Origin of the sequence: Winogradskyella marincola, assembly GCF_029624125.1 — a bacterium.
GTDB lineage: Bacteria > Bacteroidota > Bacteroidia > Flavobacteriales > Flavobacteriaceae > Winogradskyella > Winogradskyella marincola.
In genome coordinates this window covers 57,672-173,014 of sequence record NZ_JARSBN010000004.1, presented here as the reverse complement: position 1 = coordinate 173,014, position 115,343 = coordinate 57,672, and the positions used below count along the sequence as shown (strand labels likewise).

Genomic DNA, 115,343 nt, shown 5'->3' with positions numbered 1-115,343 from the left:
AGGAATCTGTAGAGTATGTAAAACTTTCGGTTAAAAAATACTTTGATGTAATAAACACAGCTACAGAAAAGAAGCCTAATTTAGATAAGTATCATACTGTTTTTAAATCTACACAAAAAGAAAGTTTAGTACTAACAGATAAAGATGGTATAATAACAGATTGGAATAAAGGTGCAGAGATTGCTTTTGGTTATAATAAAGAAGAAGTGATAGGTAATCATCTAGAAGTTTTATTCTCAACCCAAAAAGATAAATCTAACCTTCGTAGATTTCTTAGAGGAAAAAAACTTTATTACGATTCTTACAAGGAGAAAAACTTAATAATGACAGGTGTAAAAAAAGGAGGTAAAGCCTTTCCTGTTGAGTTTTCTTTGTCTTATTACCAAAATGGTAAGAAGGGTTTCTTTTGTGCAATGTTATTAGATATTTCAAAGCGTAGAAACTTAGAAAAGAAGTTAAAACAAAAGAAAAAAGATTTAGAATTATTTCTTTACAGGTCTGCCCACGACCTTAAAGCGCCTTTTACTTCTGCAGAAGGTTTGTTAAACTTAATAAAGGAAGAACCAATAAATGATAAGGTTAAATTATTAGTAAACATGCTAGACTCAACTTTAGAACGAGGAAGAGTCTTGTCTGATAATTTAGCATTAGCATCAGTGATTTCTAATAAAAAAGAAGAGCTGAGTGCAATTGATTTTTCTAAAATAGTTGAAGGCACTTTTCAAACTTTAAATGGAATGAAGAATTTTTCTTCAATCCAATTTCAGATAGACATTAATCAAACTAATATCTTTTTTTCTAATAAAGAGTTATTGTCTTCGTTGTTTCAAAATTTAATTCAAAATGCAATTAGCTACAGTAAGCCAGTAAGCAGTGAGCATATGCCACGCGTAAGAATTCAATTCTCACAATATAGTGATAGAATAGAGTTAATTGTAGAGGATAATGGAGTGGGTATTTCTAAAAAAGATATTAGCAAAATTTTTAATCTCTACTACAGAGTTAATAGCGATTTAGTAAACGGAAATGGTCTTGGGCTGTATATCGTAAAAAATATAGTTGAAGATCTTAGTGGAGATATAAAAGTATCTAGTGAGTTAGGAAAAGGCACCTGCTTTGAGGTGGCTTTACCAATAACATAAAAAAATCCTACGCCATGATTAAGAATGTAATTTTAATAGATGATAATAAAATAGATTTATTTGTTAGTCAAAAAATACTTGAAAAGTATAACAGTAAGCTCCATATAAAAACGTTTACCAGTGGCTTTAGTGCTTTAAGCTATTTTAAACTTATGGAGTTAAAACCACATTTAGAAGTTTGTGTAGTGCCAGATATTATTTTTTTAGATATAAATATGCCACAAATGAATGGGTTCGAATTTCTTAAAGAATTTGAGAAGTTGAACGCATCAAAGTTAAAAAAGACAAAAACCTATATGTTGTCATCATCAACTAGTGCAAAGGATATAATTAAAGCAAAAAATGAAGCGCTATGCTCAGGTTATATTAGTAAGCCTTTAACTGTAGATAAATTAAAAAAGAGAATAACGTCAGATTTTCATTTAAGAAAGCTAGACTTTTTTTGTACGTTATAGATGAATTTTTTTATGATTTCTGTGGGTTTTTAATTCAATAAAACGCACTTAATCGAATAAAAGTGTAATTTTATCGATGAATTATTTGCAAGAATCTAAAAGAATATTATATTTGTAGTCCTTTTTAAGCCCTTAAAATCACTTATCTAGGACATTTAATTATCCATTCGACTTTAAAACTTAAAGTTTTTTAACTAAAACGTCCCTCGTTTTATTTTAGTACAATTTAGGTTCAAAAAAACCTACAATAGTTAATTATCCATTCCCTTCCCTCATCGTAGCGTTTTTCGTTACACTATTATAATATTGACTATTAAACCCTAAATTGATAATTATGAAAACCCTGAAAATTACCTTAGCTTTATTAGCTGTAGCAATGTTAACTGTATCTGGTGTACAATCAGATAAAAATGAAACTGCTGAAAAAACAAATATTCATCAGCCAACAAAAATTGATTTATTGGCACATGAAGGAAAAAAAGAAATTAAAATGCCTGAGCAAGGTTAATATTTTTAATAATAAAGAATACAAAGCCCATGTTACTGCAACATGGGCTTAGTTTTTTTACAATAAAAAGTGTTTTTAATATTTTAAGAAAAATTTATTCTAAATTTGATTGTCAATCACAAATAAAAATACTTGAAACGACTTTTATTTATAATTTTTGCACTTTTTTTTGTTCAGTTGTATGCGCAATCAAATAGTAAACTTTTAGATTCTTTAAGTTATTATCAAGAATTATCAAAGAGTAAATCTCAATCTTTAGAAGATCGGCTAAAGTATGCAAAAGTAGCTAGTGATTTTGCTGAAGACACCAAAAACGATTCAATAATACTGTCAGCCGGTAGAAATTTAGCATATTCATATTTAATAAATGGCGAGTTTGATCGGTTTAAAGAAGTTAGCTTAGTTAATTTAGAGCAAGCTATTAAACTCAAAGATTCTAATGCATTAGCATACACTAATAAAAACTTAGGCTGGTACTACTATCAGATAGAGGATGATAATACTAATGCTTACCGTTATTTTGTTGAAGCTTTAAAGTACTTTGATGTTTTAAAAAATTTAAAGGAAAAGGCAGAAATAATATACAGTATTGCGGTTTTACAGGACAACGAAAAAGATTATTTAGGAAGTGAACAAAATGCTGTTGAAGCTTTAAAAATTTTTAATGCTATAAATGACAGTAAATACAACTTAGATAAATATTTAGTTCTAAATCTTTTAGGTAGTGTTTCAAATAAATTAGAAAATTATGATGATTCTATAGAGTACCATAAACAGGCGCTGGAAATATCTAAAAGGCTTAAGAATGAGTATAAATATTACTTGGAGTCTATGAATAATTTAGCACTTCCTTACAGAGAGAAAGGTGATTATTCCAGAGCTTTAGATATATATAGAGAGTTACTAAATGATCCAAAATTAAAAAGCGAAAACATTGTTTTTTACTCCCTAATTTTAGAGAATTATGCTTTTACAAGATTCTTAAAAGGAGATTATGATTATCAATCTTTAGAAGATGATTTTCTAAAAGCATTAAAGGTAGCCGATAGTATAAATGACCCTTATACCAAATTGGCAGCTTCAATAGATCTTGCAAAGTTCTATAAAGCTAATGATAAGAGAAGTTCTGCTTTAAAGTATGCAGAAGAGAGTTATAAAATTTCAAAAGATATTCCTATAGTAGAATTGTATTTGGAGTCCATGATTATTCTTTCTGGATTAACAAATGGAGATGTTAGTAAGTCTTATTTAGAAGAGCATATAAGGTTAAGCGATAGTCTTTTAAAAGTTGAAAGATCTGTTAGAAATAAATTTGCAAGAATTAAATATGGTGCAGATCAACTCGAAGCAGAGAATAAACAAATTACCAGAGAAAACCTTTATTTACTAATTCTTTCAGCAGGTCTCTTGTTTACAGCAGTTTTAGTGTATTTGGTTATTTCTCAGCGCTCTAAGAATAGAAAGCTTAAGCTTATTCAAGTACAACAAAAAGCCAATGAAGATATCTATAACTTAATGCTAAGCCAACAGGATAAGGTAGATGAGGCAAGAGCAAAAGAGAAAATAAGAGTTTCTAAAGAGTTGCATGATGGTGTTTTAGGTAGATTGTTTGGTACACGATTGAGTTTAGACAGTATTAACTTTAAGGATGGTAAAGAAGCTATGATGGCGAGAGCTAATTATATTAGCCAGTTAAAAACCATAGAAGAAGATATACGTAAGATATCGCATGAGTTAAATACAGACTTTGTCTCTGGATCTGGATTTATGGATATTGTTTCAGAACTTATAGAAAATCAAACCAAGGCTTACGATCTTACTTACGAGTTTAATTATACCGATGACATTAGTTGGGATTCTGTATCAAATAAGACTAAGATTAATATTTATAGAATCATTCAAGAGTCCATGCAAAATATATACAAGCATGCTAATGCAAAAGCTATAAAAATTAGTATTTCTTTAGAAAAAAATGTAATTTGCCTAGATATCATTGATGATGGAGAAGGCTTCGATACGTCGAAAAGCAAAAAAGGCATTGGTTTAAAAAATATGACCTCTCGTGTAGAGGAGATTAATGGAAAAATCACCTTTGCGTCTCAATCTGGAAATGGTACAACTGTTAATGTTAAGATTCCCTATACTAACCAATCGACATGACATGAATCAGTGCAAAGCCTTGTATCAAAATAAAGTTTTGTAGTGATGAATTGCATCTGTCTTATTAAAAAGAAGAAATAACCAGATGAAACATATTAACATTCTAATGGTAGATGATCATCCGATCATTATTGAAGGTTACCAAAATGTGTTAATGGCCACAAAAGAAGAAGATCAAACCCTACTTATTGATACTGCTAATAATTGCGATACTGCTCAACTAATGATTAACAGAGCAGCAAAAGGCACACCATACGATGTGTGTTTTTTTGATATTAGTTTGCCACCATCAGAAGATGGAAGGTATGCTTCAGGCGAAGATTTAGCGCTATTAGCCAAAAGAGTGCTGCCAGACGCAAAAATTATTATTCTTACAATGTTTAATGAATCTTTTAGAATTCATAATATCATAAAAGAAATAAATCCAGATGGCTTTCTTATAAAAAGTGATTTAACATCTATGGAACTCGCAGATGCTTTTCAGCAAATACTAAAATATCCTCCTTATTATAGTAGCACAGTAAGCAACTATGTTAAGAAAACCATTACCAGCGAAATCTACGTAGATGATATTAACAGAAAAATTTTACATCTTTTGTCTCAAGGTATAAAAACCAAAAGTCTTAGCGAGTATATTCCGTTGTCTACCAGCGCAATAGAAAAAAGAAAAAAACAACTTAAGTTATTATTTTCTGTTGAGAACGGTAAAGATGAAACATTGCTTCAAGAAGCAAGAGATAAAGGGTTCTTATAAAGAAAAAAAAAAAAATGAGGTTTTTAATGGTGTTAAAAAGTGTTGTAAACCCTTGTTAATACTGCAAATTACGGTTTTTCCGTAATAAGTGTGCGGTTTTACCACAACAAAAAATAAAGATGTTAGTTTACATTTACCGCAGGTCAACAAGTAATTAATTAATCCCTCATTAAGTAATTGTTGAGTTAATAGCAAAAAGAATTAACCTAGTTACAGTTTTGTAACTAGGTTTTTTTATGCTCAATGTTTTTAAAACCAGCTTGAATTGTGTTCTGATAGCTTGGCTATAAATAGGCCAAAATATATTATAGCAACAATAAACTTTAAAAACGTTGAAGCTATAAAACCTAAAAATGAACCAAATGCAGCTTTCGTTGCTTTATTTATATCATTTCTATGAATCATCTCACCAACTAAAGCGCCAATGAATGGACCAATGATAATTCCAAAAGGAATAGGAGCAATTAAACCAACAACCAAACCAAGTGTAGTACCAATCATACCTTCTTTACTGCCACCAAAACGTTTTGTTCCTAAGGCAGGTATAATGTAGTCTAGTACATAAATTATTATTGCTATGATTAGAGTTGCAATCAAAAAAGTACTACTTAATTGTACGCCTTTAGTATAATGGAGTACCAAAAGACCAATCCAACTTGTAAGTGGACCAGGAATTATAGGTAGAAAACTACCTAAAATACCAAGAATCATAAGCAGTATACCAAGTATCACAAGAAATATTTCCATATAAATTATTTGTATTCAGTTATGTGACGCGTAAAACAGTGTTTAGTTACACTTTTAACTAAAAAGTTAGTTTAAACTAAATATTTAGTTATATTTGTTTTAATGTTCAACTAAAAACTTAGTTTAATGAAGCAATTAACTAAAGCTGAAGAAGAAATAATGCAAGCCCTTTGGCAATTAAAAAAAGCTAATGTTAAGTCTGTTATTGAGGTTTTATCAGAGCCAAAACCTGCTTATAATACCGTGTCGACTATTATTAGAATATTAGAATCTAAGGGTTTTGTGGATTATAAAAAGGAAGGGAAAGGTCATACTTATTTTCCTATAGTGGCGAAAGAAGCTTACAGCAATCAGTCTATAAATAAGTTGCTAGACAATTATTTTCAAGGATCTTTTAAAAGTATGGTGTCTTTTTTTGTGAAAAAGAATGATGTAGATGTTAATGATATAGAAAGCTTGCTCAACGAAATTAATAAAGAGAAGTAATTATGTTGTACAGTATCATTCAAATTGTATTGTTTCAAACTCTATTTCTGTTAGTGTATGACTTGTTTTTAAGGCGCGAAACCTTTTTTAATTATAACAGAATCTATCTATTGCTAACATCTGTGTTTTCAATAGTGTTGCCATTTGTAAAACTTCCAGAATTAAGAAAGGTTACAACACAAGAAACCGTAATAAGATTACCAGAAGTCTTTATTGGAGACGGTTCAAACATTGATGCAAATCCTTATTTAGTAGAACAAATAAACGAAGCTGCCATTACGAACTCACAATTACCAATATGGCAAATAGTGTTATACATTGGTGTGGTATTAGCAGCACTAGTGTTTATAGTAAAAATTGCAAAACTCTATTTTATAAAAAACAATAATCCTAAACGTTGGAAAGGCAACATACTCATTGTTAATCTTCTTAAAAGTTCAGCGGCATTCTCATTTTTTAACACCGTTTTTTTAGGAGATAAGATTCCAAGTTCTGAAAGAAATACAATATACGAGCATGAGCTAGTTCATGTGAAAGAAAAGCACAGTGTAGATCTGTTGTTTTTTGAAGTCCTCAGAATCCTGTTTTGGTTTAGTCCATTGGTGTATATGTATCAAAGTAGAGTTAAAGAATTGCACGAGTTTATAGCAGATGCTAAAGCTGTGAAACATCAAGGTAAATCCAGTTATTATCAGAGTTTATTGCATCAAATATTAGATACTAATTCGCTGTCTTTTACCAATACATTTTTCAAAAAATCATTAATCAAAAAACGAATCATTATGTTACAAAAATCAAAATCCAGTCAAAAGAATTTGTTTAAGTATGCACTTTTACTTCCTGTAATATTTGCAATGTTGGTTTACACTTCAACAGAGGTTAAAGCACAAGAAAAATCTGACGCTAAAACAGAAATGAATCAAGAGTTGACAGATGAGGAGCTTCTGAAAATCTATTATAATGATATTCTTGAAATGGAAAAGAAAGGAATAAAGTTCTATGAAATTTCAAAATACGTAGGTTTTGATGACGGAAAATCAAATGACTATATACAGTCTAGAGAAGATTACTTAAAGATCAGTGCATTTATGCGATACATGGTTAAAATGATGAAAGACAAAAAATCGGAAAGCAATGAGTTGTCAGATGAAAGTAGAGAACTGTATAAAAAAATGTATGATTTACCACATAAAAGTTATCAAGGCTATTTAGAATGGAAAAAAACGGATGAAGCTAAAAGAAAATGGGAATCTTATACAGGAAATGGAACATTGAAATTATTTGTAGAGGATATGGCAAACAAAACCCAAAAAGAGCAAAAACGTTTCGATGATTTAATGAATCAATTAAATAAAGATAAGTCGTACTATAAATTAATTGTTACCGATGGTAAGTCTACATTTGTCATTGATTCTCCATTATATGAAACAGAAACTGAAACTGAATTACTCGAAGTCCCTTTTCATGTTATAGATCAAGCTCCATCACACAAAGAGTGCGTAAATTTAATATCAGAACAAGATAAGAAGGAATGTTTCTCAGAGTTTGTAAACGCTCATGTTAAGAAGAATTTTAATACAAAAGTAGAGACCAATGCAGAGCTACATAAAAAGCGCATTTTTGCACGTTTTTTAATCGATGCAGATGGTAATGTTACCAGAATACAAGCCAGAGCAGCTAGTAAAGTTTTAGAAGAAGAAGCAATGCGTGTTTTAAGCTTGTTGCCACAATTTATACCTGGTCGTCAAAAGGATAAGGCTGTTGCTGTAGCATTTTCATTACCAATTGTATTAACTCAAAAATAGAAGTCAGTTTATGAGATTTCGAGTAATTATTGTTTCGGTATTATTGATGTCTTGTATGGTTAATGCTCAAAGTATTAAGGATAAAGCTGACCATTTTTTTGCTACAGGTAACTTTTCAAAATCAATTGAAACGTACAAAACTCTAGAAGTCTTAGATGATGTGTACGATGATATAGCAAAGGCATACGTTGCTATTGGTAATTATGGCGAAGGTTTAGCTTACTATAAAAAAGCAATTTCGGTAAGCCCAGAAGATCTTTTGTTACAATATCAGTATGCCAAGCTATTGTCAAAAACAAAGAATTATAAAGAAGCTCATAAACGTTTTTCAGATTTAATCCAAAGCGACAGCCTCAACCCAAATTTTCATTATGAGTTAGGTGTAATATTAGAAAAACTTCAGGATAGCACAGCGTTAGAGCGTTTTAAAACCACCTTTCAGTTAGACTCAACACATCAAAAAGCAATTTTTAAAATCGGAAAAAGGCATCTTGTAAAGCGAAGGTTTAAAGAAGCACATGCAATTATAGATGTAGGTTTAGAAAGCTATTCAGAAAATATAGAGCTTATAAGTTTAAAGGCGCAGGCTTATTACCATCAAGAATATTACACGCACTCGGTAGTTTGGTTTAACAAGCTTTTAGATTTAGGTGAAAAATCAGAATTTATTCACGAAAAACTAAGTTTAAGTTATGCTCAAAACTCAGATTATAAAGACGCAATTTATCATAGAGAAGAAGCCTTAAAATTTAATCCTCAAGATGCAAGTGCTTTGTTTGTTTTAGGTAATTATTATGCGGCTTTGAGTGATTTTGAAAAAGCAGAAGACTATTATAAAAAATCACTAAAGTTACGTGATGTACCATTATCTAATGAATATCAAAAATTAGGATTAGTTTTAAATAAACAGAGAAAGTATAAAGAAGCTATTGAAGCCTTAAAAAAAAGCAAAAAAAGAGAATCCTAATGATATTATGAATTCATTTTTTATCCTAAGAACAAAGGATGCATATTATGCAGATGTTGATGCCAAAATAAAACTATATGAGGACTTTCTAAAAAATGAAAAAAATGCGCCTTTAAAACCCTATGCAGAGTTAAGGTTGAAAGAATTAAAGGAGGAAAAATTCTTAGAAAGAGACTAAAACCCAAAAATATTGTACATTTCGCTATTAGAAATGTGCTAATGAACCGACTAGCTTGTTTTTTATTAATTTTTCTGTTAACCGCTTGCGACTATTTTGAAAAGCAAAAAGTAAATACAGAAGATTTACTAGAAGAAGAATTACAAACCTTCAATTGGAACGATGTAGACACGTATCCAACCTTTAATAGTTGTGAGGCTATGACCACTAAAGAGGACAGTAGAGTTTGTTTTCAGAATACCTTATTGCAGCACGTTAATGATTATTTAGGAAGCCAAAACATTGTCGTTTCAGAAGATGTTTATGATACTATTCGATTAAAATTAATCATAGACAACAAAGGACTTTTACAAATAGAAGATATCGCTTTACATCCTGAAACCGAATATCAAATTCCCGAAATTGACAGCTTGTTACGTCAAAGTTTAAAAGATGTGCCAAAAATATTTCCAGCTATAAAAAGAGGGCAACAGGTCACTACAGTTTTCGAACTGCCTGTGATTGTAAGGATAGATTAGTTTTGTTAGTAGTTAGTGCATGAAAATAGGAAAACTTGGCATCTTTGCGCCTTAGCGAGAAAAAACTAAAACCGTATAGCCAATTTCTGCATCAATCGTAACACTTCAACATACAGCCAAATAAGCGTTGCTAAAAGTCCCCAAGTAGCCAGCCATTCTTTATGTTTTGGAGCTTTGTTTTTGTAACGTTCTATGTAATCAAAATCTAATAGTAGTGCAAAAGAAGCCACTATAGCTGCCAAAACATTAAAGATGATAGCAAACCAAGATGTTCCCCAAATATATGTTTTGATACCAAAAAAACTCAAAATCCACGAGATAAGATACACTACCATAATACTAACAGTGGCTGTAATAATAACACTTCTAAATTTTTTGGTGACTACTATAATTCTTAATTGGTAAAGCAATAGCATTACAAAAAATGTAATGATAGTTACACCAATAGCTTGGTAAGGCAAATCAGGAAAATTTTTGTGAGCATAAGCAGAAAATCCACCTAAAAAAAAGCCTTTTGCAATAATATAAAGTGGCACTAAAATATGCGCCCAGTTTTGACGAATAGAAATTAAAACACTCACTATAACTGCACCTAGCATACCACCAAGAGAAAACCATCGCATTGATGTTCCGGCTTCGTTAAGTTTCCATAAATAAGCTGTAATGGCTGCGATAACCAAAATGCCAATCACAGACTTAAAGAAAATGCCTGCTACAGACATGGTTTTTACAGACGATTTATCATCTTCCCAAAAGTAGCTGTTAAATACAGGATTAGAGGTTTTAAAATTCCTGAGACTCATTATTATAAGTTGAATTTATAACCAACAGCAATATCAGTAGAAAAGTTACCTTGATTGTCTAAAAAAGCAGCGAATAATTCTCCATAAATAATAGTGATATAACTGTTGTCGCCTACTTTAATATCTGAACCTACACCAAAAATAAAAGGAATATCAAACGAAGTTTCGTTAGAGTTTACTTCCATATCATTTTCGTCTAAGAATGTTACGTCTGTAAAGTTTAGTGTCGCTAATTTCACTTGTCCGTAAATTGAAAAAGTCTCTTTATTTATAAATCGAAAGCGATAGCCTAAGGCTAATTCGGTTGTACTGTATTTAAAATCGTCACTTTCAAAAGCATGTCTGGCTTGTAAAAAACCAGAATGTCTTGGTAACGAATTAGCTTCAAAAATTTCGAGCTCTGTACCAATCATTGGTGTTTTTGTGTTATCCGGATTGCCAACAAAAGGGTTGTTTGTTATTCCACCAGAAAAGCCTAATCTCAACTGTAGGTTACGTTCTATATTTGTTGAAATGTAGTTAGAATCTATAGAGGCGTTATAACTGTCAATATAGCTTTTAAGGCTATAAAGTGTCAATTTTAGTTTGTCAGTAGATTTACCATTGGTAAGATTGCTCAGTGTAGATTTGTACTCTTCTTGATAATCGTTGTTGTCGTTTTTGGTGTTTTTTAGCTCAGTAATAGTGCCATCTTCAGATTTTATAAAGTAGCGGTATTTACCATCAATGGTATTCCATAGTAGATCTAGTTTACCATCAACTTCAGTTTTAAGCTCTAGAGATTCGCCATTAACATTGTAGGTTTGTTGGCTATAATTTATTTGAAAAGCCATGCAGAAAAGTATTGCAACTAAAATTTTCTTCATTTGTGAGTTTTTTAAGTGATTTGTGGTCTTGCCAATAGCCGCAAAAAGACTTTGGTTGTAGTAAAGCTATTAAAAATATCTTAAGTACAGGTTACTTTTTAAAAGTTCTCCCTTTCCATTGATAGGGTTTAAAAAGCGATAAAACAGCAATATACACACTAAAAAAAGGATAAATTATGCAAGACCAAACGTATGAGAATAGCACATTTTCTTGTTTAAAAAAACGAGCTATTTTAAATATTAATAGAAAATCAATGCTGAATTTTATAACCACTAAAGCAATTGCAATCCTCGGTTTTAAATAGCCTAAAAATAGAATAGGAAGCATGGCAATACAAGCTAGATTACCTAAAAAAACAATAAGCCCAACCAATTTTGAAAACCAATTAGGGTTACGACTGGTTTTTGAAGCCCAACGCAAGCGTTGCTGAATTAAGGCGCTTAAATTTATAACAGGTTTTGTGCTGACAATGGCCTGGTTAGATTTTAAATACAAGACTTTTTTAGAATCCGCTTTTTTTAGTTTTTCTAGTAAAAAAATATCGTCTCCACTCGCTATATCATCGTTTCCATTGAAGCCATTAACCGATTGAAAAGTAGGTTTTCTATAAGCAAGATTAGCACCATTAGACAAAAACGGAAGTTTTATTCCAAAACCACCAATAGTAGCACCTTGCAAACTTAAAAGATCTAAAGCCTGAAAACGTTTTAAAAAAGAATTTGAATCACTGTAACTAACAGGTGCAACAATGCAATTGGGTTGATTCGTTTGAATAAATTCATCAAAAGTATCTAGCCAGTATTTAGGTAATGTACAGTCTGCGTCAGTTGTAATAATCCAATCATGTTGTGCTATATTTATAGCTGTATTTATAGCATCTTTTTTTGGGGAATTAGTAACACGTTTATTCTGAATAATTCTAATGTCACATTTAGCGCAGTCGAAAGGTCTTTTTTGAAGAAAATTATTAATCACTTCCACAGAAACATCTTCAGAATCGTCATTAACCAAAATAATTTCAAACATTGATTTTGGATAATTCAATTGTAATATTGAAGCTAATAATTTTGGTAGATTTTCTGTTTCATTTCTAAAAGGAACAATGACAGAGAACTTGGTTTTAGGTTTTAAGTCCGATATTTTAAAAACTTCAACTTTATCAAAACCATAAATAAAGCTTCCTATTAAAAATAGGTAGATAAGTGTTGTAATTATGAAGATAAACGTTATCATTCTTTGTGGGTTGGGAGTTTAAAATTCAATACAAAATAGCTTCCAAATATACTTGGAATAGCAAAATTTAGTAGCCACATTAGAGTTGTAATTGATAGAATTGTTAATTCGTTTACCTGAACAAATCCAAATAAAAATACAGCAACACTTCCCTTTACAACTACGTCGAAAATAGTAATGGACGGTATTATTGAAGCCAACAAGTACATGCTTGTAATAACAACCATTGCTTTAACATAGTCAACCTCTACTCCAAAAATTATTAACAAATAGTAAAACTGAAATGAAAAAATAAGATATCGTATTAATGACAGACTCAGGTTAAAGAGATGAGTTCTAAACGGTATTTTTTTTATAAATTCCAGTAGCTTACTTACAGAATACCCTTTGATATTGAACTTGCTTTGTTTTGCTCCAAAAAAAGCAAAAACACCTAGCAGAATAATGATTGTTCCAAATCTTGCGAATTTGAAATAGTCAACCTCAATTTGGTACTTATTGATAAATACAATCAGGCCAATAACACCAAGAATTGTAGTTATTGTCATTTGAGACATATTGCCAAGCAAATTCAAAAGTACAATTCGTTTTCTGTGAGATGTGCTGTAGTAGATCGCTTTAGCTCCGTAATCGCCAATTCTGTTGGGAGTAATTAGTGAAGCGGTTAATCCTCCAAGGCTTTGCTCCAAAGCTTCTTTAAAAGAAATTGCTTTAATAGTTTTTACTAAAGTTTTCCATTTTAGTATTTCAAAAAACCAATTAAAAACACTTAGAATGATTAAAAAAAGAATGTTTTTGGTTGAAAAAGTGTCGTTTTCTTTCAAAAAACCTAAAAAATCACTTAATCGAAGTTGTTCGTTTTCGATAAGTTTATTGTAAATAAAATAAAAAGCACCAACAACAATGCTCAACTTAATCAGCACAAAGAAGAATTGCTTAGTTTTGTATGGTATGTTGTAAAGCACGATGCAAATTAAACCAAAAACTTACACATGAAACTTAATTTAAAACATTACCTCTTTATATTTAGTGTGCTATGTATTGGCTTACATAGTAATGCGCAGTTTAGCAAGGCTACCAGCAGATGGAAAGCGCTTTTTGCTGTAGGTTTTAATTATCCAACAACAGATGGTTTTGTTGATGGAACTTACGCGCAATCTGTCAATTTTCCAACGGTAAATATTGGTGTGCAACACATGTTTAAACGTGCTTATGGAGTAAAGTTAGACTATGGTTTTAACCGTTTTAAAAACGATGATGGTTCTCCAGAATTTAAGGTTAATTACTCGCGAGTAAATGCACAATTTGTGTTTGATCCTACAGAATATCTTGGGTTTTTGCCAAGGCGTTTCAGAACTATTTTGCATGCTGGTCCTGGTTTAAGCTTTGCAAAACCATTAGGTAATTTAGGAGATAACAAGCAAACCTACTTAAATCTTTTAGGAGGATTAGAATTGCATTATGCCATTAACGAAAAAGTGTCTCTTTATACAGATGTGGCATATATTTATGGATTAACATCTTTAGATGATTATAATCCTGCCATAAGTGGTCTTGGTGCATTTAATGGTAGTGTGTTTAATGTTACTTTTGGTATTGCTGTGTCGCTAAGTGGTTGTCAGTATTGTGATTAAAGAATGAGTAAAGAACAAATAATATTAGGAATAGATCCAGGAACAACCATAATGGGCTTTGGGCTCATTAAGGTTGTAGGCAAGCAAATGCAGTTTTTGCAGCTTAACGAGTTGCAGCTAAAAAAGTACGACGATCATTATCTAAAACTTAAGCTCATCTTTGAACGAACAGTAGAACTCATTGATACCTATCATCCAGACGAAATAGCTATTGAAGCACCTTTCTTTGGTAAGAATGTGCAAAGTATGCTAAAATTAGGTAGAGCTCAAGGTGTGGCAATGGCAGCAGGTTTGTCGCGAGAAGTGCCAGTAACAGAGTATTCTCCAAAGAAAATTAAAATGGCAATTACAGGTAGCGGAAATGCTAGTAAAGAGCAGGTAGCAAAGATGCTTCAAAGTGTACTTAAGCTAAAAACATTGCCTAAAAACTTAGATTCTACAGATGGTTTAGCAGCAGCAGTTTGTCATTTTTATAACCAAGGTAGAGTTGAGATTGGCAAAAGTTATTCTGGATGGGAGGCTTTTGTAAAGCAGAATGAGGATAGAGTAAAAAAGTAGAATGGCAGGTATCTACATTCATATTCCTTTTTGCAAACAGGCTTGTCACTATTGTGATTTTCATTTTTCAACATCCTTAAAAAAGAAAGATGATTTGGTAAGCGCTTTAGCAAAAGAACTACAGTTACGTAAAGATGAATTTATAAACATTGAAGTACAAACCATCTACTTTGGTGGCGGAACTCCAAGTTTGTTAACTAATGACGAATTAGTCTTCTTAATTAACACGGTTTATGAGAATTATAAAGTAACCGAAAATCCTGAAATTACACTCGAAGCTAATCCAGATGATTTGTCTAAAGCCAGAATTTTAGAACTGTCTAAGAGCCCGGTAAACCGATTGTCAATTGGTATTCAATCCTTTTTTGAAAGTGATTTAAAATTGATGAATCGAGCACATAATGCCGAAGAAGCTAAAGAGTGTTTGTCTGTAGCGACGCAGTATTTCGATAATATTTCAATCGATTTAATTTATGGTATTCAAGGAGCTTCAAATGCGCAATGGCTTCAAAATATAGAAATTGCATTGCGTTATAATGTGCCTCATATTTCGAGCTATGCATTAACGGTTGAGCCCAAAACAGCTTTGGCTGCTTTTGTAAAAAAAGGAGTTATAGACGATGTAAATGATGAGCAAGCGCATGAGCAATTTCATTTGCTTAAAGACAAACTAGAGGCTTCAGGATTTGTGCATTATGAGTTGTCTAACTTTGGTAAGGAAGGCTACTTTAGTAAAAATAATTCTGCCTATTGGCAAGGTAAACCTTACATTGGTATTGGGCCATCTGCGCATTCTTTTAATGGTAAACAACGTGGTTGGAATGTTAGAAACAACACCAAATACATTAATGAAATTGCAAAAAACATTCTACCCATTGAGATTGAAACTTTAACCACAACAGACCGTTACAACGAGTATATTATGACAGGTCTAAGAACTATTTGGGGAGTGTCTTTAGATAAAGTTGAAAAGGATTTTGGTAAAACTTATAAAGATTACTTAAAAGAGCAGGCCGAAACTTTTATAAATCAACATTTATTGTATATTGATAATAAACATATACGTGTCACTAAAAAAGGACAATTTTTAAGTGATGGTATAGCCTCCGAATTATTTAAACTTAATTTAACGTGATAGCACAAATTCAATACAATTCCAGAAAACTTAAAATAGATTTAACCAAGCCTTTAGACATTTCCATACCAATAAAGGATGGCGATTCTAATGTTAATGCGTGGTATATAGGACCTCCTAAAATACAGCCAGTGGTTTTTGATAAGGATGTAATTAGTGTAGAAAAAGGAGCTTCGGTTAATTTTAACTCCATAACCTTTAATCCACATTCTCATGGCACACATACAGAAACTGTGGGTCATATTACAAAAGAGAAATATTCTGTTAATAAACATTTAAAACGATTTTTCTTTTTAGCAGAAGTCATTACTGTAGCGCCAGAAAAACAAGGCGAAGATTATGTGATTTCTGCAAAGCAATTACAATTTGCAATTGGTAACAAAAAGCGAGAGGCTTTGGTTGTAAGAACAATACCTAACACCAAAGACAAAAAAACAAAGCAATACTCTAATACCAATTGGACATATTTTGAAGAAGATGCAATTAGATTGTTGGTAAAAAAAGGGATAAAACATTTGCTTATAGATTTACCAAGTGTAGATAGAGAAGAAGATGGAGGAGAACTTAAAGGACACAAAGCTTTTTGGAACACAAGAGGAGCCATAAGAAAAGATGCAACCATTACAGAGTTTATCTATGTATCTAACAAAATTAAGGATGGTTCTTATATGTTGAATCTTCAGATTGCACCTTTTGAAAACGATGCAACGCCAAGTAAACCTGTGCTGTATAAAATATTAGAATAGATAAGTTAGATCTTATCATGCTGAATTTATTTCAGTATCTCGTACCTTATGGAAAATATAGCAATGTGACAAGGGCACAATAAAAGTGTCTCAATAATACATATGGAAACATTTCTTATAATAATCATTAGCATCCTGGTAACACTGGGTTTGGTTACCATTTTTAGACAATGGAAAATCAAAAAGAAAACCAGTGAACAGTCAATCGTTTTATTAGATAAAATAAAGCGTGTTTGTAAGTTTATTACTGTAGAAGGCGACTTTGCTGAGATTTACCACTACGAAGATGTTAAAGAAAAATTCTTAAAACTTATATCGAGCAAAAAGAAAGCTTTAGTTGTTATTAATGCAAAAGCGCATGTTGGTTTCGATTTAAGTAAAGTACAGATGCATTCAGACTTAAAATCTAAAACAGTAGTCTTATCTCATTTTCCGCAACCCGAAGTGTTATCTATAGAAAGTGATATTAATTATTACGATAAGCAAGATGGTATGTTTAATAAGTTTGAAGCTTCAGATCTTACCGAACTTCATACCAAAGCAAAAGAACACATTATGGATAAAATTCCAGAAAGCGGACTGTATAATGTTGCAAAACTTGAAGCTTTAGAGGCTATTCAACTTATTGAAAATTTAGTGCAAACCATTGGTTGGACACTAGATTATTCTGGATTAAAAATCGAAGGAGACGATAAAAAGTTATTAAAATGAATGTAGAAGATTATAGAGATTACTGCATGCAAAAAAAGGAAGTGACAGAACATTTTCCTTTTGATAATGATACCTTGGTTTTTAAGGTTTGTAATAAAATGTTTGCTCTGGCGTCATTAAAACGTTGGGAAAATGGCGAAGGTTTTATTAATCTAAAGTGCGATGCTGAATATGCTCAAGAACTTAGAGCAGAGTTTGATAGCATAAAACCAGGCTATCATATGCACAAAAAAACATGGAATAGTGTTTATTTTCAAACAGGAGAATTGCCTGCAAAATTTGTTTTCGAACTCATAGATCATTCGTACGATACAATCGTAAAAGGGTTGCCAAAAAAAGTAAGAGAAACATTACTTTGAATGTAAGTGTGTTACAAAATTGATTTTCTTGTTAAGGCTTGTTGTATAGCTGTTTAGCTCTAATTTGAGATGATGGGCTCTTTCCGTTCACCGATGCTATAATACCATTCGACTACACTAAAATACCATCAATCGAATGTCGTAAAATATAACTAGTATATTGCGTTATTTTGTATATAAAACATAAATTATAATTAGATGAAAACCCTCAATGTTTTACTTATAGAAGACGACATGATTGAAGTTATGAAGCTCAATAGAGCTACAAAATCGCTTCAGTTAAATCATAAAATAAGAGAGGCTAATAACGGAGAAGAGGCTCTTAACCTCTTACAACAAAAAGACAACCTTCCAGATATAATATTGCTAGATTTAAACATGCCAAAGATTAATGGCATAGAGTTTTTAAGGATTTTAAAGGCAGACGAAAGGCTAAGATACATACCAACAATAATTTTAACCACATCAAGCAATCAGCGAGATTTGCTAGAGTGTTACAAAATAGGAGTCTCAGGTTATGTGTTAAAACCATTAAAATATGAGGATTATGTTTCAAAAATCGATAAATTACTTGCATATTGGAGTGTTAATGAATTAATAACTGCTTAGTGAAGGGAATAATATTTACCGAATTTTTAGAACTAGTTGAAGAAAAATTTGGATTGGCAATGGTAGATAAGATTATCAACCAATCTAATTTAGAGTCTAACGGAATTTATACATCTGTAGGAACATATGAGTTTTCCGAAATGCTTCAGCTAATAACTCACCTCAGTGAAAATACAGATATCTCTGTAGACGATTTATTATTGGTGTACTCAGAACATTTATTTAAAGCCTTAATAAAATCGCATCCATATTTAGTTAATCACTATAAAGATCCAATGGATCTTTTAGCCTCAATAGAAAACCATATTCACGTAGAGGTAAAAAAAATATATCCCGAAGCGCAATTACCAACTTTCGAAATTCAAAGACGAACAAAGAAGAAGATGGTAATGCTATACAAGTCAGACAAAGCTTTGTACATGCTAGGTAAAGGATTAATGTTAGAAACCTTCAAATTGTTTGATGTACCAGTACATATAGATTTTGAAAAAATAAATGAACAAGGTACAGAAGTAAGGTTTATCATTAACAGAAAAGAATGAGCAAAGAAGAAATAGATATTCTTAAAAGAGCACTAGCAAGAGAAAAAGCTTCTAGAAAAGTTGCTGAAGAAATCTTAGAACTTAAATCTGCAGAACTATGGGAAGCTAATCAAAAATTAGCTAGAGCTTATAGTGAGGTAGAATCGTTGCTATCTAAAACAGACTCTCAACTTCAAGGTGTCTTTGAAACTATAGTAGATGCATATGTTGTGGCAGATATTAATGGCCATATTATAAAGATGAACGAGGCTACTGTTTCTCTTTTAGGGCTAAAAGATGTTAACGACTCTTGTAATTTAATGGAGCTTGTACAGCCTAGCGAATATAATAATGTCTATTTAGCATTCAATAATATATACAAATACGGAGGGTCTATATCAGATTTACTTGTTAATATTACTACAAAGGATAATAGAGATATTATTGTACAAATTAATGCTAGTGTCATCTACGACAACGGTGTGCCTATAGCAACACAAGGTATTGTAAGAGACATTACTAAAGATAAAGAAGCAGAAGAGTATCTCATTCAATCTGAGAATAGGTTATCTACACTAATAAGAAATTTAGATTCAGGTGTTCTTTTAGAAGACGAAAATCGAAAAATAGTACTTACAAATAATAAGTTCTGTGATTTATTTGGGATTCCACTACAGCCAGATCAGTTAATTGGTGCTGATTGTTCAAATTCAGCCGAAGAGAGTAAAAATATGTTTGTTGACTCAAAAGGGTTCATCAGTAGAATTAATGAAATTGTTGAAAAAAGGGAGCTAGTAGTAGGAGATGAGCTTAAGATGGTTAACGGTAGTATACTTGAAAGAGATTATATTCCTGTTTTTAGTGACTCTAAGTACAGAGGGCATTTGTGGAGTTATAGAGATGTTACACTAAGACGAAAATACAGACACAACATAGAGGCAGAAAGAGAGAAGTACAGAAGTATAATCGCTAATATGCATTTAGGGTTGGTAGAGTTAGACAAGGAGGAACGGATTATTATGGTAAATCAAAGTTACTTAAATATGTCTGGATACTCAGAAGATGAACTTTTAGGTAAGGTTGGTAAGGACATTTTGTTAGCTAAGGCTGATAGAGATATGGTTGAGGAAAGAATGTATGAGAGAAAGAAAGGATTAACTAATGCTTATGAGATAAGAGTTAAAAATAAGCAAGGAGAACGAAGGCACTGGCTTGTAAGTGGTGCCCCAAATTATAATTTTAATGGCGAAATTATAGGTTCCATAGGTATTGTTTATGACATTACAGAAATTAAAGAACTACATCTTCAAAAAGAAAACTTACTATTAAAATTAGAAAAAAGTAATGATGAACTTCAGGAGTATGCACATATCGTATCTCATGATTTAAAGTCTCCTTTACGAAGTATAGACGCTTTAGTTCAGTGGATTAAAGAAGATAATAAGGATAAGCTTGATGATATGAGTTTGTCAAATATAGACCACATAGAAAAAACATTAGAAAAAATGGAACAACTTATTTCTGATGTTTTAGAGTATTCTAGTGTGGGTTCAGAAGACAAAGAAAAAACAAATGTAAACCTAGCAGACCTTGTAGATGGTTTATGTCAAATACTATATATACCAGAACATATAAAAGTTAATGTAGTTAATCCTTTACCATCAGTAAAAGGAGATAAAACAAAGCTGCAGCAATTATTTCAAAACTTAATGAGTAACGCTGTTAAGTTTATAGACAAGCCAGAAGGAAAGATAGAAATCGATGTTAAGAGCGAAAGAGGGTTTTATCAATTTTCTGTTTCAGACAATGGTATAGGAATAGAAAAGCAGTATCACGATAAGATTTTTAAAATCTTCCATGCCCTAAACAAAAGCAAAGACTCAACAGGAATAGGATTGTCTATTGTAAAAAAGATTGTGGATTTGCATGAAGGTAAAATTTGGTTAGAAAGTGAGCCAAATAAAGGAACAACGTTCTTCTTTACATTAAAAAAATAATATGAAAACGGTTCAGTTAGTAAAGCACAGTGACAAAGATTGGGAGTATCTTTCAGACAAGCTAGAGTTAAAAGCGCCATTGGTTTTAGCATTGGGCAATAGATTTATGCTAGAAGAAAAAGGCATCTATGAAGAATTACGTCAAAAATTCCCAGACGGACATATTGTTTTTGGTTCTACAAGCGGAGATATAACAGCAGAGTATGTCTCAGACCAAAGCATAACAGTAACAGCAATAGAGTTTGAAAAAACCGCCTTTCAAATAGAAACCAGTAACTTATTAACCTCTGATGTAGATAGCTTCAAAACAGGAGAGCAGCTTATTAAAAAGTTTAATACAGAAGGGTTAAAACATGTTTTTGTAGTTTCAGAAGGAAGTCTAATTAACGGAAGCCAATTAGCTAAAGGGATGAATGCTGCTGTAAATAGTAGTGTTTTAATTACAGGAGGACTGTGTGGAGATGCAGCACGTTTCGAAAAAACACTAGCCTCTTATAACGAAGATCCTAAGCAAGGAGAAATTATAGCAATAGGGTTTTATGGTGAAACTTTTGAAGCTTCTTTTGCAATACACGGAGGTTGGATACCTTTTGGTCCAGAGCGTATAGTTACATCTTCGCAAACCAATGTGTTGTTTGAGTTAGATAACCAGCCAGCATTAGATTTATACAAAAAATATTTAGGTGAAAAGTCTAAAGAATTACCAGGAGCAGCTTTATTGTATCCGCTTAATGTAAAGTCTGCCAACGAAAAGCAATCATATGTGCGTACCATTCTAAATATAGACGAAGAAGCCAATGCTATGGTGTTAGCAGGTGATATACCAGCAAACTCAAGAGTACAGCTAATGATGACTAATGTAGATAACATAGCAAATGCATCGGAGTTGGCAGCCAGACAAGCCATAGAAAAACGAAACACTAAGCCTCAGTTGGCATTGTTGGTAAGTTGTATAGGAAGAAAACTTGTGTTAGACCAACGTGTAGAAGAGGAAATTGAAGAAGTGGTATCTGTAGTAGGAGACACAACAACGATTTGTGGCTTTTATTCTTATGGAGAAATAGCGCCTTTTAATTCAGAAATGAATTGCCAGTTGCACAATCAAACAATGACCATAACGCTAATAAGTGAATGATGAATTCTTTACTAAAGCGACAGATAAGAAAATACCTAACCAAAGAGCAAGCTTCTGATAGTGATTTAAGTCAATTTCTAGATGCAGTAAGTAAGTCGTACTCTAATTTTGATGAGCAATTTACTATGCAACAGAGAGCAATGGCTATTAGTTCTGACGAGCTTTTTAGAGCCAATCAAAAGCTAAGAGAAGAAGCAGAATCTCAAAAACAAATCATAGATAAATTACGTAGAGTTACAAAAGCGTTTAGTGGATTAAAATCAGATGAAAAAATTTCTGATGATCTAGACGAACTTAAACTTGTAGAGTTTATAGATAAGCAAGCAAAAGAAATATTAAGTATAAATATTCAAAGAGAGAAGTTGCTCAAAGAGCTAGAGCACCAAAACCAAGAATTAAGCGACTATGCGCATATGGTGTCTCACGATTTAAAATCTCCTCTACGAAGCATAGATACTTTAACAACTTGGCTTATAGAAGATAATAAGGATAAGTTTGATGATGACTTTAGTGCGCAACTTAACCTTATTAGAAATAATGTAGAAAAAATGGATGCTCTCATAAGTGGCATCTTAGAATATTCTACAATTTCAAAAAGCGAAATTGAATTATATCAAATAGATTTAAAGCATTTGGTAGGAGAGTTGATTTCTACAATGCATATCCCTCAAAACTTTAAAATAAATGTAAAAACCCTACCGCAGATTAAGGGAGATAAGAGTAGGATAACTCAACTGTTTCAAAACCTAATAGACAATGCGGTAAAGTATAACAATAAAGAAGAAGGTGTTGTAGAAGTTGGCTCAAAAGACAACGATACCTTTTGGGAGTTTTATGTTAAGGATAATGGTATAGGAATAGAACAGCAATACCATAGTAAAATATTTAACACCTTTGAAAAGTTAGAAAACAATGTAGGGTCTTCAGGAATAGGATTATCAATTGTAAAAAAGATTGTTGAGATCTATGGAGGAAAAGTATGGTTAGAGTCATCTTTCAATAAAGGAACTACTTTCTTTTTTACGCTAAAAAAAGAACAAGATGGAACAACCTAATTTATCGTACATAGAGAGCATGTCTGGTGGAGATAAAGCTTTTGAACAAAAATTGATAGACATTATAAAAGCAGAGTATCCATCAGAAAAACAAGTATATTACGACAATATTGCAGAAGACAATTTTAAAGCTGCAGCAGAGAATGTACACAAACTTAAACATAAAATTAGTATCTTGGGGCTTGAGAAAAGTTATGAGCTTGCTGTAAAATATGAGCATAACCTTATAGAAAACAGTAAAGAAGGTAAAGAAGATTTTGAATCTATTTTACAAAACATAACAGATTATTTAGAGACCATTTAAACTTATTTTATGAACTGTATAATTATAGATGATGAAGCAACAGCAAGGGCAATTATTACACAGTTGTGTGCCAACGAAGCAAGTTTAAATGTACTAGAAGAATTTCCTAATGCTATCCAAGCTATAAAGTACTTAAACCAAAATGAAGTAGATCTTATATTTCTAGACATACACATGCCAGATTTTACAGGTTTCGATTTTATAGAGACCGTTAAAAATCCACCAAAAATAGTACTTACCACATCAGATGCTAATTTTGCAATACAAGCATTTGAGTACGATTGTATTGTAGATTATCTTGTAAAACCAATTACTCCAGAACGCTTTAATAAAGCAATTCAAAAGGCTGAGACGGTTGCAAGTCAGCCAAAAAAAGTAGCAAAATCATCAGATGATGTAGAGGCAACCTCTGGAAATGATTTGTATGTTAATATAGACCGAAGACTTATAAAGATAGATATTCCTAGTATATACCTGGTAGAAGCAAAAGGAGACTATATTCAAATAAAAACAGAAGCAAAAAACTACACTGTTCATTCTACACTAAAGAAAATTGAAGAAAAACTACCAGACAGTTTGTTTCTTAAAATACACCGTTCTTATATTATAAATGTGGGTAAAATCATTGATATTGAGGATAATAGTGTTTTAATAAAGAAAGACGTTGTTCCTGTAAGTCGTTCTAACAGACCAGAGTTAATGAGACGACTTAACCTGCTCTAAACAAGTTTTTGCTTAAGTATTTTTCACTTCTTTTAAAAAATTAAGAACCATTCGTCGATACTTTTTGGTGGCTGATAATAAAACCAATTGTATTCGACGAAAATAAATTATCTGATTATCAATTAATTATAAATTTGTTCCAGTGATCATTTCAAGATGGTTGTTGATTAATAGCATAGAGTGAGGCAAAAGAGAAATCTTTTGCCTTTTTTGTTTGTGTAAGGCTTGTAAATAAAGAACAATTACCGTTCGTCGATACATATTTGCATTCTGTAGCTGTACTGAAAGCATTCAACGAATAATAAAATTGAAAGCAGGTATTGTCTATATCTTTGATATCAGAAAGTCATAATTTCATGGTTTTTGGATTGATGGTAAGAAAAAGACAAAGGCTTTCGCCTTTGTCTTTTCATATTAAGAAAATGGTTTATAGCAAATATAGTTTAATGTTTAGTGATTTTTTTAACCCCTTAAACACTAATCATTATTATTAGATCCTAATTACTAACTAGGAAAAAGGCAAAAGAGAAATCTTTTGCCTTTTATTTTAAAACGTCTTAAATGTCTTATTTTTAGGTGTTTATAAAAACCATTCGTCGATACTAAATGGTATTTTAACGTTACTTCGTCTTGGGTAAACGAAAATAAATAGCAAAACTAATAGTGCTGTTTATTTTTGTTAGCATAACATAATATGCCCCAGATTATGAAAAAAAACTACACTTTAAAACACCAACTATTACTCGTTTTAATAATCCTCGGATTTAATGTTAATGCACAAGAAGTTCCTTTCAATTGTGATTACAATGCTTACTTATTTCAATTTAATGATGTGTATGCTATTGATTTAGCATCAGGAAGTTCTTATTTGGTAGCAGAAGACATTACAACTCAAAATGTTAATGCTGCAGCATACAATCCTGCGGATGGTTTTATTTGGGGATCTCTAAAAGGATCTAAGGATATTGTTAAGATAGGAAAGAATTTTAATACCAGTATTCATTATATAGATGAGCTGCCTTCTAGTAATCGTTACATAGGAGATATTAGTGCAGATGGTATGTACTACCTTAAGGCAGGCGGAACAACGTATTACAAAATAGATTTAGACCCAGAGTCGAGTACTTATGTACAGCATAATGCAACAGAAACCTTATCTCAAAGTATTAATATACATGATTGGGCTTTTAATGCAGTTGATGGTCAGTTGTACACAGTAGAAAAAGGTACTAATGAATTGTATAGAATAAACCCAGACAATGGCGTTGTTACCTCTTTGGGTGTTGTGCCAATATTAGCGGGAAATAACTATACGTATGGCGCTGTATATTTTGATGCAGATGGTCGTTTTTATGTGTCAGCAAATCAAACAGGTACTATTTATGTAATTCAAAATGTGCAAACTGTAATTTCTGCAGCAAATATGAGTTCTAATCTATTTGCTTTTGGTCCATCAAGTTCTAGTAATGATGGAGCGCGTTGTCCAACAGCACCAGTGTTACAAGAAATTTGCGATAATGGTATTGATGACGATGGAGATGGACTTATAGACTGTCAAGATCCGTCTTGTTCAGGTTTTGGGATGTGTGAAATTATCACTCCACCAACATCTGGAGGAAATGAGGGTGGATTAGAAAGTAACAATAGGTTATCCGAACAGATAAATTCACGCAATTTTAATAGAGCAAAATCGGGTTATACTTTTGATAGAAATACAGCACCAAGAGTAACTAGAGACTTTATGTATGCTCAACGAACATCTGATAGTAATTTTATGCTTCAAGATTTTGTGCCGCTAGAGATTATTGGGGAAACAGAAGCAATAGAATCTACTCCAGCAGATCTGGTTAGTATAACAAACGCAACAGAAATCTATGCTGTAGATTATATGAAAGAAGATATACCTGTAGCTACTGTTTTAGCATTAAAAACCGAAAGCGGAGTATATGAACATACAAAATATATATGTGATCGTTTGCTTGGTGCAGAGTTAATATCTGTAAGTACAATTACTATAAACGAGCAACCATTTATTAAGTCTATAATAAAAAATACAGATGGTACATACGAGTTTGTATTAAGCCTATCTGCAAAATTAGCTAATGACGAAACCAACTTTATTGTAGAAAGTCATTGGAATCTAGATCAATATCAAAGCAATGCGATATTTTACAATTTCCAGATTTGGGCCAATTCTCTGGACGATTTGTATTTGCTGGGCGAAGAGGTTTTAAATCTGCTAAATGTTGAACGCGAAATTTCAGACTATAATATCTCATCACCACCAACAGTATTTGTAAGAAAAGGGCAGTACAAAAATGGAGTTTTAGATTTGCAGATTATCAATACTAATGCAACAGAAATGGTGAATTTAGACGCAGGTTTTAGAACAACAGAAACAAGTGATTTTCAGAATCTCAATAGTACACTTGCATTAGAAGAACAATATATTACTAATCTTACAGTGGAGACAGGAGCATTGTTTGATATAGGATTTAGAATAGGTGACGGAGTTGCTACACCAGATGATCTGTTTATGTCTGATGGACCTTGGGGAATTGATGATTCTCAGTCAGGCACAACCGTTGATCTGTATAATGTAACAGAGAATAACTATGAATTTGAATTAGATGAATTTCCTATTGAGCGAAATGTAGAGTTAAGAGCCACTACAAATACGTATGTAGCAGCTTACAAAGCGTTAACACCACGTTTTAAGGCAGTTGATTTATCAGATTATAATAGTTTAAAGCTTAGCGCTCATGGTACAGGCAATCTAGAAATTACTTTTGTAAAAGAAAGTATTAGTGATTGGGATGAGCAATACAAAACAACAATTGCTTTAACCAATACGGAGCAAGCGTATGTGCTACAAATGTCCGATTTTATGAACAATACTTCAGAGGAGCCAATCCTGGATGATGTTGTAACTATTGTGTTTAAGATGGTTTCAGAAAATGATTCTCCAGCATCAAAAGAGATGCATCTAAAGAATTTGAGGCTGTCTCAAGAGAGCAGCTTACCTACAGAAATATTAGAAGACAATGCATTACTGGCATATCCAAACCCAATAACAACAAATACCAGAATAGATTTTACGGTACCTCAAAGTGAAACTGTAGAGTTTACGGTCTATAATCAGCTAGGACAGCAAGTTTACAATACGACATACAATGCAGAGTCTGGACAAAATAGTATTCTCTTTAGTAAAAATGATTTAAACTCAGGTATATATTATTGTAAAGTAGAGAGTAGCCAGATAAGTTATAACCCATTAAAATTAATTGTTAAATAATTCTAACTACTAAATAACCTTTAGTGCTGAAGGCAAAAGCGAAAGCTTTTGCCTTTTTTAATGCTCTGTAAATCCTAATAAATACAGCGCAAAAACCATTCGTCGAAGTTAAAAAGCAATCTAACGAGCTAAGCTTAGTGTCAATCGAAAATAAAAAAATACCTACAAGTTGCAGTATAAATTTGTAGTATAAAACAAGATGTCATGAAACACAAATTACTACTTATTTGTTCAATACTAACATTAGCAGTTTCTGCTCAGAATTATCAATTTTTAGGTGAATATACTTCAGACGGAACACCATTATATTTAGAAAATCCAGGAGATACTGTTTCTAATGAAACAATCGAAATGATAAACAATTCTTTACCAGAAGGTTATCCTGTTCCGGATTACAATCCACATTATATATCATCTGGTTATGATACAGACTTACAGATCGATAGTTTAGCTGATGTATGGGTGACATTTGTAAGTGAAGGTGCAGGTTACAAAAATGTATTAGGATATTATACTTATGACCTTAATAACCCATCGCCTTCAGTTCCACAACCAGAAGATATAACTATTATATTTCCTAATGCTTCTGCTTTATATAGTGGTGGAGGTTTACAAGTTGGTGATAAGGTAAAAATTGGTACGTTTCCAGAAGGAACAGGAATCGGTTGGGTATTATTAGCAAATGCTTGGGATTCATCATCTAGTACTGTTGGTTACGGACATTGGCAGTTGTACTCTAATCCAGATTATAATCCGGAAGCAGAGGAAACATTAAGATACCACAACGTATTGTTAAATGATCCAGATAACGAACGTATTATCTTAGGTTTTGAAGATATAAGAAGAGATTACGGATCTTGTGATAACGATTTTAATGATGCTATTTTTTACATCACAGCAAATCCATACACAGCATTAAGAACTGTAAACTATGCAGATGTTAATAGTTCTGCAGATGTTACTTCTGGTAACGATGGAGGTTTGGAGAGTAATGGAGATTTAGCAAGTTTAATTGCTAAAAGAAACTTCAACCGTACCAAAAATAATCAAATCAAAAACAAACGTTCTTTACAAACAAAGTTTAGAAAACAAGAATACATACAACAAAAATCTTTTAACAGTGGTTCTAACATAGAGTCTTACTTACCAGAAACAGGTATGTATGGTGATGAGACAGCTTTTGTGTCTAGTCCAGAAGATTTAATAGGTATCACCAATGCTACTGAAGTGTTTTCTCTAGATATGTACAAGGAGGATACAAGAGTTTCAGCAGTTTTAGCAACCGCAACAGAAGGTGCAGTTTACGACCATTCAAAAGTTATATGTGATAGATTAAACAGTTCTAGTTTAGAAGATATAAGAACTGTAAGAGTAAGAGAACACCAAGTAATTAGTGCAAAAATACTGAGATCTACAGGAGAAATAGAATACACATTAAGCTTTTCAATAAAGTTAGGTGAGGCACAAAATGAATTATTTAGTTTTTGGAATATAGAGCAATATCCTGAAGGAGATTATTACAATTTCCAAATTTGGGGAAGTTCATTTTCGCAAGTATTTTCAATAGGAAATCATATTATAGATACGCTTACTGCAGAAAAGGCGCTAGTGAGTGCACAACAAGATGATGTAATACCTATGGTTTTTGTAAAGTCTGGTTCTTACAGCAATGGAGAGCTTCAGTTAGATATCATTAATAAAGTTAATGCAACAGCACTAAACTTTAATGGTAGTATAGCGCCAACAGAAACAACAGAGCATTATAGTGATTTGCAAACAGTGCCTTTATCAGGAGAGTGGAATGAGCAAATAGCTATTACAACAGGTACATTATTTGATGTAGGTTTCTCATTGCAAGTAGATGGATATTCGCAACAAGACGCACTGTATTTAGCAGATGGACCTTGGGGAATAGATTACAACACACACTTGGAACAAATCGCTAGCTTTACTGTAGACAACAACCCAATAGCTTATGATGATGATTTATATGAAATAGAGCGTCAACCAACAATTTCGGGTGTAGTAACTGGTAATGTTAACCTGTTTAGACACGTGTTACCAGGTGATCAGACTTTGGATGTTACAGATTTTGAAGCTATTCAGTTTTACATGACAACCGATAATCCAATAGAAGTAATATTAATGCCAGAGCAATTAGATGATTGGAATAATCGCTTACGTTATACCATACCAGCAAACACAGCAAACACATTTTATAACATTGCGTTTAGTGATTTTGTAGATGCTAATGGAGAGAGTGGAGATGTTACAAATGTTAAGACGATTGTATTTTCGGTATTAGGAGATTATTCAAACTCGGTACCATTTAACTTAGGGGTTTCAGAAGTGGCTTTTGGTGCACAACAAAGTTTAGGTATTAATGATTTTGAAACAGAGGATAACACATTGCAAGCATTCCCAAATCCAATGACATCTCACACAACCGTAAACTTTACAATGGCACAAAACGAAACAGTGCAATTTGTAGTGTACAATCAGTTAGGTAAGCAAGTATATAATAAAACTCACAATGCTGTTGCAGGAAAAAACAGTATTACTATAAATAGAAACAATTTAAGTGCAGGTGTATATTTCTGTAAAATAATACATAGTCAAATAGAGATTAATCCCCTAAAATTAATTGTTAAGTAACCCTAATTAATATTTTATGTGTTTAAGGGCAAAGGCGAAAGCTTTTGCCCTTTTTTGTTTATGTCATTCATAGCGAGGAGGAGAATCTTTTTATTTTCAGTTTTAATGGTATATTTATGAAGAGATTTGTTTGACTAAAACCAAACATATAAGTAGGATATAGTTAATATGTATATCCATTTGTTGTAGCACATTTGAGAAACCGATATATTTAGTGAGAGAAGAACTTAAAAATACAGATTGGCATACATATGGATTATCAATTTCTGACTACGACTACACGAAAAGATTAATCAATGAATTAATTGATGATAGAAATAAGCAGATTAAAATCAAAGGAAAAGAATTAGAAGCGCAAAAAATTGACTCTGAAGTAATTTCGGACTTAAATTATTACGCTTATATTGACAATTTATTTATCTGGCATTTTGGAATTTGGCGCTTACAAGGAATATTTGAGGGAATTTTAAAACAGGAATATTTTCCTGAAAAGAATATGCTTGGATTAAAATCAAAACTAGATTATACCAGAAAAGTTTCAAAAAAGATAAATCAAGAGGATTATAATGAATTACTTGAGTGGGGAAAGTTACGAAATGCTCTTTCTCATTTTCCGCCTGAACAATATAGACCATCATTGATTCAGGAAAGTGATTTTAATGAATATCTAGAACTATTAAAAAAAGTTACGACCGAATTAATAGATGAATAAAAGAAAATGTAAAATTATAAGGCTTTATATGATTAGTTTAGTCTGTATTGTCTGTTATATATTATTGGAGAATTCTAACATTATTTCTGAACTCGTTCAAATATCTGAAAAAGGTCGATATGGTGGATTTCCGACATTTTTTCTAACAGGATTATTCAAATACGGATTACTAATAGTTGGAATAAGTATTATTACAATTATGAGTTTTCTATTAATCAGAGAAAGAACAAAAAAACGAATGAATAAATAAAAACGTGCTACAACAATGTATAACCGTAATTACGGCGGATTCGACTACGTCCGAATTCACTCGGAATTGCTAACGCTAGTTCTTAACCGAAAATTATTAACTTTAATCCTGGAACTGACGGTTATACGAGACCGTTATAAAAGATTTGTCCGCTAGTGAACAGAGAAATAATTTTAATAATACTTCTCTTTTTTACATCATGTAAAAAGGAAAAACAAATTAATATAGAAAGCTTAAAGGAAACGATTGAAATTGGAAAGAGAGATTCTTTATCAATTTCAATCACTATGACACCAAATTCATTTACAGGTTTAAATGTTTGGTTAAAACCTTATGATGAATTTTATCTAGAATTTAAAAACAAAACTGAGAATGATAGCATTGTTGTAAAAAAGCTTCCTCTACTTTATGATAGTTATCAAATGAATTTTGGAACTTTTAGTTATAATAAAAATAATGATTTTATTATGATCAATAGACACTTTATAGCTAATCAAGATTATCCAGATATTGAACTAAAACTAGATTCTACAGTTTTAGAATACATAAAAAAACAACCAAAAAACATTATAACAGATAGCATTTACAAAAGCTATAGTGATTTAAGAACTAAACATTTTAAGAATAAAACAATAGAGAGTGAGAGTTATATAAATGATTTAGACAGTTTAAACAGATTTTTCAGAAAACTTTCAAATAACCAAACACCAAACTCTCAAATAAATGAAATGCTTTATTTGGACGAAATTCAAAAAGTAAATCCTAAAGACAAACGAGTTGAAGAATTTCTAAAAAATAGCAATTTAATAATGACTAGCGGTGCTCAATCAGGTCTATTATTCAATTATTTTAAAAATAATGCGGAGTTATTAGATTATGAGAATTTAAACACAAAAAACAACTCTGAAACCTATATTGAACTTCTTGCTATTGGTGCATACCGTTTTTTAAAATTTGAGGATAACAAAGGAGATACGAAATATAACAAAACGGTGGAGTGGTTAAAAACTACAGATTTTTATAAAAGAGATTCTACGCATATCAGAAAACAAATAACACCTTTAAATAATAAAAAATTCAAAGATTTTTTAAACAAAATAGAGATAACTGACATTAACGACAAGAAAACTAAGCTTTCGGAAATCATTGCTAAAAGTAATTCTAAATACTACTTGATTGACTTCTGGGCTACGTGGTGTGCACCTTGTATTCAAGGTGTAAAGAAGATGAACGATATGTCAATGCCAAAAAATGTAAAAATCATAAGCTTTAGTGTCGACAAAGAAAATGATAAGGAAAAATGGAAATTGAAAACCTTAGAATTGGAGCAGAAATTGACTTTTTGGTTTGATGAAAAGATAGAAAATAATAAAAGATTTACTGAATTTATAGAAATGCAGTCGATTCCTCGTTATGTACTAATTGATAAAAATATGAATTTGATAGACCAAGCATTTTATCATCCACAGGAACAACAATTTTTATCTAAATTGAAAGATATAAAAAACAGTAAATATTGGTAGGGATAAAAAAAAATACAATAATGTGTATAATCCATTGTTCGTAATCGCTTACTCTCATAAGTCCGATAGGACTTTCTATTCAGTCTTTCATTTACTAACTTTAGTGCTTCGTGATACTAAGAAATCATACACTTCACTGCCATTATTTCTTAAATTCTTTTTTCAAAAACACCAACTTAAAACGTAATCCAACCTCAGTAAAGGTAAAACCAGCAGCAGTAGCAGAAGCAATGTTACTGTGCGTGCCATAAACATTAAGTAAACTGCGCTCAGAAAATTTATAGCCAAAAGCACCTTGTATTCTATATGCTGTTTGTTTTGGGTCGTCTTCTATAAACTGGTAACCAAAAGCACCTGTAAGATTGTAAAACCATTCTTTTGGTTTGGCAACAGCCTCATCTTTAATAAGGTTTACAAAAACTTCGTAGGCATTAAACTTTTCCGGACTAAAGTAAATTGTTGGTACTTGGTCTTTAAAGGTAATGTGTTGGTAATTTATACCAGCCTTTACACCAGGCTTTGGTAAAATGTTATAGTATAATGAAGTAAATAACAGGTTTCTGGTATTACCATCATTTTGCGAGGTGTGGATTAACTGTGTGTACCAACCTAAGTTAAAATTTGTACTAAGATTGTAATTAGCATAGTAGTTGTTTTGCACTAACTCGCGGTCTAAGAGGTCTGCATTAAAACTTTCTACCTGGCGCTTATAACCTAGTTCTAAAGTTTGTAGTTTAAATGTTTTTATGTTTAATGATACGTCCGCTAATAGCTGGTTGTAATCATTGTTTTCGGCTTCGGCAGAATTAAGTCCAGCAATACCTTTCAGTGTTAAATTAGGAATTAATTGATACGATAACCCAAAGGACAAGTTATTTGCGCTTGCCGAAACGTCTGTAACACTATTGTTGGTTGTTCGGTAGCTGTAATTTCCTAATAATTGAAATTTAGTTGATAAAGGGTAGGTGACATCTGCAAAAAAGGTATAAGCTTTGTTATCTCCATTATCAAACGTATGGGATGCTTTGGTTTCTATCGTTGGACTAAAACTAAGATTTAATTGATTAATAAAATTAGTGGCATCCTTCTGTTTGTTGTAAAATTTTAAAGTGTTTTCTGCTGAGGTATATGCGTCTTCAGTTCTTCCTAATGCTTTTAAGACGTTAGCTTTTCCTAAGTTGCCATCAAAAGATGTACTGTCGTTTACAAGGATTTTATTATAGTCTTCAAGACTATTCTTAAAGTTACTTTTGTAGATATTTAAAGTAGCACGCAAGGCTAAAACCCAGTTGTCGTTAGGATATTCAGTATTAAGTTGATCTATCAGTGTTGTAGCAGTTTTAAACTTTTTGTTCCAGATTAAAGCTTGTGCATAGCGCTCTGTTGTTTGTTGTTTTATGGTCGCATCTGTTGAATCGCTAATGCTATTGTAGGCTTGAGTACTTAAAGCTAAAGCTTGTTTTTCTTTGCCTTTTAGATGAGAGACTAATGCCAAACCATTTAAGGCAATGATCTTATGTTCTGGTTGTTCAGCTAAACGATTGTATATGTTTTGCGCTTCATCGTACTTTTCCCATATTAAGTATAAATTACCAAGGTTGAGCAAAGTATCTTTATCGTCATTAAAAAGCTCTAGATTTTTATTTAAGAGTTCTTCGGCTTTTTCATAGTTCTGCCCTTGTTGGTTTTTGTAGGCATATCCTAAATAGATATACTTTTTTGAAGTTAGAGCGTTGGGATTTCCTGGAGATACATCTAATGCTCTATTGACGTAGGTTAGAGCATCTTCATATTCTTTTAGATTAGAAAGTGTGTTGGCAAAACCTAATAACGCAGCAAAGCTCTTAGGATCTTCGGTTACCAGGCTTTTGTAGTAAGACTTAGCGTCTTTAAAATTGCTGTTCCAGAGTAGAGATTCTCCGTAATTCAGTTTTACTTCAAAATCATTAGGGTAATCTTTAAGTAATTCTGAAAACAAAGCATTAGCAGCTTCTGCTTTTCCGTTTAGTCCAATAGCACGACCATAGCACAAACGTGCTGTTTTATTATTTGGGTAGTCCTTTAAAATAGTACTAAAGAATTGTTCTGCTTTTGCATATTGTCCGGTTTCAAGATATGTAAATCCCTCTTGCATATTTTGGGAAAAAGCATTCAATACGAATAAAAAAGCGAATATATAAGTGATTGATTTAAAGGGCATAAGGTGTTATTTTGTTTTGATATTGCAAGTTAAGCACTATTTTTCGTTCATTCATCTACAGTAAACTGCCATCCGTCGAAATAAAATGAACTTACATAGAAATAGATCTGATATTTGTGTCATAATTAAACGATTACCCAAAACAAATCTACCAAATTATGGCACTAAAAATTACAGAAACCAACGGAATATTTATTGTAGAGGGAATACTTAATGCTTCTACAGCAAGAGGATTAAAAAATCATTGCAAGTTATTGCTAGATACTTGTGGTGCGTTATGTATAGATATACAGCAGATTGCGTTTATAGACAGAAATGGCTTGTTAGCAATACGATCTTTGTATCATTATGCGTCACAAACTCATACTAAGTTTTCTGTAGTTGGAGATGGAGGTGATCATGATTTTATGTCTGAATTATTTTTAGCAGCATAGTTGCCATTATAATAAAGCCTTACCATGCAATTATTAGCCATTGTAAAATCGAGAAAAATTACACCAGAACAGCTCTTTATGTTAAGCGTTTTGGTTGTAAACGGAGGTAATTATTTGTACAACCTTATTTTGGGGCGTGTTTTGGGTCCTGCGCAGTTTGCAGATGCAGCTGTCTTAATTACATTTCTACTTGTACTTTCTTTCATAGCCATGACGTTTCAATTGGTAACAGCAAAGTTTTCTGTGTTGTTTGAGGGTGATACTTTCAAAAGTTTTGTAGCTAAGATTTACAAGCAATCGTTTTTGGTTGGTGTAGTGTTGGGTATTTTAATTGTGGTTTTTGCGTCGCAATTGCAATCTGTTTTTAATACATCATCATCAAATATGTTTGTGATATTTGGATGTGGTGTGCCGCTTTATTTTTTAATGAGTGTAAACAGAGGAACATATCAAGGTAAAAAATCATACAAAGATTTGTCTATTACCTATCAAGGAGAGATGCTTAGTAGGCTGATTATTACGCTGGCAATTATTTTACTTTTGGGTATTAAGGCTTCTTGGGTTATAGCTTTAGGTATATTGCTGTCTTTTGTTTTTGGTTTATACCCTTTTAAGACTAGTCAAATTAATTTCAATAAGACTTTAAATTTAAACGAAACGCACAGCAAACAAATAAAACGATTCTTTCTGTTAACAGCTTTCTATGAGCTAACCCAAATTATTATAAACAACAGCGATATTTTATTAGTAAAACATTATTTTGAATCTTACGAAGCCGGTTTGTATGCTTCTTTAGCACTTATTGGTCGTATCGTATATTTTATAGCATGGATGTTTGTAATGTTGCTATTACCAGCTGTTGTAGAGCTAAAAAAAGAAGGAAAAGAAACAGCTTCTGTGTTGTTTAAATATGTAGGCTATATTGCCATCATATCTGCAATTATAGTTATTGGTTGTGTGCTTTTTCCAGAGTTAATTATAACTATACTTTTTGGTGAAGCTTATATCGATATGGCACCATTACTATGGCAATATGCAATTGCTACTTCAATGTTTGCTTTGTCTAACATATTTGCTTACTACTATTTGTCATTAGATAAATATGTGCCAGTAATCATTTCGGGTGTATTTGGAATGTTGCAAGTTGTGCTGGTTGTGTTTTATCACAATAGCCTTACAGAAGTAGTACACATGCAAATTGTAGCTATGGTTTTGCTGTTAATCATTCAGTTAGTGTTCTTTAGACTCGAAGTCGTAAGACAAAAAAGATTGGTCTAAGCTAAAACGCAATTCGTCTACAGTAAATTGCTAACTGTCTAAAATGTAAATATTTAGTCCTAAATAAACCTCAAATTTGTAAAACAAAGATAAAACCTACTATCATGAAATTAGCCATTGTAACAGCATATCCACCAAGTAAAGTCACTTTAAACGAGTATGCTTACCATTTAGTAAAGCAGTTTAGAAAACATCAGAATGTTACTGAGCTAATTTTATTAACGGACAAAACAGAAGGCGACAAAGATCTTCAATTTGAAGAAGAAGGATGCAAGATCACAGTAAAAGAATGTTGGTCGTTTAACAGTTACAAGACTATTTTTTCAGTAACAAAAGCAATCAACCAAACAAAACCAGATTCAGTATTGTTCAATTTACAATTCATGAAGTTTGGTGACAAAAAAGTAGCAGCTGCTTTAGGTTTAATGTTGCCATTGGTCTGTAAACTAAAAAGAATTCCAAATATAGTATTGCTTCATAATATTCTAGAAGAAGTAGACCTTGGAAGTGCAGGTTTTACATCAAACAAAATGATGCAAAAAATATATGGCTTTATAGGTTCTACGTTGACACGATTAATTCTAAAAGCAGATACAGTTGCTGTAACTATGCAGAAGTATGTAGATATTTTAGAAGAGAAGTATAATGCTAAAAACGTAAAATTAATACCTCACGGTACTTTTGAAATACCAGCAGAGCCAGATTATTCTTTGCCAGAAGGACCGTTACAAATAATGACTTTCGGAAAGTTTGGAACTTATAAAAAAGTAGAAGGTATGATTGAAGCTGTAGAGAAAGTAAGACAATCTACTGGCTTAGATATGGAAGTTGTAATTGCCGGAACCGATAACCCAAATGTACCAGGATACTTAGCCAAAGTACAAGACGATTATAAACATGTGCCGCAAGTAAGATTTACAGGATATGTAGAGGAAGAAGATGTGCCTGTAATTTTTAACGAAAGTGCTGTAGTTGTATTTCCTTACACATCAACGACAGGAAGTTCTGGTGTGCTGCATCAAGCAGGAAGTTATGGTAAGGCTGTGGTAATGCCAGACTTAGGAGATTTAGCATTATTAGTACAAGATGAAGGCTATAAGGGTGAATTTTTTAATCCTACAAGTGTCGATAGTTTAGCGCAAGCTATTGAGGCTATTGTAACCAATGATGCTTACAGGTTAGAGCTGGCTAAAACAAATTACAAAGCAGCAACTGCGCACCCAATGTCTCAAATTGCAGATATGTATGTGCAAACGTTTCAGACAATTATAGAAGATAAAAACCTAGATAACCCTAAATTAAATAACGCCAACGAAGTTATTCTTTAGATGATATGTATTTAAAGGATGCCTTTTTTGCTCCATTTTTATTTATAAAACCAAAATGTTTCTGAACATTTTTTCGCCAAGGAAGTCTACCCACGACTTCCTTTGGTATTTTAGAAAAGTCATATAATGTCCAGGACATAAATGGAATGTCTTGTTCTGCAAAAGTCGATTGAATTTTTTTGTGGTATTCTGCTTGATCGTCTTCGGATGGTCCAAAAGGTTTCCAGAAACCGCTGTAAGACGACATACCATATTCAGTAATTACAATAGGTTTGTTTTTAATTTTAGATTTTAAATTGGTGTATGCTTCCGATAAATCATCAAGATTTTCATAGTAGTGAAACGAGATAAAATCGAGTTTGTCTTTAAGTATGTCACCACTTTCAATATTAGACCAACCTATGGTTACAGGATGATTGTTATCTACAGACTTTATCAAATCTATCATTTTGTCAAGCCAGGCAGTAACCAAGGATTTACCTCTGGACTCAAAATCTAAATTAGGTTCGTTTTTAATGTCCCAACCTAATAAAGCATCGTGATCTTTTAAAGCAGTAACTACTTTTTTTGCATGCTGTTGGGTTAAGGTCCAGTCTAAAACCGAATAGTCTCCATAAAAATCGAACAAGGTTATGAGTACTTTAAGATCTTCTGTCTTTGCTAAGTCTAAAAGTTGTTTTACTTGGTCTAGTTTTGTTGTATCTACGTTGGCTTTGCCAAAACTTTCGTAAGGAATAAAAACACGTATACTGTTGAGGTTAGCGCTTTTTATAATTTTAAAATCCTTAGCAATCGTATCGGCATTAAAATTGTCGCCATACATATCCCAAGCTGTCGCTTGTGGATAGTAGTTAATGCCCTTAATGTTTAGTTTTAAAGTATCTTGAGTGGTTTGATTTTCAAACGGACGACTTTCTAATTTTACCATATGTCGTATTCGCCAAAACCCATCTTCTAGTAAAAAAGTAACACGATAATCCGAAGTTTCTGTTGCGTCAAAAATTAGTTTGTTGTCTTTAAAAACGCGTTTGTATTCTACAACATCATAATCTGTTAACACAGCAAGTTGACCATCTTCACTAAAAAAATCGAGTTTAGGATTGTGAGATAATGTGGTGGCATCTATTGTAGTATTACTTTCAGTATTCAGCTGAATGATATTATAAAGATTCTCTCTGGAGCTTTCGGTATAATAATCAGTTATGCCTTCAGTAGTATTAGTTTTATATGCAACTTGCTTTACGTACCAAGCATCTAAATAATCTGTTTCAATGGCTTTTAGGGTTTGCTGGTCCATTGGTCTGCCTTCATTAGTTAAAGGTTGCCATTGCATTTGGGGCAGATATTGCTCTACTTTTTTTACTTCGGTATGAAGCATTTTGCTTCGGTCTGCACCAGTATTAAGGTAACTGTAAATAGACGAAATACCATAAACCACCAAACCAATGAGAATGATATAAGATATCATTAACGCTGTGCGTATTATATTTTTATTGATATTACTCATAGGTAATGGTACTAAAGGATTTTGTTGTTCCAGCAGCATAAAATTCAAAATTGTATTGTCCTTTTGGGAAACGGTCTTTGTTTAGTTTAAATGTCGCAAAACCTTCACGTGTTTCTTTAATCATTTTGTGGTCTAAAACATCATTTTTAAAGATTTTTAAACTCACATTGAAGCCATCTGGTACACGCTGATTCATAAAACTTTCTATTGGTCCTACAGTTATGGTGCGCTTATCTTCAGAAAAATGAATTTCAAAATCACCAATAGCTTTTTTATAAAAAATGGCAATAGTATTGCTTTCTGCCATACCTTCAACATAAGCTTTTACATCATAACGTTCTTCGTGGTCTGGGTGCAAAAATTTTGCTTTGGCAATGCCATTAATTGTTAGTCCAGATGTTGATGATTTGTAACCCTTGGAGTTAGTGAGGTGAAAATTTACAAAGGTGCCATCGCTAACTGTATTGCCGTAACGGTCTTTTAATTCTGAAGTTGAAAATGTAGTAATTTGATTTCCGTCTGCATACTCATGAATTCTGCTGTAATCAATTTCGAAATTCGTAGGAATAGCTGGTACCACATTAACATCATATTCTTTAGAATTAAGCTCTAAACATTCTGTACTTATAATGATGCGACCATCTTCTTTTTCAGAATATATATTTCTGTAAGCAATGCCATTTTGCATTACGATGTCGTTGCTGTAATTTTTGTTTATAAATTGATGCTTTACTTGCACTTTTGTGCTGTCTGCTAACGGATTGTCTAATGGGTCTGTAGGTATAGTAACAAGCATTGTATAATCTGTACCACCTGCTTCAATACTAGGAGGGCCAATGTAAGTTTCAATAGCTTTAATGTTGGATTGAGGTAGAATTTCGATATTGCCAGTTTCTATAATAGAGTCGTCAACCAATCTCCAATTTATTATGCCAGTTTTTATAGCAAAGGATTGCGGTAAGTTAAAGCTAAATGTAGTGTTTTCTGTCTTTGGAGATAAGATAATACTGCCATAGCTGTTGGCACAAAATAAATAAGTTGAAGCGGTTGCTTTACCTTTAAACTGAAGTGAAACATTTTCGCCAGCGACATAAGATGTTTGCTCAGTAAGTAACTCAATATTTTGCTTTGTCTTACCTGATTGTTGATTGCTGCTTGCCGCAAAAAACAGAATAAAAAGGATGATATAGAAATTTTTAAACGGCATTAATTAGGGTTTCCTATGTAAGTGTTAACTTCTAGTTTTACGTATTTATAAATCGGATGATTAATGGGTTGCAACTCATTATCATTGTGTTTAATAATTCGGTTTGGTACAATTTTGTCTGAAATGTTTTCGTTAGGCAAGCCGTTAACAAAACAATTCTCCATGCTATCACTGATTAGCCTGGTTGTTTCGTCTTTTAAAATTGAAATGTCAAACTGTTGTTGTCTTTGCTGTCGTATACCATCTTTAATAAAGATATGGTCTACCCAAACCAATGTTTTGTTTTCATCGTAATAAGATACCAATAACTGCGGTATGGTAACTTCTTCTGTACCACCATTAAATAAAGTTCCTGAGATTTCTGAGTCCGAAATAGTTTGAATAGCAATTGACGTGCGCTTATATAAATCTGAACTCGATACATTACCTGCTGCCTGAAGATTAAATTTGGTTGGTTGTTCTTCAAACTCTACTGGTGTAAATTCATCAGGATTAAAGGTTTTTGGGATAGAATCTTGTGTTTTAGACCATGCAATACCTTCAAAATTTATTCTAAATGAACTTACTTCTTTTGGCATTAACTTATGCTTTACGTGGTATTTGGCATTATAGGTTGCCAAAAACTTATTGTCATCGTTGTATAACGTGCCTTTAAGTACCACGTCTGCTGGTACATTGTCTATGTTTTGTACTTCGCCAATTAAAGCATAATGATTTTCAAACTTTACCAATTTAGCATCTAAAATTTCTAAAACAGGCTGTTTTAAAATATCTTCGTGATGGGTTTCTTCTGTGGTAATACGTCGTCTACCTTGATTAAAATAATCGGTCGTATTCATAGAATACAGTTGGTCTGGTGGTAGGTCTAAATCGATATCTTCTGGCTGTAAATACCATTTGCCTTTTACTTTTTCGAGATACTTATAATCGGTTTTTTTAATTTTTTCAAGAGGTGTAATCCATTCGGTGTTCACTTTTATGCTCGCTAAACTATCATTTTCGCTAATGGTTTCTGTAGTAATAGCATCGAGCTTAGCGTAAGAGCTTAATAAGCCATCTGTTACAGAAACTTCAAGCATGTATTGGTCTAGAGGCATATTGCTCTTTGGATTAATAAGGCTGTGTGCTTCTTTAAATCGTTTAAAATCTATAGCATCATAGTATGCGATAACGGCATTCTTTGCAGAATGGTGAGCGTCATTCTTAATGTAGAATAAATAAATGCCATAAAACACAATAATTGCTACAATAATGGACCAAACATGAGTGACTCTTAGTACAAGACGTGAGAATTTGTTATAGTTGTTCTTAAAATTTAAATAAACAGGTGGTGGAGCGTATTTAGTTTTTAAGGCATGCACCAATAAAAACTGAACATTAAGAATAAAAGCCACCAAAACAGTTAAAAAAGGCATTGTGCCCCAAAGAATCTTTAGCCAGGTCGCTACATCTTCTTTTGGAAGTATAGAAGACAAAGGTGGTACGTTGAGTTTTTCCCAAACCATAATACCATTTTCTAGTTGCCTTAAGCGTTGCCAACCACAGAAATATAGAATTGGGTCGTAAAATTTATCGTTAGAGAAAATGTATTTAAGATTGTATTTCTCTGGTGTGGTTAAAAACTGTTGTAACGAGCCAATACCTTCTACACCTTTGAATTTTGAGTTCTCTAACCGCTCAATAGGTCTTGTTGTAAGCTCTGGCAAACGTCTTGCTGAGTGGTAATTACCATCTACAGATAGTGCTTTGGTTTGCGCAGACAACCAAGCCATTTGGTCGCCAAAACCAAGGGTCATATAACGCCATTGGTCGTGATGATCCTGACTCAAAAAATTAATAATAGGTAGCATTTTAATTTTTTGAGGTTGAGAAGGTTTAAAGTAGCCTAAGCTTAGAGTAAAGATTGTCATAAACAGAAACAAACCGGCAAAAAGTCCGCCAGCCAATCTATGATACACATCACCAAGACGTTCTTGTATAAGTGTTTTTAAATCGCCTTCAACCAATCTGTATACAAATTCGCCAAAAAGCGGCAAAGACATAATGGAAGCCCATAGCGTAAAACGGTCTAGTGTTAAGATGTTAAAAGCTGTTTCGCCAAGAGCAATTCTAGGAATAGGTGTTGTGCCACCAGTACCCAAAATGGTGAGTATAGTTATAGATAAACCAAAAAACAGATAACGTTTACTGTAATAACGATAAAAAATATAAGGCAATAAGATGAGTAAAACTCCCCAAGGAATAAGGAAAAAAACGAGTCCAGAAGATGTTATTTCCAGGAAATTATCTCTAGAGCCATGCGGAATCGGTACCTGAGTTATTGGGTTGTTTTTAGAATTAATCCAATACGGTAAAATACAACCTACAATGATTACCAAGGATAACATTCCAAAGCTAACAATGCGTTTAAATAGTTTAAAAAAGCTATTGATAAAAAGTTTGATAGTAACCTGTTTGTAAGACTCTATACCTTCTCTGGCATGGTCCATTATTACCATTCCTATTAATGGAAAAATAAAAAACACCATTCCAAATATAGGAGTTACATGATGCGATGTAACTGTAACAGATATTAAAGATAATGAGGTTGCTAGGTAGCGAAATTTACCTGTTTTAAGCCATAGGTAGATTTCTGGCAAAGCATGCATTAAGACCGAAATACCAATAATACTAGGTAATTGACCAAAAATATGGAGTGTTTCGACAAAAGATGATGAAAAAACAGCTAAAACAGCTGCATAACCAGCAGCTTTCTTGCTTGCTGTTATTAAATAAGAAAACCTATAGACACCTGTGATAAAAAGAACAATGCCTATGAAAGCAACAGTAAACATTCCAAACTTTAACCCACCAATAAAAGATAATGCAGCAATAGATTGATGAACCAAAGGTGGATAGCTCATTACCGTAAAGCCAGTGTACCATTTATAGTTCCATGGCTCAAACCAGCTAGTGGCATAATGATCCGCAAAGAATAGATGGATAAGAGCGTCGTAAGTCGTCTCTAGAGTGAAAAATATAGATGTACCATGAAACACAATACCCATTAAAAGGGCTGCAATTAGGTATTTATTAGACTTTTCTTTCATCTATAGAATTAAGGTCAATTACTTTAAGTGTAAATATAAATAAATAAAAAAGGCTTAATAATTTTATTCGTCTTAGGAAATCTGCCATTCATCTACACTTACCTCTGTTTTTGTCTAATTATAAAGGTCTTACAGTCTCATATACAGTACTTTTGAAGTAAATATTAACCTATTATACCCAAATCATGAAAATTTTAGCTATTGATGATCAGCAGTTAGTTTTACTGCCACTAGAAAAAAGATTAACCGACTTAGGTTATGAGGTCGTTATAGAAACTGATGCCGCTTTAGGATTAAAGTTATATGACGAGTTTCATCCAGATTTAGTGATTGTAGATTTTAATATGCCAAGAATCTCAGGTTTTGATGTTGTAAACCATATTAGAAAGTCAAAACAACCTGAAACACCAATTATGATTTTATCTGGAAATACTCAAGATGCAATTATTACAGAAGCTTTTGAGTTGGGTGTTACAGATTACATGAAAAAACCTTTAAGCTTAAATGAGATTTGTGCACGTGTAAAGCGATTAATAGGTGTGCCAAAAATAGATGTTTCTAAAGCTAACGATAGCATTATGATTCAGCAACGTTGTGTAGGTGTGGTAATACCATGCTACAACGAAGAAGAGCGATTGTTGAGTGATGAGTTTTTAAAATACATTGATCAGCATACAGGATACTACTTGTGTTTTGTAAATGATGGTAGTAAAGACAGAACTTTAGAAGTGTTGTATGAGCTTCAAAAAGGAAGAGAAGACTTTATTACGGTATATAATTGTGAAAAAAACGGAGGTAAGGCAGAAGCTGTAAGATTAGGAATGTTACATATGTCTAAAAAAGAAGATTTAGATTATATAGGGTTCTTAGATGCAGATTTGTCAACCGATTTAAGGGATTTTGACGATTTGGTAAAAACCATAGAAAACTCAAATTTCAAAATCGTAAGCGGTTCTCGTATATCTAGAATGGGAGCAGATATTACTAAAGAATCAGCACGTAAAATCATCAGTCTTACAATCAATTTTATAATCAGAAAGATTCTAAAAATGGATTTTAAAGATACTCAGTGTGGAGCTAAAATTTTCCGTAAAGATGTTATCGATGTGGCTTTTGGTAAAAAGTTTGTAACACAATGGATTTTTGATGTCGAAATCTTTAAAAGAATGTCTATTCATTTTGGTTTAAGCAAAGCTAAAAAAGTGCTGTGTGAGCAACCATTAAAAAGATGGATTCATGCAGATGGCTCTAAGTTGTCAATGAAAGATTCAGTAAAAATAGTAATGCAATTAGCACAAATAGCTTGGGTTTATAGGTCTAAAAAATCATACAAGAGTACAAACGAAACAGAAGTTTTAAAAGTTGTGTAAATAGTTGTAAATAAATGAAGATAGGAGTTATAATCATATTTAGAAATAATGAGTCATCAATAAATGTAGATGACCTTAAAAAGCAAATAAAATCTACAGATGCTATGAAATTTTGCTTTGTAGATAATAATAGTAAAGACAATACAGTACAGTTATTAAATGAAGTAAAAGAAGACTCTGAAGAAAAGATAGAGATTGTAGAAATTAAGAAAGTGGTAACAGAACCTATGGCCAAAAGAGCAGGAGCTAGGTACTTATTTAATAACTACAATTTAAAATATACAGGCTTCATTAATCTTGAGTCGTTAAAAGGAGAAGGAGCCAGTCTTAATGCCATATTAGAGCATATAGCACAAGACGAGAGTTTTATTGAAGAGGTAAAGACAAAAATGGATAATGGTAATGCTAGGCAAAGTTTCTTCAAAGGGATTTTTTCAATAGTAGATTCTATTAAAGAGTTTAACACAAACTACAAGTCTTTAAGACTTAGCATATAAAATATTTAGAAAGATGAAAGCGTATCCAATAAAATTTAAGCCAATCTTGAAAGAGAAAATTTGGGGAGGAAATAAACTTTCAAAAATTTTAAACAAAGAAACAGATTTAACCAACGTAGGCGAAAGTTGGGAGATATCTGGTGTTGAAGGTAATATTTCTGAAGTAGCTAATGGAGACTATAAAGGTCAATCGTTAAACGATCTTATTAAGACCTACAAATCAGACCTTTTAGGTTTGGCAAATTCCGAACGTTTTGGTGAGGAGTTTCCGTTGTTAATTAAGTTTTTAGACGCAAAGACAGACCTGTCTGTACAAGTGCATCCAGATGATAAGATGGCAAAAGCACAACATAACTCTTTTGGTAAAACCGAAATGTGGTATATCATGGATAGTGATGATGATGCGGATATTGTACTGGGACTCAAAGATGAAAATACAGATAAGAATGTTCTAGAGCATATTAATGCAGATAATGTAGATAGTATCTTTAACAGAGAAAAAGTAAGCCAAGGCGATAGTTTTTTTATTCCAGCAGGAAAAATCCATGCTATAGGTGCAGGTGTTTTGGCAGCAGAAATACAACAAACCAGTGATATAACTTACCGAGTTTATGATTGGGATAGAACAGATAATACTGGTAAAAAGAGAGATTTGCACACAAAGCAAGCTATAAAAGCTACTAAATCTTTTAAATCTAATGGTAAGTGTAACTACAACTTAGCATCTAATAAAAACAGCAACCTGGTGTCTTGCGATTTTTTTACCACCAATATTTTTGAAGTAAAAGGTCTAAGGCAAATCAATTACGACGGTTTAGATTCTTTTGTAATATACATGTGTGTAGAAGGAGAAACAAAGATAGCTGTAGACGGACATACAGAAACTTTAAAAATGGGTGAAACCGTTTTATTGCCAGCAACAATGAAAACAGCCTTGTTTAATGGTAGAAACGCTAAGCTCTTAGAAGTGTATATTAAATCTCAGCAATCTCAGCACAATAAATTAGCAATTTAGTACACTTATAATTTTATATTTGCTCATCGTAAAAAATGAAATCAGATGAGTTTAGAAAGAGAACTTCAAAAGAGAAGTGGTAATACTTGTGAACTAAGTGGTGATACAGAAAAATTAGCGGTTTATATTGTTCCTGATGCCAAAGACTTAGCTTTATATGCTTCAGAAACTTGTATAGAACAGATGAACGATGCTGATAAAATTGATGCAAACCATTGGAGATGCCTTAACGATAGTATGTGGAGTGAGCATGATGCAGTAAAAGTAATGGCTTGGAGAATGCTTCACAGAATTGATGCAGACTGGACACAAGATTTACTCAATATGTTTTATATCGAAGATGAATTGTTAGAAGTAGCAAAAGCATCAGGAGATGGTGAAGATGATGAAAATAAAATTACACATCGCGATGTTAATGGAGTAGTTTTAGAGCACGGTGATTCTGTGGTATTAATAAAGGACTTAAAGGTAAAAGGGTCTAGTATGGTGGCTAAGCAAGGTACAGCAGTGAGAAATATTAGATTAGATCATGAAAATGCTGAGTATATAGAAGGTAAGGTAGATGGTCAGCAAATTGTGATTATTACACAATACGTTAAGAAGATCTAGTCCGTATCTTTTTTATTAAAAAAGTCAAAGCTAAGAGGTATCATAAATACCATAAATAAGTAGCGACCTGTTATTAGTCCATAGAGTGTTATTCCTGCGAGAATAACCATTAAAATTACTTTGTATTTGTATTTCATGATGTAAAGGTAAAGCCCTTATATATTTTATTCAAAACAAAAAATCAAAATGTTACAGATAAGACCAACTTGCGAGAATTGTAACAAAAAGCTTCCTCATAATTCTGATGAAGCTATGATTTGTACTTTTGAATGTACCTTTTGTAAAGATTGTGTAGAACTATTGCATCATATCTGCCCAAACTGTGGAGGTGGTTTTGAAAAACGACCAATTCGTCCCTCAAATTTGTTGAAAAAATATCCTGTTTCAACCAAAATAATATATAAACCTGTAGACTTAGAAGAACATTTTACAAGATTTAATATTAATCAGTAATTTTTCTTACAGTCTATCTATTTGTAAATGTGCTTTTTATCGAAAAAAATAAACAGTCGTTTTCAAATTATCCAAACAAAAATACCATTTGTCGATTTTCTGGGATGCCGAGAAGAATTAGTCAGATATTAGTGTCATCCCTTAAGAATTAATAGCACCAAATTTACAGATTAATAGCCCTAAATTATTATTAATGATTTAACAGTATTTATTATGGATTTACAAATTACCAACTACAACAATCGCTTTCAGATTAAAGGGACGCTAAACAAATTAAGTATCAAGACTTTTAATGCACATTTTGCTAATATTTTTGATAGACTAGATAATGTCTTATTAGATATAGAAAGTGTAGAAAGTATAGATAGAGCAGGTGTAATGGCCTTGGCAAGATTGCATAATGAGTCTATAACAAAATCAAAAAAACTATCTATTGTAGGTTTTGGTTGCAAAGAACTATATGACCACTTTAAATCAGAGGAGTCAGAAACTATTCAGGTTCCTGTTGGTTCTATAGTTGCAGCATAAGCTAGATTAAAATATATTATAAGAGTGCTTTAAAGTGTGTTTATGGTGACAGATAAATAGCTTTTAAGCACTTTTTATTTAGCAAGACATGTCTGCTATAATTTTCCATTCGCCATTAATCTTTTTAAAGATAATGATGAAAATACCATCAGCATTACCAGCTTCTCGCTTTAGGTGATATTCACCCATAACCCAATAATTATCACCTCCAATTTTTGAAATATCATTAATAACGAAATTAAGTGTGCCGCTTTCAGCCTTTGTAGGATAGCCTTTTTTGTAATTGTTTAATGTGTTTTCCCAACCGTAAGTTAATCCTCTGCTACCGTAAAATTTTAAAGAATCATTCTTCCAGTAGCCTTGCATAAACCCTTCTAAATCATGATTGCTCCATGCCTTTTCTTGCGTGTTAAGGACTTTTAAAATTTCTGCTTTGTCGGTTTCAAAAGTGTCTTTTTGTTGGTCTTGGTTATTATTGCAATTGAATAGTAAAAGCACTAAGACAAAATAGATAGATTTCATTACAAATAAGGTTTTTAGGTTTTTCTAAAAGTAATCATTTGTAATGAAATCTATACTAGTGCATTTTTAAAGTACTCCCTTTTGCTTCTTCAAAAAGGCATCTGCCTGATGTTGCATCAACTCACGTGCTTTTTTACGTTTGTAGTTCATCACCTCTTCTTCATCAGCAATTTCTGTGTACACTTTGTTGTTAATGTCATTGTCTGTTTTAACCAGTAATTGACGTTCTGCAACTTGTTGACTAACCCACGATTTAATAACAGTTTCCTGATCTTCTAGTTTGTAGTCGTACTCGCCTTTTGGTGATAAAAGTTTTGCGATAATAGGTGAAGTTTCAATAGCAAGAAACAACAGGAAAATAAAGAAAGAAGGCAGCCAAGGCAACGTGCCTAAAGCGGTAACTCTAGCCATTAGACCGTCAAAATTATCAATGATGGGTTGCGATTCTGAAACGTTGGCTTTATAATCGCCTTGCAAAGCAATAATTTCATTTTCTAAAGTTGTAATTTTTGCTTTGTTGTCGGTTTTTAGTTGTTGTAGTTCTGCCAAAGCAGTGTCGTGTTTCTCACGTTTTTCTTTGTAAACAGGCCCTTTTCCTAATTTCATTGATCCAGAGGTGCCTTCCGCTTCTGTTATAAAGGTGTCGTAAAGCGCATTGACTTCGGTTTCTTTAGCATCTATTTCATTTTGTAAGCCTAAAATCTGACCTTCTAATTCTGCTATTTTAGGATTGAATTGTTGCGCAATTTGATTTTGGTTGGCAAGTGTTAAATCATTCTTTTGTTCTAATAACACCTGATTGATTTCCTTTTCAAAAATCTTAAGTTCCAAAGGTTTTGAAATCACCACAGCAATTATAACAGCCAGAAAAATTCGTGGTGCAGCTTGTAGTAATTCGTCTAAAAAACTGTTTCTTTTTTTTATAGTTGAAACAATGTATCGATCTAAATTAAAGATTAAAAGTCCCCAAACCAATCCAAAACCAATGGAAGTGTAGAGGTTATCAAAAACCGTGTATAATGCATAACTTGCAGCAATGGTTGCCATTAATGCAGTAAAAAACACAGTAGCGCCAATGCCAGCATATTTATTTTGCTCGCCATTAGAGCAGTTATCGAGAATATTGGTGTCTGCTCCCGAACATAGGATAAAGAATTGTTTTAACATAACTGTTTGTTTTGATTGATTGATGTTAAGCTATGCATGTAGCATATCTTATAGGTTATTAGAACGCTAAAATTGTGGTTTTGTTACATTTTTAAGATAAAAAAAGCCTCGCATTGCGAGGCTTAAGTACTAATTTGTAACGGTAATCAATATTGGTGGTAATTCTTTACCATTTTTATCATATATATCAAAAAGAGTAACAACATAATTGGGTTCAATATGATTTATATATGATTTAACTTTATCGTTCAAGGTGTTACCTTTATTAATATGTATTAGGTTATTTGGAAACTGAATTTTAAAGGATGTAATTTTATTTTCTTTTAATGTAATTTTTAAATTTTTCAGTTTTTCCTTAGTAAGCGAAATATCTCCTCCTTTAATTTGTTTTCCATTAATAATAGGGTACTGAGTAGTTCTGTCACTAAATAAATCAATTTTACCAGTACTCTTACCATTATCATCAGTGTATTCGTATGAAGCAGTTGACACTTTAACTTTCCATGGGCTATTATCGTTGGTGTTGTCTGTCTTTTTTTTAGAGTCACCAGAAGTACTAAAAATTTTCTTCTCCTTAGCTTTTGCTTCTTCAACGGTTAACCCAGAGTATAAGTTTAATGATTTCTTTGGTAAGTTAGATTTAGATACATTTTCTAAATACGAAATACTACCACAAAAGACATTAACCTCTTTAAGTTTCGTTTGAATAGATTTAGCTAAATCTGCACTTTTATTTTTTTCTATGGCAATTGAAGCCATAACATATTTTCGATGATCTTCGGTAGATAAATGTTTGTTGAGTTTAGCAACTTGATTGTTAATGGCATCTTCTTTAATACTTTTTCCATTTAATTGAATGTTATTGTCACTATCAATATAGATTTCAATAGGTTCAATTTTGTTAGTTTGGTATACTCCATTAGCATTTGGTCCACCCTTAGATGTTTTCTTAGGTGGCTCAGGCGCAGGAGGAGGTGGCGGAGGCGGAGGGATTTGATTAGTGTCTATAGTGAAGACTTCAAATCCAGATTTTTGTACTATAGATTTTACTTCATTAACTGTTTTTTCAGGCGCTTCCGAATCAAATTGAATAGCTACTGTCCCTTTTGAGTTTTTAGTTTTAGATAGCTTTTTCAGTTTCTTCTTAATGCTTTCTAGTGTTCCGACTTCATCATCAACTAATAGTTGTCCCTTTCTGTTGACTAGAATCCACATGACTGGTTTTTGTTGGTTAACTTCCTTATTTTTAAAATTAGGATTATAAATTACCGCTTGACCATTAGAAACTTCAATATTTGTTAAATTATCACCAATAGCTACCATAATTTGGTTAATAAAGTCATTGTGAATGCGTCTTCCATTTGCTTTTAAAATCAATTCAGCCTTTTTATAATTAGTAATTTCATTAAAGTCCTTTTGAATGGTTTTTAAGGATGTGGACTTATTGTTTAGGAATAAATTGTTGTCCTTATCAATATACAAATTTGGTATGTCAAGGTAAGATTGATGAACTTGTTTTATGATATCTTCTGATAAAGGTGTTGGAGGAATTAACTGATTTTGTTTTAAGATTTCTGATGTAAATTTTTTGTAGTTATAATCTAGAAACTCATAGGTGCTTACTAGTTCTTTGATGTCAGTTTTTCGTTTGTTTTCTGGGAGTGCCATTTCATTCTCATAGTTGGCAAATACTTCAGTATAATGGCTTATCATTAATCTAACAAATAAATTATAAGCATCTGTTGTCACTAAGTTAAGGACGGATTGCTCTTTCATTTCTGCCAATTTTGAAATTGGTGTGTAAGAAAACGTTATAAAGTCTGATGCTTTGTATTTTTTTAAGTCGTCTTTAGATATATAGTTTCCATCGACTTTAATGATATAGTTTTTCGAATTCTTAGCTTCTTCAAAATGTGCTTCTGTAACATCTATTCTATGATAAGGAATCTCATTAGCATATACCCATTTAATTTTGTTATTATAATCTAATTCAAAAAATCGTTTACTTACTTTACGGCCTTGCTTGTCTTTTACTACAAAAAATTGATTTTTATAGTAGTTTTCTTCTGCTCTCTTTTGTAAGTCGTCACTAATTTGTTCTAGATTAGGAACTTTTTCATTGGTCATACCCAATTGATTAACAGCTTGTTTTTGGTTTTTGGGTAAAGAAAATGCCAAATTAACCCAAGCCGTGCCTTTTAATCCATTTAGTAAAACACCAGATTGATTAGGCTCAATAGAAAATGCAAATTTATCGGTATCTAAAGTGTTTCCTTCCGAGAAACCAAAGTCGTTAATGATGTAAGGTTCAGAGTTGGGTTCTAGTACTAGATGACTCCATCTGCAACCACTTTCGCATCTAAGCTCTAAAGTGTTTCCGTTTTTTTCAACAAAAACTAAAAATGAATTTACCTCTGTTGTAAGATTTTCTGTTTGTTCTTTCTCAACATATTCTCGTTCAGCAAAGCTGTAAAAAAGAATAGCTAAAACTGGTAATACCAATAAGGTACTTAACCAAATTCGGGTTTTGGAGGTTTGTGTTTTCATAACTGTAAATCGTTTTTTGAATGATGAATAATTGATGGCACTCGCTAATTGATGATTGTGAGTGTTTGATGAAAATTGTAATAATATATTCTGATAGCTTTTAGTAGTAATACCTTGCTGCAATACAGCGTCATCTGCTAAAAACTCGTGATTTAGTTTTATATGATGTTTTAAAATATAAACCAAAGGATGAAACCAAAAGACAATTTGTAACAATTCCAACAACAAAATGTCTAAGCTGTGCCATTGCTTGGCATGCGTTTCTTCATGTAGTCTGACTTCTTTGGGTATTTGGTTGTTTTCAAATTGTTGCTGGTTAACAAAAATGTATTTAAAAAATGAATGTGGTATGCGATACGCTTTTAGTAATACGTAGATAAAATTTCGGTTGCGTTGTTTATCGTTTGTTGCAATTTGTCTGTATAGTCTAAACAGGTTAACCGCAAAACGAATTGCAAATAGCGTTGCTCCAAGTATGTAGATAGACCAAAGAATAATTTCTAAAGTAAGTACAGGTGAGGTCTCAATGGGTTGAGGTGTAACTTCTGCTTCTATGGGAATAAATGCAGTTGTGATTTCAAAATTTTGAACAATAGGTTCTATATATTCAATAATGGTAAGCTGCGGAATTATTAAAGCCATGGCAAACGAACCCAACAGATAAAATCTTTTGAAGTGATGCATTTGTTGCTTTTCTAAGAGTAGCACATAGGTTAGCCAAAACACCAAAAGACAAGCCGAAAATTTTAACAAAAATAGTTCCATGATTACTTACTTTTAATTTCCTTGTCTATTATAGCTTTTAGCTCTTCTAACTCTTTTTTGGTTAAATCTGTTTTTCGGGTGAAGAACGACGCAAACTGAGACGCACTATCGTTAAAAAAAGTTTTAATTAAACCGTTTACATGCTTTGAGAAGTAGTCTTCTTTTTTAACGAGTGGGTAATATTCTCTCGATTTACCATAGGTTTTATAATCTACAAAGCCTTTTCCAATCATTCGTTTTAATAACGTGGCAACGGTTGTTGTTGCTGGTTTTGGCTCAGGATAAACTTCTAATATATCTTTCATAAAAGCTTTTTCTAGCTTCCATAAGTATTGCATGAGTTGTTCTTCGGTTTTAGAAAGTTCCATTGTTCTACAAGATTAGAATTAACTCTACAAATGTAGAATAAAAATTTTAATTTCAAAACATTTGATTTTCAATTTTTTACATTTCACTATCTTTGACTATACTTTTTAATGCAGTTTTATTAATGAAAAAGTCCTTATTACTATTAGGCTTTATAGTATTAGCCACGCTTACTGTTAGAGCGCAATCTATAGAAGATTTAATGAACTCAGTTAGTAATTCTAATTTACAAACTGTAGTGGCACAGCTTGCAGGAGAGCAGTCGGCACTTATAAACGGAAGTACGCAAACTATAACGTCTAGAGTGCAAAGTAATAACGATTTGGCAGCAGATTATATAAAGGAACGTTTAGAAGTACTGCCTAACCTAAATGTTGAATTTCAGAATTTTAATTCAGCAGGAAAAAATGTAATTGCAACGCAATTAGGACAAACAAATCCTGATGATATTTATATCATTTGTGCGCATTATGATTCTGTAACTACGTACTGTGCAGATGACAACGCAACAGGAGTTTCTGCGGTTTTAGAAATAGCAAGATTGCTTTCTGCTCAATGTACAGACAATACTATTGTCTATGCACTTTGGGACGAAGAGGAAATAGGACTTCTTGGTGCCAATTATTATGCAGAGCAAGCGGCTGACGACACTAATGGAAATACCAGAGATAATATTCTGGGTGTGATTAATATGGATATGATTGGGTATGATGGTGATGCACCTGGAACACCTGGCGATAATCAGTTTGATATTGATGTTAGAAATATTGCAAATTCAGTTGCTATAAAAGATGATTTGCTAAGTCTTTTGAGTGCTTACACATTCGATTTACATGAAATTGTTGTTAATCCAGGTACTACAGCGAGCGACCATTCTCGTTTTTGGGATCAAGGTTATTCTGCAGTTTTAGTTGGTGAATCTTGGGAAACCAATGATCAGACACCAGATTATCATACAGCCAATGATAGGGTAGAGGATATCGATTTTCAGTATATGACAGAGCTGACCAAATTAGTACTGGCTTACACAGCAACCAAAGCAGGTTTAATTAGTGTAGATAACACTTTAACGCAAACAGCTACGGAATTAGTGTCTAACCAAAATGAAGGAACATACCAATGGTATAATTGCGATACGAATACGCCTATTTCAGGTGAAACCAATCAATCGTTTACACCATTAAGCAGTGGAAGTTATGCTGTTGAGGTTACCAACGGAAGCTGTACAGAAATGAGTTTGTGTATTAGTTTTTCGGTTTTGTCTTCGGAAGAATTTTTGCCCAACGAAATTAAAGTATACCCAAATCCAGTAGATTCGGTAATTAAGATTGATAATTTTAGTGAGTCTGAAATTGATGTTACAGTTAACGCAATTTCAGGAAGAGTGATAAGAAAAACGAACTCCCAAAACAACTATATCGAAATTAAATTCGATAGTATTGCTTCAGGAGTTTATTTTGTAAATATTAAGTCTAAAACTAAAGCTTCGACTTTTAAAATTATTAAAGAGTAGATCACTTGAAATTAGTTAATATTATGAAACAATTTTTTTTGTTCTTACTTTTTTTATGTGGCACACTTAGTTACGGTCAAAAAGATTCACTCTCTTTAAGCTACTACAATAAATCATATTCTTATTCAAAACAAGGTGATTTTAATAATGCATTGGCTTTTATAAATAAAGCATTGAGTATAGACTCTTTGAATAATAATTATATTATGCAAAAGGCTTTAGTCTTATCGTCAAATAAACAATATGATGAAGCTATTACTGTATTAGACAAAATCGAAGAGATTGGTAAAGAAACAGAGAATTCAATAATATTAAAATCACTCATATTAGAGGAAAAAGGCGAAATTGAAGAGTCATTAGCAGTTTTGATTGTTTTTTGCGAATATCAACCTAGTAAAAGACTTTATAAACAAATAGCTTTAAGTTTTTTTAAATACAATGGCTATGATGAAGCTATAAACTATTATTACAAAGCTTTAATTATAGACCCAAGCGATGAGCTTGTAAGAATTGATTTAGCCAGCGTTTTATATTCTTTAGGTAAAGAGCAGAATAATAAGAATAAGAAAGATGAGTCTTTAAGACTATTGCAAGAAGGATTAAAATTAAAGCACAGTAATATTCTTGAGTTTTTTATAGCTCAATATTATGATGAAGAAAAAGAATATGGCAAAGCAATTGAAATTTTAAATAATATTATTGAGCAAGAAGCTAAAGCAAAATATATAAAGTACAGAGCAGAAATTCTTCTAAAAGATAACAAGGATTATGAGAGTTATAATGATTACTTGAAGTTATTGGAGTTGGAAGAATGCAATTCAGAATATTACTCAAAAATTTTATCCTATTTATACAAAATTAAAGACTATAAAAAAGTAGTTGAGTACACTCAACTTGCAATAAAATGTGACGAGAGAAATTTAAAATATTTTGTAGAGGGTTTGTTTACGTCTTATTTCTTTTTAGGTGATAATGAAAATGGTAAAAAATACTTGAATATTGGTTTAAAAGAAGCTAACCTAAGAAGCTTTAATGCATATTATATTAAAGCTCTTTTGTCTGTTAATGATAGCCATTATGATGAAGCAATTAGTTTCTTAAACTTATCTACAGAACAAACTCAGAATACAGATGAATTAATAATGGCAAAATTATTGGAATCTTACATTTTTATTCTGAAAAAAGAGTTTTCAAATTTTGCAATTCTTTATTCTGATATTAAAGACTTTAAAAAACAAGAAACAGATTTATATAAAATTAGATTAGCTAAAGTTAATACTGAGAAAACAAGTGTTGAATTTAATTTTAATAAAGTTTCAGGAGAGATAAATGTTTATTTAATTGTGTCTGATGCAGCTTATAATGCAATCAAAAGTAAGTATGATATTGATCTAGGGTCTAATGATTAAGAATTGTATAGGCAAATCAGTTTACGATGACTTGCCTATACAACTTTGTCTAAACTATTCAGCCGACTTTAACTCTGTAAAATACTTATAAAACCAAGGAATAGTTTCAATACCTTTTAAGTAATTCCAAACTCCAAAATGCTCGTTTGGCGAATGTATAGCATCGCTATCTAAACCAAAGCCCATAAGGATTGTTTTACTTTTTAATTCTTGCTCAAAAAGCGAAACAATAGGAATACTTCCACCACTACGTTGTGGAATAGGAGTTTTTCCAAAAGTCTCTTCATAGGCTTTTGATGCAGCTTGGTAACCTGTGCTATCTATTGGTGTTACATAGCCTTGACCACCATGATGCGGAGTTACTTTAACTTTTACAGCATCAGGAGCAATACTTTCAAAATGGGTTTTAAATAATTGTGTAATCTCTTCCCAATCTTGGTTTGGCACTAAACGCATCGAGATTTTAGCAAAAGCTTTACTAGCAATAACTGTTTTGGCTCCTTCACCTGTATATCCTCCCCAAATTCCGTTAACATCTAATGTTGGTCTTATAGAGTTTCGTTCATTTGTAGTATAGCCTTCTTCACCATAAACCGCATCAATATCTAAAGCTTTTTTGTAGTTGTCTAACGAAAATGGAGCTTTAGCCATTTCTGCACGTTCCTCATCCGAAAGGTTCTCAACCTTATCATAAAACCCAGGAATGGTAATATGGTTGTTTTCATCATGAAGCGATGCAATCATTTTAGTTAATACATTTATTGGGTTTGCTACAGCACCTCCATACAAACCAGAGTGTAAATCTCTATTTGGTCCGGTAACTTCAACTTCAACATAGCTAAGACCACGAAGTCCAGTTGTAATAGAAGGTACATTTTTAGCAATCATACCAGTGTCAGAAATAAGAATAACATCGTTTTCTAACTTCTCACGATTAGCAGCGACGAATTTTCCAAGATTAGCACTACCAACTTCCTCTTCACCTTCAATCATAAACTTTACATTACATGGTAACTCATTATTGTTTGTCATGTATTCCAAAGCCTTTACGTGCATGTACATTTGGCCTTTATCATCACAAGCACCTCTTGCAAAAATAGCACCTTCAGGATGTTTGTCTGTGTTTTGTATTACAGGTTCAAACGGAGGAGAATTCCATAAATCTAGCGGATCTGGTGGTTGTACGTCATAGTGACCATAAACCAAAACCGTTGGTAAGTTTATGTCAATTATTTTTTCGCCATAAACGATAGGGTAGCCATCTGTTGGGCAAATTTCAACCTTATCACAACCCGCTTTTTCTAAACTTACTTTAATAGCATCTGCTGTGTTGAGAACGTCTTTTTTGTAAGCTGAATCTGCACTTATAGAAGGAATTTTTAGTAAATCTATAAGCTCGTCGATAAAGCGTTGTTTGTGCTCATCGATGTAAGATTTTATATTTTGCATAGTAGTTATTTGATTTCAAACAAAAGTAAGAAAAACAAAATCGAATATTTTCTTATTCAAAACCTATTTGTATATCCAAACAATTGTTTATATTTGCAATCCAAATTTGCAGGCGTGGTGGAATTGGTAGACACGCTAGACTTAGGATCTAGTGCCGCGAGGTGTGAGAGTTCGAGTCTCTCCGCCTGTACAGACAAAAAGCTTCAGTTGTATACTGAGGCTTTTTTTATGGATTGATATTGCCTTTGAGTAATTTTTTATTGGGTAAAAAAGTATCAATCGGGTAATATTTCCCCAATTTTACATTTAGTCTTGTTTGTGTAATTATTTGATTTTCATTTATTTGTTGGTTTTGGGTTGAGGTTTGGAAGAGTTTTTGTGTTTTTTTAATGTTAATTAAAAACGAAACACTATGTCTGCTAAAACTTCTCTTTCTAATCGTGTTAATATTGGTTTTGCTCTTTTTATTGTCTTTTTGCTGGTCTTTGCTACCAACAGATTAGATCAAAGACATTTTAATACTGTTCAAGATACATTAACTACAATTTATAGCGATAGAGTTGTGGCTCAGGATTATGTCTACAAAATGTCTAATGTAATGTGTAAAAAGCATCTTAAAATTTTAGATGCGTCTTTGGTGTATAGCCAATCAAACTTAAATAAAGAGTTTGCAGCATTAATAGATGTGTTTTCTACTACTAAGTTTACGAGTAGAGAATTGCGCACTTTTGAAGAATTAAAAGAAAATTTTAATGCACTCTTACAATTAGAGAGTAAATCTACTACTCTTATAGATCAAGATCAGCAAGTTCTGCTTATAGATGCCATAAAAACAGATTTAAATAACTTATCTTTAATACAAGTGTCCGAAAGTAAGTATAAAGTAGGTGTGGCACAGCGTAGTCTAGATACTAAAAATCTTATGTCTACATTAGAAATTGTGTTTTTGGTTATAATTGGTTTTACAGTGCAGTTTGCTTTATTTTATAGGGTGAAAAAGTCTATGACTAGAGGTAAAAATCAATAAATAGAAGAATTTATTTAAATGAACAGTACTGAGTCTGCATTAAAAGAACGTATTAAAGAGTTAACTTGTTTGTATGAGGTATCTTCTATTATAGCTAATACTGATTTTGATTTAATAGAAGATACAATAAAAGCCATTGCCTTTAGCCTAAAAAAAGCGTTTCAATATCCCAAAAAAACGGAGGCATTAATTTGGATAGATGAGATAACTATAGGAACAAAAGAATTTATAAAAGATGATTTTACACTAAGTTCTAGTATTAAAGTTTTTAATGCTCCAAAAGGTGAAATTTTAGTAAGATTATATGCTTTAGAGAAAGAAACATTGAGTTTTTTAAAAGAAGAAAAACTATTGTTAGATAATGTTGCGCTTAAGATTGGAGCATTATTTGAGCGAATTGAAATTCAAAAAAATGAAGCTTCGCTCAAACGACAAATGGAGCATGCAGATCGCTTAAGTATTTTGGGTGAAATTACAGCTGGTATTGCTCATGAATTAAATACGCCTTTGGCAAACATTTTAGGTTTTGGAGAGCTTTTAAAAGAGGATTTAAAAACCAATCAAAAAGCCATTTCAGATGTAGATAAAATTATTCAAAACGCAATATTTTCTAGAGAGGTAGTAAAAAAACTGATGTTTTTTGCATGCGAAATGCCTCAGGAAAAAGAGCTTGTTAATCTTATTCCTAATATAAAAAATGCAATTACACTTTTAGAAGCTACATTTAAAAAAGAGCATGTCAATTATCAAGTTAATATTAAAGATGATGAGTTGTGGTTAAGGGCAGATCCAATTCAGCTCACACAAATTATATTTAACCTTCTTATTAATGCTATATATTTTTCGCCAAAAGATAGTGTTGTGCATATTGAAGCGTCTAGCAATAAAAAAGAGGTTATCTTAAAAATATCTGATCAAGGTGTTGGGTTTAAAAAAGAAGATATAGACAAAGTGTTTCAGCCTTTTTTTACAACCAAGCCTCAAGGAGATGGATCTGGTTTAGGGCTAAGTGTGGTGCATGGTATTGTTGCATCTCACAAAGGGTCTATTGTAGCAAAAAATAATTCTAAAAAAGGAGCAACCTTTATTGTAAGATTGCCAAAAGATTAAAAAATATATGCAATTACGACAAGAAAATATATTAGTTGTAGATGATGATATCCATATCTTGGAGTTACTGCAACGTCATTTACAATCATGGAAATTTCATGTTTACAAAGCTATTTCTGTAAAGGAAGCAGTAGCCATCCTAAAAGATACAAGGATAGATCTGCTTATTACGGATTTAAAAATGCCAGAAGTTGATGGTTTTGAGCTTATAAAGTTTGTATCAGAGCACTATCCAAAATTACCAAAACTAACCATTACAGGTTATCCTTCTGTGCAAGATTCTTTAGTGGCAATAAAGTCTGGCGTTACGGATTATCTTACAAAACCATTTACAAAAGATGAGTTGAAAGTGGCTTTAGATAAGGCGCTACAGAATAGCTCAATTACTGTTGAAGCCAAAAAATCTAAAACAGAAAACCCTAATAATGCTTATGGCGAAATTATAGGAAATTCTAAGCAGATTAATGATGTCATACAAATTATAGAGCGTGTAAAAAATAATAAAGCCACCGTATTTATTAAAGGAGAAAGTGGTACAGGAAAAGAGTTAGTGGCAAGAGCAATACACTACCAAGGTAAATTTTCTAGAGCTCCATTTATAGCAGTAAACTGTGGTGCTATACCAGAAAACTTACTTGAGGCAGAATTATTTGGATACGTAAAAGGAGCCTTTACAGGTGCAGAAACCAATAGAGATGGTTTTTTTCAGGCAGCAAACGGCGGAACTATTTTTTTAGACGAAATTGGTAATGCCTCGTTGGCTGTACAATCGCGTTTATTGCGAGTGCTTCAAGAAAAAGAAGTGGTAAAAGTAGGAGCTACAAAAGCCGAGCAAATAGATGTAAGAATAGTTGCAGCAACAAATAGCGACCTTAAAGAAATGATAAAAAAGCAAAGCTTTAGAGAAGACTTGTTTTACAGGCTTACAGTTGTAGAAATAGAAATTGCTCCTTTAAGAGATCGAAAAGATGATATACCGTTTTTGGTAGATAAATTTTTGTTTAAATATGGTATAGAGTACAAAGATCGTTTTATAAAAATTGCACCCGAAGCGTTAAGTATTTTTATGAGGTACGATTGGCCAGGAAACATAAGGGAGCTCGAAAATATTGTTCAGCGTGCTGTTATAATGTGCGATAAAGTTATTGAAGCAGAATCGTTGCCAAATCATTTAAAGTACACTATTGATATGTCTTCTGATGAGCTTGTACCTTTAAAAGAAATTGAGCGTAGGTATATAGAAAAAGTTTTAAGAGCTACTGGAAACAATAAAACTAAGGCTGCAGAAATACTTCAAATAGACAGAAAAACCATCCGTCAAAAACTTGCTAATTAAAAGCGTAAAATAATGATACTTTTTTTCGCAATTGAGTAAAAAAGTATCACTATTTATTCTGTAAATAAATTGTTTTAAACTCTCGTTGCCCTTTTAAATAAAGGGTTTTGAGAGTTTTTTGTGTTTTGTTGGTTTGTTTTGGCATGTGCATTGCCATATACATTGTAACAAAATGATTTTTCTAAATGAATCACATAAACATTTGCCCAAGTTGCGAGTACCAAAAAAATTGTGTGCTCACTGCACAAAAAGACAAAGTGTGGTCTTGTAGCGAATACAAAGAGGTAGAATTAGATTCCAAATCAATTATGAATTTAGAAATACCTCAAAACAAAAAAAGACACAAATTAGAACTAGTTTAATTTTTTAAATAATTGCGTTATGAATTTTAATGCCCTAATTACAGTTTTAAATACTAAAAATTCTAGAAAGAATAATAAGTCTTTAAGAAGTAAATACTTAAATGAGAAGTATCAGGAAAGATCGATCTCAAACAGATATTTCAAGTAGTATTTACTCATTGTTATCGAAAACAGTTAATTTAATAATAAAGAATGTCAACATTAACAGCAGAGCTTAAAGAAAAAGCTAAAAAAGTACCTCAAAGAGGTATGATGGATAATGTAATGGAGCAGTTTGAAAGTGCTGCTAACCAAATCAACTTACATCCAAATATTAAAAAAATATTAAGCATTACCAATAATGAAATTATTGTGAATTTTCCAGTAAAAATGGATAATGGTGATGTAGAAATATTTACAGGTTACAGAGTACAGCACAACAATGCTTTGGGACCATACAAAGGAGGTTTACGATACCATCCTACAGTAGATATCGATGCGGCTAGAGCATTAGCTATGTGGATGACCTGGAAAACATCATTAGCAGGTTTGCCTTATGGAGGGGGAAAAGGAGGTATAAAAATAGATCCTTCTAAGTATTCTAAAACAGAGTTAGAGCGTATAACAAGACGTTTTACGTTTGCGTTAGCTGATAACATTGGGCCAGAGCACGATATACCTGCGCCAGATGTTAATACAAATAGTCAAACAATGGCTTGGATGGCAGATACTTATATGAGTACTAGGCCACCAGCAGAACGAACAGCAAATCAACATGTAGTAACGGGTAAGCCAGCCGGAAGCGGTGGATTAGAAGGTCGTGATAGAGCTACTGGTTATGGTGTGTATTTGTCTATAAAGTTTTGGGCAGAAAAAAATAATCAAAGTTTAGAAGGAAAAAAATATATAGTACAAGGATTCGGTAATGTTGGGTATTGGGCTGCACATTTCCTAGAAAAAGATGGAGCTATTTTGGTTGGTGTGCAAGACGCTTTTGGAAGTATAGAAAACCAAAAGGGTATTGATGTAGAAGGCTTGTTTAATTATATGCAGGTTAACGACGGAAGCATTGCAGATTTTCCAAAGGCTAAGGAAGTAAAAAAGGAAACATTTTTTGCTTTAGAGTGTGATATCTGTATTCCTGCGGCTTTGGGTAACCAAATTACTAAAGAAAATGCATTAAGCATTAAAGCAAAGTTAATAGCAGAAGGAGCTAACGGACCAACAAATGTTGAAGGCGAAAAAATATTAACAGAAAGAGGAGTAACTATTATTCCAGATATATTATGCAATTCTGGTGGAGTTGTTGGTAGCTATTTTGAATGGTTGCAAAACAGAAATGGTGAGCTGTGGCAATTAGATGAGGTTATGGCAAAACTAGATAAAAAGCTTAAAGAGTCTTTTAATAAAGTGTATGATTATGCTAAGGCAGAAGGTATAGATATGAGAACAGCGGCATTTAGCATAGCCATAAAACGAATAGAAAAGGCTTATATAGAAAGAGGAATTTTCCCTTAATAAATAAAACCTGAGAGCAGATGAAATACGGAAGTTTAATATTAGAGAAGAAAGAGTATGTGTATTTAAAGCGCATACTCAATATCTCAGGTTATGCTGAAGATCATGAGCGACAAAAGTGTTTAGTAAAGCTTACTGAAGAATTAAAATCTGCGCATATCGTTAATGATGATCAAATGCCAGACGATGTTGTAAGGTTTAATAGTACTGTTGCTGTAGCTTATGCAAACGGAGTTAAAAAGACTGTACAGGTGGTAATACCTTCCGAGAGAGATTTTAGCAGTAACAAAATATCGGTTTTAACGCCTTTAGGTTCTGCTTTATTTGGTTATTCAAAAGGAGATAAGGTTGTTTGGAATTTTCCAAAAGGAAATGAAGAGATTACTATATCTGATGTAAAACAAGAAAAAGAATTGGATAAGACTAACTTTTCTATTTAAAAAATATAATTATGAATTCAATAGGAAATAAAATATACAATCATGATACTGATTTGGATATAACACACAAGATTAATTCAATGGAATTAACCAATTGGATAAATCATCTTCAGTATATAAAAAAAGAGCTTAGCAACTTCATAAGTATTTGTAGCAAAGAGTTAAACAGTAAGATAGAGAGTCCTGTTGTAATTCAAAGGTTTAAGAAAAAGCAAAAAGAGAACGATACACTACTTAATGCGCTGTTGCAATATAATGGTGCAAGGGCAAAAATTATAGAATGCGAAGATACCGAATGCGATATGGTGTATATATCAGAACACGAGAGTTATAGGAGAAGTTATATCTATCATTTAGATAAATATAGACGACTCAAAGATGAGTTTTTTAACAGTATAAAAGGAAAATTCACACTATTAAAGATGACATAGTGCCAGCTGCTATTTATTAAGTGTAATAAATGTATAAAGTAGATGAGCATAGAAGGTTGTGTCTATACAAAGATCTAAAGGAGATTGAATTATGGATAAACAATCTGGAAATTATAAATGAAGAATTAAATTTTTTTAAAACCTTAGAAAAACAGTTGATAAAAAGTAGTTCGTTGTCCTATAAAATTAAGGCAAACCAGAGAGCAAATGTGTTGTTAATGGCGAGCTTGTGTAAATATGAAAATGAACTAAAAACCGAATTTGAATACAGTAAAACCCAGTACGATAACAATAGAGTGAAGCATCATATGCAAAAACGCAAAAGTTATATAGAATACACACAGAGTTATAACAAATTTAAGAATGAGGTATATCGGGTTTTATTAATGTTTAAGCGGTAAAAGAATTAGGCTTAAAAATGACTTAATCTTTATTTAAAATCACAAAACCGAGTTTGGTTGATTATAAATTGATTGGTAGCAAATGCTAGAGTTATCATAGGTTTTGTGTGCAAACCGCAAAGTTAACTGTCTTTGCGGTTTCTTTTAAAGAATGTTGAGTTAATAAAATATGTAAGAAACGAATAAAATACTCATCCCAGCAGATTTTTCGCTAAAGAGTTATTACATTATTAAACGTTGTTGAAGAAAAATGGATTATAAGGTCTAGAGCTTCTAAAAAAGCTCTCAGATAGCTAAAATCAAATTTAGTGTTAACAAATATATCAATGATATAAAATATAGACAGTACATATATTAGATCTCGATTTTAATATTTGTTAGTTAGCCGAAATGTACAATTCATATGTTTTAATTGTTAAGAAGTTTTAATTTATACGATGTTACATTTCAATTATAACCGCAAGAGTTTATATTCTTGCGGTTTCTTTATTAAGTGAAGGGTTGTTTTATGCTGTTAAGGTATTTTTTAATACACAAATTAAAAAATCATAAAGTCTGTTGGCTGGTAGAGTGAGGTTGTTCATTCTCTTTTGGTGTAAAATTCAGTCTATTACCTCTACAAAGCTTTTCAAAGTTCTTATATTTACGAGTATTAAGACCTTAACATCAGTGTTGTGTTATGTGTTTAATATTGAAATTAAATAATATACTGGCAACAATGATTAGCAAGAAATTATTCGTACTATTTTTCTTAATCTCATCCATTTTTTATGGTCAGGAGATTCCTCCTATTCAAATTTTTACAACTAAAGATTATAAAGCTGAAGATCAGAATTGGTCCATATCTCAGGCTTCAACCGACCAAATGTATTTTGCCAATAACAAAGGACTTTTAGAGTATAATGGTGAGCGTTGGCAATTATACAAAACACCTAATGAGTCTATATTAAGATCAGTTAGAGTTATAGATGGTCGAGTATATTCTGGTTGTTACATGGATTTTGGTTACTGGGAAAAAGACAGTTTTGGTAAATTAAACTATACATCACTAGTAAAAGAGTTAAAAATAAAACTGATTGAAGATGAACAGTTTTGGAACATTGTTTCTTTAGAAAACTACATACTATTTCAATCATTAAATCATATCTACATTTATAACACCATTAATGGAGAGTTAAAAGTAATTGAGTCTCAAAACACCATTACAAAAATTTATAAAGTCGATGATACTATTTATTATCAGAAGTTTAGTGAAGGGCTTTTTAAGATAGAAAATGGTGAAGAAAAACAGGTTACAGCTTCTTATGTAATAAAAGATAAGGTCATCATTAATGTTTTTGATAAAGAAGGAGATTTGTTAATTCAAACTAAAGAAAATGGCTTCTATATTTTTAAGAATAACAATGTTGAGGTTTGGAACGAAAACCTAAAAAACACACTTTATCATAATAGTATTTATAGCAGTATACAGCTAAAAGAGGGTGGTTATTTGTTGGGTACGGTTTCTCACGGCATAATATTGCTAGATGAAGAGGGTAATATTAAATTAAAGATTGATCAGGCAAATGGTTTAAGTAATAATACTGTTCTCTCTTTATTTGAAGACAGCAGAGGTAATATATGGTTGGGTTTAGATAACGGAATAAATAATATCAACTTAAATTCTCCATTTACAGTTTATAATGATGATTCGGGTGTTTTAGGAACCGTATATACATCCTTAGTCCACGATGATAAGTTGTATTTAGGGACCAATCAAGGATTGTTTTACCGAAATCTCGACTCGCATGATAATTTCAATTTCGTTGAAGGCACAGAAGGTCAGGTGTGGTGTTTGCAAAATATAGATGGCACTTTCTTTTGTGGTCATGATAAAGGAACTTTTATAATAGAAAATAATCAGGCTAATCTATTTTCTGAAGTACAAGGAACATGGCAATTACAGAAAATTAAATCTATGCCAGACTTCCTTTTGCAAGGAAATTATAGTGGATTATATGTGTTGCAAAACTCTAACGGTAAATGGGTGTTAAGAAATAAGTTAGAAGGGTTCGATATCTCGTCTAGATATTTTGAATTTGTTAACGATAACCAGATCCTGGTAAATCACGAGTATAAAGGGGTGTATAAGCTAAACATTAATGAGGCATTTACTGCTGTAGATGTTTATAAAAAAGAGTCCGTACCAAAAGGTGATAAATCGGGTTTGGTTAGTTACAATAATAGTGTACTCTATGCTTATGAAGACGGTGTGTACGAGTATAAGCCTAAGAAAGAGTTGTTTCAAAAGGATAGTTCTCTAAGCAAGTTGATTGGTTTTAAGCAATATGTTTCTGGGAAACTCATTGCAGATAAAACCTCAGATAAACTATGGGCTTTTTCAGAAAATAGTTTGAATTATGTTGAGCCTGGCAAAATATCTTCAAACTACAGAGCTTTTTCGTTATCGTTGCCTAACGATCTAAGAAAAACAAAAGTTGGTTACGAAAACCTATTAGAATTAGGAAGTAATAAGTATCTAATGGGTGCCACTAACGGTTATTTGGTTTTCGATTTAGATAAATTAAATAGCAATAACTATGAAGTTTCAATAGCACTCAATGGTGTTACTAACTATGCCTTAAATGAAGATTCAAAAGCGCTTAACATAGATAACGAAAGTCAACTTAGCAACAAAAACAATAATATATCTTTTGAATACAGTGTAACTAATTTTGACAAATTTCTCAACTCTAAGTATCAATACCGATTATTAGGATTCAATAATAATTGGAGCGATTGGGTTGATGATTCTTCTGTTTTGTATGAAAATTTGCCTTATGGTAATTATACGTTTGAAGCTAAAGCTAAAGTAGGAAATACCATTTCAGAAAATACTATAAGTTATAAGTTTGAAATTAATAAACCTTGGTTTTTAAAGCCTCTGGCTATAGCCTTGTACATTCTAATATTGGTTTTGTTATTAGCAATAGTTCATTGGTTAAACCAACGTCATTATAAAAAACAACGTGCTGAATTATTAAAGAAAAAAGAGCGAGAGCTCGAAATTAAAGGCTTAGAAAACCAAAAGCAGTTAATGCAATTCAAAAATCAAAATCTTCAACAAGACATTGAAAACAAAAATAGAGAGTTAGGAATGTCTACAATGAATCTAATAAACAAGAATGAACTGCTTAATGATATAAAAAAGGAACTTGTTAAGGCTAAAAAGATTGAAGATTTAAAGTCTGTAATAAAACTTATAAATAAAAACTTAAATACAACAGACGACTGGAAACTTTTTGAAGAAGCATTTAATAATGCTGATAAAGACTTCTTAAAGAAAATTAAACATATACATCCTTCTTTAACCTCTAACGATTTAAGACTCTGTGCTTATCTAAGACTCAATTTATCATCAAAAGAGATTGCGCCTTTACTTAATATTTCTCCGAAAAGTGTTGAGGTAAAACGATATAGATTACGTAAAAAGATGAATTTGGGGCATGACGTCAACTTAACGGATTATATACTTCAAATATAACTCCTATACAGTTACGTATTTTACCTATACAACACCACTACATTTATATAAATGTCTAAGCTATAACGTTATAGTTGATATTGTTAAAAGCCACTGTATTTAATAGTTTCTTAACATTTAATTGTGTATTTGATAAAAAAATAACTAAAAAATTGCGATGTATGTTTTTTGTATAGTGTCTTTTTAGTAATATCTTAAAATCAATTATTAAGTTGCGTTTACTAACAAAACAACTATGTATAAAAAAATCTTAATTTTATTGCTCTTCTCTTATAGCGCTATTTCTTTTGCACAGAATATAGATGTTAAAGGGACAATTACAGAAGGCTCCAGCGGACAGCCGCTACCTGGTGTAAACATTATTTTAAAAAATACATCTAAAGGAGCTACTACAGACTTCGATGGAATATTTACATTAAAAGACGTACCTATTAATTCGGTAATAGTAATATCCTATCTAGGTTACGTAACTCAAGAAGTCAAAGTAGTTAATAACGATCCTATTAATGTTAGCCTTCAGGAAGATGCTGAGTCGCTTAATGAGGTTGTAGTTATTGGTTATGGTTCTCAAACTAAAAAAGAAGTCACTGGAGCAGTGTCTACTGTCAGTTCAGAAACCCTAAGTGAGTTAGCGCCTGTAAAGGTAGAACAAGCATTACAGGGCACTGTTTCTGGTGTTAATGTAACAACTCAATCTGGTGCACCTGGTGCAGGACTAGATATAAGGATTAGAGGTATATCTACAAATGGTACTAATGGTCCAGCAGTTTTTATTGATGGATACCAAGGTGATTTGAGTTTGTTAAACCCAAATGATATTGAAACTATTACAGTTCTAAAAGATGCTCAAGCTGCAATTTATGGAACTATTGGTGCTAATGGTGTTATTTTAATAACAACAAAAACAGGGTCTAAAGGAAGTAAAACTAAAGTAACTTTCAATACCTATGTTGGTTATCAGGAAACTACAAGAAAGTTACCGCTGTTAAATGCTTCAGAATATGCATTAATTCTGAATGAAAGCTATGCTGCTGCTGGTCAAAACTTACCTTATCCTAACGTTACAGGTTTAGGAGTTGGAACAGATTGGCAAGATGAGGTTTTTAATTCTCAGGTTCCAATAGTTAATCACGATTTTAGTGTTTCTGGTGGTTCAGAAAAACTGGCTTACACTATTAGTGCTTCTCACTTATACCAACAAGGTATTATAGCTCCAAAGAAAACCGATTTTAGAAGGAATACTGCCAGATTATCGCTTAGAGGTGATATTTCAGAAAAGATAAAGTTTAGTTCTAATGTTATTTATACCTATTTAGATAGAGATAGTGTAAATGATTTTGGCCTTGGTTCGGTTTTATTTAATGCTTTAAATGCACCACCAACATTATCTGCTTATGATCAAAATGGTGATTTCTCTTTAGTGCCAAATACAGCAGGTCTTGGTATAGAAATTATTAACCCTCTTGCTCAAATAGAAAATACATTTAATGATTTTGATCTTAGAAAATTAAACGGTTCATTTTCTATGGATTATCAGCCAACAGATCAACTTACATTTACGAGTAGAATAGGTTTTAATAATACAGAGCAAAAAGGAAAGTCTTTTGCTAAGATTGTAGACTACGGAGGTAAGGTGTTTGATGTAACAAGAAGTAGCGTATCTCAAAGCGCTGAAAACTTTAATGACTATACATTAGATCTTTTTGCAAATTATAAAGACACGTTTTTTGAAGATCATAATGTTACCGCAACATTAGGTACAACTATTTATAAAACATTTGGTAGCGGTTTGTTTGCCACAGGTTATGATGTGCCAAATAATGATTGGGCATATGCAGATATAAGCTTGGCTACTGGAACAGGAGCTGATGGTGTAAGAGATGTAGGTTCTTATGCATTTGATGAAAGAAGAATGTCGGTCTTTGGAAGACTTCAATATGATTATAAAGGCAAATATTTATTGTCTGCTATGTTAAGAAGAGATATGTCAACCAAGTTTGGTCCAAACAATCGTGTAGCATATTTTCCTTCAGCTACAGCAGGTTGGATTATTTCTGATGAAGAATTTTTAAATGACTCATCATTAATAAACTTCTTGAAGCTTAGAGTTAGTTATGGTGTTTTAGGTAACGATCAAATTCCTAACAACGGTTATGTTGGTCAATTAAATGGAGAAGCAACATATGTGTTTGATGGTACATTAACCAACGGAGTTGCTATTGGTCAATTACCAAACCCAGACCTTCAATGGGAGGAGGCAAAGAAGTTTGATGTTGGTTTAGATTTTACAATCTTAAATGAGAAAGTAGATGTTACCACAGATTACTTTATAAATAAACGAGACAATCTTTTAATTTCTAATATTCCGGTATCTGGTATCGCAGGTGTGTATGCACCAGGTGGTTCATCTCCAACAATTAATGCTGGTGGTGTAGAAAACAAAGGGTTTGAGTTTGCTATCAACTATAAAGACAACCTGTCTGAAAATTTAAAGTTATCTGTGAGTTATAACGTTACAACTCTTACAAATGAAGTTACAGAGGTTAATAACAGTACAGGTTTTATAGAAGGAGGATCTTTTGGTGTTGGTCAGCCGGCAATTTCTAGAATGGAAGTTGGTCAGCCAATAGGATATTTTTATGGATATAAAACAGATGGGATTTTCCAAAATCAGGCAGAAGTAGATGCGCATCCTTCACAATTAGCTTTAGGTGCAAATGCATCTCCGGGAGATTTAAGATATGTTGATGTTAATAACGACGGAGTTATAGATACAGATGATAGAACTAACCTTGGTGATCCAATACCAGATGTAACGATGGGACTTAATTTAACCTTAAACTGGAAAAATTTAGATTTCACTGCATACGCATTTGCTTCTATAGGAAATGACATGGTTAGAAACTATGAAAGAACTCTAACAGATGTTAACCAGTTAAATTATGTGTTAGACCGTTGGACAGGTGAAGGTACAAGTAATACAGTGCCAAGAGTAACTACGGCAGCAACAACAAATAATGTCTTTTCAGACTATTTTGTAGAAGATGCTTCTTACTTAAGACTACAAAATGTTCAGCTAGGATATAACTTGCCTGCAGACGTTATTGAGTCTATGGGCTTCACTAAAGTAAGACTTTATTGCGGAGTAAATAATCTAGTAACATTGACAAAATACAGAGGTTACGATCCAGGAGCTACTTCAGGCGCTCCAATTGGTGGAGGAATAGATTTCGGATTCTATCCTATACCAAGAACGTATTTGTTTGGTCTTAATCTTAATTTCTAAAAAAAATAATTATGAAAATAAAAACCATAAAAAAGATACCTGTACTAGTCTTACTGATTTTAGTTTACTTGTCGTGTACAGATGATTTTGTAGATAGAAACCCTGTATATTCTATCGATTCTGAAAACTACTTCAATTCTGAAGATGATTTTAATAACGGACTTATTGCGGCTTACGATTTGTTGCAATCTACTTACATAAACAATATTATGGGAGAGATTGTATCAGATAATACATTATGTGGTGGCGAAAGCGCAACAGACGTTATTGGGTATCAGCAAATAGATGATATGATTCATACACCTGTAAACGACCAAGTTCAGAACTTATGGAACTGGATGTTCGCTGGTGTTAACAGAGCAAACTACCTGTTAGAATTTCAAAACAATGTTGATTTTGAAGGAAAAGATATAATCATAGCTGAAGCAAGGTTCTTGAGAGCTTATTATTATTTCGAATTGGTAAAATGGTTTGGACCAGTACCTTTAAAAGAAACTAGATTCCAGTTAGGAGACGAAACAACAATTCCAAGATCTCCTGTAGAAGATGTATATGCTTTAATTGAAGCAGATTTAATCTATGCATCAAACACCCTTTCTTATACAGCACCTCAAGTAGGAAGAGCAACAAAAGGTTCTGCTCAAGCATTATTAGGAAAAGCGTATGTGTATCAAGAAAAATTTAGCCAGGCGGCAATTGTTTTAGACGATTTAATTCAAGATGGACCTTACGATTTAATAGCCGATTACGATACAATTTTTGAAAATGAACAAGAAAATGGAGTAGAGTCTGTTTTCGAAGTTCAATATACAGATGCAGAAGGGGCAGGATTTGGATGCTTACAATGTAGTGAAGGTAATATTGCAGTTGGTTTTAATGGTATTAGAAATTATAACGGTCCTTTATTTGATTCTGGTTTCAGTTTTAATATACCTACAGAAGAAGCATATTTAGCTTATGAAGAAGATGATTTAAGAAGAGATGTAGCCATTTTAAATATCGAAACTTGGGCAGCTCAAACAGGAGCAACGTACGGAACAGGATACGAACATACAGGTTACTATAACAGAAAATACATTGCTAGACAAGGAGATTTAAATACAGGAGATCAAAACCTTACAAATCCAAATAACTACAGAGCAATAAGATTTGCAGACGTATTGTTATTGGCTGCAGAAGCCTATAACAGAGGCGGTTTAAGTGATGTTACTGCACAACAATACCTTAATAGAGTTAGAAATAGAGCCTTTGGAGATACAGATCACGAAATCTCAGCAACAGGAGCAACATTAACAACAGCTATTTTAAACGAAAGAAGATTAGAACTTATGGGAGAAGGTCATCGTTTCTTCGACTTAGTAAGAACAGGAAACGGATCTGTAATTCCTGGTTTTGTAGATGGTAAACATGAAGTATTTCCAATACCATTAGAAGAGATACAGTTTTCAAACGGTAATTGGCAACAAAACCCTGGTTATTAAAAAATAAAGACTATGAAGATAATTAAGCAACAATTAAAATTTCTTCTTTTAGTACTTGTCGTTTTTGGCTGTACTAAAGAAGATGATAATACTGATTTTGTTAATCAGATTGAACCGCCAACAAATATTTCTGTTGATGTAACGGTAACTCAAGATAATACAGGTTTGGTAACATTAAGGCCTTCTGGAGAAGGTGTTACAGGTTATGTAATAGACTTTGGTGATGGATCAGAAGTGTCAGAACTTATAGGTCCTGGTGAAGACATTTCGCACACATATCAAGAAGGTGTGTATGATGTTGTGGTAACAGCAAATGGACTTACAGACGAAACAACTTCGATAACCCAAGAAGTGGTAGTGTCTTTTCAGGCACCACAAAATTTAGTAGTAGAGATTACGAATGATCCTGCGTTATCCAAAACAGTAAATGTTACAGCAAATGCAGAATTTGCGACATTTTTTGAAGTAGATTTTGGTGAAGTTCCAGGTGCAGATCCAGTTTCAGCAAATATTGGTGAAACAATATCCTACACTTTTGAAGAAGCTGGTGTCTATACAATAACTGTAGAAGCACTAGGTGCAGCAATAGAAACAACAACATATACAGAAGATTTTGAGGTGACTGCTATACTTCAGCCTTTAGCTTCTGCGCCAGCGCCTCCAGCAAGAGAAGAAGGTGATGTAATTTCAATTTTTAGCAGTGCATATAATAATGTTCCAGGTACAGATTATTTCCCGGATTGGGGACAAGCTGGTCAAGGAAGTGGCTGGGCAATGTTCGATTTAGGTGGAGATGAAATGCTTCAATATGTAAATCTAAGTTATCAAGGTATTGCTTTAGCAGAAGGAACTACGGTAGATGTCTCTCAAATGGAATATTTACACTTAGATGTTTGGACAGCAGAAGCTGTAACAGATATTGAAACATCATTAATTAATAATGCTTCAGGTACAGTAACTGAAGCGCCAGCAACCAGATCATTAACAGCAAACAATTGGACGAGTATTGATATTCCAATTTCTGAATATACAGATCAAGGATTAACAGTTTCAGAAATTTTTCAGTTAAAATTTGTTGGTACACCTTGGGCTGCAGGTACAGTATTTATAGATAATATTTATTTCTGGAAAACACCTACAGCTCCTTCTCCATTAGTAGGAACTTGGGTATTAGCACCAGAAGCAGGAGCTTTAGGTGTTGGTCCAGCAGTAGGAGATACAGGTTGGTGGAGCTGTGATGCTGTTTGTGTAGCAGATAGAGCTTGTCAATATGATGATGAATTTGTTTTTGGATCTGATGGATCTTTTACAAATAATCTTGGAAGTGAAACTTGGGTAGAAGGTTGGCAAGGAGGATCTGAAGCATGTGGAACTCCTGTAGCACCTTATGATGGTAATGCGGTTGCAACGTATGTTCATAACCAAGCAGCAGGTACTGTTACAATAAATGGAACAGGAGCCTATATTGGTTTGCCAAAAGCTAATAATGAAGGAGAACTTCCTAACGTGGCTGTGCCAGAATCAATTACTTACGATGTAACGTTTATAAATGAAAATACAATTAGTGTTGTTATTGAGTCTGGAGCAGGTGTGTTTTGGCAATATAAACTTGTAAGAAGTGGAGCACCATCTCCAATAGTAGGAACATGGGTTTTAGCACCAGAAGCAGGAGCTTTAGCTGTAGGTCCTGCTTTGGGAGATACAAGCTGGTGGAGTTGTGATGCGGCTTGTGTAGGCGATAGAGCTTGCCAGTACGATGATCAGTTTGTGTTTGGACCAGATGGTAGTTTTTCAAATGTATTAGGAGCTGATACTTGGGTAGAAGGTTGGCAAGGTGGATCAGATGCTTGTGGAGCTCCTGTAGCGCCTTATGACGGTTCAGCTTCTGCAACATATACTTTTGATGAGTCTGCGGGAACAATTACCATAAACGGAACAGGTGCTTACATAGGTATACCAAAAGCTAATAATGAAGGCGAATTACCAAATGTAGCAGTACCAAGTACTATTATTTACAATGTTTCTATGGAAAATAGTACTACAATGAATGTGCATATAGAGTCAGGTGCAGGTGTGTTTTGGCAATATAAATTGGTTAAAATTTAAAAAAAAAACAAGAAATGAAAAATTTAAATATTAAGTTAAATGTATTGATTATTGCAGTCTTGGCGACATTCTTTTCTTGTCAAGATGATGATGCATCAATAGGAGAGATTGTTGCACCTACCAATTTATCTATAGAAGCCGTAATTGTAGGTCAGGATGCAGATAATCCTTACGGAGATGGTTCAGGTGTTGTTAATTTATATGCGACCGCAGATAATGCATCTAGTTATAAGTTTTTGTATTCAACATCAGAGGTAAGTGCGCCTTCAGGTCAGATTGAAGCTCTGTTTACTAATCTTGGTGTCAACACATATACTGTAACAGTTATAGCTTATGGCACAGGTGGTTTAGCAACAACGGCAACTACAGAAGTTGAAGTGTTGGCAACTTATTCGCCACCAGAAGATTTAATTGAAAAATTAGTAGGTGACAGTTCAAAAACATGGAGATTAAAATCAGAAGCTAATGGTCATTTTGGTTTAGGTCCTGTTGGAGGACAGATTCCTGTAGAATGGTATGGTGCAGGACCAGAAGAGAAAGTAGGAGTTGGTATGTACGATGACAGATTCATTTTTAATATAGATGGAACGTATACGCACATCACAAATAATACAAATGACGATCCAACTACAGATGTTACTGGTACTATATTTGGTAGAGATGGTTTAGTAGATGAAATAGGTTCAGGCGGAACAGTTAATGGTGCTGATGTAGAAAATTTACCATACGACGATTATACATCTTCTTACTCATTAATTGCGCCAGGTGGAGTAGAAACAATTAGTCTTAATGGGCTTTCGTTTATCAGTTATTATACTGGAGGTAGTCATAATTACCAAATTTTTGATCGCTCTGTTGAAAATGAGCTTCTTTTAAAAACTACAGACGGAAACAACGAGTTTGATTGGTGGTTTATTTTAACTTCAGAAGAGCCTTCAAACGAAGAATTTGCTTCTGTTTATAACAATTTGGTTTGGCAAGATGAATTTGATGTAAATGGTGCGCCAGACCCTTCTAACTGGACATACGATTTAGGTACAGGTACAGATGGATGGGGAAATCTAGAGCTACAACACTATACAGATAGACCAGAAAATGTTATTGTAGAAGATGGTATGCTAAAAATTACAGCAAAAGCTGAATCTTTTTCAGGTAGTGATTATACGTCATCTAGAATAAAGTCTCAAGATTTATATGAGTTTACCTATGGTAGAGTAGAGTTTAGAGCAAAGCTTCCAGAAGGTGGTGGTACGTGGCCAGCACTATGGATGTTGGGCGCTAATTTTGAAGAAGTAGGTTGGCCAAACTGTGGTGAGATAGACGTTATGGAGCATGTAGGTAATAGTCAAAATACAATTCATGGTACACTGCATTTGCCAGGCAATTCTGGTGGAAATGCAGTTAGCGGAACTACTACAAATCCTACTGCAAGTTCAGAGTTTCATTTGTACTCTGTAGAATGGAGACCAGGTGAGATTATCTTCCTAGTAGATAATGAACCATTCTTTACTTTTGATAATGATGGTACACTACCGTTTAATAGCGACTTTTTCTTAATTATAAACTTTGCTATGGGAGGTAATTTTGGAGGTGCTGTAGATCCTGCATTTGTTGAATCTACATTAGAGGTTGACTATGTAAGAGTGTATCAATAGTATGAAATATATCAAGCATATAGCAATAGTATTAGCACTTATCAGCTTTAGTTCTTGCAACAAAGGTGATGATAAGTTGGCTATGTCTTCAGACTCTACTGATACTACTAAAAACGTATCAATAGAAAATAAAGTTGAAGAGCTATTGAGTAAGATGACCTTAGAGGAAAAAATAGGTCAGATGAATCAATATAACGGTTTTTGGGATTTAACAGGTCCTGCGCCTTCAGAAGGTGTTGCCGCTAAAAAGTACGAACACTTAAGAAAAGGATATGTTGGTTCTATGCTCAATGTTAGAGGTGTTGAGGATGTAATGAAGGTGCAAAAAATAGCTGTTGAAGAAACCAGACTTGGTATTCCATTGATTATTGGGTTTGATGTTATTCATGGCTATGAAACCTTAAGTCCAATTCCGCTTGCAGAATCTGCAAGTTGGGATTTGAAAGCAATAGAGAGATCTGCAGAAGTGGCAGCCGAAGAGGCTGCTGCAGCAGGTATTAACTGGACATTTGCTCCAATGGTAGATATCTCTAGAGATGCACGTTGGGGAAGAGTTATGGAAGGTGCAGGGGAAGATCCTTTTTTAGGTTCTAAAATTGCTGTAGCTAGAATCAATGGTTTTCAGGGAGATGATTTATCAGATCCAAAAACTATTGCTGCTTGTGCTAAGCATTTTGCAGGTTATGGTTTTTCAGAGTCTGGAAGAGATTATAACACTGTAGATGTAGGAACTTCAACACTATACAATACAATTTTTCCGCCTTTTGAAACTTCAACTAAAGCAGGTGTAAGAACGTTTATGAATTCTTTTAATGAGTTAAATGGAGTGCCAGCAACAGGAAATAAATTTCTACAAAGAGATATTCTAAAAGAGAAATGGAAGTTTGATGGTTTTGTGGTTTCAGATTGGGGCTCAATTGCAGAAATGATAGCTCATGGTCATGCAAAAGACGGGAAGCAAGCAGCAGAAATGGCTGCAAATGCTGGTTCTGACATGGATATGGAATCTTACATGTATGTGGAAGAATTAGCAGCATTAGTAAAAGAAGGTAAAGTAGATGAAAAGCTAATTACAGATGCAGCAAGACGAATATTGAGAGTAAAGTTTGAGTTAGGCTTGTTTGATGATCCTTATAAATATTGCGATATAGATAGGGAAAAAGCAACATTAGGAAAACAAGAAATCCATGATGCTGTTTTAGATATGGCGCAAAAATCTGTGGTATTATTAAAAAATGAAAATAGTCTGCTACCCTTAAAAAAGGAAAACCAAAAAATAGCAGTTATAGGAGCTTTGGCTAACGATAAAACAAGTCCTCTGGGAAGTTGGAGAATAGCAGCAAAAGACGAAACTGCTGTATCTGTTTTAGAAGGGTTAAAACAATATAACGGCAACCAAATTACTTATGCTAAAGGTGCAGATTTATCTACTGGAGAAAATACTTTTGCCAGAGAATTAACTATCAATACTACTGATAAATCTGAGTTTGCTAAGGCAAAATCCGTAGCTAAAAATGCAGATGTAGTAATTATGGTTTTGGGTGAGCATGGTTTTCAGAGTGGAGAAGGAAGAAGTAGAACCGAAATTGGTTTGCCAGGAGTTCAGCAAGAACTATTAGAAGAAATTTACGCTGTAAATAAAAATATAGTTTTAGTGCTTAATAACGGAAGACCGCTAGCGCTTCCTTGGGCAGATGAAAATATTCCTGCAATAGTTGAGGCATGGCATTTAGGTACCCAAAGCGGAAATGCGATAGCAAGAGTGCTTTATGGAGATTACAACCCAAGTGGAAAATTACCAATGAGTTTTCCGAGAAATGTAGGTCAACTGCCGCTTTATTACAATTACAAAAGCACAGGTAGACCAAATGAGCCATCTCCAGGTGAGGTGTTTTGGTCGCATTATATGGATGAGAGTAATACACCTTTGTATCCTTTTGGTCATGGTTTAAGTTATTCAAAATTTGTCTATTCAGACTTGGCGATTAATGCTAATGATGCGGATAAATACATAACAGTAACTTTCAATCTTAAGAATGAAAGTAAAGTAAAAGGAAAGGAAGTTGCTCAGCTATACATTCAAGATTTATTTGCAAGTATTACAAGGCCAGTAAAAGAATTAAAAGGGTTTGAATTAGTGGAGTTAGAGGCTGGTGAGCAAAAAAGAATAGAAATAAAACTAACCAAAGACGAACTAGGTTTTTATGATAATCAAGGTGAATTTATAGTAGAGTCTGGAGATTTTAAAGTATTTGTTGGTGGAAGTTCTAAAACAATTTTAGAAGATAAATTTAATTTACAATGGGACATAAGTCAATAGTTATACTCTTGGTGATAGCGAGTTTTTTTTCATGTGAAAAGGAGAAAGAAGTTTTGTTTTTTGAAGATTTTACAGGAACAAGTTTAAATACAGCTATATGGAATTATGAATTGGGGGATGGCTGTCCTAACTTATGTGGTTGGGGAAATAATGAAAGACAAGTCTATACCAAAGAAAATATAGAAGTAAAAGATGGAAGCCTCATTATTACCGCAACTAAAGATTCTACATCATATTTTTCGGGTAGAATTACAACCAAGGATAAGTTTGAGTTTCAATATGGTACTATAGAAGCAAGAATGAAACTACCAGAAGGCGGTGGCTTATGGCCAGCATTCTGGATGCTTGGTAGCAACATTGGGGAAGTTGGTTGGCCAAAATCTGGTGAAATTGACATTATGGAATATGTTGGTAAAAACCCACACGAAATCCATACAACACTGCATACTCAAGATAGTTATGGTAAGTCCGTAAATACTAAAGTGTCTACTATCAATGATATAGAAGAAGGTTTTCATACCTATAAAGCCGAGTGGACCAAAGAGAGCATTACATTTAGTATAGATGACAACGAAGTTTATGTTTTTAACCCAAAAGACAAGAATGAAAACACATGGCCTTTTGATCAGCCATTTTACATTTTAGTTAATATGGCAATAGGAGGTAACTTTGGTGGACCAGAAGTAAATGATAAAATATTTCCGAAACAGTTTGAAATTGACTATATTAAGGTGTTGAAAAATTAAATATATAATATATGAAACACATTTACTTTATTTTATTGTTAATCGGTACAACCGTTTCTGCACAAAATAATATTACGTTTAGTGTAGATATGTCTGGACAAACTTTTACAACACCTTATGTAAGTGGAAGTTTTAACTCTTGGAGTGGTGATGCTAATGCATTAACAAATGTTGGAGGTGATATTTGGGAAGCAACATTGTCATTGCCAGATGGTGAATATGAGTATAAGTTTACTTATGATAATTGGGCAGGACAAGATGCTTTTTCTCAAGGTGATGTTTGTACAATAACTAATTATGGAAATCATAATAGAAGACTTGTTGTTGAAGGATCTGATATGGTCTTAGAAACAGCACCTTTTAGTTCTTGTTACGAGAATACAACAGGGCCATCTTCTTTTACTGTAAATTTCGTAGTAGATATGTATGGCTATGGAGGCTCTTTTACTAATGTTCATATCAATGGTGAAAACCATAATGGGCAAGGTTTTGGTAATTGGTGCGGAGATTGTGGTAATACATTAACCGATATGGGAGGTGGAATGTATGGCATAACTTTAACTTTAGAAGAGTATTCATACCAATTCAAAATTACTGTGGATGCTTGGACGGATCAAGAAAATTTTTCGCCAGGAGATCCTTATACAGCAACTGATGGTACTTATACTAATAGGTACATTCAGGTTAATGAAGATAAGACAATTAATTTAGAGTGGAATGTTGCAGGACAAGAAACTTTAGGTGTTAGTAGTGTTGTAGAAGATAAGTTTTCTGTATACCCAAATCCTACCCAAGGAAATTGGAAATTATCAGGAACTAATGTTATAAAAAATGTGATTGTTTACGATATTTTAGGTAAACAAGTGCTATCAATGGATTCAAATGCAAATGAAGTAGTTATAAACGGAGCATCATTAAAAACTGGTGTTTATATGGCTAAGATTGAAAGTGAAAACGGTTCTAAAACAATCAAGTTAATTAAAAATTAATAACGATTCTAATTCATAGAATAAAGAAAGAGCGTATTTTTACAATACGCTCTTTTTTATTTAACCAAAAAATAATCTATGACTACTTTAAAAGAACTAGCAAAACTCTTAAATATTTCGGTATCTACAGTGTCAAAAGCACTAAATGACAGTCATGAAATTAGTGCCACCACCAAAAGAAGAGTCAATGAATTAGCAGAGAAACTTAATTACAAACCCAATCGTATTGCACAGCAATTAAAGAGTAATACAACAAAAACTATTGGTGTAATTTTGCCAACTGTTACAAATCCTTTTTTTGCTGAGGTTTTACATGGTATAGAAACTAACGCAACCAAAAATAAATACGATATTATTGTTTGCCTTTCAGATGAATCTTTAACAAAAGAGCAACGTAGTTTAGAATTGTTGTCTAACGGAAGTGTCGATGGATTTATAATTGCTGTAGCCAGAGAAAGTCAAGTCTTAGAGCAAACCGCGCACATTAATACGGTAATTAATAACAAAATACCTGTTTTAATGTTTGATAGAGTTGTTAACGAAATCACTTGCGACAAGGTTGTGGTGGATGATTTTCAGTCTGTATTTGAGGCAACAGAATACTTAATTAAAACAGAACAGAGAAAGCATATTTTATTGGTAAGTAATATTGAAGAGTTAAGTGTAGGGAAGTTAAGGATAAAAGGATATCAAAAATCTATTGAAGATGCTAATTTAAAATCTAATGTTTTAAAATTAAGTAAGGTAGATGATGTAGAGAAGCATATATACAATTATCTTCAAGACAATCCAGAAACAGACGCTATTGTTTCAATAGACCATATTACAGGAATTATTGCTATTAATATGGCAAAAAAAACAGGGAAAAATATTCCAAAAGATATATCTGTAATAGGGTTTGGTTATGAGCACACTCAATTGTTATCTAGTCCTAAGATATCTATAGTGCATCAAAAAGCGTATGAAATAGGTGAGATGTCTGTAAAGCTACTAATAGATAATTTAAAATCAGAAGATCATAAAGTAAAGACCATTGTGGTGCCAAGTGAACTCAAATTAGGAGAGTCTACAAAATAGAGAAATAAAAAAGCCTGAAGTAAATTCAGGCTTTTTTTTTATAATTAGTGTTTTTAGTTGTCTTCACCATCAACTTCATCTACGGCATCATCTACAGCGTCTACAGCTTCTTTGCCTTCTTCAACGACGTTGTCCATGGCTTTTCCAGCTTTTTCCATAGCTCCTTCAGTCTCTTTTTCGACCTCTTCTACTGTTTCTTCAACTTCTTTTTTAGTTTCTCTACAAGAGTTTAATGATAAGCCTAAAAATGCAACTAAGGCTAAACTTAATACAACTTTTTTCATTTTAATGGTTTTAGTGTTAATTGTTGTTAATACACTAATTTAACAATTTTAATGAATTTTTAATAAAATTCTAGCGTTTATTAATAGTGTATATAAGTTATATACGGATAGATTTTAGAATTTGGATTACAGCTCCTTTATTTTTTTCTATGAAGTTTTTGTTTGTTAAACCTTGGTTTTCTCTAAACGAAGTGTCAGAAATAAGCATTTTTATTGTAGTACTAAAGTCTTCTGAAGTTGAGACAGAAGTAACACCACCTAGTTTTATAAGAGCATCTGCTTCAGGAAATTTACTGTAGTTTTTTCCGATAATTATAGGTGTGCCAAATACAGCAGGTTCTAAAATGTTGTGTAAGCCAGTTGTGCCTGCAGCACCACCAATATATACGATGTCTGCATAGCTGTAAACTCTGCTGAGATAGCCAATAGTATCTAAAATAAAAACATTGTAATCTGAAAGTTTTTTGTCCTTAGATAGTTCTGAAAAACAAATAGAATTAGTCTTTATTTGAGATTTTAAAGATTCTATATAGCTAGGCTTTATATTGTGTGGTGCAATTATAACTTTTAGGTTTTTAAAGTCTAGATGGTTAAGGTAGTCCATGTAAAGCTTATCGTCGTCTGGCCATGTACTGCCAAAAACTATACATAAATTATCTTGTTTAAAATTTTCAATAAAATCAACTGAATTATCAACGTTTAATTGATTGTTTACACGATCAAACCTTGTATCTCCTGAGACAGAAACATTTTTATAATTGATACTTTCAAGAAGTATTTTTGAACTTTCGTTTTGGGTAAAAATATGGTTGAAGCCAAATAGAGCCGATTTAATAAAGCCACCATACCATTTAAAGAAAGCTTGGTTTTCTCTAAATACAGCCGAAATAAGTATCGCTTTATGGTTTCTCTTTTTTAGTTCCTGTAAAAAGTTTGGCCAAATTTCGTACTTCACAAAAATGGTATAATCAGGATTTACGATATCTAAAAACCTTTTTGCATTTGCTTTGGTGTCTAAAGGCATATACACCACAACATCAGCAATTTTAGAGTTTTTTCTAACCTCATATCCAGATGGAGAGAAAAATGAAAGTACCACTTTGTAATTAGGATATTTTTCTTTTAAAGCTTCAAAAATAGGAAGGCCTTGCTCATACTCACCAAGCGATGCAGCATGAAACCAAAATGTTTTGTCATTAGGTTTTACGTGTGTAGTCAAGGTTTTGAATGTTTTGCGCCTTCCAACTACACCTAGTTTTAGCTTAGAGTTAAAAAGTGCTAACAGGTTAAGCACAAAACTTGCAATGTAGATTCCTAAAGAATAAAGTAGTTTCAATACAAAAAGTTTGTGCTAAAATACATTTCTTTCAGTAAAAATGCATTGGCTTAGCAGTTACAATTTTGTATTTTCGCCTAGAGCATTTTTAAGAATGCATTTCAGAACATATATAATCCTTCACGGAATGAAAAAAATACAAATGGTTGACTTGCAGAGTCAATACGCAAAAATAAAAGATGTTGTAGATCCTTCAATTCAGGAGATTTTAGAAAGTGCAGCATTTATAAACGGACCAAAGGTTCATCAATTTCAAAAAAACTTAGAAGATTATCTTGGTGTTAAGCATGTTATTCCATGTGCTAATGGTACAGATGCTTTGCAAATAGCAATGATGGGTCTGGGGCTTCAGCCAGGAGATGAGGTTATTACAGCAGACTTTACATTTGCTGCAACTGTAGAAGTTATTGCATTATTACAACTAACACCAGTACTGGTAGATGTAGATCCTGTAACATTTAACATAGATGTTGAAGCTATTAAAAAAGCAATTACACCAAAAACTAAAGCAATTGTACCTGTACATTTGTTTGGTCTGCCAGCAGAGATGGACGAAATTATGGCTTTAGCAAAAGAGCATAATCTGTATGTAATAGAAGATAATGCACAAGGTATAGGTTCTAGTTACGCACACAAAGATGGAACTAAATCTAAAACCGGAACTATTGGTCATGTAGCATCAACTTCATTTTTCCCATCAAAGAATTTAGGTTGTTATGGAGATGGAGGAGCTATTTTTACCAATGATGATGATTTAGCACATACCATACGAGGTATTGTAAATCATGGTATGTATAAGCGTTACCATCACGATGTTGTTGGTGTAAACTCTCGTTTAGACTCTATACAAGCAGCCGTTTTAGATGCTAAATTACCGCATTTAGACAGCTATAATAAAGCAAGAAGAGCAGCAGCAAAAAAGTATAATGAGGCTTTTGCAAATCATCCTAAAATTGCCACACCTACAGGTTTAGAAGCACATGATGCAGATGATAGCCATGTGTTTCATCAGTATACATTAAATCTAAAAGATGTAGATAGAGATGCTTTGGTTGCGCATTTACAAGCAAATAATATTCCTTGTGGTGTTTATTACCCAATTCCGCTTCATAACCAAAAAGCGTATCAAGATGAGCGATATAATGAGGCAGATTTCAAAGTTACCAATCAGTTGGTACAATCTGTTATCTCATTGCCAATGCACACAGAGTTAGATGAAGAGCAAATAGAATTTATTACTACTACAGTCCTTAATTTTATAAATCAAAACTAAAACATGAAAATATTAGTAACAGGAGGCTTAGGTTTTATCGGTTCGCACACAGTAGTGGAGCTTCAGAATAAAGGTTTCGAGGTTGTAATTATAGATAACTTAAGTAACTCCTCTATTAATGTTTTAGATGGTATAACAGCTATAACTGGTATAAAACCACATTTTGAAGAAATAGATCTAAGAGTAAAAACAGATGTTATTCGTTTTTTTGAAAAGCATAATGACATTGTTGGTGTTATTCATTTTGCAGCAAGTAAGGCTGTTGGAGAGAGCGTAAAGGAACCATTAATGTATTATGAAAATAATATAGGTACTCTGGTTTATATGCTACAATCTGTATCAAAATTAGAAAAGCAAAATTTTATTTTTAGTTCATCTTGTACAGTTTATGGTCAGGCAGATGAATTGCCAATTACAGAAAGTGCACCTGTAAAACCTGCCGAATCGCCTTATGGTAACACTAAGCAGATTGGTGAAGAAATCATTAGAGATACATGCAAAATCAATGAAAATCTAAATAGCATTGCCTTAAGATATTTTAATCCTATAGGTGCGCATCCATCTGCTGAGATAGGTGAGTTGCCAATTGGTGTGCCACAAAATCTGGTGCCTTACATTACACAAACAGGAATGGGTATGCGCGAGCAATTATCAGTTTTTGGTGGCGATTATGAAACACCAGATGGTACATGTATTAGAGATTACATTCATGTGGTAGATTTGGCAAAAGCTCACGTTGTAGCTTTAGAGCGATTGTTAGAGGATAAAAACAATACTAACTATGAAGTTTTTAACTTAGGAACTGGAAAAGGAAGTTCTGTTTTAGAGGCTATTCAGTCGTTTGACAAAGTATCTGGTAAAACTTTAAAATATCAGATTGTTGGCAGAAGAGAAGGAGATATTACAGCAGCTTATGCAGACACAGCAAAAGCCAATGATGTTTTAGGTTGGAAAACCGAATTAACTCTAGACGATGCTATGGCTTCTGCATGGAAGTGGGAACAAAAAATTAGAAATCAATAAACTTTATATCATGAAAGCGTTACTCAGTATTCTGGCATTTGTATTTTCAATTGTTTTAGCAGCCCAAAACACTTATTTGCATTGTGGAAAACTAATAGATACTGAGTCTGGTAAAGTGCTTACTGAGCAAACAATTGTTGTTTCTGGTAATAAAATAGTTTCGGTTAAGAAAGGGTATCACAATCCTGATAAAAAAGAGGATACCGTAATAGATTTAAAATCTAAAACCGTAATGCCAGGTCTTATAGATATGCATGTTCATATTGAAAGCGAAACTAACCCAAAATCTTATCTTGAAGGGTATACATTGAATGATGCTGACATAGCTTTTAATTCTGTGCAATATGCAGAAGTCACTCTAATGAATGGTTTTACAACCGTAAGAGATTTAGGAGGTTCGGGTGTTAATGTGTCTTTAAGAAATGCAATAAATGCAGGGAAAGTAAAAGGACCAAGAATCTTTACAGCAGAAAAAGCTCTGGCTACAACTGGTGGTCATGCAGATCCTACAAATGGTTCTAGTAGAGAACTAATGGGAAATCCAGGACCAAAAGAAGGTGTAGTAAATGGAGTAGATGATGCTAAAAAAGCTGTAAGACAGCGCTATAAAAATGGAGCAGATTTAATAAAGATTACTGCAACAGGAGGAGTGCTAAGTGTAGCAAAAAGTGGACAGAATCCGCAATTCACTGTTGAAGAAATTAAGGCTATTTGCGAAACAGCTAAAGATTACGGGTTTCATGTAGCAGCACACGCTCATGGAGATGAAGGTATGCAACGCGCTATATTAGGTGGTGTAAAAACCATTGAGCATGGTACTTTAATGAGCGATGAAACCATGGCACTCATGAAAAAGCATGATGTTTACCTTGTGCCAACTATTACTGCAGGTAAATTTGTGTCTGATAAAGCTAAAATTCCAGGCTATTATCCAGATGTTGTGGTTCCAAAAGCGTTAAACATTGGTCCAAAGATTCAGGAAATGTTTGGTAGAGCATATAAAGCAGGTGTTGGCATTGCTTTTGGTACAGATGCAGCGGTTTTTTATCATGGTGAAAACGGAAAAGAATTTGGCTACATGGTTGAAGCAGGAATGCCAGCAATAGAGACCATACAAAGTGCTACAGTTACCAATGCAAAAATCCTTAAAGTAGAAGATCAATTAGGAAAGCTAAAAGAAGGTTTTTTAGCAGATATTATTGCTGTAAATGACGACCCAACAAAGAAAATTTCTACAATGGAAAATGTTGTTTTTGTCATGAAAGAAGGTGTTATTTATAAAAAATAGCCATATACCTCAAAAAAATCAATTAGCAGACTTTTACCTAAAACGCTATATCATTAAGAATATACTAATGATATTTGAGTCTGATTTTCAATATGATAATCTTAAAAAGGCTTAACTAGGATTTAACATTTATTTCTTGGGATTACTTCTTAGTCTTTGTTGTTTTGTATCTAATGATAATTGGATAATAATGAAATTGATAAGCATTAAGAGAGAAACAAAGCAAGAAGGTCGGTTCTCAAAAAAGATGGGTGTACTGTCTACAAAAGTTACTTACGTTAAGAAACAATTCTTAAGTATTCCTTACAAAACCCTTCATAAATATCGCGAAACTTATTACGGTGAAATTAAAGACTGCGAAGATTGCCAGCTAGCTAGATAAGGCATCTTTAGCTGTTTTATTATTGTAGTTTTATGTCTGAGAAAGGGTAAACTTTTATCGGATTTTACATTTTTTTTTACCAATTAAGAAATTTTTAAGAATTTATTACGACTGATAACCATAACTTTAAGTTATCGGCATTGTTATAATCAACCAAATTCTTGAAAATGGTATTTCTAAGGCATATAATTCTATTGCTTGCCTTGCTTTTGTTTTTTAATAAAAGCAAGGCAAGCACCTATGCCTATACCGATGCAAAAATTTGTTTAGAGTCACTTTCTAAAAAAGGGTTAGATAGCATACTCAAAATTCAGAAAAAAAAGGATTCGATTGAGCGATTAGACTTAATTAAGATTAATGAAACGCTATTGTCTAACAAAACAAGCGACTCCATAGCAATTACCAAAACACTGGCAATACTTTATTCAGAAAATAAAGATTCTAATAAAGCTTCTCAACACATAAAAAAGTATATACAAGATACGCAAGACTTGTCTATTCTTAATAACCATGTGTTTTCTGGTATTAAAGCTACAGAAGCATACAGTAGTCTAAGTAAAGGCTATAAACCACATTTTAATTTTTTAGCCTTACTGCATGCCTTAACAGGAGTTATAGGTGTATTTATTGTTATTGTTTTGTTTGCTAAGCGAAATTTAGATAAGACTTCCGTGTGGTTAATAGGTTCTTTCATACTATTTCATTCTTTTTTTATGCTGCACATTAGTTTGTTTATGTCTAATTACAATCTAATGTTTCCGCATTCATTCTATATATCTACACCTTTTTCATTTTTATACGGTCCATTATTATATTTTTATTTCAAAAGGGTAGTTGAGAATTATAAAATATCTTTTAAAGATACTGTGCATCTAATACCAACTGTATTACTAATACTTTGGCTTATACCATACTATAGCTTAAGCGCTTCAGAGAAGTTTAACTTACTCATAGATAATACAGAATCTGTTCATATTGGTAGAAAGATTTTAGTTGTTATTAAGTCACTATCATTATGTCTATATGCAATAGGAATCTATCGTGTGTATAGAAATAAAAAGAAGACTGTAGAGACTAATAATTCTGAATTAAAGAGTAGAGTTTTATGGGAGCGAAGTATCATGATTATATTTGTTTGTTATGCCTTTGCATATCTGCTTCACGGTGCTGTAGTTGTAAAATTGGTAGATTATTTGCCTTTTGATTATTTAAAATCTGTTTTTATGATTGCCATGATCATCTATATGGCATTAATGTCTGGCTTAAGACCAGAAATTATTATGAATGCAAACAGAAATGTTTTTGGAATAAGTAAATTGCCAATAAAGTATGAAAAATCTAACCTTACAGAGAGCTATTCTAGTGAGTTAAAAGATCAATTGGTAGACTTATTAACCCATCAAAAAGTTTATAAAAATAATACCATAAGTTTAGAAACCCTATCTGAAATGCTTGGTACTACAAGGCATAACACCTCTCAAGTTATCAACGAGCATTTTGATATGAGTTTCTACGATTTAATCAACCAATACAGAATATTAGAAGCTGTAGATATTTTTGACGAAGATCAAAAACGAAATCTCAACATTATAGAAGTGGCTTATGAAGTGGGTTATAATAATAAAGTAACCTTTAATAAGGCTTTTAAAAAGCATATGAATCAAACACCTTCTACCTATATTAGGTCACTTAGATTAGCTTAATTCCTTTTTTGTTTTTTTATTATTTCACTCTGTTTTTTATTAATAATGGACATAAAAACCAACGTTTTTTAATGTCTGAATTTTACGATTTATACATTCTTTAAGTGTCTATCTGTAGATAGAAAATAGTTGCCTTTAGAATTTAATTTTAAAGGCTTTTTTTAAAAGGTAAATACAAGGTAATCATCCGTCGGCATAAGTAAATTCTTATAATTCTTACCTCAAATTTGTAGTCATATAAGTTGCTTTACATACGCAATTGCAAAGGGAGGCAGTCGAAGCCTTGCTTTTTATGAAATGACCATGTTAACTTTAATGTCATCAATCAAAGTGATTATTTTGAATTAGTCTTTAAAATTACTTCGCTGCCGACCTTTCTTATTGCAACAAACTAAGTGTATAATCTAAAAAGAAATTTTATGAAAGTAAAAAATTATGCTTTGGTTCTGTTGTATTTATTTTTTGGATCCCAAATGGTTTTAGCCCAAGAAAAAACAATCACCGGAACCATCACAACAGAATCAGATGGATTGCCTTTGCCAGGCGCTAATGTGATTGTAAAAAACACCTCTAGAGGAGTACAATCAGATTTTGATGGTAAGTTTTCAATCCAAGGAACAAAAGGCGACATATTGGTTGTCTCTTATGTAGGGATGGAGTCTGCAGAAATCCTTATTGGAGATGCTAGTGTCTATAACGTTGCCTTAAAAGATGGGAGTGCCTTAGACGAAGTCGTTGTTGTGGCATACGGAACGCAGAAAAGAGAAGCCATTGTAGGCTCTGTTGCTGTGGTAAAATCCGATGTTATCGAAAATCAACAGGTTACCTCTCCGCTTAGAGCATTACAAGGTACTGTAGCAGGTATTAATTTAATCACAGCAGGTGGTCAGCCTGGTAACAATCCAAATTTTGTTATTAGAGGTTTTGGAAGTTTTAATGGTGCTAACAGCCCTCTTATTGTTATAGATGGAGCACCTTTTACAGGTAACCTTAATACTATAAGTCAAGATCAGATAGAATCTATTTCTGTGTTAAAAGATGCATCTTCAGCATCACTTTATGGATCTAGGGCAGCAAATGGTGTTGTGTTAATTACTACAAAAAGAGGTCAACGAAATACAAAAACCAGTGTAAGAGTTAGAACTCAATATGGTGTTTCTAATCCTGCGGTTGGTATACACGATGTTGTAGGTTCAGAAGATTATTTAAAGCTAATGTGGCAAGCACTTAGAAATGATAATTTGTATAACCAAGGACAATCTCCAGCAGATGCGGCAAGTAATGCTACAAATGCTTTAATACCTACATTAGGATATAATCCTTATAATGTTTCTAATCCAATAGGAACAGATGGTAATTTGGTGCAAGGTGCCAATTTATTATGGGAAACCGATTGGCAAGATGCGGTTTTAAGAGAAAATGTACCAAGAGTAAACCATAATATTAATATTTCGGGAGGTACTGAGAGTACTAATTATTTCTTTTCAGTAGATTATTTAAGTGAAGATGGTCCTGTAATTAAGTCAGATTTTGAAAGGATTGCAACAAGAGTTGGTTTAGATACTCAGTTAAACGACTGGTTAAAACTTGGTATCACTAGCGGATATTCTAGATCGTATTCTAATAATCCAGATCAAACATCTGGTAGTACTACACAAGCCATTTCGTGGATTTATAATGTAAATGGTATTTATCCAATTTACGTAAGAGATGCAGCAGGTAATCTTATTTTAGATGATAATGGTAATAGTATATATGATCTTGGTAATGGTAATGGAAGACCAGTTGGGCAACCTGTTAACTTTAATAGGCCAACAAATCAAGGTGAAAATATTTTAGCATCCATTTTATTAGGAACAGAACAACGCATTAGAACTAACTATTTAGGTTCTGCATATGCAGAAGTAAGCTTTCTCAAAAACTTTACGTTTAGATCTACTTTAAATTATGAAAACTTTGTTTTTGATAGTCATAGTTTTGATGATGATGAAATTGGTGCAGCCTCAACAGTAGGCGGTAGAGTAAGTAAGGCCAGAAATGTAACAACAGGTTTAAATGCCATTCAAGCGCTTAACTATAAGACCACAATAGCAGATTTACATAACATCTCTGTAGATGCTATTTACGAAGCAAATACAACAACTTCAGATACGTTTAGTGCGTCTGCAACTGGGTTTTTACCAGGTCAGGAAGAAATAGGAAACGGTACAATTGCAGAATCTTTTGGAGGGTTTAGAACAGAGAGAAGAATTGTGAGTATGTTAGGTCGTGTGGCTTACAATTATGATAACAGATATTTTGTAGAAGGTTCTGTAAGACAGGATAAATCTTCTCAGTTTAATACAGAATATAATACTGGCGAATTTTTCTCTGTAGGCGCATCATGGAATGTTACAAACGAAGCTTTTATGGAAAATGCAGATTGGTTGAACAATCTTAAGTTAAGAGCATCCTATGGTGAGCTGGGAAATATCAGCATACCAGGTGGGTTTTTTCCAACAAGCTTTTTGTTTGGCGGAGCTAACTTCGGAGGTGTTGTAATTTCTCCGGTAGAAGGTCAGCCATCTAACTTACCTGCAGGTACATTGCCAGATCCTGCACTACAATGGGAAACATCTACTAACCTTAATTTAGGTATGGATTTTACCATCTTTAATGGCGCATTAAGCGGAACGGTAGAATATTTTAAAAGACGAAGCGAAGATTTAATTCAAGATATTACAGCAACACCTTCACCAGGAGTTCCTGTGGTTAGAGCTAATGCTGGTATTATAGAAAACTCTGGTTGGGAGGTAACGCTAAACAGTGATATCTTTAATAAGAAAGATTTTAGTTGGAGTGTAGGAGGAAATTTTTCAGTGTTGAAGAATGAAATCATTCAGATCTCTCCATTTACAGACAGGCAAGTTCAAGGAACAAAATTGTGGGCTCCAGGTAATTCATTATTCGAATTTTATATGAGAGAATGGGCAGGTGTTAATCCTGCAAATGGAGATGCGCTTTGGTATCAAGATATAGTAGATACAGACGGAAATGTTACTGGCAGAACAGTAACCAATGATTACGATCAGGCAACACGATATGAAACAGGTAAGGAATCTTTGCCAGATTTTCAAGGTGGTTTTAATACAAGCATAAGATATAAGCAGTTTGATCTTAGTGCGTTGTTTAACTTTAGTTTAGGCGCTTATTTATTAGATACAGATTACTCTGGTTTAGTAAATAATTTTGATGCCATTGGTGCATCAGCACATCCAGATAATTTTAATGCATGGTCTCAACCAGGTGATATTACAGATTTTCCTAGGTTAACTACAGCTAACAATAACTTCAATTCTCAATCTACAAGATGGTTGTTTAAAAACGATTATCTACGTCTTAAGAGTATTACAGTAGGCTATAACTTACCAGAAGATGCTTTAGAAGATATTGGGCTAACCTCATTACGAGTGTATTTTCAGGGAGATAATCTAATAACATGGCAGTCGCATGGAGGTATAGATCCGGAGCAGGCATTTAGTGGGTTAACGGCAAATCGATCTCCATTGCAAAGAACATTTACGTTTGGGACATTAATTCAATTTTAAAAAATAGTATGATGAAAAATAAAAATAACAAACTTAGAGTATTAATGCCTTTGGTGGTTATGGTCTTGGCTGGTACAATGTTGTCTTGCGAAAAAGATTATATAGAAGAGCCTTCAGATACTACAGGTGTTACAGACGAATTGATTTTTTCGTCGAGAGAAAATGTACAGACCTTTGTTAATGGCATTTTAGCCAATTACAAAGGGCAATATAGAGGTAATCCAGATGAAGGTGGTTTGTATGCTATGTATTTTGCCAGAGCTGTAAAAGGGAATGATATTATTCAAGACGTTAACTGGTACAGGTTTGATTATGGTCATGAAAATAGAGAACCTAACTTTAGACGTACCAATTTTACATGGGATTTTAATTACGAAAATATCAATTTTGCCAATACATTAATTTTTGGTGTTAGCAATAGTGACGGACTAAGTGAAGAAGAAAAACGAGAATTCACAGCAAAAGGAAAGTTTTTTAGAGGCTTTCATTTGTTTGAGCTTGCTTTAGAATTTGCGCCAAACTATAACAACGATAGAAGTCTAGAAAGAATACCAATTTACACAACTCCAACCTCTTTAGAAACTGTAGGCGGTAATCCTCCAGAGCCAATGAGTGAGGTTTATGGGCAAATTATTCAAGATTTAGAAGATGCTGTAGCTGATTTGCCAGATAGCAGATTAGGTAAAAGTTTTATTAACAAAGCTGTAGCTCAGGCTGTTTTGGCAAGAGTATATTCTGTAACTCAAGACGATTGGCAGAGAGTTTCAGATTTGGCAAGAAGTGCTTATGGTGGTAATGCAAACCAAGCAGTACAATCTATAAATTGGGGATCAGGATTTAGCGATATGCAAGATCAAGAATGGTTATGGGCAATGTTTCAAAATGGCTCTGATGAAACCAATTTTTTCTGGGGACATGCAGCACCTATGTTCGATCATTTAACGCTAAGCTATAACGCATCGTATATAGACCCAGAGTTTGCAGCAGAGTTTACTTCAACAGATGTTAGAAACACATTTATTGATATCTATGGAGTATCAGCTACAACACCATGGAGAGAATTTGTGTCTACCAAGTACGCCTTTACATTTGCCTCAGATATACCAATTATAAGAAAATCTGAAATGGTGCTTTTCGATGCTGAAGCTCAATACCACTTGGGTAATATTCCAGAGGCCAGAAATCTGTTGTTTGCACTGCAATCTGCAAGAGATCCTAATGCTACAATAACTACAAATTCTGGTCAGGCATTACTGAATGAAATTCTTTTAGAACGAAAAAAAGAATTTTATGGCGAGTTTGGTCCACAATGGTTTGATGCTAAACGTTACAATTTGCCAATTACCAGAAACGATATCCATAGAATATCTATAGATGTACCAGCAGATAGTAATTTACTGTTTTTAAAAATCCCAGAGGATGAAATGGATTTAAACGACAATTACGCTGGTTTCAATAATATTTAATCAAAACCCAAAAAGATGAAAAAAATAATATACACAACCTTGGTTTTGCTTAGTCTCATTTTTGTTTCGTGTGATAACGACATTGATGCAGATGCAACCAGTGTTTCAGACTATGAATTTATAAGTTTTCAGGATGATATTTTAAATTTTGAATTGAACCAAAGCGGAACGTCAGTTAGAACCATAACGGTTTATAATTCTAGAAAATCATCTTCTGATGTAACTTATAACCTGGAAGTTTTGCCTTTAGAATTTAATGGAGGGCAAGGCACAACAATAAGCTCAGATTATTATAATGTACCGAGTTCAGTTACTATACCAGCTAATGCGTCTTCAGCTCAGTTTGATGTTACAATAACAGATAATGGCTTTGGAAGTGGAGATCGGTTGGTTGTTGGATTTGCTGATGATAATTCGGCCTTAAATCCGCATCCATTGCGTATGGATATTGTTATTGTTTGTCCAATGAACGAGCTTATTTTAGACATAACTTTTGATAATTATGCAGAGGAAACAAGTTGGGAATTATACACAGATATTAGCACTACACCAACTTTAATAGCATCTGGTAATGGTTATGACGATTTAGATGATCAGTCTATACAGCAACGACTTTGTATAGAAAATGGTGATTTTGGTTTCATAATCTATGATGTTTATGGTGATGGTATGTGTTGTAGTTTTGGAGAAGGTAGTTACTCGTTAACCGTAAATGGAGAGGTGATTCGCCAAGGAGGCTCTTTTGGTGCCAGTGAAGTCACAACCTTTTCTCTACCTTAGATAATTATTTTTTGTAGGTTTTTAACAAAACAAAAAAGACCCTTTTTTACAGAAAGGGTCTTTTTTTTATGTTTTAAATTTAGTAATTATGAATCGGATGTTTTAACGTTCTTTTTGTTGTTAAAAATTCCACTGTAGAGTAGCATTATCATACCTGTAGTAACAGAAATATCAGCCACATTGAAGATACCTGTTTTAAAAATTCCTCCTAAATCTATAAAAAAGAAATCAGTGACTTTACCGTATACGATACGGTCAAATACATTAGCTATGCCGCCACCAACAATACAGCAAAAGGCAATTAGACTTAAACGATCTAATTCTTTGGTTTTTATGATGTAGTACGTTACATATATAAGTACTATTGTTGGGAGAATTAAAAGGAAAATAAGGCGAAGTGTAGGGTTCATCTCACTACCCATTCCTAAAAATGCTCCTTTGTTATAGACGTTGGTTAGTATAAATTTATCTCCTACAAGTTCTATAATCTCACCAAGTTTTATATCAGCTCTTACCATAACCTTTGTTGTTTGGTCTATAGCTATATTAAAAACAATAAGAAGAGTAATAAATAGGTTTCTATTCAAAACAGAAAAATATTAAGCGTTAGTTTCAAAAGTGGCAGAAGCAGTTTCTGCTTCTCTATTAATTTTTTTTACTAAACCTTGTAAAACTTTACCAGGACCAACTTCTGTAAAGTGTGAAGCACCATCTGCAATCATTTGTTGTACAGATTGTGTCCAACGAACAGGAGCTGTTAATTGAGAAATTAAATTAGCTTTTATTTCATTTTCATCTGTAACTGCAGAAGCTGTTACATTTTGATATATAGGACAATTAGGTTTGCTAAATGTTGTGTTTTCTATAGCAGCAGCTAATTCTTCACGTGCAGGCTCCATCATAGGAGAGTGAAATGCACCACCAACAGGTAATACTAATGCACGTCTTGCACCTTCTTCTTTTAGCGTTTCGCAGGCTTTGTTTATAGCGTCAACCTCACCAGAAATTACTAACTGACCAGGGCAATTGTAGTTTGCAGCAACAACAACACCTTCTGTGTTTTCGCATACTTTTTCTACAACGTCATCTTCTAATCCTAAAACAGCAGCCATTGTGCTTGGTTGTAGCTCACAGGCTTTTTGCATTGCTTGTGCACGTTGCGATACCAGTTTTAGGCCGTCTTCAAAAGTTAGAGCTCCAGCAGCAACAAGAGCAGAAAACTCGCCAAGTGAGTGGCCAGCAACCATATCTGGTTTAAAGTTGTCTCCTAATGTTTTTGCTAAAATTACTGAGTGTAAAAATATAGCTGGTTGGGTAACCTTTGTTTGTTTTAGGTCTTCAGCAGAACCTTCAAACATAATATCTGTGATAGAAAAACCCAGTATATCGTTAGCTTTTTCAAAAAGTTCTTGTGCTAAAGGGGAATTTTCATAAAGGTCTAAACCCATTCCTGAAAACTGAGCACCTTGACCTGGAAATACGTATGCATTCATGTAACTAATTTTTAGTGCTGCAAAAATAGGAATATTTATCTTCTCTTATAAGTAATAAACGAAAATGCATAGTTATGGTCTTCATCAGCTTCATGAGTAGTTCTAGAAACCTCTTTCCAAATGTTTGTGTCAACGTTAGGGAAAAAGGTGTCAGCACCATCAAAAGAAGCGTGTACTCGTGTTAGTTCTAGTTTGTCTGCAAGATTGATAGATTGTTTGTAGATTTCGCCTCCACCAATAATAAAAGGTTGCTTATCTTTTCTTGCAGCATCTAGTGCATCTTCAAGATTATTAACTACAATAACTCCTTCTGGTACTTTATAGTTGCTTTGCCTTGTAATAACAATGTGTGTACGGTTTGGTAAAGGTTTTGGAAAACTTTCAAAAGTCTTGCGTCCCATAATGATATGATGACCAGAGGTTAGTTTTTTGAAACGTTTTAAATCGTTGCTCAAATGCCAGATAAGGTCATTGTCCTTTCCGATAGCATTGTCTTCTCCAGCTGCTACGATTATGGTTAATTCATTGGAGTTTTTTTTTTCGTCAGAAGTATCTGTTTTGGCTTCGTTATAAGCTTGTGATTGTGCTATTTTCTTTTCCTCTTTAAGGAATCCTTCTTTTAACTTTTCTATGCGTTTTTGTTGTTGGTTAACAAGTTTGTCTAACTGTTGCTTTTCCCAATCCTTGCCCATAAACTTATTGGTGATAAACACATTTATAAAATGGTAAACAAATAGAAATAGCCAAATAAGGATGGCATATACAAACCAATTAATGCCTGCAATAGTAAAATTTTCACCAATACCAATAACAGTATTTGCAAGAATTAAGAAAACAGCACCAATAAGAAAAACAACAAAATGAATGTATAAACGTTTCTTTTGCCTGATACGTTTTTGAGCATTCTCAATAAGCTCTAATTGGTCTTTATCTATTGTAGAAACTTGCTTTTTCTTTCCAAACATAGTTGTAAAATTATCTGATAAAGATACTTCTTTTTCAGCAAAGCAATATGGCTAATAGGTTTGAATTTATTCATGATAATTTCGAAAACGATGTCGTTGATTTTCAGTTTGTAAGGTCTTGTTTTGTGTTTTTGATTTCATAAATTTCATATTGAAAAAATAAATAGTTTACGAAAAAGTAAAGGCTATTTTATTAAAATGATAATTCTTTCATTTAAAGTAAGTTAAACTGTATTTTCTGCTTTTTTCTTTTATACTTTTGATACTGTATTCAAAACTATTATTATGGCAATTAAAAAACAGTATTTAAAGAGTAAGCCAGTATGTAAGGTAACATTTTCTGTTCCTGCAGAGGAGGCACAAAGTGTAGCAGTTGTTGGAAGCTTTAACGAGTGGAATACTGAAGCTACAGAATTAAAAAAACTAAAGAATGGTACATTTAAAGGTACACTAGATTTAGAGAGTGATAGCTCTTATGAATTTAGATACGTTGTTGACGGTAACTATGTTAATGATGAGCAAGCAGATGCGTATGCGTGGAATGATTTTGCTGGTGCTGAAAATGGTGTGTTAAACTTATAATAACCCTTATTTAAGACAGTAAAAGGCGTTTCTTTAATGAGAAACGCCTTTTTTATGTTTATAATTAATCACTTACTGCAAAGACTATTGGTATGGAGAAAGGAACTATAACGGGTTTGCCACGTTGATATCCTGGTTTTTTTAGTCGAGGTATTTTTTTTATAACTCTTATAGCCTCTTTTTCAATTTCAGGATGAGGTCCTCTTGCAACGATATCTTTAACGCGTCCTTTTTTATCTATTTTAAACATAACATAGATGCGTTGTATGCCTGGTTTTAAGTTGTGTTTGATTGCAAGATTGGTTCTAAAATTTTCTGAAATTAATTGCACTACCTTGTCATTCATACAGTTTTTTAAATCCTCATTACTCATACTTTCATCGCAACCTTTGTAAACAGGTACTTTTTCAATAATTTCATAAGGCACTTCGCTTGGTGTGTAACCAAATATTGGCACGATTGTGTCTTTTGCTTTGTTGAGGTAAAACCCAAACAGTTTTCTGGTGCTAAGAGCAACACCATTATTTTTCTTATCTAAAACAGGTTTAACTGTAGGAATGCTATCCAATAAATATTCTAGTCCTTCAATTCTGTTGCTCGCAGGATTAGAAATTCTTGAGTGTCGCTTAACAACTTTCCCATTTTCATCATACAGAATGCTGGCGCTAACCGTTATGGTATCTTTTTTTGCTTCAAAGAAAATTGAATCTTTTAAGGCTTTTCTGTTAATGTGTTTAGCCAAAAACTCATGAAAAGAAATCTCATAACAACGTTCTAAATCTTTCGAGTCTTCACAGCCTTCGTAAGCAATAAAAGAGCGTTTGTAAAAATCTTGTTTGGCTTCTTGAGCATTAGATAAAGTTGTGACAAAAAATAGAAAAATAAATAGATTGAAAATTTTCATAAATCAAAATTTATACAGCAACAATACCTTTAATATGTGGGTGAGGATTATAATCTTCAAGTGTGAAATCTTCGAACTTAAAGTCGAAAATGTCTTTTACATCTGGATTGATAATCATTTTTGGTAATGGTCTAATATCTCTTGATAGTTGTAATTCTAATTGTTCGAGATGATTGTTGTATATGTGAGCATCACCAAATGTGTGTATAAATTCTCCTGGCTGGTAGCCGCAAACTTGCGCCATCATCATTGTAAATAGCGCATAAGATGCAATGTTAAAAGGTACGCCAAGAAAAATGTCTGCACTACGTTGATAGAGTTGACAAGATAATTTGCCATTAGCTACATAAAACTGAAAAAAAGCATGGCAAGGAGGTAAAGCAGCTTTACCGTTGGCTACATTTTCAGAAAAGGATTTAGATGTATCTGGTAAAACAGAAGGGTTCCATGCAGATACTAACATTCTTCTGCTGTTTGGATTGTTCTTAAGAGTTTCTATGACTTCTTTAATTTGGTCTATCTCTTCACTCGCCCAATTGCGCCATTGGTGTCCATAAACAGGACCTAAATCACCGTTTTCATCTGCCCATTCGTTCCAGATTCTTACACCATTTTCGGTTAAGTAGTTAATATTTGTATCGCCTTTAAGAAACCAAAGTAACTCGTATATAATAGACTTAAGGTGTAGTTTTTTTGTAGTTACCATTGGAAACCCTTCGCTTAAGTCAAAACGCATCTGGTAACCAAACACACTTTTAGTGCCAGTACCTGTTCTATCTCCTTTTTCGTTTCCGTTTTCTAATACGTGCTTTACTAAATCGTGATATTGTTTCATAAGTCCATCTTCCGTCTTCCCAAAGGGAAGAAACTTTCATTTGTAGTTAAAATAATTGAAGGCTAATGTAATTAAAATGAAAATTATAGACTTTGAATATCTATAAGCAGATATTAAAAGTTATTAACGAGTTTTAAGTGCTTGATGTTTTCCTCTTTGGGGAATTAAAGGGCTTTTACCCAATTATCATACCGGCAATTGTAGCTGATATTAATGAAGCAATTGTACCACCAATTAAGGCTTTCATACCAAATTTAGATAATTGTTTACGTTGTCCTGGAGCTAAAGATCCAATACCACCAATTTGAATACCTATAGAAGCAAAATTTGCAAATCCACACAGCATATAAGTTGCCATAATTACAGATTTGTTATAGTTTAAATGTGTGGCATTAGCAATATCTTTTAAGTCGGCAAGCTGAATGTAGCCTACAAATTCACTAGCTGCTAATTTGATGCCTAAAAGCTGACCCATCATCATCATGTCTTCTTTTGCAACACCAATAAGCCACATCAAAGGTGCGAAAATTGTACCTAGAATAGCTTCGAGAGAAAAGCTTTGGTATGGTGTGTTGTCTGCCATCCAATTATTTAGTGTAGTAATTTCGCCAGCCCAACCAAGAATACCATTAATCATAGCTATAAAAGCAACAAATACTAATAGCATAGCACCAACATTTACTGCTAGTCTAAGTCCTTCGGTAGTTCCATTTGCAATAGCATCTAGTATGTTAGCTCCTATTTTTTCTTGAGATACTTTTACATCAGTGTTGATATTCTCTGTTTGTGGAAACAATATTTTAGAAATTACAATTGCGCCAGGCGCTGCCATTACAGACGCAGCTAATAGATGTTTGGCATATTCTAGCCTTAGCTCTGGGTCATCACCTCCTAAAAAGCCAATATAGGCAGCGAGTACTGCTCCGGCAACAGTTGCCATACCACCAATCATAACCAGTAGTATTTCGGACTTATTCATTTTTTCTAAATAAGCCTTAATCAAAAGTGGTGCTTCTGTTTGTCCTAAGAAAATATTCCCGGCAACACTTAGACTTTCAGCACCAGATATTTTAAGAAGCTTAGTTAATAACCAGCCAAAAGCTTTTACTACCTTTTGGATTACACCAAGATAGAATAAAACCGAAGTTAAAGCCGAAAAGAATAATATTGTTGGAAGTACTTGGAATGCGAAAATAAACCCAAAGGTATCCATGTCTACAACCAAACCGTCAAATAAAAACTCGCTTCCTGCTCTTGTAAAATCTAGTACGCTTACAAATAAACTACCAACCCATTCAAAAGATGTTTTTACAAATCCTACTTTAAGAACTCCTATTGCAATAAGTAATTGAAATGCTAATCCGATTCCTACGGTTTTCCAGTTTATAGCTTTACGATTACTGCTAAATAAAAATGCAATGACTATTAGAGTAAACATACCTAAAACACCTCGCCATAAACTACTAAAAGAAAAACCTTGGCTTGGTTTTATTACGTCTTCTGTGTTTTGGTCTGTTGCTGTAGATGCTATGGTTTCATTCTCGTTTTCAACCGACTCTAAACTGTAAGTTGTTGATTTTTCAGTAAATACTAAAGTTGAATCAGTAAACTCACGAATTTTATATTTTCTGATAGTATCTTTTGGAGTGTTATAATAAAATACTAAAAGATTGTTTTGAAATATGTAATGGCCAGACGCTTTAAGGCTGTCTATATTATGCAGTTTGTAACTAAAATCACCATCACTAAAAGTTAAAACATCAGAATTAGAAATGGGCAGAAATTCATTAGTTTCTGAGTTTTCTATGTTGGTAAAATGCCATGTTTTTTCTAGCTCTTGTGCTGTAATTGATGAAATACCTATACAAATAGCAATAAGGGCCTTGAAAAAATGATTCATAAAAAGAGGTGTTAGTTAACGCTTAGAAATTTCGTCTCTTATTTTTGCTGCCTTTTCATAGTCTTCGTTACTAACGGCTTCTTCTAAAAGGCTATTTAATTCTTCTATAGATTTGCCTTTATAACCTTCTTGATCGGCAACTGCGTTTTCAATTTCTTCAGCAATAAGATCATCTACAAGTATACTATCTTGTTCTTCGTCCTCTTTTTTAGGATTTACTTTAAGGTATATACCTGCTTTATCTAAGATGTTTTTGTAAGTAAAAATTGGAGCCTGAAAACGTAATGCTAAAGCAATAGCATCACTTGTTCTGGCATCTATGATTTCTTCAATTTTGTCGCGCTCACAAATAAGACTAGAGTAGAAGACACCATCAACTAACTTGTGAATGATGACTTGTTTAACAACAATATCAAACCTGTCGGCAAAATTTTTGAATAAATCGTGAGTTAAGGGTCTTGGAGGACGAATCTCTTTTTCTAATGCAATAGCAATAGATTGCGCTTCAAAAGCACCAATAACAATAGGAAGTTTTCTGTCTCCATCAACTTCATTAAGTATTAAGGCATACGCGCCATTTTGTGTTTGGCTGTAGGAAATACCTTTTATATTTAAACGAACTAAACTCATGAATTTTAAAACACAAAGAACTGTTTAAATTTGGACTTTACCAACTGCAAAATGCAGAATTGGATATTTTTCTCAATAGTTTCGATAAAACGTAAAACTATTAAAAGAATCTAAATTTAAACAGTCCTTTAATATTACAAGGTAATAAAATTATGCGTTTTGAGCTTTAAAAGCTTTTAGTTTTTCTATTAACGCAGGTACAACTTCAAAAGCATCTCCAACAACTCCATAATCTGCTGCTTTAAAGAAAGGCGCTTCAGGATCTGTGTTAATAACAACTTTTACTTTAGAAGCATTAATACCTGCCAAGTGCTGAATAGCACCAGAGATACCAACAGCGATGTATAGGTTAGAAGCTACAGGTTTTCCTGTTTGCCCAACGTGCTCGCTATGAGGTCTCCAACCAAGATCAGATACTGGCTTAGAGCACGCTGTAGCTGCGCCTAATACATCTGCTAACTCTTCTATCATTCCCCAATTTTCTGGACCTTTTAATCCTCTACCTCCAGATACTACTATTTCTGCATCTGCAATGCTTACTTTGTCTGTTGCTTTGTCTACAGACTCTACACTAACACCAGAGTCTGGTATTGAAGGTGAAAAATCTTCAACAGAAGCACTACCACCAGCCTCAACAATTCCGAAAGAATTGTTAGATAAACCAACGATTTTTACATCTGTATTTATTTCTGTATTAGCAAATGCTTTGTTTGTAAAAGCAGTTCTTTTTACTGTAAAAGGAGACGTGCTAGATGGAGCTTCTACAACATTAGAAACATATCCTGCGTCTAAACCTACAGCTAATAATGGTGCTAAATATTTGCTGTCTGCGCTAGAGCTTAAAACAACAACTTTTGCACCTTCATTTTTAGCAGCTTGCTCTATAACAGCTGCATGCTTTTTTGCGTTAAATTTATCTAAACTACCATCTTTTACAGATAATACTTTAGAGGCACCATAAGCACCTAAACTATCATTTTCATCTGCATTAATAGCAACTGCAGTTACTGTTGTACCCATTTGGTCTGCAACAGCTTTTGCATAAGAAACGACTTCTAAAGCTGCTTTCTTAAATTTTCCGTTTTCTGATTCTGTATATACTAAAACTGACATATCTTTTTCTTTTAAATGACTTTAGCTTCGTTGTGAAGTAAATTTACTAACTCATCAATATTATCTGCGTTTACTAATTTAACTGCTCCTTTAGGTGCAGGTTTTTCAAAACTAGCAGTTGTAGTTTCAGAATTAGTATCAACAGGTTCAACAACATTTAGAGGTTTTTTACGAGCCATCATAATACCTCTCATGTTTGGGATACGAAGATCACTTTCTTCAACAATACCTTTTTGTCCTGCAACAACCAAAGGTAATGCTGTACTTACAGTTTCTTTACCACCATCAATTTCTCTCACTGCTTTTGCATTAGTACCATCAACTTCTAGTCCAATACAGTTGGCAACAAAATTGGCATCTGTCATTGCAGCAAGCATACCAGGAACCATTCCACCATTATAATCAATAGATTCTCTTCCTGCTATAACTAAATCGTAACCACCATCTTTAGCAACTTTAGCTAATTGTTTTGCAACTGCAAAGCCATCGGTAGCTTCTGTGTTTACTCTAATAGCAGTGTCTGCGCCTATTGCTAATGCTTTTCTTAATGTTGGCTCAGTTTCTGGGCCACCTACATTAACAACATCTACGCTAGCACCTTGCTTTTCTTTAAACCACATTGCTCTTGTTAAACCAAACTCGTCATTAGGATTAATTACAAACTGTACACCGTTAGTGTCAAACTTTGTGTCTCCATCTGTAAAGTTAATTTTGGAAGTCGTATCAGGTACGTGGCTGATACATACTAAAATCTTCATACTTATATATTATTTAAGTTTACATTAAATTGTGTGAAATTCTACTAAAACGATTTCGTTAACTATTTGTAAAACTTCAAAAAATTACGGTTACGAAGGTAAATATTTTATTTCGAATATTTACTATGCGTGCATAATAAATTTTAAAGAAATTTGATTTACTTTATTTTTCATTTATTGCTATTTTTGTTCTTCGTTTAAAAAGAAAATAATGAAGACAATTCAATTTAGAGAAGCCATCGCTGAAGCCATGAGCGAAGAAATGCGTAGAGATGAAAGCATTTATCTTATGGGTGAGGAAGTTGCAGAATATAATGGTGCGTACAAGGCATCAAAAGGTATGTTAGATGAATTTGGACCAAAGCGTGTTATTGATACACCTATCGCAGAACTTGGTTTTGCTGGTGTTGCAGTAGGTTCTACAATGACAGGTAATCGTCCTATTGTAGAGTATATGACGTTTAACTTCTCGTTAGTTGGTATTGATCAAATTATCAATAACGCAGCCAAAATAAGACAAATGTCTGGTGGGCAATTTAAGTGTCCTATCGTATTTAGAGGGCCAACAGCATCTGCAGGTCAGTTAGCAGCAACACACTCTCAGGCTTTTGAAAATTGGTTTGCTAATACACCAGGACTTAAGGTAGTAGTGCCATCTAATCCTTATGATGCAAAAGGTTTACTTAAATCCGCTATTAGAGATGATGATCCGGTTATTTTTATGGAAAGTGAGCAGATGTATGGAGATAAAGGTGAAGTGCCAGAAGGAGAATACACTATTCCTTTAGGTGTTGCAGATATCAAAAGAGAAGGTACAGATGTTACAATAGTATCTTTTGGAAAAATTATAAAAGAAGTATACAAAGCTGCAGACGAATTAGCGAAAGAAGGTATTTCTTGTGAAATTATAGATTTAAGAACTGTACGTCCTATGGATAGAAAAACAGTTGTAGCATCTGTAAAGAAAACAAATAGACTAGTTGTAGTAGAAGAAGCTTGGCCTTTTGGTAACGTTGCAACAGAGATCACATACTTAGTACAGTCTGAGGCATTTGATTATTTAGATGCACCAGTTGTAAAAATTAATACAGCAGATACACCTGCACCATATTCACCAGTACTTTTAGAAGAATGGTTGCCTAATAGCAATGATGTTATAAAAGCGGTGAAAAAAGTGATGTATAAGTAAATAAATCGCACTTTTTTGCGTTAAATAAACTTCATTAGCAAACCAATAGCTAATTTTAGCACGGTTGTTGATGAAGTTTATTGTTTAAATATATATGAAGTTAAAACTATTCTTTGCCCTATTTATTGTTGCCTTAACCTCAACTTTTGCACAAACAAAAGTAAGTGGTTACGTTTATGATGTGAACGATGAGCCAATCCCTTTTGCAAATGTAGTTTTTAAAGGTTCTACCGAAGGTACCATTACAAACGAAGATGGACGATTCTATTTAGAGTCTGACGAAATCTGGAATGCTTTAGTGGTTTCTTTTGTTGGTTACGAGGTGTTAGAGTTTCCGCTTTCAAAAAAAGTAAATTACGATTTAAGATTTGTGCTAAAAGAAGAGGCTGAATCTTTAAGAGAAGTTGTAATTGTAAGTGGTAAACAATCAAAGAAAGCTTCAGAAAATCCTGCCATACGTATTCTAAAAAAGATATGGGAACGTAAGAGACAAAACGGTCTTAGCCAGTTTAAACAATACGAATACGACCAATACGAAAAAGTAGAGTTTGATCTTAATACTATAGATAGCGCACTTATAAAGAGTAAGCTTTTTAAAGGTATGGAATTTGTGTTTGAAGAAGTAGACACTTCTTCCGTAACAGGAAAAACGTATTTACCAATTTTCTTAAACGAATCTGTAAAGAAAGTTTATGGAGATAACATTACAAAAGACAAGCGCGAAGACTTAATTGGAAATAAAAATTCTGGTTTTAGTAATAACCAGATTATAATAGATTTTATAGATGATTTATATTCAGATTATAATATCTATGATAATTATTTAAAGTTTTTTGATAAGAGTTTTGTGAGTCCGTTGAGTCGTACAGGGATCCAAACCTATAATTATGTACTTTCAGACAGTGCATATATAGACAACAAATGGTGCTACAATATTATTTACTACCCAAGACGTAAGAATGAATTAACTTTTAAAGGAGACTTTTGGGTTAATGATTCTACCTATGCAATTAAAGAAATTAATCTTCAGGCATCTAAAAGTGCCAATATCAACTGGGTAAAAGAAATCTATATAGAACAAGAATTTGAAGTTTTAAATGATTCGGTTTTTCTTATAAAACGTGATTATTTTCTTTCGGATTTTGCATTAAATAAAAAAGAAAAATCACGAGGAGTTTATGGTAAGCGAACAACACTGTACGATAATTATAAATTCAATCAGCCTAAGGAAGAAAAGTTCTATGATAAGGTAGTGTACAACTACGATGCAGATATATATAATAGAGAAGAGGATTTTTGGGAAAAGAATAGGTTAGAAGCTTTAAATAAAGATGAAAAAGGTGTCTACAAAATGCTAGACACTCTAAAAACGGTTAAGAAATTTAAGCGTCTTTATAACTTAGGAAGCATATTGGCTTCTGGATATGTAGAGTTTCCAAGTATAAATTTTGACTATGGTCCAATTTTTTCAACATTCGGTTTTAACGAGGTTGAAGGTATGCGACTAAGAACAGGAGGAAGAACTTATTTTGGTCCAAACGATTTATGGAGGCTCGAAGGGTTTTTAGCTTATGGCTTTAGAGACGATAAGTTTAAATATGGTATTTCTGGAAAATGGCTTTTAGATAAGCGCAGTCGTTTAACTGTTTTTGGAGGTAACCGAAGAGATATAGAACAGATTGGTGCAAGTCTAACGAGTTCTACAGATGTTTTGGGTAGAAGTTTAGCCTCTAATGCGGTTTTTACAGCAGGTTCAAATGATAAATTAACCAACATTAATTTAACCAATTTAGGCTTTTCAATAGAGCCAATGCGGAATTTTGAAGTGCGTCTAGATGGAAGTTTTAGAACCTTAAGTTCAGCATCGCCAACCTTTAGTTTAGATTATAATGATCTAGAATCTTCAACAGGAATTTCTTCAGAAATCAAACAGTTTGAAAGCAGGTTAGCGTTGTCCTATTTTCCAAAGCGTGAAATGACAGGTTTTGGAGTAGAACGCAAAGAGAAGAATGATAATTTTGCAAGACTTTTTGCTCAGGTTACACGTGGAGATCGCAATTGGTTTGACAGTGATTTTGATTATACCAAAGTACAGTTCTCGTATATACAGCCATGGCAAGTAGGAGGTTTTGGGCGTTTGGTAACATCAATAGAAGCTGGTAAAACATTTGGGGAAGTGCCTTTAGGATTGCTTAGCGTAGTGCCTGGTAACCAAACGTATTTCTCAATATACAATACATTCTCGCAGTTAGATTTCTATGAGTTTGTAACAGATACTTATACTTCTGTTCATTTTGAACATAATTTCAATGGTCGTTTATTTTCTCGTATTCCATTCTTAAAGAAATATAATCTTAGAGCAATTGTTGGTCTAAGAGGTGTTTGGGGAGAATTATCTGATGAAAATATAGCTTTAAGCACTACAGGAAATCCAGTAGAATTTCCACTACTAGCTCCAGATACACGTATGTATTATGAGTACAGTTTTGGTGTGGCTAATATTTTCAAAATCCTAAGAATAGACTTTAATTTTAGAGGAAACTATTTAGATAATCCAGATGCCAGACGTTTTGGTGTTACAGGTAGTTTTGGCTTTTATTTCTAAAAGGCAATACAATAATTTAATTTAGGTTATATTTTCGTTATTAATCTTCAATTGTATTGGCACAACATCAACAAACTCTTATATTTGCAGCCGTTTTAAATGTAATAGAAAATGACAGATACAACCAAGTTAACTTTCGATGTTTTAATAGAGATTCCAAAAGGAAGCCGTAATAAATATGAATATGATTTTGAATTAAAAAAAATCAGATTCGACAGAATGCTTTTTTCATCAATGATGTATCCTGGTGACTATGGTTTTGTGCCAGAGACATTAGCGTTAGATAGCGATCCATTAGATGTTTTAGTTTTAGGAACAGAGCCAACATATCCAATGGTAGTAATGGAGGTAAGACCTATAGGTGTGTTCCATATGACAGATGAAAAAGGTCCGGATGAAAAAATTATATGTGTACCAGTTTCTGATCCTATTTGGAACAATAACCACGATATAAGTGACTTAAATCCTCATAGATTAAAAGAAATAGAACATTTCTTCCAGGTATACAAAGATTTAGAAGAAAAGAAAGTAGATGTAGGTGGATGGGGAAATGCTGAGGAAGCAAGAAAAATCTACAACGAATGCGTTAAGAGATATAATGAAAGCGAACATAAAGAAAAGCGCACCTTCTCAATATAAATAATTGTATTTATTAATATAATTTCTGTTAAAAAAGCAATATCATGTATTTGATATTGCTTTTTTCGTAAAATTTATTTGATTTTATTACATTAGCCATGCTAAAAACAAATCAAATTAATTATATGGAACAATACATTTTATATGTGCCAGCATTATTGGCAATTATTGGTTTAATCTTCATGGGTGCTAAATACGCATGGGTAAAAAAACAAGACTCTGGTAACGAACGTATGCAAGAACTTTCTGCAAGTATAAAAGAAGGTGCACTTGCGTTTTTAAGTGCTGAATACCGACTCTTGCTCATTTTTGTAATTATAGCCAGTATTTTGTTGGGTGTTGTAGCTTATGTAGTACCATCTACAGAATATATTATCATATTAGCATTTATAGTTGGTGCTATTTTTAGTGCTTTTGCAGGTAATATAGGTATGAGAATAGCTACAGATGCTAACGCGCGTACAACACAAGCTGCAAGAACAAGTTTGCCTAAAGCCTTAAAAGTGTCTTTTGGTGGAGGTACAGTAATGGGTATGGGTGTAGCAAGTTTGGCAGTACTAGGATTAAGCTTATTCTTTATATTATTCCTTAATATGTACATGTCTGGCGAAGGTTCTTTTTATGATAACATGACAGTGGTATTAGAAGCTTTAGCTGGTTTTTCTTTAGGTGCTGAGTCTATTGCGTTGTTTGCACGTGTAGGAGGTGGTATTTATACCAAAGCAGCAGATGTTGGAGCGGATTTAGTTGGTAAGGTAGAAGCAGGAATTCCTGAGGATGATCCTCGTAATCCAGCTACTATTGCAGATAACGTAGGAGATAATGTTGGAGATGTAGCAGGTATGGGAGCCGATTTGTTTGGTTCTTATGTAGCAACAGTATTAGCATCAATGGTGTTAGGTAACTACGTGCTACGAGATATGAGAGAAGCAGGCCAAGTTACAGAAGCTTTTGATGGTATGGGTCCAATTCTTTTACCATTGGTTATTGCAGGTGTAGGTATTATAGCTTCAATCATAGGAACATTAGTGGTAGGTATTAAAAATAATGAAGCAAAAGAAGCTCAGGTACAAAAAGCTTTAGATACAGGAAATTGGATAGCAATTGTTATTACACTTGTGGCAAGTTGGTTTTTAATAGACTGGATGTTACCTGAAACTATGTCAATGAATTTTTTCGGTGAAGGTGCTAAAGAAATCTCATCAATGAATGTGTTTTGGAGTGCATTAATCGGTTTGGCTGTTGGTGGATTAATTTCATGGGTTACAGCCTACTACACAAGTATGGGTAAGGCTCCTGTAAATGATATTGTAAATAACTCAGGTACAGGTGCTGCAACAAATATTATAGCAGGTCTTGCTGTAGGTATGATTTCAACAGCAGGTTCGGTATTGCTTTTTGCTGCTGCAATTTGGGCTTCATATGCTTTTGCAGGTTTTTATGGTGTTGCAATCGCAGCTAGTGCTATGATGGCAACTACAGCTATGCAATTAGCAATAGATGCTTTTGGACCTATAGCGGATAATGCAGGTGGTGTTGCTGAGATGGCTGAATTGCCAGAAGAAGTTAGAGAACGTACAGATATTTTAGATTCAGTTGGTAATACCACTGCAGCTGTTGGTAAAGGTTTTGCAATTGCATCTGCAGCTTTAACAGCTTTAGCGTTATTTGCCGCTTTTGTAACCTTTACAGGTATAGATGGTATCAATATTTTTAAGGCGCCAGTTTTAGCAGCCTTATTTGTTGGTGGTATGATTCCTGTAGTATTTTCTGCTTTAGCTATGAAATCCGTAGGAAAAGCAGCTATGGCAATGGTAATGGAAGTTCGTCGTCAGTTCAAAGAAATTCCTGGAATTATGGAAGGTACTGGTAAGCCAGAATACGACAAGTGTGTGGCTATTTCTACACAAGCTTCATTAAAAGAGATGTTATTACCAGGATTAATCACTATTGTAACTCCTTTACTAATTGGTTTGGGTACAGCCATGATAAGTGGTAACTATACATTGGGTGCAGAAGTTTTAGGTGGTTATATGGCAGGTGTTTGTGTAAGCGGTGTTATGTGGGCAATTTTTCAAAATAACGCAGGAGGAGCTTGGGACAATGCTAAAAAGTCTTTTGAAGCAGGAGCTATGGTAAATGGTAAAATAGAAAAGAAAGGTTCTGAAGCTCATAAAGCAGCAGTAACTGGTGATACAGTTGGTGATCCTTTCAAAGATACGTCTGGTCCATCGATGAATATCTTAATTAAATTAACTTGTTTAGTTGGTTTAGTAATAGCACCAATATTAGGAGGTCATTCTTCTGAAGAAGGTTTAGCAATGAATACTACAGTAGCTGAGGTTAACTTTTCTGAAAACGAAAATTCAGTTGAAAAACGAGTTGAAGTTAAGATGACTAAAAATGAAGATGGAACTACTAAAGCTAACGTGGTAACTACAACAGTAACTAATGGTGGTGAAGAAGTTGTTGAAGAAAAGGTTTTTGAAGGAACTGAAGAAGAAGTGAAAGCTCAGTTAGATAAAATGAATGAGACTTCTGAAGAGGTTGAAGTAAAGATCTAAAAAGTTATAAAAGAAGTAAAAGAAGAGGTTGAAACTAAATAGGGTTTAACTCTTATAAATTGAAATAAAAAACCACGCTCATAAGCGTGGTTTTTTTATTAACTATAAATTCTTTTAGTTAAGACTTTGTTTTAGGCTTATCTCTGTTCATTTCAGTAATATCAATACTTGTAGCTTCTACACCTAAAAAGTGTTTGCTAAAGTGATCTGCTCTTAGCCAAAAAGAGTATTCTGTCATGTTACCAAAGCCGTGTCTTTGACCTGGCATTAGCATAAAATCAAAACGTTTGTTGGCTTTTATCAATGCATTAGCCATTCTTATAGTACCTCCAGGATGTACGTTGTTATCTACATCTCCTGTAATAAGCATTAAATGACCTTTTAGATTTCCGGCTAATGATTGGTTATTATCAATCATATACTTGTATTTTACATTACCGTTTTCATCAATTTCTTCTTGTACACCATGATGTGTTTCGCTCCACCAGCTATTATAGATGGCATTATCGTGATTTCCTGCGGAAGATACTGCTGCTTTAAAAAAGTCTGGATAAACCAAAATAGCAGCTGTTGACATAAATCCACCACCAGAATGACCATAAATACCAACTTTATTAATATCTATATATTCGTATTTGTCTGCTAACTGTTCGGCAACGTGTCTTTTGTCTGCTAAACCGTAGTCTCTTAGATTGCCGTAACCATAATTATGATACCATTTAGAACGGTCTGGATGTCCGCCACGATTACCCATAGTTACTACTATAAAACCAACTTGAGCCATTCTATCTAATCTATCCATACGAACAGAGAAAGACTTGTTTACAGCTTCAGTTTGAGGTCCAGGATATACATATTCTAATAATGGATATTTTTTAGTAGAATCCATGTCAAATGGTCTGTAAATTACACCATAGATGTCTGTAATACCATCATCAGCTTTCATTTTAAAAGGCTCAGGGAATTTGTAACCAGTAGCCATTAATTGCGATAAATCAGCTTCTTCTAACTCCATTACTACGTTGCCGTTACTATTTCGTAATTCAGATTTAGGAACCGTATTTACTCTAGAGTAGTTACTAACGAAAAAGCCGTTAGAATCACTCATGCTCGTATTTGTGTTAAAATCTCCTGGATTTAGAGCTTTTAAACCGCTTCCGTTTAAATTTATCTTATACAAATGCTCGTAGTAAGGGTCTTGATCTTTAGGAATGCCATGAGCTGTAAAGTAAAGCGTTCTAGATTTTTCATCAACACCTATAGCTCTTTCTACGTGATAAGAACCTTTGGTAACTTGGTTTTTTAAGTTTCCTTGTGTGTCATATAAATAATAATGTGCCCAACCAGAGCGTTCTGCCCAATGCAACATTTCAGATTCATTATTTAATAAGACTAGAGGGCGAGATTCTATATAGGTGTTAAATCGTTCTTCAATGAGAACTTTTGTCTCACCTGTATTGATATCAGCAACACAGATGTCTAGTTTTTTTCGATCTCTACTTATCGTGTTGTAGTATATTTTACCTTTTTTAGATAATAATAGAGAAGGTGTGAAATCATCATCATAGCTGGATTTTTTTATAGGTTCTCTATATATTTGCACACTTTGCTGTTTTACAGTATCTAATTGTACTTCTATATTGCTTTTAGAAGGTATATCAAAAACATAAAGTTGGGTTTTGTAAAACTCATCTTCACCTGGCATATGGTATTTGTATGTCTCTAGTGTTGGTCGCTTGCTAGCTGTACTATTTATAACCCAAAGTTCATTGATATGTCTGGAATCTGTTCTTTGAAATACAAATTTTTTAGAATCGTGAGACCATATACCAAAGATGCGCTGGCGCTTGTCTTTGTTTTTTTTCATAGACTCATTGGTTTCTCCACGACCACTAGATCCACCAAAGGAATAGTACAGTTCACCATCAGTTGTCCATTGGTTCTCTACAATTGTTGTGTCTTTTTCGTTTTCAACAGCTTTTAGGAAGTTTTCCTTGTCCATCCAATAAAGATTGTAGTTTTTAGAAAATAAAACAACCGAGCTGTCTGGAGCAATATTTGCCCATTTTCTCCAATCTTCTTTTTCCTTTTTCTTGTTGTCCAAAAGAGTTAAGGAATTACTGCCTAGTGTGTATTCAAAATGATAAACTTTATTTACCATTTTAGGTTTCCCCTTTTTCTTTTTCTTGGTTTCAGTTGAATCTGTTTGCTTCTCAGTTTCTTCTTCAGAATTGTCTTTTTCTTCTTCAACTTTTTCGGTAGAAGTCACGTAAAACTGAATAGCTGTTTCATTTTTTACAAACTTAAAGTCAAAGCGAGGTAAGTGTTGAGCATCATAAGGGTCTTTGGTTATTTCTGTTAACCATTGAGCCATTTTTTCATTGTCAAAAAGTTCTTTTTTGCTTCGCTTATCAGCATCGACAATATAGTATTTTGAACCACTCGTGGTTTTGTATTGATACCAAAAACGATTACCATTTTTTAGCCAATGAGGTCTTACTGAAGTAGAGTGGACTAATTTGCCTAGATTGGTTGGCGAGTATTTTGCTGCTGCCCTGTAATTGGGTTTAGGAGTTAAGTTGTTTGCGTCCTGAGCAATGCAAAAATTGAATAATAACCCAAGTGTTAGGGTTAGTGCTAATTTTTTCATTTAAAAGGTTAGTTTGAATTAGAATGTCACTAAAATACTAAAACTACTGCCTTAAGCTCGTTATTTAACGTGTTAGGAGCTGATTTAAAGAAATATTTAACAGTTATGTCTTTTCCCTAAGAGCTAATTAATTCTATTGTTTATTGCAAATATTTAAGTCAAAATGCTTTAAAAATCTTAATAGGTTGACAAAGTTTGTGTTGTTTAATTGGTTAACATTCTGGTAATTATTTTATGTTATTTAGTTTACTTTATTGTAATATGGAGGTAACAAGCAGGTTGGAGTAACATCTTAATTTTATCAAAATCAATTAATCCAACCAAATGAAAAAAATGACTACTCTTTTGGCCGTTTTATTTTCGGTCACAGCTTTTTCACAAGCTAACATTCAAATTACAGAAATATTTTCTGGACAATCAGGAACAGATTTAACTGCAGACTGGTTTGAAATACATAATACAGGAGACACGGCTTGGGTGTCTGGCGTGGATGCCGATTTGTATTACGATGATGAGTCTGCCGACGCAACAACGGCAGATCTTATTCAAGGCATTATAGACTTGCAACCAGACGAACGTGCTATTGTTTTAGTTACAGATAACATGGCAGGCGAGGTTAATACTTTTATCTCTGTTTGGGGAGAAGTGGTAGATCTTACTGATGTTGAAGTAGGTTACACAGATGGTGCTGGCTTAGGTGGTGGAGGAGATACTGTAGTTGTATGGTTAGGAGACCCTCTCACTACAGGAACTATCATTGATACCGAATCTTATCCAGATACAGCTTCAAATGATGGACAATCTTACGATGTAGAATTGACGGCTTTCAGTGTTTCAGGAAATATAAGTAATGCTACTACAACACTTGCCCTTGGAGGAAGCGCTAATGATGTGCCAAATATAGCTTCTCCGGCTAATGTACAACCATTACCGCCAACGTTGGTGATTACCGAAATTTTTTCGGGTCAAGAAGGTGATGACTTAACAGCAGATTGGTTCGAGATTTATAATTCAGGATCTATTCCTTGGGTTTCTGGAGTTAATGATAATTTGTATTACGACGATGACTCAGCAGATGGAACTGCAGCAGATCTTATTCAAGGCATTACAGATATTCAGCCAGGTGAGCGTGTTATCGTTTTAATAACAGACAATACTGGTGGTGAAGTTGCTAGCTTTTCAACGGTTTGGGGAGAAGTTGTGAATTTAACAGGTATTGAAATTGGTTACACTGATGGATCTGGCCTAGGAGGTGGAGGTGATGCTGTAACGTTGTGGTTAGGAGACCCTTTAACCACTTCACCAATAGCTTCAGGAGCTTATCCTGATACAGCTTCTAATGATGGACAATCTTATGATGTAGAACTTAATGAATTTAGTACCGTTGGTAATGCAAGTTATGCTGTGCAAACTAATGCTTTAGGTGGAAGTGCTAGCGATGTACCAAATATAGCTTCGCCAGGAAATGTAATTCCTGCTGTTCCTGTATTAGAAATAACAGAAATTTTTTCTGGTCAGGAAGGAGATGATTTAACGGCAGATTGGTTTGAAATCTACAATTCTGGTATCGCAGCTTGGACGTCTGGAGTAGATGCAGATTTATATTATGATGATGATTCAGCAGATGGTACTGCTGCGGATCTTATTCAAAATATTACAGATATTCAACCAGGAGAGCGCGTTATCGTTTTAATCACGGATAATACTGGTGGTGAGGTTGCTAATTTTTCAACAGTTTGGGGAGACGTTGTAGATTTAACAGGTGTTGAAATTGGTTACACTGATGGCTCAGGTCTTGGCGGAGGAGGA

General features: G+C 33.2%; 94 protein-coding genes and 1 tRNA gene (2 of these 95 cut by a window edge). 69 read left to right on the top strand and 26 right to left on the bottom strand.

All coding sequences use genetic code 11. From position 1 onward, the window contains the following. From P7122_RS08605 to P7122_RS08585, 5 genes are all read left to right on the top strand, one after another. A protein-coding gene (locus P7122_RS08605) for a PAS domain-containing sensor histidine kinase (RefSeq protein WP_278005384.1) crosses the window boundary here: on the top strand, positions 1-1,142 show its 3' portion. It extends 685 nt beyond the left edge of the window; 1,142 of the gene's 1,827 nt are visible here — the last part of the coding sequence; the start codon falls outside the window, past its left edge; its stop codon occupies positions 1,140-1,142. 14 nt (positions 1,143-1,156) lie between these two features. Then, the gene (locus tag P7122_RS08600; protein ID WP_278005383.1) at positions 1,157-1,597 is read left to right on the top strand and encodes a response regulator; all 441 of its coding nucleotides are present in this window, start codon (positions 1,157-1,159) and stop codon (positions 1,595-1,597) included. Positions 1,598-1,931: 334 nt separating this feature from the next. Then, positions 1,932-2,105 (top strand): hypothetical protein, encoded by a 174-nt coding sequence (locus P7122_RS08595; RefSeq protein ID WP_278005382.1) that lies wholly within the window; start codon positions 1,932-1,934, stop codon positions 2,103-2,105. Positions 2,106-2,237: 132 nt separating this feature from the next. Next, a complete protein-coding gene (locus P7122_RS08590) occupies positions 2,238-4,265 on the top strand; it encodes a tetratricopeptide repeat-containing sensor histidine kinase (protein WP_278005381.1) in 2,028 nt (675 codons plus the stop codon). An 85-nt stretch (positions 4,266-4,350) separates the two neighbouring features. Further along, positions 4,351-5,019, top strand: coding sequence for a response regulator (locus tag P7122_RS08585; RefSeq protein ID WP_278005380.1), 669 nt, complete (start codon positions 4,351-4,353; stop codon positions 5,017-5,019). A gap of 249 nt (positions 5,020-5,268) precedes the next feature. Here P7122_RS08585 and P7122_RS08580 read toward each other — a convergent pair whose 3' ends face one another. Continuing rightward, positions 5,269-5,766 (bottom strand): DUF456 domain-containing protein, encoded by a 498-nt coding sequence (locus tag P7122_RS08580; RefSeq protein WP_278005379.1) that lies wholly within the window; start codon positions 5,764-5,766, stop codon positions 5,269-5,271. Between the two features lie 126 nt (positions 5,767-5,892). On the opposite strand from P7122_RS08580, the gene P7122_RS08575 reads away from it, so the two are divergent. The 5 genes from P7122_RS08575 to P7122_RS08555 are packed head-to-tail and all read left to right on the top strand — an operon-like array spanning position 5,893 to position 9,720. Beyond that, on the top strand, positions 5,893-6,252 hold the full coding sequence (locus P7122_RS08575; protein WP_278005378.1) for a BlaI/MecI/CopY family transcriptional regulator: 360 nt from the start codon (positions 5,893-5,895) through the stop codon (positions 6,250-6,252). A gap of 2 nt (positions 6,253-6,254) precedes the next feature. Continuing rightward, a complete protein-coding gene (locus P7122_RS08570; protein WP_278005377.1) occupies positions 6,255-8,057 on the top strand; it encodes a M56 family metallopeptidase in 1,803 nt (600 codons plus the stop codon). Between the two features lie 10 nt (positions 8,058-8,067). Then, a complete protein-coding gene (locus tag P7122_RS08565; protein ID WP_278005376.1) occupies positions 8,068-9,024 on the top strand; it encodes a tetratricopeptide repeat protein in 957 nt (318 codons plus the stop codon). A 7-nt stretch (positions 9,025-9,031) separates the two neighbouring features. Continuing rightward, on the top strand, positions 9,032-9,202 hold the full coding sequence (locus tag P7122_RS08560; RefSeq protein WP_278005375.1) for a hypothetical protein: 171 nt from the start codon (positions 9,032-9,034) through the stop codon (positions 9,200-9,202). Positions 9,203-9,243: 41 nt separating this feature from the next. Then, complete coding sequence (locus P7122_RS08555) at positions 9,244-9,720, top strand: hypothetical protein (protein WP_278005374.1); 477 nt, start codon at positions 9,244-9,246, stop codon at positions 9,718-9,720. Positions 9,721-9,785: 65 nt separating this feature from the next. Here the strand turns inward: P7122_RS08555 and P7122_RS08550 are convergent, their stop codons facing one another. The 4 genes from P7122_RS08550 to P7122_RS08535 all read right to left on the bottom strand — a co-directional run bounded on the left by P7122_RS08550 (position 9,786) and on the right by P7122_RS08535 (position 13,588). Further along, positions 9,786-10,523: a Bax inhibitor-1/YccA family protein gene (locus tag P7122_RS08550; RefSeq protein ID WP_278005373.1), complete on the bottom strand. Its 738-nt coding sequence runs from the start codon at positions 10,521-10,523 to the stop codon at positions 9,786-9,788. A gap of 2 nt (positions 10,524-10,525) precedes the next feature. Next, the gene (locus P7122_RS08545; protein WP_278005372.1) at positions 10,526-11,389 is read right to left on the bottom strand and encodes a hypothetical protein; all 864 of its coding nucleotides are present in this window, start codon (positions 11,387-11,389) and stop codon (positions 10,526-10,528) included. 91 nt (positions 11,390-11,480) lie between these two features. Further along, a complete protein-coding gene (locus P7122_RS08540; protein WP_278005371.1) occupies positions 11,481-12,623 on the bottom strand; it encodes a glycosyltransferase family 2 protein in 1,143 nt (380 codons plus the stop codon). After that, positions 12,620-13,588 (bottom strand): lysylphosphatidylglycerol synthase domain-containing protein, encoded by a 969-nt coding sequence (locus P7122_RS08535; protein WP_278005370.1) that lies wholly within the window; start codon positions 13,586-13,588, stop codon positions 12,620-12,622. The genes P7122_RS08540 and P7122_RS08535 overlap by 4 nt, the downstream gene beginning before the upstream one ends. Positions 13,589-13,615: 27 nt before the next feature. Here P7122_RS08535 and P7122_RS08530 point away from each other — a divergent pair, with 27 nt between their 5' ends. The 17 genes from P7122_RS08530 to P7122_RS08450 all read left to right on the top strand — a co-directional run bounded on the left by P7122_RS08530 (position 13,616) and on the right by P7122_RS08450 (position 32,545). Beyond that, positions 13,616-14,257 (top strand): cell envelope biogenesis protein OmpA, encoded by a 642-nt coding sequence (locus tag P7122_RS08530; protein ID WP_278005369.1) that lies wholly within the window; start codon positions 13,616-13,618, stop codon positions 14,255-14,257. A 3-nt stretch (positions 14,258-14,260) separates the two neighbouring features. Continuing rightward, positions 14,261-14,815 (top strand): crossover junction endodeoxyribonuclease RuvC, encoded by a 555-nt coding sequence (gene ruvC, locus P7122_RS08525; RefSeq protein WP_278005368.1) that lies wholly within the window; start codon positions 14,261-14,263, stop codon positions 14,813-14,815. 1 nt (position 14,816) lies between these two features. Then, positions 14,817-15,950: a radical SAM family heme chaperone HemW gene (gene hemW / locus P7122_RS08520; protein WP_278005367.1), complete on the top strand. Its 1,134-nt coding sequence runs from the start codon at positions 14,817-14,819 to the stop codon at positions 15,948-15,950. Further along, positions 15,947-16,696 (top strand): cyclase family protein, encoded by a 750-nt coding sequence (locus P7122_RS08515; RefSeq protein ID WP_278005366.1) that lies wholly within the window; start codon positions 15,947-15,949, stop codon positions 16,694-16,696. The genes hemW and P7122_RS08515 overlap by 4 nt, the downstream gene beginning before the upstream one ends. A 102-nt stretch (positions 16,697-16,798) precedes the next feature. Further along, entirely contained in the window at positions 16,799-17,407 is a 609-nt protein-coding gene (locus P7122_RS08510) for a DUF4230 domain-containing protein (protein ID WP_278005365.1), read from the top strand. Further along, positions 17,404-17,766: an MmcQ/YjbR family DNA-binding protein gene (locus tag P7122_RS08505; RefSeq protein WP_278005364.1), complete on the top strand. Its 363-nt coding sequence runs from the start codon at positions 17,404-17,406 to the stop codon at positions 17,764-17,766. Before P7122_RS08510 ends, P7122_RS08505 begins: the two co-directional genes overlap by 4 nt. Before the next feature lie 198 nt (positions 17,767-17,964). Further along, positions 17,965-18,375, top strand: a complete 411-nt coding sequence (locus P7122_RS08500) for a response regulator (RefSeq protein WP_278005363.1) — start codon at positions 17,965-17,967, stop codon at positions 18,373-18,375. Continuing rightward, positions 18,375-18,917 (top strand): heme NO-binding domain-containing protein, encoded by a 543-nt coding sequence (locus P7122_RS08495; RefSeq protein WP_278005362.1) that lies wholly within the window; start codon positions 18,375-18,377, stop codon positions 18,915-18,917. The genes P7122_RS08500 and P7122_RS08495 overlap by 1 nt, the downstream gene beginning before the upstream one ends. Beyond that, the gene (locus P7122_RS08490) at positions 18,914-20,893 is read left to right on the top strand and encodes a PAS domain-containing sensor histidine kinase (RefSeq protein ID WP_278005361.1); all 1,980 of its coding nucleotides are present in this window, start codon (positions 18,914-18,916) and stop codon (positions 20,891-20,893) included. The genes P7122_RS08495 and P7122_RS08490 overlap by 4 nt, the downstream gene beginning before the upstream one ends. A gap of 1 nt (position 20,894) precedes the next feature. Further along, positions 20,895-22,028 carry an FIST signal transduction protein gene (locus P7122_RS08485; RefSeq protein WP_278005360.1) on the top strand — a complete coding sequence of 378 codons (1,134 nt, stop codon included), beginning with the start codon at positions 20,895-20,897 and terminating at the stop codon, positions 22,026-22,028. Further along, positions 22,025-23,083: a sensor histidine kinase gene (locus tag P7122_RS08480; protein ID WP_347402811.1), complete on the top strand. Its 1,059-nt coding sequence runs from the start codon at positions 22,025-22,027 to the stop codon at positions 23,081-23,083. Before P7122_RS08485 ends, P7122_RS08480 begins: the two co-directional genes overlap by 4 nt. Further along, positions 23,070-23,387, top strand: coding sequence for an Hpt domain-containing protein (locus tag P7122_RS08475; protein ID WP_278005359.1), 318 nt, complete (start codon positions 23,070-23,072; stop codon positions 23,385-23,387). The genes P7122_RS08480 and P7122_RS08475 overlap by 14 nt, the downstream gene beginning before the upstream one ends. Before the next feature lie 9 nt (positions 23,388-23,396). Next, entirely contained in the window at positions 23,397-24,110 is a 714-nt protein-coding gene (locus tag P7122_RS08470) for a LytR/AlgR family response regulator transcription factor (protein ID WP_278005358.1), read from the top strand. Positions 24,111-24,816: 706 nt separating this feature from the next. Next, entirely contained in the window at positions 24,817-27,405 is a 2,589-nt protein-coding gene (locus tag P7122_RS08465) for a DUF6923 family protein (protein WP_278005357.1), read from the top strand. 204 nt (positions 27,406-27,609) lie between these two features. Next, positions 27,610-30,060 carry a DUF4114 domain-containing protein gene (locus tag P7122_RS08460; protein WP_278005356.1) on the top strand — a complete coding sequence of 817 codons (2,451 nt, stop codon included), beginning with the start codon at positions 27,610-27,612 and terminating at the stop codon, positions 30,058-30,060. Positions 30,061-30,274: 214 nt separating this feature from the next. Continuing rightward, positions 30,275-30,772 carry a hypothetical protein gene (locus P7122_RS08455; RefSeq protein WP_278005355.1) on the top strand — a complete coding sequence of 166 codons (498 nt, stop codon included), beginning with the start codon at positions 30,275-30,277 and terminating at the stop codon, positions 30,770-30,772. Positions 30,773-31,177: 405 nt separating this feature from the next. Then, entirely contained in the window at positions 31,178-32,545 is a 1,368-nt protein-coding gene (locus P7122_RS08450; protein ID WP_278005354.1) for a TlpA family protein disulfide reductase, read from the top strand. 142 nt (positions 32,546-32,687) lie between these two features. Here P7122_RS08450 and P7122_RS08445 read toward each other — a convergent pair whose 3' ends face one another. Continuing rightward, positions 32,688-34,679, bottom strand: coding sequence for a tetratricopeptide repeat protein (locus P7122_RS08445; protein WP_278005353.1), 1,992 nt, complete (start codon positions 34,677-34,679; stop codon positions 32,688-32,690). Positions 34,680-34,903: 224 nt separating this feature from the next. Between P7122_RS08445 and P7122_RS08440 the strand changes: the two genes are divergently transcribed. The 3 genes from P7122_RS08440 (at position 34,904) to P7122_RS08430 (ending at position 37,785) form a co-directional block, all read left to right on the top strand. Beyond that, positions 34,904-35,179: an STAS domain-containing protein gene (locus tag P7122_RS08440; protein WP_278005352.1), complete on the top strand. Its 276-nt coding sequence runs from the start codon at positions 34,904-34,906 to the stop codon at positions 35,177-35,179. 24 nt (positions 35,180-35,203) lie between these two features. Further along, complete coding sequence (locus P7122_RS08435) at positions 35,204-36,457, top strand: oligosaccharide flippase family protein (RefSeq protein WP_278005351.1); 1,254 nt, start codon at positions 35,204-35,206, stop codon at positions 36,455-36,457. Positions 36,458-36,561: 104 nt separating this feature from the next. Continuing rightward, positions 36,562-37,785 carry a glycosyltransferase gene (locus P7122_RS08430; RefSeq protein ID WP_278005350.1) on the top strand — a complete coding sequence of 408 codons (1,224 nt, stop codon included), beginning with the start codon at positions 36,562-36,564 and terminating at the stop codon, positions 37,783-37,785. Here the strand turns inward: P7122_RS08430 and P7122_RS08425 are convergent. Genes P7122_RS08425 through P7122_RS08415 form a run of 3 tightly spaced genes read right to left on the bottom strand, consistent with a single transcriptional unit; the run spans position 37,775 to position 43,588 of the window. After that, complete coding sequence (locus tag P7122_RS08425) at positions 37,775-39,292, bottom strand: cellulase family glycosylhydrolase (RefSeq protein ID WP_278005349.1); 1,518 nt, start codon at positions 39,290-39,292, stop codon at positions 37,775-37,777. The two genes, P7122_RS08430 and P7122_RS08425, sit on opposite strands and share 11 nt — an antisense overlap. Beyond that, on the bottom strand, positions 39,285-40,499 hold the full coding sequence (locus P7122_RS08420) for a hypothetical protein (RefSeq protein ID WP_278005348.1): 1,215 nt from the start codon (positions 40,497-40,499) through the stop codon (positions 39,285-39,287). The genes P7122_RS08425 and P7122_RS08420 overlap by 8 nt, the downstream gene beginning before the upstream one ends. Further along, positions 40,499-43,588, bottom strand: a complete 3,090-nt coding sequence (locus P7122_RS08415; RefSeq protein WP_278005347.1) for a putative glycosyltransferase family protein — start codon at positions 43,586-43,588, stop codon at positions 40,499-40,501. The genes P7122_RS08420 and P7122_RS08415 overlap by 1 nt, the downstream gene beginning before the upstream one ends. A 185-nt stretch (positions 43,589-43,773) precedes the next feature. Between P7122_RS08415 and P7122_RS08410 the strand changes: the two genes are divergently transcribed. From P7122_RS08410 to P7122_RS08385, 6 genes are all read left to right on the top strand, one after another. Continuing rightward, positions 43,774-44,958: a response regulator gene (locus tag P7122_RS08410; RefSeq protein WP_278005346.1), complete on the top strand. Its 1,185-nt coding sequence runs from the start codon at positions 43,774-43,776 to the stop codon at positions 44,956-44,958. Positions 44,959-44,972: 14 nt separating this feature from the next. Next, positions 44,973-45,455: a glycosyltransferase family 2 protein gene (locus P7122_RS08405; RefSeq protein ID WP_278005345.1), complete on the top strand. Its 483-nt coding sequence runs from the start codon at positions 44,973-44,975 to the stop codon at positions 45,453-45,455. 13 nt (positions 45,456-45,468) lie between these two features. Further along, the gene (locus tag P7122_RS08400; RefSeq protein ID WP_278005344.1) at positions 45,469-46,470 is read left to right on the top strand and encodes a type I phosphomannose isomerase catalytic subunit; all 1,002 of its coding nucleotides are present in this window, start codon (positions 45,469-45,471) and stop codon (positions 46,468-46,470) included. Between the two features lie 45 nt (positions 46,471-46,515). Beyond that, the gene (locus tag P7122_RS08395) at positions 46,516-47,079 is read left to right on the top strand and encodes a PhnA domain-containing protein (protein WP_278005343.1); all 564 of its coding nucleotides are present in this window, start codon (positions 46,516-46,518) and stop codon (positions 47,077-47,079) included. Positions 47,080-47,265: 186 nt separating this feature from the next. After that, a complete protein-coding gene (locus P7122_RS08390) occupies positions 47,266-47,532 on the top strand; it encodes a DUF1272 domain-containing protein (RefSeq protein ID WP_278005342.1) in 267 nt (88 codons plus the stop codon). Positions 47,533-47,745: 213 nt separating this feature from the next. Then, the gene (locus tag P7122_RS08385; protein ID WP_278005341.1) at positions 47,746-48,060 is read left to right on the top strand and encodes an STAS domain-containing protein; all 315 of its coding nucleotides are present in this window, start codon (positions 47,746-47,748) and stop codon (positions 48,058-48,060) included. A gap of 78 nt (positions 48,061-48,138) precedes the next feature. Here P7122_RS08385 and P7122_RS08380 read toward each other — a convergent pair whose 3' ends face one another. The 4 genes from P7122_RS08380 to P7122_RS08365 all read right to left on the bottom strand — a co-directional run bounded on the left by P7122_RS08380 (position 48,139) and on the right by P7122_RS08365 (position 53,429). Continuing rightward, positions 48,139-48,582 (bottom strand): YybH family protein, encoded by a 444-nt coding sequence (locus P7122_RS08380; RefSeq protein ID WP_278005340.1) that lies wholly within the window; start codon positions 48,580-48,582, stop codon positions 48,139-48,141. Positions 48,583-48,648: 66 nt separating this feature from the next. Further along, on the bottom strand, positions 48,649-49,749 hold the full coding sequence (locus P7122_RS08375) for a DUF4407 domain-containing protein (RefSeq protein ID WP_278005339.1): 1,101 nt from the start codon (positions 49,747-49,749) through the stop codon (positions 48,649-48,651). A 129-nt stretch (positions 49,750-49,878) separates the two neighbouring features. Continuing rightward, positions 49,879-53,061, bottom strand: a complete 3,183-nt coding sequence (locus P7122_RS08370) for a M56 family metallopeptidase (protein ID WP_278005338.1) — start codon at positions 53,059-53,061, stop codon at positions 49,879-49,881. 2 nt (positions 53,062-53,063) lie between these two features. Then, positions 53,064-53,429 carry a BlaI/MecI/CopY family transcriptional regulator gene (locus P7122_RS08365; protein ID WP_076618165.1) on the bottom strand — a complete coding sequence of 122 codons (366 nt, stop codon included), beginning with the start codon at positions 53,427-53,429 and terminating at the stop codon, positions 53,064-53,066. A 122-nt stretch (positions 53,430-53,551) separates the two neighbouring features. Here P7122_RS08365 and P7122_RS08360 point away from each other — a divergent pair, with 122 nt between their 5' ends. Continuing rightward, a complete protein-coding gene (locus tag P7122_RS08360; RefSeq protein WP_278005337.1) occupies positions 53,552-54,940 on the top strand; it encodes a M28 family peptidase in 1,389 nt (462 codons plus the stop codon). A gap of 5 nt (positions 54,941-54,945) precedes the next feature. Next, the gene (locus tag P7122_RS08355; protein WP_278005336.1) at positions 54,946-56,349 is read left to right on the top strand and encodes a tetratricopeptide repeat protein; all 1,404 of its coding nucleotides are present in this window, start codon (positions 54,946-54,948) and stop codon (positions 56,347-56,349) included. 54 nt (positions 56,350-56,403) lie between these two features. Here P7122_RS08355 and P7122_RS08350 read toward each other — a convergent pair whose 3' ends face one another. Further along, complete coding sequence (locus tag P7122_RS08350; protein ID WP_278005335.1) at positions 56,404-57,798, bottom strand: dipeptidase; 1,395 nt, start codon at positions 57,796-57,798, stop codon at positions 56,404-56,406. 108 nt (positions 57,799-57,906) lie between these two features. Between P7122_RS08350 and P7122_RS08345 the strand changes: the two genes are divergently transcribed. The 17 genes from P7122_RS08345 to P7122_RS08265 all read left to right on the top strand — a co-directional run bounded on the left by P7122_RS08345 (position 57,907) and on the right by P7122_RS08265 (position 81,585). Then, positions 57,907-57,988: transfer RNA gene (locus P7122_RS08345), tRNA-Leu, on the top strand. A 222-nt stretch (positions 57,989-58,210) separates the two neighbouring features. After that, on the top strand, positions 58,211-58,825 hold the full coding sequence (locus P7122_RS08340) for an MCP four helix bundle domain-containing protein (RefSeq protein WP_278005334.1): 615 nt from the start codon (positions 58,211-58,213) through the stop codon (positions 58,823-58,825). An 18-nt stretch (positions 58,826-58,843) separates the two neighbouring features. After that, complete coding sequence (locus tag P7122_RS08335) at positions 58,844-59,935, top strand: sensor histidine kinase (RefSeq protein ID WP_278005333.1); 1,092 nt, start codon at positions 58,844-58,846, stop codon at positions 59,933-59,935. Positions 59,936-59,942: 7 nt separating this feature from the next. Further along, positions 59,943-61,271, top strand: a complete 1,329-nt coding sequence (locus P7122_RS08330) for a sigma-54-dependent transcriptional regulator (protein ID WP_278005332.1) — start codon at positions 59,943-59,945, stop codon at positions 61,269-61,271. Between the two features lie 185 nt (positions 61,272-61,456). Beyond that, complete coding sequence (locus P7122_RS08325; RefSeq protein ID WP_278005331.1) at positions 61,457-61,633, top strand: hypothetical protein; 177 nt, start codon at positions 61,457-61,459, stop codon at positions 61,631-61,633. Positions 61,634-61,825: 192 nt separating this feature from the next. Continuing rightward, positions 61,826-63,130, top strand: coding sequence for a Glu/Leu/Phe/Val family dehydrogenase (locus P7122_RS08320; protein ID WP_278005330.1), 1,305 nt, complete (start codon positions 61,826-61,828; stop codon positions 63,128-63,130). 20 nt (positions 63,131-63,150) lie between these two features. Beyond that, entirely contained in the window at positions 63,151-63,570 is a 420-nt protein-coding gene (locus P7122_RS08315; protein ID WP_278005329.1) for a GreA/GreB family elongation factor, read from the top strand. Positions 63,571-63,581: 11 nt separating this feature from the next. Next, positions 63,582-64,001, top strand: a complete 420-nt coding sequence (locus P7122_RS08310) for a hypothetical protein (RefSeq protein WP_278005328.1) — start codon at positions 63,582-63,584, stop codon at positions 63,999-64,001. Positions 64,002-65,120: 1,119 nt separating this feature from the next. Further along, positions 65,121-67,925 (top strand): helix-turn-helix and ligand-binding sensor domain-containing protein, encoded by a 2,805-nt coding sequence (locus P7122_RS08305; RefSeq protein ID WP_278005327.1) that lies wholly within the window; start codon positions 65,121-65,123, stop codon positions 67,923-67,925. 235 nt (positions 67,926-68,160) lie between these two features. Further along, the gene (locus tag P7122_RS08300) at positions 68,161-71,211 is read left to right on the top strand and encodes a SusC/RagA family TonB-linked outer membrane protein (protein ID WP_278005326.1); all 3,051 of its coding nucleotides are present in this window, start codon (positions 68,161-68,163) and stop codon (positions 71,209-71,211) included. Positions 71,212-71,222: 11 nt separating this feature from the next. Next, a complete protein-coding gene (locus P7122_RS08295; RefSeq protein ID WP_278005325.1) occupies positions 71,223-72,692 on the top strand; it encodes a RagB/SusD family nutrient uptake outer membrane protein in 1,470 nt (489 codons plus the stop codon). Between the two features lie 12 nt (positions 72,693-72,704). After that, entirely contained in the window at positions 72,705-74,798 is a 2,094-nt protein-coding gene (locus P7122_RS08290; RefSeq protein ID WP_278005324.1) for a hypothetical protein, read from the top strand. 14 nt (positions 74,799-74,812) lie between these two features. Continuing rightward, positions 74,813-76,453, top strand: a complete 1,641-nt coding sequence (locus tag P7122_RS08285; protein WP_278005323.1) for a glycoside hydrolase family 16 protein — start codon at positions 74,813-74,815, stop codon at positions 76,451-76,453. A 1-nt stretch (position 76,454) separates the two neighbouring features. Next, entirely contained in the window at positions 76,455-78,773 is a 2,319-nt protein-coding gene (gene bglX / locus P7122_RS08280) for a beta-glucosidase BglX (RefSeq protein ID WP_278005322.1), read from the top strand. Then, a complete protein-coding gene (locus tag P7122_RS08275; protein ID WP_278005321.1) occupies positions 78,755-79,519 on the top strand; it encodes a glycoside hydrolase family 16 protein in 765 nt (254 codons plus the stop codon). The genes bglX and P7122_RS08275 overlap by 19 nt, the downstream gene beginning before the upstream one ends. A gap of 11 nt (positions 79,520-79,530) precedes the next feature. Continuing rightward, positions 79,531-80,508 carry a T9SS type A sorting domain-containing protein gene (locus P7122_RS08270; protein WP_278005320.1) on the top strand — a complete coding sequence of 326 codons (978 nt, stop codon included), beginning with the start codon at positions 79,531-79,533 and terminating at the stop codon, positions 80,506-80,508. Between the two features lie 78 nt (positions 80,509-80,586). Continuing rightward, positions 80,587-81,585, top strand: a complete 999-nt coding sequence (locus P7122_RS08265) for a LacI family DNA-binding transcriptional regulator (RefSeq protein WP_278005319.1) — start codon at positions 80,587-80,589, stop codon at positions 81,583-81,585. A 53-nt stretch (positions 81,586-81,638) separates the two neighbouring features. On the opposite strand, the gene P7122_RS08260 is transcribed toward P7122_RS08265, so the two are convergent. Beyond that, positions 81,639-81,869: a hypothetical protein gene (locus tag P7122_RS08260; protein WP_278005318.1), complete on the bottom strand. Its 231-nt coding sequence runs from the start codon at positions 81,867-81,869 to the stop codon at positions 81,639-81,641. A 97-nt stretch (positions 81,870-81,966) separates the two neighbouring features. After that, positions 81,967-83,205, bottom strand: coding sequence for a 3-deoxy-D-manno-octulosonic acid transferase (locus tag P7122_RS08255; RefSeq protein ID WP_278005317.1), 1,239 nt, complete (start codon positions 83,203-83,205; stop codon positions 81,967-81,969). 127 nt (positions 83,206-83,332) lie between these two features. On the opposite strand from P7122_RS08255, the gene P7122_RS08250 reads away from it, so the two are divergent. From P7122_RS08250 to P7122_RS08215, 8 genes are all read left to right on the top strand, one after another. Continuing rightward, complete coding sequence (locus tag P7122_RS08250) at positions 83,333-84,478, top strand: DegT/DnrJ/EryC1/StrS family aminotransferase (protein ID WP_278005316.1); 1,146 nt, start codon at positions 83,333-83,335, stop codon at positions 84,476-84,478. Between the two features lie 3 nt (positions 84,479-84,481). Next, positions 84,482-85,501, top strand: a complete 1,020-nt coding sequence (galE, locus tag P7122_RS08245) for a UDP-glucose 4-epimerase GalE (RefSeq protein ID WP_278005315.1) — start codon at positions 84,482-84,484, stop codon at positions 85,499-85,501. A gap of 10 nt (positions 85,502-85,511) precedes the next feature. After that, a complete protein-coding gene (locus P7122_RS08240; RefSeq protein WP_278005314.1) occupies positions 85,512-86,789 on the top strand; it encodes a metal-dependent hydrolase family protein in 1,278 nt (425 codons plus the stop codon). A gap of 190 nt (positions 86,790-86,979) precedes the next feature. Next, positions 86,980-87,171, top strand: a complete 192-nt coding sequence (locus P7122_RS08235) for a hypothetical protein (protein WP_278005313.1) — start codon at positions 86,980-86,982, stop codon at positions 87,169-87,171. Positions 87,172-87,338: 167 nt separating this feature from the next. After that, positions 87,339-88,874, top strand: a complete 1,536-nt coding sequence (locus P7122_RS08230) for a helix-turn-helix domain-containing protein (protein ID WP_278005312.1) — start codon at positions 87,339-87,341, stop codon at positions 88,872-88,874. 419 nt (positions 88,875-89,293) lie between these two features. Continuing rightward, the gene (locus tag P7122_RS08225; RefSeq protein ID WP_278005311.1) at positions 89,294-92,461 is read left to right on the top strand and encodes a SusC/RagA family TonB-linked outer membrane protein; all 3,168 of its coding nucleotides are present in this window, start codon (positions 89,294-89,296) and stop codon (positions 92,459-92,461) included. Positions 92,462-92,469: 8 nt separating this feature from the next. Further along, a complete protein-coding gene (locus P7122_RS08220) occupies positions 92,470-93,927 on the top strand; it encodes a RagB/SusD family nutrient uptake outer membrane protein (protein WP_278005310.1) in 1,458 nt (485 codons plus the stop codon). A 15-nt stretch (positions 93,928-93,942) separates the two neighbouring features. Beyond that, positions 93,943-94,707 (top strand): DUF1735 domain-containing protein, encoded by a 765-nt coding sequence (locus P7122_RS08215; RefSeq protein ID WP_278005309.1) that lies wholly within the window; start codon positions 93,943-93,945, stop codon positions 94,705-94,707. Between the two features lie 86 nt (positions 94,708-94,793). Here P7122_RS08215 and lspA read toward each other — a convergent pair whose 3' ends face one another. Genes lspA through P7122_RS08200 form a run of 3 tightly spaced genes read right to left on the bottom strand, consistent with a single transcriptional unit; the run spans position 94,794 to position 97,165 of the window. Beyond that, positions 94,794-95,294: a signal peptidase II gene (gene lspA, locus P7122_RS08210; RefSeq protein ID WP_278005308.1), complete on the bottom strand. Its 501-nt coding sequence runs from the start codon at positions 95,292-95,294 to the stop codon at positions 94,794-94,796. A 12-nt stretch (positions 95,295-95,306) separates the two neighbouring features. Next, on the bottom strand, positions 95,307-96,200 hold the full coding sequence (gene fabD / locus P7122_RS08205; protein ID WP_278005307.1) for an ACP S-malonyltransferase: 894 nt from the start codon (positions 96,198-96,200) through the stop codon (positions 95,307-95,309). Positions 96,201-96,235: 35 nt separating this feature from the next. Further along, complete coding sequence (locus P7122_RS08200) at positions 96,236-97,165, bottom strand: dihydrofolate reductase (protein WP_278005306.1); 930 nt, start codon at positions 97,163-97,165, stop codon at positions 96,236-96,238. 285 nt (positions 97,166-97,450) lie between these two features. Between P7122_RS08200 and P7122_RS08195 the strand changes: the two genes are divergently transcribed. Further along, entirely contained in the window at positions 97,451-97,747 is a 297-nt protein-coding gene (locus P7122_RS08195; RefSeq protein WP_278005305.1) for an isoamylase early set domain-containing protein, read from the top strand. 64 nt (positions 97,748-97,811) lie between these two features. Here the strand turns inward: P7122_RS08195 and P7122_RS08190 are convergent, their stop codons facing one another. The 6 genes from P7122_RS08190 to P7122_RS08165 all read right to left on the bottom strand — a co-directional run bounded on the left by P7122_RS08190 (position 97,812) and on the right by P7122_RS08165 (position 103,887). Beyond that, positions 97,812-98,651 (bottom strand): energy transducer TonB, encoded by an 840-nt coding sequence (locus P7122_RS08190; protein ID WP_278005304.1) that lies wholly within the window; start codon positions 98,649-98,651, stop codon positions 97,812-97,814. A 10-nt stretch (positions 98,652-98,661) separates the two neighbouring features. Beyond that, positions 98,662-99,486, bottom strand: a complete 825-nt coding sequence (locus P7122_RS08185) for a thymidylate synthase (RefSeq protein WP_278005303.1) — start codon at positions 99,484-99,486, stop codon at positions 98,662-98,664. A gap of 175 nt (positions 99,487-99,661) precedes the next feature. Then, positions 99,662-101,386 carry a nucleoside transporter C-terminal domain-containing protein gene (locus P7122_RS08180; protein ID WP_278005302.1) on the bottom strand — a complete coding sequence of 575 codons (1,725 nt, stop codon included), beginning with the start codon at positions 101,384-101,386 and terminating at the stop codon, positions 99,662-99,664. A gap of 15 nt (positions 101,387-101,401) precedes the next feature. Continuing rightward, positions 101,402-102,016 (bottom strand): bifunctional nuclease family protein, encoded by a 615-nt coding sequence (locus P7122_RS08175; protein WP_278005301.1) that lies wholly within the window; start codon positions 102,014-102,016, stop codon positions 101,402-101,404. A 150-nt stretch (positions 102,017-102,166) separates the two neighbouring features. Further along, on the bottom strand, positions 102,167-103,129 hold the full coding sequence (locus tag P7122_RS08170) for an electron transfer flavoprotein subunit alpha/FixB family protein (protein WP_278005300.1): 963 nt from the start codon (positions 103,127-103,129) through the stop codon (positions 102,167-102,169). An 11-nt stretch (positions 103,130-103,140) separates the two neighbouring features. After that, positions 103,141-103,887, bottom strand: coding sequence for an electron transfer flavoprotein subunit beta/FixA family protein (locus P7122_RS08165; RefSeq protein WP_278005299.1), 747 nt, complete (start codon positions 103,885-103,887; stop codon positions 103,141-103,143). 211 nt (positions 103,888-104,098) lie between these two features. On the opposite strand from P7122_RS08165, the gene P7122_RS08160 reads away from it, so the two are divergent. The 4 genes from P7122_RS08160 to P7122_RS08145 all read left to right on the top strand — a co-directional run bounded on the left by P7122_RS08160 (position 104,099) and on the right by P7122_RS08145 (position 110,884). After that, entirely contained in the window at positions 104,099-105,076 is a 978-nt protein-coding gene (locus P7122_RS08160; protein WP_278005298.1) for a pyruvate dehydrogenase complex E1 component subunit beta, read from the top strand. A gap of 94 nt (positions 105,077-105,170) precedes the next feature. Further along, positions 105,171-107,681: a DUF5686 and carboxypeptidase-like regulatory domain-containing protein gene (locus tag P7122_RS08155; protein WP_278005297.1), complete on the top strand. Its 2,511-nt coding sequence runs from the start codon at positions 105,171-105,173 to the stop codon at positions 107,679-107,681. A 111-nt stretch (positions 107,682-107,792) separates the two neighbouring features. Next, complete coding sequence (locus tag P7122_RS08150) at positions 107,793-108,320, top strand: inorganic diphosphatase (RefSeq protein ID WP_278005296.1); 528 nt, start codon at positions 107,793-107,795, stop codon at positions 108,318-108,320. A 125-nt stretch (positions 108,321-108,445) separates the two neighbouring features. Further along, the gene (locus P7122_RS08145) at positions 108,446-110,884 is read left to right on the top strand and encodes a sodium-translocating pyrophosphatase (protein WP_278005295.1); all 2,439 of its coding nucleotides are present in this window, start codon (positions 108,446-108,448) and stop codon (positions 110,882-110,884) included. 118 nt (positions 110,885-111,002) lie between these two features. Here the strand turns inward: P7122_RS08145 and P7122_RS08140 are convergent, their stop codons facing one another. Further along, entirely contained in the window at positions 111,003-113,534 is a 2,532-nt protein-coding gene (locus P7122_RS08140; protein WP_278005294.1) for a S9 family peptidase, read from the bottom strand. A gap of 324 nt (positions 113,535-113,858) precedes the next feature. Between P7122_RS08140 and P7122_RS08135 the strand changes: the two genes are divergently transcribed. After that, positions 113,859-115,343, top strand: partial view of a choice-of-anchor I family protein gene (locus tag P7122_RS08135; protein ID WP_278005293.1) — the start only. The gene runs 2,865 nt beyond the window's last position; 1,485 of the gene's 4,350 nt are visible here — the first part of the coding sequence; the start codon lies at positions 113,859-113,861; the stop codon falls past the right edge of the window.

Coding starts and splice junctions, on each gene's coding strand:
- P7122_RS08600 (WP_278005383.1), top strand. CDS start 1,157: ATGATTAAGAATGTAATTTTAATAGATGATAATAAAATAGATTTATTT.
- P7122_RS08595 (WP_278005382.1), top strand. CDS start 1,932: ATGAAAACCCTGAAAATTACCTTAGCTTTATTAGCTGTAGCAATGTTA.
- P7122_RS08585 (WP_278005380.1), top strand. CDS start 4,351: ATGAAACATATTAACATTCTAATGGTAGATGATCATCCGATCATTATT.
- P7122_RS08580 (WP_278005379.1), bottom strand. CDS start 5,766: ATGGAAATATTTCTTGTGATACTTGGTATACTGCTTATGATTCTTGGT.
- P7122_RS08575 (WP_278005378.1), top strand. CDS start 5,893: ATGAAGCAATTAACTAAAGCTGAAGAAGAAATAATGCAAGCCCTTTGG.
- P7122_RS08570 (WP_278005377.1), top strand. CDS start 6,255: ATGTTGTACAGTATCATTCAAATTGTATTGTTTCAAACTCTATTTCTG.
- P7122_RS08565 (WP_278005376.1), top strand. CDS start 8,068: ATGAGATTTCGAGTAATTATTGTTTCGGTATTATTGATGTCTTGTATG.
- P7122_RS08560 (WP_278005375.1), top strand. CDS start 9,032: ATGAATTCATTTTTTATCCTAAGAACAAAGGATGCATATTATGCAGAT.
- P7122_RS08555 (WP_278005374.1), top strand. CDS start 9,244: ATGAACCGACTAGCTTGTTTTTTATTAATTTTTCTGTTAACCGCTTGC.
- P7122_RS08550 (WP_278005373.1), bottom strand. CDS start 10,523: ATGAGTCTCAGGAATTTTAAAACCTCTAATCCTGTATTTAACAGCTAC.
- P7122_RS08545 (WP_278005372.1), bottom strand. CDS start 11,389: ATGAAGAAAATTTTAGTTGCAATACTTTTCTGCATGGCTTTTCAAATA.
- P7122_RS08540 (WP_278005371.1), bottom strand. CDS start 12,623: ATGATAACGTTTATCTTCATAATTACAACACTTATCTACCTATTTTTA.
- P7122_RS08530 (WP_278005369.1), top strand. CDS start 13,616: ATGAAACTTAATTTAAAACATTACCTCTTTATATTTAGTGTGCTATGT.
- ruvC (WP_278005368.1), top strand. CDS start 14,261: ATGAGTAAAGAACAAATAATATTAGGAATAGATCCAGGAACAACCATA.
- hemW (WP_278005367.1), top strand. CDS start 14,817: ATGGCAGGTATCTACATTCATATTCCTTTTTGCAAACAGGCTTGTCAC.
- P7122_RS08510 (WP_278005365.1), top strand. CDS start 16,799: ATGGAAACATTTCTTATAATAATCATTAGCATCCTGGTAACACTGGGT.
- P7122_RS08505 (WP_278005364.1), top strand. CDS start 17,404: ATGAATGTAGAAGATTATAGAGATTACTGCATGCAAAAAAAGGAAGTG.
- P7122_RS08500 (WP_278005363.1), top strand. CDS start 17,965: ATGAAAACCCTCAATGTTTTACTTATAGAAGACGACATGATTGAAGTT.
- P7122_RS08490 (WP_278005361.1), top strand. CDS start 18,914: ATGAGCAAAGAAGAAATAGATATTCTTAAAAGAGCACTAGCAAGAGAA.
- P7122_RS08485 (WP_278005360.1), top strand. CDS start 20,895: ATGAAAACGGTTCAGTTAGTAAAGCACAGTGACAAAGATTGGGAGTAT.
- P7122_RS08480 (WP_347402811.1), top strand. CDS start 22,025: ATGATGAATTCTTTACTAAAGCGACAGATAAGAAAATACCTAACCAAA.
- P7122_RS08475 (WP_278005359.1), top strand. CDS start 23,070: ATGGAACAACCTAATTTATCGTACATAGAGAGCATGTCTGGTGGAGAT.
- P7122_RS08470 (WP_278005358.1), top strand. CDS start 23,397: ATGAACTGTATAATTATAGATGATGAAGCAACAGCAAGGGCAATTATT.
- P7122_RS08465 (WP_278005357.1), top strand. CDS start 24,817: ATGAAAAAAAACTACACTTTAAAACACCAACTATTACTCGTTTTAATA.
- P7122_RS08460 (WP_278005356.1), top strand. CDS start 27,610: ATGAAACACAAATTACTACTTATTTGTTCAATACTAACATTAGCAGTT.
- P7122_RS08445 (WP_278005353.1), bottom strand. CDS start 34,679: ATGCAAGAGGGATTTACATATCTTGAAACCGGACAATATGCAAAAGCA.
- P7122_RS08440 (WP_278005352.1), top strand. CDS start 34,904: ATGGCACTAAAAATTACAGAAACCAACGGAATATTTATTGTAGAGGGA.
- P7122_RS08435 (WP_278005351.1), top strand. CDS start 35,204: ATGCAATTATTAGCCATTGTAAAATCGAGAAAAATTACACCAGAACAG.
- P7122_RS08430 (WP_278005350.1), top strand. CDS start 36,562: ATGAAATTAGCCATTGTAACAGCATATCCACCAAGTAAAGTCACTTTA.
- P7122_RS08425 (WP_278005349.1), bottom strand. CDS start 39,292: ATGAGTAATATCAATAAAAATATAATACGCACAGCGTTAATGATATCT.
- P7122_RS08420 (WP_278005348.1), bottom strand. CDS start 40,499: ATGCCGTTTAAAAATTTCTATATCATCCTTTTTATTCTGTTTTTTGCG.
- P7122_RS08415 (WP_278005347.1), bottom strand. CDS start 43,588: ATGAAAGAAAAGTCTAATAAATACCTAATTGCAGCCCTTTTAATGGGT.
- P7122_RS08410 (WP_278005346.1), top strand. CDS start 43,774: ATGAAAATTTTAGCTATTGATGATCAGCAGTTAGTTTTACTGCCACTA.
- P7122_RS08405 (WP_278005345.1), top strand. CDS start 44,973: ATGAAGATAGGAGTTATAATCATATTTAGAAATAATGAGTCATCAATA.
- P7122_RS08400 (WP_278005344.1), top strand. CDS start 45,469: ATGAAAGCGTATCCAATAAAATTTAAGCCAATCTTGAAAGAGAAAATT.
- P7122_RS08395 (WP_278005343.1), top strand. CDS start 46,516: ATGAGTTTAGAAAGAGAACTTCAAAAGAGAAGTGGTAATACTTGTGAA.
- P7122_RS08390 (WP_278005342.1), top strand. CDS start 47,266: ATGTTACAGATAAGACCAACTTGCGAGAATTGTAACAAAAAGCTTCCT.
- P7122_RS08385 (WP_278005341.1), top strand. CDS start 47,746: ATGGATTTACAAATTACCAACTACAACAATCGCTTTCAGATTAAAGGG.
- P7122_RS08380 (WP_278005340.1), bottom strand. CDS start 48,582: ATGAAATCTATCTATTTTGTCTTAGTGCTTTTACTATTCAATTGCAAT.
- P7122_RS08375 (WP_278005339.1), bottom strand. CDS start 49,749: ATGTTAAAACAATTCTTTATCCTATGTTCGGGAGCAGACACCAATATT.
- P7122_RS08370 (WP_278005338.1), bottom strand. CDS start 53,061: ATGGAACTATTTTTGTTAAAATTTTCGGCTTGTCTTTTGGTGTTTTGG.
- P7122_RS08365 (WP_076618165.1), bottom strand. CDS start 53,429: ATGGAACTTTCTAAAACCGAAGAACAACTCATGCAATACTTATGGAAG.
- P7122_RS08360 (WP_278005337.1), top strand. CDS start 53,552: ATGAAAAAGTCCTTATTACTATTAGGCTTTATAGTATTAGCCACGCTT.
- P7122_RS08350 (WP_278005335.1), bottom strand. CDS start 57,798: ATGCAAAATATAAAATCTTACATCGATGAGCACAAACAACGCTTTATC.
- P7122_RS08340 (WP_278005334.1), top strand. CDS start 58,211: ATGTCTGCTAAAACTTCTCTTTCTAATCGTGTTAATATTGGTTTTGCT.
- P7122_RS08335 (WP_278005333.1), top strand. CDS start 58,844: ATGAACAGTACTGAGTCTGCATTAAAAGAACGTATTAAAGAGTTAACT.
- P7122_RS08330 (WP_278005332.1), top strand. CDS start 59,943: ATGCAATTACGACAAGAAAATATATTAGTTGTAGATGATGATATCCAT.
- P7122_RS08325 (WP_278005331.1), top strand. CDS start 61,457: ATGAATCACATAAACATTTGCCCAAGTTGCGAGTACCAAAAAAATTGT.
- P7122_RS08320 (WP_278005330.1), top strand. CDS start 61,826: ATGTCAACATTAACAGCAGAGCTTAAAGAAAAAGCTAAAAAAGTACCT.
- P7122_RS08315 (WP_278005329.1), top strand. CDS start 63,151: ATGAAATACGGAAGTTTAATATTAGAGAAGAAAGAGTATGTGTATTTA.
- P7122_RS08310 (WP_278005328.1), top strand. CDS start 63,582: ATGAATTCAATAGGAAATAAAATATACAATCATGATACTGATTTGGAT.
- P7122_RS08305 (WP_278005327.1), top strand. CDS start 65,121: ATGATTAGCAAGAAATTATTCGTACTATTTTTCTTAATCTCATCCATT.
- P7122_RS08300 (WP_278005326.1), top strand. CDS start 68,161: ATGTATAAAAAAATCTTAATTTTATTGCTCTTCTCTTATAGCGCTATT.
- P7122_RS08295 (WP_278005325.1), top strand. CDS start 71,223: ATGAAAATAAAAACCATAAAAAAGATACCTGTACTAGTCTTACTGATT.
- P7122_RS08290 (WP_278005324.1), top strand. CDS start 72,705: ATGAAGATAATTAAGCAACAATTAAAATTTCTTCTTTTAGTACTTGTC.
- P7122_RS08285 (WP_278005323.1), top strand. CDS start 74,813: ATGAAAAATTTAAATATTAAGTTAAATGTATTGATTATTGCAGTCTTG.
- bglX (WP_278005322.1), top strand. CDS start 76,455: ATGAAATATATCAAGCATATAGCAATAGTATTAGCACTTATCAGCTTT.
- P7122_RS08275 (WP_278005321.1), top strand. CDS start 78,755: ATGGGACATAAGTCAATAGTTATACTCTTGGTGATAGCGAGTTTTTTT.
- P7122_RS08270 (WP_278005320.1), top strand. CDS start 79,531: ATGAAACACATTTACTTTATTTTATTGTTAATCGGTACAACCGTTTCT.
- P7122_RS08265 (WP_278005319.1), top strand. CDS start 80,587: ATGACTACTTTAAAAGAACTAGCAAAACTCTTAAATATTTCGGTATCT.
- P7122_RS08260 (WP_278005318.1), bottom strand. CDS start 81,869: ATGAAAAAAGTTGTATTAAGTTTAGCCTTAGTTGCATTTTTAGGCTTA.
- P7122_RS08250 (WP_278005316.1), top strand. CDS start 83,333: ATGAAAAAAATACAAATGGTTGACTTGCAGAGTCAATACGCAAAAATA.
- galE (WP_278005315.1), top strand. CDS start 84,482: ATGAAAATATTAGTAACAGGAGGCTTAGGTTTTATCGGTTCGCACACA.
- P7122_RS08240 (WP_278005314.1), top strand. CDS start 85,512: ATGAAAGCGTTACTCAGTATTCTGGCATTTGTATTTTCAATTGTTTTA.
- P7122_RS08235 (WP_278005313.1), top strand. CDS start 86,980: ATGAAATTGATAAGCATTAAGAGAGAAACAAAGCAAGAAGGTCGGTTC.
- P7122_RS08230 (WP_278005312.1), top strand. CDS start 87,339: ATGGTATTTCTAAGGCATATAATTCTATTGCTTGCCTTGCTTTTGTTT.
- P7122_RS08225 (WP_278005311.1), top strand. CDS start 89,294: ATGAAAGTAAAAAATTATGCTTTGGTTCTGTTGTATTTATTTTTTGGA.
- P7122_RS08220 (WP_278005310.1), top strand. CDS start 92,470: ATGATGAAAAATAAAAATAACAAACTTAGAGTATTAATGCCTTTGGTG.
- P7122_RS08215 (WP_278005309.1), top strand. CDS start 93,943: ATGAAAAAAATAATATACACAACCTTGGTTTTGCTTAGTCTCATTTTT.
- fabD (WP_278005307.1), bottom strand. CDS start 96,200: ATGAATGCATACGTATTTCCAGGTCAAGGTGCTCAGTTTTCAGGAATG.
- P7122_RS08200 (WP_278005306.1), bottom strand. CDS start 97,165: ATGTTTGGAAAGAAAAAGCAAGTTTCTACAATAGATAAAGACCAATTA.
- P7122_RS08195 (WP_278005305.1), top strand. CDS start 97,451: ATGGCAATTAAAAAACAGTATTTAAAGAGTAAGCCAGTATGTAAGGTA.
- P7122_RS08190 (WP_278005304.1), bottom strand. CDS start 98,651: ATGAAAATTTTCAATCTATTTATTTTTCTATTTTTTGTCACAACTTTA.
- P7122_RS08185 (WP_278005303.1), bottom strand. CDS start 99,486: ATGAAACAATATCACGATTTAGTAAAGCACGTATTAGAAAACGGAAAC.
- P7122_RS08180 (WP_278005302.1), bottom strand. CDS start 101,386: ATGAATCATTTTTTCAAGGCCCTTATTGCTATTTGTATAGGTATTTCA.
- P7122_RS08175 (WP_278005301.1), bottom strand. CDS start 102,016: ATGAGTTTAGTTCGTTTAAATATAAAAGGTATTTCCTACAGCCAAACA.
- P7122_RS08170 (WP_278005300.1), bottom strand. CDS start 103,129: ATGTCAGTTTTAGTATATACAGAATCAGAAAACGGAAAATTTAAGAAA.
- P7122_RS08165 (WP_278005299.1), bottom strand. CDS start 103,887: ATGAAGATTTTAGTATGTATCAGCCACGTACCTGATACGACTTCCAAA.
- P7122_RS08160 (WP_278005298.1), top strand. CDS start 104,099: ATGAAGACAATTCAATTTAGAGAAGCCATCGCTGAAGCCATGAGCGAA.
- P7122_RS08155 (WP_278005297.1), top strand. CDS start 105,171: ATGAAGTTAAAACTATTCTTTGCCCTATTTATTGTTGCCTTAACCTCA.
- P7122_RS08150 (WP_278005296.1), top strand. CDS start 107,793: ATGACAGATACAACCAAGTTAACTTTCGATGTTTTAATAGAGATTCCA.
- P7122_RS08145 (WP_278005295.1), top strand. CDS start 108,446: ATGGAACAATACATTTTATATGTGCCAGCATTATTGGCAATTATTGGT.
- P7122_RS08140 (WP_278005294.1), bottom strand. CDS start 113,534: ATGAAAAAATTAGCACTAACCCTAACACTTGGGTTATTATTCAATTTT.